Annotated in this window: 116 protein-coding genes, 4 tRNA genes and 1 pseudogene (2 of these 121 only partly in view); 82 read left to right on the top strand and 39 right to left on the bottom strand. The window is 66.5% G+C overall.

Features of this window, described 5'->3' with window-relative positions:
* Positions 1–617 carry the 5' portion of an NAD(P)/FAD-dependent oxidoreductase gene (locus tag ACV7NQ_RS13385; protein ID WP_463359934.1) on the bottom strand. It extends 574 nt beyond the left edge of the window, so only the first 617 of its 1191 coding nucleotides appear in the window; its start codon is at positions 615–617; the stop codon falls past the left edge of the window.
* 398 nt (positions 618–1015) lie between these two features.
* On the opposite strand from ACV7NQ_RS13385, the gene ACV7NQ_RS13380 reads away from it, so the two are divergent.
* Positions 1016–2371 (top strand): ammonium transporter, encoded by a 1356-nt coding sequence (locus tag ACV7NQ_RS13380; protein ID WP_463359933.1) that lies wholly within the window; start codon positions 1016–1018, stop codon positions 2369–2371.
* A 78-nt stretch (positions 2372–2449) separates the two neighbouring features.
* Here the strand turns inward: ACV7NQ_RS13380 and ACV7NQ_RS13375 are convergent, their stop codons facing one another.
* Together ACV7NQ_RS13375 and ACV7NQ_RS13370 are read right to left on the bottom strand one after the other, a co-directional pair.
* Positions 2450–3112 (bottom strand): helix-turn-helix domain-containing protein, encoded by a 663-nt coding sequence (locus tag ACV7NQ_RS13375; protein WP_463365656.1) that lies wholly within the window; start codon positions 3110–3112, stop codon positions 2450–2452.
* A gap of 50 nt (positions 3113–3162) precedes the next feature.
* Positions 3163–3888, bottom strand: coding sequence for an LmeA family phospholipid-binding protein (locus ACV7NQ_RS13370; RefSeq protein ID WP_463359932.1), 726 nt, complete (start codon positions 3886–3888; stop codon positions 3163–3165).
* Positions 3889–3987: 99 nt separating this feature from the next.
* On the opposite strand from ACV7NQ_RS13370, the gene ACV7NQ_RS13365 reads away from it, so the two are divergent.
* A complete protein-coding gene (locus ACV7NQ_RS13365) occupies positions 3988–4599 on the top strand; it encodes a hypothetical protein (RefSeq protein ID WP_463359931.1) in 612 nt (203 codons plus the stop codon).
* A gap of 98 nt (positions 4600–4697) precedes the next feature.
* On the opposite strand, the gene ACV7NQ_RS13360 is transcribed toward ACV7NQ_RS13365, so the two are convergent.
* From ACV7NQ_RS13360 to ACV7NQ_RS13350, 3 genes are all read right to left on the bottom strand, one after another.
* Entirely contained in the window at positions 4698–5495 is a 798-nt protein-coding gene (locus ACV7NQ_RS13360) for a class I SAM-dependent methyltransferase (RefSeq protein WP_463359930.1), read from the bottom strand.
* Positions 5465–5983 carry a DUF2505 domain-containing protein gene (locus ACV7NQ_RS13355; RefSeq protein ID WP_463359929.1) on the bottom strand — a complete coding sequence of 173 codons (519 nt, stop codon included), beginning with the start codon at positions 5981–5983 and terminating at the stop codon, positions 5465–5467. Before ACV7NQ_RS13355 ends, ACV7NQ_RS13360 begins: the two co-directional genes overlap by 31 nt.
* Positions 5984–6102: 119 nt before the next feature.
* Complete coding sequence (locus ACV7NQ_RS13350) at positions 6103–6588, bottom strand: DUF2505 domain-containing protein (RefSeq protein ID WP_463359928.1); 486 nt, start codon at positions 6586–6588, stop codon at positions 6103–6105.
* A 42-nt stretch (positions 6589–6630) separates the two neighbouring features.
* Here ACV7NQ_RS13350 and ACV7NQ_RS13345 point away from each other — a divergent pair, with 42 nt between their 5' ends.
* Both ACV7NQ_RS13345 and ACV7NQ_RS13340 read left to right on the top strand, forming a co-directional pair.
* Positions 6631–7719 carry a UDP-N-acetylmuramate dehydrogenase gene (locus ACV7NQ_RS13345; RefSeq protein ID WP_463365655.1) on the top strand — a complete coding sequence of 363 codons (1089 nt, stop codon included), beginning with the start codon at positions 6631–6633 and terminating at the stop codon, positions 7717–7719.
* A gap of 67 nt (positions 7720–7786) precedes the next feature.
* Positions 7787–9025 carry a L,D-transpeptidase gene (locus ACV7NQ_RS13340; RefSeq protein ID WP_463359927.1) on the top strand — a complete coding sequence of 413 codons (1239 nt, stop codon included), beginning with the start codon at positions 7787–7789 and terminating at the stop codon, positions 9023–9025.
* Between the two features lie 281 nt (positions 9026–9306).
* Here the strand turns inward: ACV7NQ_RS13340 and ACV7NQ_RS13335 are convergent, their stop codons facing one another.
* Positions 9307–10041, bottom strand: a complete 735-nt coding sequence (locus ACV7NQ_RS13335; RefSeq protein WP_463359926.1) for an SDR family NAD(P)-dependent oxidoreductase — start codon at positions 10039–10041, stop codon at positions 9307–9309.
* Positions 10042–10131: 90 nt separating this feature from the next.
* Here ACV7NQ_RS13335 and ACV7NQ_RS13330 point away from each other — a divergent pair, with 90 nt between their 5' ends.
* The 6 genes from ACV7NQ_RS13330 (at position 10132) to ACV7NQ_RS13305 (ending at position 17314) form a co-directional block, all read left to right on the top strand.
* A complete protein-coding gene (locus ACV7NQ_RS13330) occupies positions 10132–10950 on the top strand; it encodes an alpha/beta fold hydrolase (protein WP_463359925.1) in 819 nt (272 codons plus the stop codon).
* 84 nt (positions 10951–11034) lie between these two features.
* Positions 11035–12501 (top strand): D-inositol-3-phosphate glycosyltransferase, encoded by a 1467-nt coding sequence (gene mshA, locus ACV7NQ_RS13325; RefSeq protein WP_463359924.1) that lies wholly within the window; start codon positions 11035–11037, stop codon positions 12499–12501.
* Positions 12498–13037, top strand: a complete 540-nt coding sequence (locus tag ACV7NQ_RS13320; protein ID WP_463359923.1) for a type III secretion system chaperone family protein — start codon at positions 12498–12500, stop codon at positions 13035–13037. Before mshA ends, ACV7NQ_RS13320 begins: the two co-directional genes overlap by 4 nt.
* A gap of 114 nt (positions 13038–13151) precedes the next feature.
* Positions 13152–14057: an ROK family protein gene (locus ACV7NQ_RS13315; RefSeq protein WP_463359922.1), complete on the top strand. Its 906-nt coding sequence runs from the start codon at positions 13152–13154 to the stop codon at positions 14055–14057.
* A 61-nt stretch (positions 14058–14118) separates the two neighbouring features.
* On the top strand, positions 14119–14856 hold the full coding sequence (locus tag ACV7NQ_RS13310; protein ID WP_463359921.1) for a phosphoglyceromutase: 738 nt from the start codon (positions 14119–14121) through the stop codon (positions 14854–14856).
* A 400-nt stretch (positions 14857–15256) separates the two neighbouring features.
* Positions 15257–17314, top strand: coding sequence for a CocE/NonD family hydrolase (locus ACV7NQ_RS13305; protein WP_463359920.1), 2058 nt, complete (start codon positions 15257–15259; stop codon positions 17312–17314).
* 214 nt (positions 17315–17528) lie between these two features.
* On the opposite strand, the gene ACV7NQ_RS13300 is transcribed toward ACV7NQ_RS13305, so the two are convergent.
* Positions 17529–17912 carry an NAD(P)-binding domain-containing protein gene (locus ACV7NQ_RS13300; RefSeq protein ID WP_463359919.1) on the bottom strand — a complete coding sequence of 128 codons (384 nt, stop codon included), beginning with the start codon at positions 17910–17912 and terminating at the stop codon, positions 17529–17531.
* A 217-nt stretch (positions 17913–18129) separates the two neighbouring features.
* On the opposite strand from ACV7NQ_RS13300, the gene ACV7NQ_RS13295 reads away from it, so the two are divergent.
* Positions 18130–19365, top strand: a complete 1236-nt coding sequence (locus tag ACV7NQ_RS13295; RefSeq protein ID WP_463359918.1) for a sensor histidine kinase — start codon at positions 18130–18132, stop codon at positions 19363–19365.
* Complete coding sequence (locus ACV7NQ_RS13290) at positions 19362–20051, top strand: response regulator (RefSeq protein ID WP_463359917.1); 690 nt, start codon at positions 19362–19364, stop codon at positions 20049–20051. Before ACV7NQ_RS13295 ends, ACV7NQ_RS13290 begins: the two co-directional genes overlap by 4 nt.
* Before the next feature lie 71 nt (positions 20052–20122).
* Here ACV7NQ_RS13290 and ACV7NQ_RS13285 read toward each other — a convergent pair whose 3' ends face one another.
* Entirely contained in the window at positions 20123–20452 is a 330-nt protein-coding gene (locus tag ACV7NQ_RS13285; RefSeq protein WP_463359916.1) for a hypothetical protein, read from the bottom strand.
* A 69-nt stretch (positions 20453–20521) separates the two neighbouring features.
* Positions 20522–21403 carry a hypothetical protein gene (locus tag ACV7NQ_RS13280; RefSeq protein WP_463359915.1) on the bottom strand — a complete coding sequence of 294 codons (882 nt, stop codon included), beginning with the start codon at positions 21401–21403 and terminating at the stop codon, positions 20522–20524.
* Positions 21404–21468: 65 nt separating this feature from the next.
* Between ACV7NQ_RS13280 and ACV7NQ_RS13275 the strand changes: the two genes are divergently transcribed.
* From ACV7NQ_RS13275 to ACV7NQ_RS13235, 9 genes are all read left to right on the top strand, one after another.
* Positions 21469–22503 (top strand): Ppx/GppA family phosphatase, encoded by a 1035-nt coding sequence (locus ACV7NQ_RS13275; RefSeq protein WP_463359914.1) that lies wholly within the window; start codon positions 21469–21471, stop codon positions 22501–22503.
* Complete coding sequence (locus ACV7NQ_RS13270; RefSeq protein WP_463359913.1) at positions 22500–24284, top strand: hypothetical protein; 1785 nt, start codon at positions 22500–22502, stop codon at positions 24282–24284. Before ACV7NQ_RS13275 ends, ACV7NQ_RS13270 begins: the two co-directional genes overlap by 4 nt.
* Before the next feature lie 141 nt (positions 24285–24425).
* Positions 24426–25301 carry a sugar phosphate isomerase/epimerase family protein gene (locus tag ACV7NQ_RS13265; RefSeq protein WP_463365654.1) on the top strand — a complete coding sequence of 292 codons (876 nt, stop codon included), beginning with the start codon at positions 24426–24428 and terminating at the stop codon, positions 25299–25301.
* 226 nt (positions 25302–25527) lie between these two features.
* Positions 25528–26412 carry a thioesterase family protein gene (locus ACV7NQ_RS13260; RefSeq protein ID WP_463359912.1) on the top strand — a complete coding sequence of 295 codons (885 nt, stop codon included), beginning with the start codon at positions 25528–25530 and terminating at the stop codon, positions 26410–26412.
* Between the two features lie 22 nt (positions 26413–26434).
* Positions 26435–27253, top strand: coding sequence for a pyrroline-5-carboxylate reductase (gene proC, locus ACV7NQ_RS13255; protein WP_463359911.1), 819 nt, complete (start codon positions 26435–26437; stop codon positions 27251–27253).
* 160 nt (positions 27254–27413) lie between these two features.
* Entirely contained in the window at positions 27414–27704 is a 291-nt protein-coding gene (locus ACV7NQ_RS13250; protein WP_463365653.1) for a helix-turn-helix domain-containing protein, read from the top strand.
* Positions 27705–27873: 169 nt separating this feature from the next.
* On the top strand, positions 27874–27975 hold the full coding sequence (locus tag ACV7NQ_RS13245; protein ID WP_003402602.1) for a 30S ribosomal protein bS22: 102 nt from the start codon (positions 27874–27876) through the stop codon (positions 27973–27975).
* A gap of 173 nt (positions 27976–28148) precedes the next feature.
* The gene (locus ACV7NQ_RS13240) at positions 28149–29252 is read left to right on the top strand and encodes an NAD-dependent epimerase/dehydratase family protein (protein ID WP_463359910.1); all 1104 of its coding nucleotides are present in this window, start codon (positions 28149–28151) and stop codon (positions 29250–29252) included.
* On the top strand, positions 29249–30277 hold the full coding sequence (locus ACV7NQ_RS13235) for a lysophospholipid acyltransferase family protein (RefSeq protein WP_463359909.1): 1029 nt from the start codon (positions 29249–29251) through the stop codon (positions 30275–30277). Before ACV7NQ_RS13240 ends, ACV7NQ_RS13235 begins: the two co-directional genes overlap by 4 nt.
* A gap of 270 nt (positions 30278–30547) precedes the next feature.
* Here the strand turns inward: ACV7NQ_RS13235 and ACV7NQ_RS13230 are convergent, their stop codons facing one another.
* Positions 30548–31480 carry an HAD family hydrolase gene (locus tag ACV7NQ_RS13230; RefSeq protein WP_463365652.1) on the bottom strand — a complete coding sequence of 311 codons (933 nt, stop codon included), beginning with the start codon at positions 31478–31480 and terminating at the stop codon, positions 30548–30550.
* 207 nt (positions 31481–31687) lie between these two features.
* Here ACV7NQ_RS13230 and ACV7NQ_RS13225 point away from each other — a divergent pair, with 207 nt between their 5' ends.
* The 5 genes from ACV7NQ_RS13225 (at position 31688) to ACV7NQ_RS13205 (ending at position 37060) form a co-directional block, all read left to right on the top strand.
* Positions 31688–31948, top strand: a complete 261-nt coding sequence (locus ACV7NQ_RS13225; RefSeq protein WP_463359908.1) for a glutaredoxin family protein — start codon at positions 31688–31690, stop codon at positions 31946–31948.
* Between the two features lie 246 nt (positions 31949–32194).
* Positions 32195–32995, top strand: coding sequence for a redox-sensing transcriptional repressor Rex (locus ACV7NQ_RS13220; RefSeq protein WP_463359907.1), 801 nt, complete (start codon positions 32195–32197; stop codon positions 32993–32995).
* Positions 32992–34437: a glutamyl-tRNA reductase gene (locus tag ACV7NQ_RS13215; RefSeq protein WP_463359906.1), complete on the top strand. Its 1446-nt coding sequence runs from the start codon at positions 32992–32994 to the stop codon at positions 34435–34437. Before ACV7NQ_RS13220 ends, ACV7NQ_RS13215 begins: the two co-directional genes overlap by 4 nt.
* Positions 34434–35498 (top strand): hydroxymethylbilane synthase, encoded by a 1065-nt coding sequence (gene hemC, locus ACV7NQ_RS13210; protein WP_463359905.1) that lies wholly within the window; start codon positions 34434–34436, stop codon positions 35496–35498. The genes ACV7NQ_RS13215 and hemC overlap by 4 nt, the downstream gene beginning before the upstream one ends.
* Positions 35495–37060 carry a bifunctional uroporphyrinogen-III C-methyltransferase/uroporphyrinogen-III synthase gene (locus ACV7NQ_RS13205; protein ID WP_463359904.1) on the top strand — a complete coding sequence of 522 codons (1566 nt, stop codon included), beginning with the start codon at positions 35495–35497 and terminating at the stop codon, positions 37058–37060. The genes hemC and ACV7NQ_RS13205 overlap by 4 nt, the downstream gene beginning before the upstream one ends.
* A 59-nt stretch (positions 37061–37119) precedes the next feature.
* Here ACV7NQ_RS13205 and ACV7NQ_RS13200 read toward each other — a convergent pair whose 3' ends face one another.
* Positions 37120–37404: a hypothetical protein gene (locus tag ACV7NQ_RS13200; RefSeq protein WP_463359903.1), complete on the bottom strand. Its 285-nt coding sequence runs from the start codon at positions 37402–37404 to the stop codon at positions 37120–37122.
* Between the two features lie 178 nt (positions 37405–37582).
* On the opposite strand from ACV7NQ_RS13200, the gene hemB reads away from it, so the two are divergent.
* The 5 genes from hemB (at position 37583) to ACV7NQ_RS13175 (ending at position 40930) form a co-directional block, all read left to right on the top strand.
* A complete protein-coding gene (hemB, locus tag ACV7NQ_RS13195) occupies positions 37583–38560 on the top strand; it encodes a porphobilinogen synthase (RefSeq protein ID WP_463359902.1) in 978 nt (325 codons plus the stop codon).
* Positions 38557–39084, top strand: a complete 528-nt coding sequence (locus ACV7NQ_RS13190; protein WP_463359901.1) for a hypothetical protein — start codon at positions 38557–38559, stop codon at positions 39082–39084. The genes hemB and ACV7NQ_RS13190 overlap by 4 nt, the downstream gene beginning before the upstream one ends.
* 334 nt (positions 39085–39418) lie before the next feature.
* Positions 39419–39958, top strand: a complete 540-nt coding sequence (locus tag ACV7NQ_RS13185; protein ID WP_463359900.1) for a hypothetical protein — start codon at positions 39419–39421, stop codon at positions 39956–39958.
* Positions 39955–40215, top strand: coding sequence for a hypothetical protein (locus tag ACV7NQ_RS13180; RefSeq protein ID WP_463359899.1), 261 nt, complete (start codon positions 39955–39957; stop codon positions 40213–40215). The genes ACV7NQ_RS13185 and ACV7NQ_RS13180 overlap by 4 nt, the downstream gene beginning before the upstream one ends.
* A 484-nt stretch (positions 40216–40699) precedes the next feature.
* The gene (locus ACV7NQ_RS13175; protein ID WP_463359898.1) at positions 40700–40930 is read left to right on the top strand and encodes a hypothetical protein; all 231 of its coding nucleotides are present in this window, start codon (positions 40700–40702) and stop codon (positions 40928–40930) included.
* Between the two features lie 30 nt (positions 40931–40960).
* Here the strand turns inward: ACV7NQ_RS13175 and ACV7NQ_RS13170 are convergent, their stop codons facing one another.
* Complete coding sequence (locus ACV7NQ_RS13170) at positions 40961–41341, bottom strand: hypothetical protein (protein ID WP_463359897.1); 381 nt, start codon at positions 41339–41341, stop codon at positions 40961–40963.
* A 228-nt stretch (positions 41342–41569) separates the two neighbouring features.
* Between ACV7NQ_RS13170 and hemL the strand changes: the two genes are divergently transcribed.
* The 8 genes from hemL (at position 41570) to ccsB (ending at position 48363) form a co-directional block, all read left to right on the top strand.
* Complete coding sequence (hemL, locus tag ACV7NQ_RS13165; protein WP_463359896.1) at positions 41570–42907, top strand: glutamate-1-semialdehyde 2,1-aminomutase; 1338 nt, start codon at positions 41570–41572, stop codon at positions 42905–42907.
* A 269-nt stretch (positions 42908–43176) separates the two neighbouring features.
* Positions 43177–43818: a histidine phosphatase family protein gene (locus tag ACV7NQ_RS13160; protein ID WP_463365651.1), complete on the top strand. Its 642-nt coding sequence runs from the start codon at positions 43177–43179 to the stop codon at positions 43816–43818.
* Positions 43815–44447 (top strand): TlpA disulfide reductase family protein, encoded by a 633-nt coding sequence (locus ACV7NQ_RS13155; RefSeq protein WP_463359895.1) that lies wholly within the window; start codon positions 43815–43817, stop codon positions 44445–44447. Before ACV7NQ_RS13160 ends, ACV7NQ_RS13155 begins: the two co-directional genes overlap by 4 nt.
* 68 nt (positions 44448–44515) lie before the next feature.
* Positions 44516–44665: a hypothetical protein gene (locus tag ACV7NQ_RS13150; protein ID WP_463359894.1), complete on the top strand. Its 150-nt coding sequence runs from the start codon at positions 44516–44518 to the stop codon at positions 44663–44665.
* Positions 44662–44889, top strand: coding sequence for a hypothetical protein (locus ACV7NQ_RS13145; protein ID WP_463359893.1), 228 nt, complete (start codon positions 44662–44664; stop codon positions 44887–44889). Before ACV7NQ_RS13150 ends, ACV7NQ_RS13145 begins: the two co-directional genes overlap by 4 nt.
* The gene (locus ACV7NQ_RS13140) at positions 44886–45749 is read left to right on the top strand and encodes a cytochrome c biogenesis CcdA family protein (RefSeq protein WP_463359892.1); all 864 of its coding nucleotides are present in this window, start codon (positions 44886–44888) and stop codon (positions 45747–45749) included. Before ACV7NQ_RS13145 ends, ACV7NQ_RS13140 begins: the two co-directional genes overlap by 4 nt.
* On the top strand, positions 45746–47386 hold the full coding sequence (resB, locus tag ACV7NQ_RS13135) for a cytochrome c biogenesis protein ResB (protein WP_463359891.1): 1641 nt from the start codon (positions 45746–45748) through the stop codon (positions 47384–47386). Before ACV7NQ_RS13140 ends, resB begins: the two co-directional genes overlap by 4 nt.
* A 2-nt stretch (positions 47387–47388) precedes the next feature.
* Entirely contained in the window at positions 47389–48363 is a 975-nt protein-coding gene (ccsB, locus tag ACV7NQ_RS13130) for a c-type cytochrome biogenesis protein CcsB (RefSeq protein WP_463365650.1), read from the top strand.
* Positions 48364–48631: 268 nt separating this feature from the next.
* Here the strand turns inward: ccsB and ACV7NQ_RS13125 are convergent, their stop codons facing one another.
* The 4 genes from ACV7NQ_RS13125 to lppU all read right to left on the bottom strand — a co-directional run bounded on the left by ACV7NQ_RS13125 (position 48632) and on the right by lppU (position 50829).
* Entirely contained in the window at positions 48632–48823 is a 192-nt protein-coding gene (locus ACV7NQ_RS13125; protein ID WP_463359890.1) for a hypothetical protein, read from the bottom strand.
* 187 nt (positions 48824–49010) lie between these two features.
* Positions 49011–49154: a hypothetical protein gene (locus ACV7NQ_RS13120; RefSeq protein ID WP_463359889.1), complete on the bottom strand. Its 144-nt coding sequence runs from the start codon at positions 49152–49154 to the stop codon at positions 49011–49013.
* A gap of 151 nt (positions 49155–49305) precedes the next feature.
* Complete coding sequence (locus ACV7NQ_RS13115) at positions 49306–49797, bottom strand: ArsI/CadI family heavy metal resistance metalloenzyme (protein ID WP_463359888.1); 492 nt, start codon at positions 49795–49797, stop codon at positions 49306–49308.
* A 405-nt stretch (positions 49798–50202) separates the two neighbouring features.
* The gene (gene lppU, locus ACV7NQ_RS13110; protein WP_463359887.1) at positions 50203–50829 is read right to left on the bottom strand and encodes an LppU family putative lipoprotein; all 627 of its coding nucleotides are present in this window, start codon (positions 50827–50829) and stop codon (positions 50203–50205) included.
* Positions 50830–51186: 357 nt separating this feature from the next.
* On the opposite strand from lppU, the gene ACV7NQ_RS13105 reads away from it, so the two are divergent.
* The 3 genes from ACV7NQ_RS13105 to ACV7NQ_RS13095 all read left to right on the top strand — a co-directional run bounded on the left by ACV7NQ_RS13105 (position 51187) and on the right by ACV7NQ_RS13095 (position 52870).
* Positions 51187–51795 carry a hypothetical protein gene (locus ACV7NQ_RS13105; RefSeq protein WP_463359886.1) on the top strand — a complete coding sequence of 203 codons (609 nt, stop codon included), beginning with the start codon at positions 51187–51189 and terminating at the stop codon, positions 51793–51795.
* A gap of 623 nt (positions 51796–52418) precedes the next feature.
* Positions 52419–52670 (top strand): hypothetical protein, encoded by a 252-nt coding sequence (locus ACV7NQ_RS13100; protein ID WP_463359885.1) that lies wholly within the window; start codon positions 52419–52421, stop codon positions 52668–52670.
* Complete coding sequence (locus ACV7NQ_RS13095; protein WP_463359884.1) at positions 52619–52870, top strand: hypothetical protein; 252 nt, start codon at positions 52619–52621, stop codon at positions 52868–52870. Before ACV7NQ_RS13100 ends, ACV7NQ_RS13095 begins: the two co-directional genes overlap by 52 nt.
* A gap of 5 nt (positions 52871–52875) precedes the next feature.
* Here the strand turns inward: ACV7NQ_RS13095 and ACV7NQ_RS13090 are convergent, their stop codons facing one another.
* Both ACV7NQ_RS13090 and ACV7NQ_RS13085 read right to left on the bottom strand, forming a co-directional pair.
* Positions 52876–53106 (bottom strand): hypothetical protein, encoded by a 231-nt coding sequence (locus tag ACV7NQ_RS13090; protein ID WP_463359883.1) that lies wholly within the window; start codon positions 53104–53106, stop codon positions 52876–52878.
* Positions 53107–53259: 153 nt separating this feature from the next.
* Positions 53260–53469, bottom strand: coding sequence for a BldC family transcriptional regulator (locus ACV7NQ_RS13085; RefSeq protein WP_040696172.1), 210 nt, complete (start codon positions 53467–53469; stop codon positions 53260–53262).
* Positions 53470–53651: 182 nt separating this feature from the next.
* Between ACV7NQ_RS13085 and ACV7NQ_RS13080 the strand changes: the two genes are divergently transcribed.
* The 5 genes from ACV7NQ_RS13080 to ACV7NQ_RS13060 all read left to right on the top strand — a co-directional run bounded on the left by ACV7NQ_RS13080 (position 53652) and on the right by ACV7NQ_RS13060 (position 56531).
* A complete protein-coding gene (locus tag ACV7NQ_RS13080; protein WP_463359882.1) occupies positions 53652–54008 on the top strand; it encodes a DUF4229 domain-containing protein in 357 nt (118 codons plus the stop codon).
* Entirely contained in the window at positions 54005–55090 is a 1086-nt protein-coding gene (gene cds1 / locus ACV7NQ_RS13075) for an L-cysteine desulfhydrase Cds1 (RefSeq protein WP_463359881.1), read from the top strand. Before ACV7NQ_RS13080 ends, cds1 begins: the two co-directional genes overlap by 4 nt.
* Positions 55091–55273: 183 nt before the next feature.
* The gene (locus ACV7NQ_RS13070; protein ID WP_463359880.1) at positions 55274–55495 is read left to right on the top strand and encodes a helix-turn-helix domain-containing protein; all 222 of its coding nucleotides are present in this window, start codon (positions 55274–55276) and stop codon (positions 55493–55495) included.
* Positions 55495–56067 (top strand): Clp protease N-terminal domain-containing protein, encoded by a 573-nt coding sequence (locus ACV7NQ_RS13065; protein ID WP_463359879.1) that lies wholly within the window; start codon positions 55495–55497, stop codon positions 56065–56067. The genes ACV7NQ_RS13070 and ACV7NQ_RS13065 overlap by 1 nt, the downstream gene beginning before the upstream one ends.
* A 77-nt stretch (positions 56068–56144) precedes the next feature.
* A complete protein-coding gene (locus ACV7NQ_RS13060) occupies positions 56145–56531 on the top strand; it encodes a phage holin family protein (RefSeq protein ID WP_463359878.1) in 387 nt (128 codons plus the stop codon).
* Here the strand turns inward: ACV7NQ_RS13060 and ACV7NQ_RS13055 are convergent.
* Both ACV7NQ_RS13055 and ACV7NQ_RS13050 read right to left on the bottom strand, forming a co-directional pair.
* Positions 56528–57400, bottom strand: a complete 873-nt coding sequence (locus tag ACV7NQ_RS13055; RefSeq protein ID WP_463359877.1) for a 1,4-dihydroxy-2-naphthoate polyprenyltransferase — start codon at positions 57398–57400, stop codon at positions 56528–56530. The genes ACV7NQ_RS13060 and ACV7NQ_RS13055 overlap by 4 nt on opposite strands.
* Positions 57401–57427: 27 nt before the next feature.
* Positions 57428–57892 carry an SRPBCC family protein gene (locus ACV7NQ_RS13050; protein ID WP_463359876.1) on the bottom strand — a complete coding sequence of 155 codons (465 nt, stop codon included), beginning with the start codon at positions 57890–57892 and terminating at the stop codon, positions 57428–57430.
* A gap of 87 nt (positions 57893–57979) precedes the next feature.
* Here ACV7NQ_RS13050 and ACV7NQ_RS13045 point away from each other — a divergent pair, with 87 nt between their 5' ends.
* Positions 57980–61474 (top strand): AfsR/SARP family transcriptional regulator, encoded by a 3495-nt coding sequence (locus tag ACV7NQ_RS13045; protein WP_463359875.1) that lies wholly within the window; start codon positions 57980–57982, stop codon positions 61472–61474.
* Between the two features lie 96 nt (positions 61475–61570).
* On the opposite strand, the gene ACV7NQ_RS13040 is transcribed toward ACV7NQ_RS13045, so the two are convergent.
* From ACV7NQ_RS13040 to ACV7NQ_RS13020, 5 genes are all read right to left on the bottom strand, one after another.
* Positions 61571–62407 (bottom strand): ABC transporter permease, encoded by an 837-nt coding sequence (locus ACV7NQ_RS13040; protein WP_463359874.1) that lies wholly within the window; start codon positions 62405–62407, stop codon positions 61571–61573.
* Positions 62404–63396, bottom strand: coding sequence for an ATP-binding cassette domain-containing protein (locus ACV7NQ_RS13035; RefSeq protein WP_463359873.1), 993 nt, complete (start codon positions 63394–63396; stop codon positions 62404–62406). The genes ACV7NQ_RS13040 and ACV7NQ_RS13035 overlap by 4 nt, the downstream gene beginning before the upstream one ends.
* 161 nt (positions 63397–63557) lie before the next feature.
* Positions 63558–64691: an o-succinylbenzoate--CoA ligase gene (gene menE, locus ACV7NQ_RS13030; protein ID WP_463365649.1), complete on the bottom strand. Its 1134-nt coding sequence runs from the start codon at positions 64689–64691 to the stop codon at positions 63558–63560.
* A 594-nt stretch (positions 64692–65285) separates the two neighbouring features.
* Positions 65286–65678 carry a VOC family protein gene (locus ACV7NQ_RS13025; protein WP_463359872.1) on the bottom strand — a complete coding sequence of 131 codons (393 nt, stop codon included), beginning with the start codon at positions 65676–65678 and terminating at the stop codon, positions 65286–65288.
* Between the two features lie 21 nt (positions 65679–65699).
* Positions 65700–66593: a 1,4-dihydroxy-2-naphthoyl-CoA synthase gene (locus ACV7NQ_RS13020; protein WP_463359871.1), complete on the bottom strand. Its 894-nt coding sequence runs from the start codon at positions 66591–66593 to the stop codon at positions 65700–65702.
* Positions 66594–66707: 114 nt separating this feature from the next.
* On the opposite strand from ACV7NQ_RS13020, the gene ACV7NQ_RS13015 reads away from it, so the two are divergent.
* The 3 genes from ACV7NQ_RS13015 to menD all read left to right on the top strand — a co-directional run bounded on the left by ACV7NQ_RS13015 (position 66708) and on the right by menD (position 69929).
* Positions 66708–67364 carry a PaaI family thioesterase gene (locus tag ACV7NQ_RS13015; protein ID WP_463359870.1) on the top strand — a complete coding sequence of 219 codons (657 nt, stop codon included), beginning with the start codon at positions 66708–66710 and terminating at the stop codon, positions 67362–67364.
* Positions 67365–67507: 143 nt separating this feature from the next.
* The gene (locus ACV7NQ_RS13010; protein WP_463359869.1) at positions 67508–67954 is read left to right on the top strand and encodes a DUF6918 family protein; all 447 of its coding nucleotides are present in this window, start codon (positions 67508–67510) and stop codon (positions 67952–67954) included.
* A 331-nt stretch (positions 67955–68285) separates the two neighbouring features.
* Positions 68286–69929, top strand: coding sequence for a 2-succinyl-5-enolpyruvyl-6-hydroxy-3-cyclohexene-1-carboxylic-acid synthase (menD, locus tag ACV7NQ_RS13005; RefSeq protein ID WP_463359868.1), 1644 nt, complete (start codon positions 68286–68288; stop codon positions 69927–69929).
* A gap of 35 nt (positions 69930–69964) precedes the next feature.
* Here the strand turns inward: menD and ACV7NQ_RS13000 are convergent, their stop codons facing one another.
* Complete coding sequence (locus tag ACV7NQ_RS13000; RefSeq protein ID WP_463359867.1) at positions 69965–70180, bottom strand: hypothetical protein; 216 nt, start codon at positions 70178–70180, stop codon at positions 69965–69967.
* 127 nt (positions 70181–70307) lie between these two features.
* Positions 70308–70544 (bottom strand): hypothetical protein, encoded by a 237-nt coding sequence (locus ACV7NQ_RS12995; RefSeq protein ID WP_463359866.1) that lies wholly within the window; start codon positions 70542–70544, stop codon positions 70308–70310.
* 184 nt (positions 70545–70728) lie between these two features.
* Here ACV7NQ_RS12995 and ACV7NQ_RS12990 point away from each other — a divergent pair, with 184 nt between their 5' ends.
* On the top strand, positions 70729–71307 hold the full coding sequence (locus tag ACV7NQ_RS12990) for a TIGR03086 family metal-binding protein (protein WP_463359865.1): 579 nt from the start codon (positions 70729–70731) through the stop codon (positions 71305–71307).
* Between the two features lie 46 nt (positions 71308–71353).
* Here ACV7NQ_RS12990 and ACV7NQ_RS12985 read toward each other — a convergent pair whose 3' ends face one another.
* Positions 71354–71998, bottom strand: a complete 645-nt coding sequence (locus ACV7NQ_RS12985; RefSeq protein WP_463359864.1) for a TetR/AcrR family transcriptional regulator — start codon at positions 71996–71998, stop codon at positions 71354–71356.
* Positions 71999–72082: 84 nt separating this feature from the next.
* Here ACV7NQ_RS12985 and ACV7NQ_RS12980 point away from each other — a divergent pair, with 84 nt between their 5' ends.
* A complete protein-coding gene (locus ACV7NQ_RS12980; RefSeq protein ID WP_463359863.1) occupies positions 72083–73117 on the top strand; it encodes an aldo/keto reductase in 1035 nt (344 codons plus the stop codon).
* A 54-nt stretch (positions 73118–73171) separates the two neighbouring features.
* Here ACV7NQ_RS12980 and ACV7NQ_RS12975 read toward each other — a convergent pair whose 3' ends face one another.
* From ACV7NQ_RS12975 to ACV7NQ_RS12960, 4 genes are all read right to left on the bottom strand, one after another.
* Positions 73172–77419: a molybdopterin-dependent oxidoreductase gene (locus ACV7NQ_RS12975; RefSeq protein WP_463359862.1), complete on the bottom strand. Its 4248-nt coding sequence runs from the start codon at positions 77417–77419 to the stop codon at positions 73172–73174.
* 92 nt (positions 77420–77511) lie between these two features.
* On the bottom strand, positions 77512–78222 hold the full coding sequence (locus tag ACV7NQ_RS12970) for a demethylmenaquinone methyltransferase (RefSeq protein ID WP_463359861.1): 711 nt from the start codon (positions 78220–78222) through the stop codon (positions 77512–77514).
* A gap of 100 nt (positions 78223–78322) precedes the next feature.
* Complete coding sequence (locus tag ACV7NQ_RS12965) at positions 78323–79465, bottom strand: glycosyltransferase family 4 protein (RefSeq protein ID WP_463359860.1); 1143 nt, start codon at positions 79463–79465, stop codon at positions 78323–78325.
* Positions 79466–79562: 97 nt separating this feature from the next.
* Positions 79563–80024, bottom strand: a complete 462-nt coding sequence (locus ACV7NQ_RS12960) for a DUF3592 domain-containing protein (RefSeq protein ID WP_463359859.1) — start codon at positions 80022–80024, stop codon at positions 79563–79565.
* A gap of 40 nt (positions 80025–80064) precedes the next feature.
* On the opposite strand from ACV7NQ_RS12960, the gene ACV7NQ_RS12955 reads away from it, so the two are divergent.
* Positions 80065–80571, top strand: a complete 507-nt coding sequence (locus ACV7NQ_RS12955; protein WP_463359858.1) for a DUF2505 domain-containing protein — start codon at positions 80065–80067, stop codon at positions 80569–80571.
* 70 nt (positions 80572–80641) lie between these two features.
* Here ACV7NQ_RS12955 and ACV7NQ_RS12950 read toward each other — a convergent pair whose 3' ends face one another.
* From ACV7NQ_RS12950 to ACV7NQ_RS12940, 3 genes are all read right to left on the bottom strand, one after another.
* A complete protein-coding gene (locus ACV7NQ_RS12950) occupies positions 80642–81088 on the bottom strand; it encodes a VOC family protein (protein ID WP_463359857.1) in 447 nt (148 codons plus the stop codon).
* An 89-nt stretch (positions 81089–81177) separates the two neighbouring features.
* Positions 81178–81588, bottom strand: coding sequence for a helix-turn-helix domain-containing protein (locus ACV7NQ_RS12945; protein ID WP_463359856.1), 411 nt, complete (start codon positions 81586–81588; stop codon positions 81178–81180).
* Positions 81589–81592: 4 nt separating this feature from the next.
* Positions 81593–82894, bottom strand: a complete 1302-nt coding sequence (locus ACV7NQ_RS12940; protein WP_463359855.1) for a geranylgeranyl reductase family protein — start codon at positions 82892–82894, stop codon at positions 81593–81595.
* A gap of 299 nt (positions 82895–83193) precedes the next feature.
* On the opposite strand from ACV7NQ_RS12940, the gene ACV7NQ_RS12935 reads away from it, so the two are divergent.
* Positions 83194–84201 carry a polyprenyl synthetase family protein gene (locus tag ACV7NQ_RS12935; protein WP_463359854.1) on the top strand — a complete coding sequence of 336 codons (1008 nt, stop codon included), beginning with the start codon at positions 83194–83196 and terminating at the stop codon, positions 84199–84201.
* Between the two features lie 231 nt (positions 84202–84432).
* Positions 84433–85311, top strand: a complete 879-nt coding sequence (htpX, locus tag ACV7NQ_RS12930) for a zinc metalloprotease HtpX (protein ID WP_463359853.1) — start codon at positions 84433–84435, stop codon at positions 85309–85311.
* 18 nt (positions 85312–85329) lie between these two features.
* On the opposite strand, the gene ACV7NQ_RS12925 is transcribed toward htpX, so the two are convergent.
* Both ACV7NQ_RS12925 and ACV7NQ_RS12920 read right to left on the bottom strand, forming a co-directional pair.
* A complete protein-coding gene (locus ACV7NQ_RS12925; protein WP_463359852.1) occupies positions 85330–85800 on the bottom strand; it encodes a MarR family winged helix-turn-helix transcriptional regulator in 471 nt (156 codons plus the stop codon).
* 20 nt (positions 85801–85820) lie between these two features.
* Positions 85821–86312, bottom strand: a complete 492-nt coding sequence (locus tag ACV7NQ_RS12920; RefSeq protein ID WP_463359851.1) for a YajQ family cyclic di-GMP-binding protein — start codon at positions 86310–86312, stop codon at positions 85821–85823.
* A 174-nt stretch (positions 86313–86486) separates the two neighbouring features.
* Here ACV7NQ_RS12920 and ACV7NQ_RS12915 point away from each other — a divergent pair.
* From ACV7NQ_RS12915 to ACV7NQ_RS12865, 11 genes are all read left to right on the top strand, one after another.
* Positions 86487–86569: transfer RNA gene (locus ACV7NQ_RS12915), tRNA-Tyr, on the top strand.
* Between the two features lie 328 nt (positions 86570–86897).
* Positions 86898–86970: transfer RNA gene (locus ACV7NQ_RS12910), tRNA-Thr, on the top strand.
* A gap of 72 nt (positions 86971–87042) precedes the next feature.
* Positions 87043–87118: transfer RNA gene (locus ACV7NQ_RS12905), tRNA-Met, on the top strand.
* A gap of 43 nt (positions 87119–87161) precedes the next feature.
* Positions 87162–87332, top strand: coding sequence for a 50S ribosomal protein L33 (rpmG, locus tag ACV7NQ_RS12900; protein WP_011211653.1), 171 nt, complete (start codon positions 87162–87164; stop codon positions 87330–87332).
* Between the two features lie 188 nt (positions 87333–87520).
* Positions 87521–88588 carry a fused (3R)-hydroxyacyl-ACP dehydratase subunits HadA/HadB gene (locus ACV7NQ_RS12895; protein WP_463365648.1) on the top strand — a complete coding sequence of 356 codons (1068 nt, stop codon included), beginning with the start codon at positions 87521–87523 and terminating at the stop codon, positions 88586–88588.
* Positions 88589–88812: 224 nt separating this feature from the next.
* Positions 88813–88885 (top strand) — tRNA-Trp (locus tag ACV7NQ_RS12890).
* Between the two features lie 29 nt (positions 88886–88914).
* Positions 88915–89310: a preprotein translocase subunit SecE gene (gene secE / locus ACV7NQ_RS12885; protein WP_463359850.1), complete on the top strand. Its 396-nt coding sequence runs from the start codon at positions 88915–88917 to the stop codon at positions 89308–89310.
* 120 nt (positions 89311–89430) lie between these two features.
* Positions 89431–90207, top strand: a complete 777-nt coding sequence (nusG, locus tag ACV7NQ_RS12880; protein WP_463359849.1) for a transcription termination/antitermination protein NusG — start codon at positions 89431–89433, stop codon at positions 90205–90207.
* 97 nt (positions 90208–90304) lie between these two features.
* Complete coding sequence (gene rplK, locus ACV7NQ_RS12875; RefSeq protein WP_463359848.1) at positions 90305–90739, top strand: 50S ribosomal protein L11; 435 nt, start codon at positions 90305–90307, stop codon at positions 90737–90739.
* A gap of 80 nt (positions 90740–90819) precedes the next feature.
* Positions 90820–91533, top strand: a complete 714-nt coding sequence (gene rplA, locus ACV7NQ_RS12870) for a 50S ribosomal protein L1 (RefSeq protein ID WP_463359847.1) — start codon at positions 90820–90822, stop codon at positions 91531–91533.
* 115 nt (positions 91534–91648) lie between these two features.
* Complete coding sequence (locus ACV7NQ_RS12865) at positions 91649–92188, top strand: NADPH-dependent FMN reductase (RefSeq protein WP_463359846.1); 540 nt, start codon at positions 91649–91651, stop codon at positions 92186–92188.
* A 57-nt stretch (positions 92189–92245) separates the two neighbouring features.
* Here ACV7NQ_RS12865 and ACV7NQ_RS12860 read toward each other — a convergent pair.
* Positions 92246–92519, bottom strand: a pseudogene (locus ACV7NQ_RS12860) (MFS transporter); the annotation flags it as partial.
* A 367-nt stretch (positions 92520–92886) separates the two neighbouring features.
* Here ACV7NQ_RS12860 and rplJ point away from each other — a divergent pair.
* The 15 genes from rplJ to ACV7NQ_RS12785 form a co-directional block, all read left to right on the top strand.
* Positions 92887–93432 carry a 50S ribosomal protein L10 gene (rplJ, locus tag ACV7NQ_RS12855; protein WP_463359845.1) on the top strand — a complete coding sequence of 182 codons (546 nt, stop codon included), beginning with the start codon at positions 92887–92889 and terminating at the stop codon, positions 93430–93432.
* 65 nt (positions 93433–93497) lie between these two features.
* Positions 93498–93878, top strand: a complete 381-nt coding sequence (rplL, locus tag ACV7NQ_RS12850) for a 50S ribosomal protein L7/L12 (RefSeq protein ID WP_463359844.1) — start codon at positions 93498–93500, stop codon at positions 93876–93878.
* Positions 93879–94103: 225 nt separating this feature from the next.
* A complete protein-coding gene (locus ACV7NQ_RS12845; RefSeq protein ID WP_463359843.1) occupies positions 94104–95192 on the top strand; it encodes an ABC transporter ATP-binding protein in 1089 nt (362 codons plus the stop codon).
* Positions 95193–95236: 44 nt separating this feature from the next.
* Positions 95237–95998: an MlaE family ABC transporter permease gene (locus tag ACV7NQ_RS12840; RefSeq protein ID WP_463365647.1), complete on the top strand. Its 762-nt coding sequence runs from the start codon at positions 95237–95239 to the stop codon at positions 95996–95998.
* 69 nt (positions 95999–96067) lie between these two features.
* Positions 96068–96868 carry an MlaE family ABC transporter permease gene (locus ACV7NQ_RS12835; protein ID WP_463365646.1) on the top strand — a complete coding sequence of 267 codons (801 nt, stop codon included), beginning with the start codon at positions 96068–96070 and terminating at the stop codon, positions 96866–96868.
* On the top strand, positions 96865–98217 hold the full coding sequence (locus tag ACV7NQ_RS12830) for an MCE family protein (RefSeq protein WP_463359842.1): 1353 nt from the start codon (positions 96865–96867) through the stop codon (positions 98215–98217). Before ACV7NQ_RS12835 ends, ACV7NQ_RS12830 begins: the two co-directional genes overlap by 4 nt.
* Positions 98214–99290 (top strand): MCE family protein, encoded by a 1077-nt coding sequence (locus ACV7NQ_RS12825; protein ID WP_463359841.1) that lies wholly within the window; start codon positions 98214–98216, stop codon positions 99288–99290. Before ACV7NQ_RS12830 ends, ACV7NQ_RS12825 begins: the two co-directional genes overlap by 4 nt.
* Complete coding sequence (locus tag ACV7NQ_RS12820) at positions 99291–100310, top strand: MCE family protein (protein WP_463359840.1); 1020 nt, start codon at positions 99291–99293, stop codon at positions 100308–100310.
* Position 100311: 1 nt separating this feature from the next.
* Positions 100312–101580 (top strand): MCE family protein, encoded by a 1269-nt coding sequence (locus ACV7NQ_RS12815; RefSeq protein ID WP_463359839.1) that lies wholly within the window; start codon positions 100312–100314, stop codon positions 101578–101580.
* Positions 101577–102818, top strand: coding sequence for an MCE family protein (locus ACV7NQ_RS12810; protein ID WP_463359838.1), 1242 nt, complete (start codon positions 101577–101579; stop codon positions 102816–102818). Before ACV7NQ_RS12815 ends, ACV7NQ_RS12810 begins: the two co-directional genes overlap by 4 nt.
* Positions 102815–104056, top strand: coding sequence for an MCE family protein (locus ACV7NQ_RS12805; RefSeq protein ID WP_463359837.1), 1242 nt, complete (start codon positions 102815–102817; stop codon positions 104054–104056). Before ACV7NQ_RS12810 ends, ACV7NQ_RS12805 begins: the two co-directional genes overlap by 4 nt.
* Positions 104057–104109: 53 nt before the next feature.
* Positions 104110–104910, top strand: a complete 801-nt coding sequence (locus ACV7NQ_RS12800; protein WP_463359836.1) for a hypothetical protein — start codon at positions 104110–104112, stop codon at positions 104908–104910.
* Between the two features lie 12 nt (positions 104911–104922).
* Positions 104923–105687, top strand: a complete 765-nt coding sequence (locus tag ACV7NQ_RS12795; RefSeq protein ID WP_463359835.1) for a hypothetical protein — start codon at positions 104923–104925, stop codon at positions 105685–105687.
* A gap of 431 nt (positions 105688–106118) precedes the next feature.
* Positions 106119–109628 carry a DNA-directed RNA polymerase subunit beta gene (gene rpoB / locus ACV7NQ_RS12790; RefSeq protein ID WP_463359834.1) on the top strand — a complete coding sequence of 1170 codons (3510 nt, stop codon included), beginning with the start codon at positions 106119–106121 and terminating at the stop codon, positions 109626–109628.
* 106 nt (positions 109629–109734) lie between these two features.
* Positions 109735–111136, top strand: partial view of a DNA-directed RNA polymerase subunit beta' gene (locus tag ACV7NQ_RS12785; RefSeq protein WP_463359833.1) — the start only. It continues 2552 nt past the right edge of the window; the window shows 1402 of its 3954 coding nt (coding positions 1–1402); its start codon is at positions 109735–109737; its stop codon lies beyond the right edge, outside the window.

Here is a 111136-nt window from a genome sequence, read left to right as displayed (position 1 = left end):
GGTCCGGTAGCGAGAAGCACTGTCTGCGCATGGATTTCGGTGCCGTCTGCCAGGGTGACTCCATACACGGCGTCCGAATCCGATTGCAGCAGCGACTGGACCGGGGTGCTTTGACGGATCTGCACACCCAGCTTGCGTGCCGATGCGGCGAAGGCCATGCCCGCCAGATATGCCTCGCCGCGTCCACCGAGTGGCTCGTATGCGAATGCCGCGAAGTCGTCCAGGTGCAGGCCGGGCCACAGTTGCGCCATGGCGTCATGGTCGATGAGCCGCACGTCGATGCCGAGGCCCCGCATCATGGCGACGTTGGCATTGAGCGGGTCGATATTGTTCGCGCCGACCCCGACGACGTAGCCGCACTGCTGAAATCCCATGTCGTCGCCGAAGATCTCGCTCGCGCGGCTGAAGATGTCGACGCCATACCAGGCCATGGCCGCCAGCGACGGCGTCCCGTAGTGGCAGCGGACGACGCCGCTGGACTTGCCGGTCATGCCCGAGCACAGCGTGGTGCGTTCGAGGACGACGACGTCGGTCTCGCCACGGTCGGCGAGCGACCAGGCGATTGCCAACCCTTCGAGGCCGCCGCCGACGATCACGTACTTATGGGTTTCGGTCACTGAGCGTCCTTGCTGTTTCTTGCAGTGAGTCATCGTCCTGCCTCATGAAACAGCGCTACTGTGACGGCAGCGTTACGGCACGGTCAGCTCTCGGTGACACCCACAGGCGTTGTTGCGGGGATAAGTGCAGGTGTGCGGTGAATTCTGGCATTGCTTGACATGTGGATCGGTGCGAGTACTTGGGGTGCCGGTGTTTCCTAGTGATGATCTGAGTTTCATATAGGGCCACTGTTCGGCGGCTATCCGCTACTCATTCCCAGTAGCCGACCGCGGGCTTGGATTAACAGAAACGTCACCGGACGACCGCTATCGGCAACCTGGCGGATCGTCTACTTTAACCAGAACCGCCCACTATCAAGAGACACAGATTCTCGTTAGTAGACACTTATGAGGAAACTATGACTGAAGCGATTGCCGCGGCGAACACCGCGTGGATGTTGGCGGCCTTCGCCGCCGTGAGTCTCATGGTGCCCGGCCTTGCCATGTTCTACGGCGGCATGGTCAGCATCCGCAACACCCTCAACATGGCGATGATGACCTTCGGTGCGGTCGCCGTGGTCGGCGTGCTGTGGATCGTGTTCGGTTATTCGGGCGTGCTCGGCAACTCGCTCGGCGGGGTCGGTCTGCTAGGTGATCCGCTGGAGTTCCTCGGCTCCGAGGCGCTGCTCAAAGCGCCTTCCGAGCCCGCACTGCCGCCCGCGCTGGTGTCCGGATTCCAGATGCTGTTCGCCTGTCTCACCGTGGCGCTCATTTCCGGCGCCGTTGCCGACCGGATGAAGTTCGGCGCCTGGATGGTGTTCGCCGGGGTGTGGGCCACGCTGGTCTACTTCCCGATCGCGCACTGGGTGTTCGCGTTCGACTCCGCCGACGGCTCGGTGGTGGGCGGCTGGATCGCGAACACCCTGAAGGCCATCGACTTCGCCGGCGGCACCGCGGTGCACATCAATGCCGGTGTCGCGGCGCTGGCACTGGTGCTGGTGCTCGGCAAGCGCAGGATCTTCCCCAATCCACCGCGCCCGCACAGCCTTCCGCTGACCATGCTCGGTGCCGGCATGCTCTTCTTCGGCTGGTTCGGCTTCAATGGCGGTTCCGCGCTGGCCGCGAACAACAGTGCGTCGGTGGTCATTCTGAATACCGCAGCGGCCGGGTGCGCGGGCGTCTGTGGCTGGCTGATCGTGGAGAAGGTCAGGGAGGGGCACGCTACCTCGCTCGGCGCCAGCTCCGGGCTGATCGCGGCATTGGTTGGCATCACCCCTGCCTGTGGCGCGGTCTCGCCGATCGGTGCGCTGGTCATCGGCGCCGCCTCGGGTGCGCTGTGCTGCCTGACGGTGTCGCTGAAATACCGCTTCGGCGTGGATGATTCGCTCGATGTGGTCGGCATCCACCTGGTCGGCGGCATCCTCGGCACCATCCTGATCGGCTTCCTCGCAGATCCGGACGCGCCCAACGGCGTGGCCGGCCTGTTCTACGGCGGCGGCGTCGATGCGCTCTGGCGCCAGACCGTTGCCGTGCTCGCCGTGTTCGCCTACTCCTTGGTCGTCACCTTCACTATCGCGAAGGTCCTGGACAAGACGATGGGCCTGCGGGTCGACGAGGACAGCGAGCGCGAGGGCCTGGATGTGACCACGCACGGCGAGACGGCCTACGTCATGGACGCCGTCGCGGTCGTCGGGCACGTCACCCACCCGAACGAGGCGGTCGACGCCGCCGAGACCATCACCGCAGCGGCGGCGCATGCCGGAGCGGCCGAATAACGCTGCGGGCCCGATGGATCGGGGCCGGTTTCCGCGCGACGCCATCCGCGGGATCGGCCCCGTCGGCGGGTGCCGGGCTCAGCTCTCTTCGTGGTTGTCCGGGTATGCCGTGACCGCGAGGAACCGAATCGGCAGCCGGACGAGCTCATTGGGGCCGTGGATGCCCTCGCCGTCGAGCAGCAGTGAATCACCCGGCCGCAGCGTGTATTCCGCGTCGCCGTGGCCGTAGACCATGACGCCTTCGAGCATGTACAGCAGCTCGGTGCCCGCGTGCTGGAATCTGGGGAACACCTCGCTCGAATTGGTGAGGGTGACCAGCACCGGCTCGAGCCGTTTGTGTTGTCCGCGAAGGGAACCCAGCAGCTCGTAGTGATGTCCGACTCGGGTGCCGCGACCGACGATGATCGCACCGTTGCCCGCGGGAACGTACACCGCCTCCCGCGCGGTATCGGCGCCGCGGAACAGCGAGGTCACCGGCACGTCCAGGCCCGCGGCGAGCCGGGCGAGGGTGGACAGGCTGCACGAGGTCTGCGCGTTCTCGATTTTCGAAAGCATGGCCTTGGAAATGCCGACCTTGATCGCCATCTCGCCCACCGAAAGTCCACTGGCCCTGCGTAATGCGCGCACCTGCCGAGCGATCGCGGCCTCCAGATCGCCCGCGGTGGGCGGCTCACCGAGTACCTCCCGCTGCACCGGCGCGGGATCGCCGGTGTCGCGGTGGATCTGAGGTGTGGTCGGCATCGAGTCGGGCATTGCCCGATTCTAGCCGGAGTTTCCTGTCAGTAGACGACTCAGCAGCTGACGTTGCCGTTGGTGGCGGGCTGCAGGTCGGTGTGACCGCCCGAGAGCTTGACCGCGATGCCGTTGTCGGTCACCTTGATGTCGGTCGGCTGCAGGCCGAGCGGATAGCTCTGCAGGCTCTGGCTGAAGAGATCGACGATGCCCTGTACCAGGTCGGTCGGCAGGCCCACCCCGAGCAGTTGCGCCGACTCCGTCTCCACCTGCACCTTGCCGTTCTGCACCGTCGGATGCAGCTGTAGTTGCGCGATCCCGCCGAGCACGTCCAGGGTCAGCATGCCGCTGCTCGCGGAGGAGTGCACACCACTGACCGTTCCGGCGAGCGTCTGCCGGATGCCTTCGTTGTTCCAGGTGATATCGGCCGAGGAACTGCCGATCGTGCCGCCGTTCCTACCGCTGTCCTTGACCTCGACATCGTTGAAGCGGGCATGCACCACCATGCCGACGGCCGGTCCGAACTTGGTGTCGTTGCTGTCGATCGTCACCTCGGAGACCTTGCCGTCGACCCAGGTGATCAGCAGCGGCTTCCAGCCGAAGCCCACGTCGATCTTGGAGCCCATCTCCTTCTCGAATTGAGTACTGATGCACCGGGAGACCGTGTGTCTGGCATACACCTCGCCGCCGACCAGCATGCCGACGAGCAGAGTCACGACCACGACGAGGGCAATCACCAGTGTGCGCCGACTGATCGTCTTGGCTGCGGGTGTCTTCGTGCTCATGACGACAATTCTTCCCGACATTTCTGTGTCTGCTCTGAGGGCGCGGTGAGGGGTTCGATTGTGACATGTGACACAAGATTCGAGCGTAGCCTGGTGGCCATGGCTGGCGATGCGGCGGGCCGCGCACTCGAATCCGCGGAGCACGGGTGGCGTGTGCTGCGACGATTGGCCGGGCGCCACGCCGGATTCTTCACCACCAGGCAGGTGCTGCGCACCGGATGTGAGGCCTGGGTGCGGGCCGGGCTCGGCGACGGTTCGGTGACGCGGGCGGGGGTCGGGCTGCTGCGGCTGGCCGATTGGCCGGAGGGTCCGCTCGACGAATATGCCATGTGGGCCGCCTGGTTCGATGGCGCCGCCGCGGTGTCGCATCAGAGCGCGGCCGAACTCCACGGGCTCGGACGACTACATCCGAGGTTCCTGCACCTGTCGGTCGGTGGGGGTCGTCCGCCGGTCACGCCGCGGTTGGTGGTGTTGCGGCGTCCGCTGGTCGGTACCGATGTCGAATCGGCAGGTCCGTTCCTGGTGACGACACCGGTGCGGACGGTGCTCGACCTGGCGGTGGCGGACATCGGGCAGGCCGCGCTGGACGAAGTGGTAGGGGACGCGGTCGCCATCCATCGCTGTGTGAGTGACGAAATCCGTTCGGCCAGTGGACGTCTGCCAGCGCGCGCGGCTGCCCGGGTGTACCGGGCACTTACCGTGTGTGAGTAGTGGAGTGAGCAGGTGCGCGGTGATTTTCGTTCCGCTATCGGCGTGCATGCCGCCCGGTTTTGTCGGGCGCGCAATCGTGGCAGGGTGACCGACCATGGTCAGTTCGGTGCGACGGTGGACCACGGGACCGACAGCACGCAGTCGCGCATCCGTCGACGATAGGTACGCACCGGAAACCCTTCCTGGCGAAGGGATTCCGCTGCGACGCGCCAGCGGACCCGAGGCCCGAACGGCGCGAGCGGCGCGGCCCGGGCCCAGGCACGATCGGCTGTGGTGAGCAGCGCGTGGATCGGTTCGCCGGGAATGTTGCGGTGGATCAACGCCTTCGGGAGTCGCTCGGCGATGCCGGAGGGCTGCTCGACGGTGAAGGGGTCCCAGGCCAGCGTGAGCGACAGCGGACCGGAACGATCGAGCAGTACCCACGCGCAGCGGCGGCCGAGCTCATCACAGGTGCCGTCGACGAGCAGTCCGTCCGTGGCGACACCGGACAGGATGGTCGCCCACGCCTCGGGGACCGCCGCTTCCGGATACTGCCGCAGCACGTTGAACGCGCGCACCAAAGTCGGTCGCAGCCCGGCCAATTCGAAGCCGCCGCGGGCGAAGGTGACGCCGTCGCGGCCGGGCACCACCCGTTCGGGATCGATCTCCAGGCCGACCACCCGCACGTCGGGACGGACGGTGCGCAGCCGCGTCGCCAACTCCAGCGTGGTCCACGGGCTCGCCCCGTAACCCAGGTCGACCACCAGCGGATCGGCGGCGGCCTGCAGGCGCGCGCGGGCCAGATCGTCGTGGATCAGCCAGCGATCGCTGCGCCGCAACCGGTTGACGCCGGTGGTGCCGCGGGTGATGGTGCCGACCGGTTTGGTCAACTGGTCGGGTTTTGCTCTTCCAGCCACTGCACGGTCTCTTCGGCCTCGGCACGGAACAGGTCGACCAGGTTCACCAGCATCAGCTGCTCGAGCCGCGGACCCACCATCGGAATGAATACCTTTGCCTCCGAGGAGAACCGCATGGTGCAGCCGGTGTCGGTGGGGAACAGGCGGATGGTGCCGCCGAGGCTGCCCGGTCCGGCGGGAATGGACGCCGAGTACTTGCCGACGACCTCGTCCTCGTTGAACGGGCCGTAGCTCTCCTTGCGGGTGATCACCATGTCCTTGCGCATCACCGCCTGCGCGATCTCCGGCAGCATCTCCCGCGGCAGGATGTGGTGCAGCACGATCTCGATCCCGGAGTCGCTCACCTCGTGGCCGACGACCTCGTTGTCCGAGTACCTCTGCATCTCCGTGACCCGTGCCTCCCAGTAGTCACGGGTCGACAGCGCCGCGTACAGCTCTTTGGTGGTGTGCAGCGGGTAGCGGGCTGAGTAGTCCAGTCGACGAGCCATGAGCGGTTACGTTACCGGGACCGGTTGCCACGGCATCGCTCGGCGGTGAATGTGGAGCGCTGCCACAACTCCGTGCCGTCGGATCGGGAGATCGCCCAGTTCGGGTTATCGAAATCGCGTCAGTGTGAGGCGAGCCAGTTGTTGGTGAACTCTTCTTCGGAGGCGAGCAGCTCGGTGAGGCGTTCGGCGATCGCGGTCTCGATCTTGCCGCCGAACAGCGGGATCTTCACCTCGATGCTGCCGGTAACCGTGGCGACCGCACCCGAACCGTCGGCGGCCAGTGCGATATTGCCGCGGACCTCGGCCGGGGCGCCCTCGACGCGGGCCTCGAAGGTCGCGGCGTCGCCGCTCCAGTTTTCGACGCGCGGGATGATCAGATCCCCGGGGCGCACCGCGGTGATGGCGGCAGGCAGCTGCTCGGCGGCGATGGCCTGCACCATCTCGACCCGGACCTGGTCACCGCTGATGGTGACCGAATCGAGCCGGGCGTTCGGTCCACCCACCTCGGCGATGCGGTCCTTCCAGTACTGCTCGTCGGCGATCGCCGCGCACACGGCAGCGACCGGATGCGAATAGCGGGCCGTGTACGCCAGGGGTGTAGCCATGGTCGGACACGCTACCGTCTGGCTGTGCGAACTTCACGGGTGGTGTCGTCGGATCAGCTGCGCGATCTGTTGGCCGACACCGGCGCGCTGGTGCGCGAATCGGTGCGGCTGGCGGAACTGACCACGCTGCGGGTCGGTGGTCCCGCCACGGTCGCCGAATGCGCGACGACCGACGCTCTGGTGGCGACGGTGCGCGCGCTGGACGCGGGCGGGATTCCGGTGCTGCTGCTCGCCGGTGGTTCCAATCTGCTCATCGGTGACGAGGGCTTCGACGGCGTCGTGGTCCGGGTGCTGACCGAGGGCGTCGAGATCGGCGCGGCCGGGGTTGTCGCTGAGGCGGGCGCGAATTGGGACGCGGTGGTGGCGGCGACGGTCGCGGCCGGATTGGGCGGGCTGGAATGCCTGTCCGGTATCCCCGGTTCGGCGGGTGCGACTCCGGTACAGAATGTCGGAGCCTATGGCGTGGAGGTGGCGAATCTGCTGCGCCGCGTGTGGCTGTTGGACCGTGCCAGCGGTGCGATCCGCTGGGTCGAACCCGGCGAACTCGGTTTCGGATACCGCACCAGTGTGCTCAAGCACCGCGACGACGCGGTCGTGCTCGCTGTGGATTACGCACTCGACCCCGGTGGTTCGAGCGCGCCGCTGCGCTACGGCGAACTCGCGGTCGCGCTCGGCGCCGCCGACGGTGCGTCCCGGCCCGCCGATCAGGTCAGGGCGGCGGTGCTGCGGCTGCGGGCGGGCAAGGGCATGGTGCTTGACACCGACGATCACGACACCTGGAGCGCAGGCTCCTTCTTTACCAATCCGGTGGTGCTCGAGGCCCGCGTCGCCGAAGTGAAGGCTGCGATCACCGCCCATGTGGGGGACGTCACGATCCCGACTTATCCGGCGCCGGACGGGGTCAAATTCCCCGCGGGCTGGCTCATCGAACGCGCCGGTTTCGCCAAGGGCTTTCCGGGCAACGACGCCGCGGCGCGGCTGTCGACGAAACACACGTTGGCGCTGACCAACCGCGGTAATGCGACCGCGGCGGACCTGGTGGCGCTGGCCCGCACAGTCCGCGACGGCGTGGCCGAGCGATTCGGCATCCGGTTGGAGCCGGAACCGGTCACCGTCGGGGTCACGCTGTAGCGGGTGAAACGGACACCACATTCTTCGCTAGCCGATCGAACGATTCCGCCAGCGTAAATTCGATGAAGTGAGCAACCGCACAGTCATCCGTAGACCGGCCGCCGCCGTGTCGGCCGTGCTTCTCGTTGTGGCCGCCCTGGTGGCCGGATGCACAATCGACCGCACCGGCAAGAGCGAGCCCGCCAAGGAGCCGGGTCCGGTCGCGAAGGTGACCCTCGCCCCGGCCGCCGCTGCCAAGAACGTCAACCCGATCGCGCCGGTCTCGGTCACCGTGGCCGACGGCACGATCGACCAGATCGCCCTGACCAACGCCACCGGCAAGCAGGTCACCGGCGAACTCGCGGCCGACAAGCACAGCTACAAGATCACCGAGGCGCTCGGCTACGGCGCCACCTACACCTGGTCGGGCACCGCGATCGGCACCGATCTCAAGCCGGTTCCCATCGATGGCGCCTTCAGTACCCTGGCGCCGAAGAACGCCGTCCCGGCGACGCTCAATGTCGGCGATAATCAGGAAGTCGGCATCGGCGCGCCGATCATCTTGCAGTTCAAGGCTTCTGTGCAGAACAAGGCCGCGGTGGAGAAGGCCCTCACCGTCACCACCAATCCGCCGACCGAGGGCGCGTGGGCGTGGTTCCCCGACGACAACGGCGGCTCGCGGCTGCATTGGCGGCCCAAGGACTACTGGGTGCCCGGCACCACCGTGCACGTCGCGGCCAAGCTCTACGGACTCGACCTCGGCGGCGGCAACTATGGATATACCGATCTCACTTCGGATTTCCGCATCGGCCGCAGCCAGATCGTGAAAGCCAACGCGCCGAGCCACCGTATGCAGGTGGTGCGCGACGGCCAAGTGGTCTTCGACTTCGCGGTCAGCTATGGCGAGGGCAATGAGGCACGCAATGTGACCCGCTTCGGTGTGCACGTCGTCACCGAGAAATACGAGGACTTCGTGATGTCGAACCCGCCGTACTACACCAACGCTCGCGAACGCTGGGCAGTGCGTATCTCGAACAATGGCGAATTCATCCACGCCAACCCGGAATCGCTATCGGCACAAGGTTCCTCGAACGTCACCAACGGCTGCATCAACCTGTCGCCGGGTGACGCTCAGGCGTTCTTCCCGACCGCGCTCTACGGCGATCCGGTCGAAGTCACCGGCACCTCGATCCCGCTGTCGGCCGCCGACGGCGACCTCTACGACTGGACCATCGATTGGAGCACCTGGAAGGGCTTGTCCGCCTTGGACGAAACCCACGCTCCCAGCATCTCCGCGACTCCCGTCGCTCCCGGCCCGCCGCGCTGATCCGCTGATCAGACGCGATCCGCACCCGTTCGGATAGTCGAACGGGTGCGGATCGCTATCGGCGCCAAGCCATTACCGCTGCGTCGCGTCCGCCTTCTCGCGCGCGATGGCATTCTCGATGGTGTATTCGAATTTCAAACCCCAGATGCTAACGACCCGCACACATCAGAGCGAATCTCCAGCAACCCTATCGCCACGGCCGAGCGGCCAGCCCTGACCCGCCACGATAAACCGGTACCTGCAGCGCTGCGAGATCTACCGGCCGTGGTCCGACGGCTCGCTCAGCCGCGGCGCGCGAAGCGGCCGGGGACCTGTTGGTCGCGGGGCGCGACGACGATCTGGTCCAGGTTGACGTGCGAGGGGCGGGAGGCCACGAAGCCGACGATTTCGGCGATGTCCTGGGCGACCAGGGGATCGATGCCCTCGTAAACCTTCGTGGCGCGTTCCTCGTCGCCGTCGAAGCGGACCAGGGAGAACTCGGTTTCGACGGCGCCGGGTGCGATTTCGGTGAGGCGGACCGGCTGGCCGAGGAGTTCGCCGCGCAAGGTGCGGTGCAGCACGGCCTGGGCGTGCTTGGCCGAGGTGTATCCGGAGCCGTTGTCGTAGGCGTACATGGCGGCCACCGAGGTGATGGTGACGATGACGCCGTCGCCGGAGGCGATGAGCTTCGGCAGCAGGGCCTTGGTGATGCGCAGCGTGCCGAGCACGTTGGTTTCCCACATCCAGCGCCAGTCGTCGAGGTCGGCCTCGGCGACCGGGGCCAGGCCCTTCGCGCCGCCCGCATTGTTGACCAGCAGGTCGACGTGCTCGATCGCGTCGGTGAACGCCCGCGCCGACTCGTCGGAGGTCACATCGAGTTCCAGTGCGGTGCCGCCGATTTCGTCGGCGAGCCGCTGCAACCGGTCGAGCCTGCGGGCGCCGACGTAGACGTGGTAGCCCTGCTTGGCGAGTTCCCGGGCGGTGGCCTCCCCGATGCCCGAGCTGGCTCCGGTGACGACGGCGGTGCGAGTGCTCATGTGCTCGATCCTAAGTGCAGGTGGTTTGCCGCAGTCGGGGGCTGCTGCCCGGATCACGGTCCGCCCCGGATCGCCGTTAGCCTCGGTGGCATGGCTATTCGGGATGCGGTCAGCGCGGACGGAACGAACATCGTTTATCGGGTGAGTGGTCCTGCGGCCGGGCGGCCGTTGGTGCTGCTGCACGGATGGTCGGCGAACCTGCGCTGCTGGGGCGTGGCCGCCGACGACCTGGCCGAGCGCTTCCGTGTCATCGCCGTCGATCTGCGCGGCCACGGCTACTCCGACGCTCCGGAAACCGGCTACGACGATCCGAAGAACTGGGCCGCCGACATCGCGGCGGTGTTGACCGCCGAGGGCATCGAGTCGGGCGCGGTCCTGCTCGGCTGGTCCTACGGCGGCATCGTGCTCACCGACTACCTGGCGACCTACGGCACCGGCGCGATCGCGGGCGTCGTCTACACCGGATCGACGGCCAACATCGGCCGTGCCCCGGGCGCGGCGACCGGTTCGGCCATGGCGGAGGCCATCCCCGGCGTCTTCGAGGAGAGCGCGGGCCGCGCCGTGCGGGCATTCGGCGCGTTCGGCAACGCCAATACCGGCCCGGGCGCGGACAAGGGTGTCGACGCGCAGCGGCTGTTCGGCACGAGCCTGGCCACCCTGCCAGCGGTGCGCAAAGCGCTGTTCTACCGGACCGTCGACAACACCGAGACGCTGCGGGCCATAGACATTCCGGTACTGGTCCTGCACGGCACCAGCGACCCCGTCGTCCCGATCGAAAACGGCCGCTACATCCTCGACAACGCCCCCGGCGCGCGCGCCTCGTTCTGGGAGGACGCCCAGCACGGCCTGTTCATCGAGGACCGCGCCCGTTTCGTGGCCGAGGTCGGCGAGTTCGTCGACGATCTCTAGTGCGTGAGGGTCTTCACCAATAGCCTGTGATGGCTGTCACTTGCCTTGGTAGCAGCGTCTGATTTCGCCGATGCAACGTGCACTATGGACAGTGTGAGTCAACGCCCGGACCTACGGCCTAATCGGATTGCCGTGCTATCGGTGCACACCTCACCACTCGCTCAGCCGGGCACCGGCGACGCGGGCGGCATGAACGTCTATGTGCTGCAAACCGCCATTCAGCTGGCCCTACGCGGCACCGAGGTGGAGATCTTCACCCGGGCCACCTCCTCGAATGTGCCGCCCGTCCAAGAGGCGGCGGCGGGAGTGCTGGTGCGCAATGTGGTGGCGGGTCCGTTCGAGGGGCTGGACAAACGTGACCTGCCGACCCAGTTGTGCCCGTTCACGGCCGAGGTGCTGCGGCAGGAGGCCAGGCACCAGCCCGGGCATTACGACCTCGTCCATTCGCACTACTGGCTGTCCGGTCAGGTCGGCTGGCTGGCCAGGGACCGCTGGCGGGTGCCGCTGGTGCACACCGCGCACACTCTGGCCGCGGTGAAGAACGCCGCCCTCGCCGATGGCGACTGTCCCGAGCCCGCGACCAGGGAGATCGGCGAGAAGCAGGTGATCACCGAAGCGGATCGGATGGTCGCCAACACCGCCGAGGAGGCGCACCAGCTCATCGATCTATACGGCGCCCAGCCGGACCGCATCGACGTGGTGCCGCCCGGCGCCGACCTGACCCGCTACCGTCCAGGCGAAAAGGCCGCCGCCCGAGCCGAATTGGGGCTGGCCGCCGACGAGCAGATCGTCGCGTTCGTCGGCCGCATCCAGCCCTTGAAGGCGCCCGACGTGCTGGTGCGCGCCGCCGCGGAGGTGCTGCGCGCGCAGCCCGAACGCAGGTTGCGGGTGCTCATCGTCGGCGGCCCGTCCGGCACCGGACTGGAGCGGCCTGACGCGCTGATCCAGCTGGCCGCCGAACTCGGCATCGCCGAGCACATCACCTTCCTGCCGCCGCAGCCGCCGGACCGCCTGGTGCAGGTGTATCGGGCCGCCGACCTGGTCGCGGTGCCGAGCTACAACGAATCGTTCGGGCTGGTCGCCATCGAAGCGCAGGCCAGCGGCACCCCGGTGCTGGCCGCGGACGTCGGCGGGCTCGGCACCGCGGTGCGCCATGGCGAGACCGGCCTGCTGGTGGCCGGCCACGCCACCCCGGATTGGGCCGGCGCCCTCGGCTACCTGCTGGACGACTCGGAACGACTGCGCCGCATGGGCGCCAGTGCCGTCGGGCATGCCGCGAATTTCTCCTGGGAGCACACCGCGGAGGGACTGCTCGCCAGCTACTCCGCGGCGCTGACCGATTTCCGTGATCTGCGCTCGGGGCTCGGCGCGGGCCGCGGCGTGGCGTCCGAGCACGCACAGCTGCTCGGCGGTCCAGAGTTCGAGGGCGCACCTGCCGCGGTACCCGGTGAACGCACCAACCTCGCCGCGGAACGCTCGGCCGTTCTTCTCGGTGAGAGCCAGGCCAGATCGCGGGCGCTGCGCCGGCGCCGGACGGGAGCACGCCGATGAGTGAGCATCAGCGAGCGAACGGTAGTCACAGCACGAATGACATCCGCGCGACCGCGCGGCTTATCGATGAGACGCTGCGCGACCGGGAGATCGAGTACACCCACCCCAGCGAGGATGTCTTCGTCGTCATCCTGCCGGGTGAGAGCAAGCTGAAGACCACCGTCATGCTCACGGTCGGCAAGCACGGCGTGCGGATCGAATCGTTCGTGTGCCGCAAACCCGACGAAAACTTCGAGGGCGTCTACAAATTCCTGTTGCGGCGCAACCGCAGGCTCTACGGCGTGGCCTACACCCTCGATCGCGTCGGCGACATCTACCTGGTCGGCCGGATTGCGACGCACGCTGTCACCGCCGACGAACTGGACCGGGTATTCGGCCAGATCCTCGAGGCCGTGGACGCCGACTTCAATGTGCTGCTGGAACTCGGCTTCGCCGAATCCATTCGGAGAGAATGGAAGTGGCGCGTCTCGCGCGGTGAATCCCTGAAGAACCTGCGCGCCTTCGAACATCTGGTTGATGCCGCCGACCGGCCCTGAACCATTCGGATCGGTTTCGCCTGTGGCACCGGGAGATTCGCCTCGTTACGGCGACAGTCGCGCCGCGGCGCATATTCTCGACCCGGTCCGTGAGGTACAGGAGGTCGCACGGCGATGACGGTTATTGCTCTTGATATCGGTGCTACGAAGTTTGCCGCCGGGACAGTGCACGGGGGTCGTCAGGTGCGCGACGTGCGCCGGGTCGATGTGCCGCGCGAGTCGGTCTGGGAGGCGTGCCGGGACCTGCTGCTCGAGGTGGCGGGAGAGGCCACCGTCACGGCGGTCGGGATCGGCTCGGCCGGGCCCATCGATGTGCGCTCCGGTGTCACGGGTCCGCTGAATATCCCCGAATGGAAGTCCGGGTTTCCCATCGTTGCCGAGGTGCAGAAGCTCTTTCCCGCCGCGGTAATACGATTCGCCATGGACGGGGCGTGCCTGGCGCTGGCCGAACATCACGTCGGCGCCTTGCGTGGGGTGTCGAACGGGCTGGCGATGACGGTGTCGTCGGGTATCGGCGGCGGGGTCATCGGGGACGGCCGAGTGCTGCTCGGCCTCTCGGGCAATGCGGGGCATATCGGCCACATCGTCGTGCCCGGCTGGGATGTGCCGTGCGAATGCGGCGGCGTCGGGTGCGTCGAGGCGATCGCGAGCGGTATGTCGTCGGTGCGCTGGGCGCGCGAGCAGGGCTGGCGCGGGGAAACCGGCGCGGGTCTGGCGAAGGCCGCGCATTCCGGTGACGAGATCGCGCTCGCCGCGCTGCACCGCTCTGGCACCGCGCTCGGACAGGCCATCGCCTCGTCGGCCGCGCTGCTCGACATCGATCTGGTGGTGATCGGCGGCGGATTCGCACAATCGGGTGAACCGCTCTGGGCGCCGCTGCGCGCGGCGGTTGCCCGGCATGCTCGGCTGGACTTCCTGCGCGAGCTGAAGGTCGTTGCGTCCCGCATCAAGCACGGCGCCACCCTCGTCGGCGCGGGTGTGCTGGCCGCCGGGCACGACACCGCCGACTCCATCACCTGAGCATTAGCGGCCGCGGAACGGGTGGGGGAGCGTCATCGAGTCACGTGCCAGAATGGCCGTCATGACCTACACCCTCGTGCTGCTGCGCCACGGCGAGAGCGAATGGAATGCCCTGAATCTGTTCACCGGCTGGGTGGATGTGCACCTGACCGACAAGGGTATCGCCGAGGGCAAGCGGGCCGGGGAGTTGCTGGCCGAGCACGGCATTCTGCCGGACCTCGTCTACACTTCGCTGCTGCGGCGCGCGATCAGCACCGCGAACATCGCGCTGGACACGGCCGACCGGCACTGGATTCCGGTGGTCCGCGACTGGCGGCTCAACGAGCGGCACTACGGCGAGCTGCAGGGCAAGAACAAGGCGCAGATTCGCGACAAGTACGGCGACGAGCAGTTCATGCTGTGGCGCCGCAGCTACGACACGCCGCCGCCGCCGATGGACCCGGCCAACGAGTACAGCCAGGAGGGTGACCCGCGCTACGCGGGCATCGAGGTCCCGAAGTCCGAGTGCCTGCTCGATGTGGTGAACCGGATGGTCCCGTACTGGGAATCGGCCATCTCCAAGGAACTGCTCACCGGTAAGACGGTCCTCGTTGCCGCGCACGGTAATTCGCTGCGCGCGCTGGTCAAGCACCTCGACCAGATCTCCGACGACGACATCGCCGAACTGAACATCCCCACCGGCATCCCGCTGCGCTACGAGCTGGACGAGAACCTGCGCCCGGTCCGTCCGCGTGAATACCTGGATCCCGAGGCCGCCGCCGCAGGCGCCGCCGCGGTCGCCAACCAGGGCAGCAAGTAGTCGTAGCGATGTGGTTCCCGCACACCTGATGCGCTGTGGTCGAGCAATCGACCGCAGCGCGTCGCTGTTTACCCTCCCATGAGCGGGACATCAGCGAGGTGCTTCTCGCGTTCTGATGTCCCACTCGTCGGAGCGAGTTCATGTGAGCTGCCGTGGGCGATCAGCCGGGTTGGCACGGGCTCGTCGGGGTGGCTGTACGCCGGATTCGGTGCCTCTACGGTGAGTGGTTATTCTGCTGCCTGAGCGAGCCTGCGGTGGTAATACACAGGCGCTGTCTCGCGCTGTCAGCTGTATGTGAATCGGCATTCCTTTCAAGATTGGCGTAACCGAAAGCTCGAACTTACTCATCGGTATATACACTTTCGATCGTTCGACCAGCCCGAGAGGTGGATCACGTCCGATGAAGCACGGGTTGCGGATCACAGTGGCCGCGGTTGCCACCGCGGTGCTGGTTCCTTTCCTCACTTCCGGCGCGACCGCCGCGCCCGCGCCCGCCGGTCCGGACGGCGGCGCCGCGGGAGCCGCCTGGACCGCGGCCGAAGACGGCCCGCAGCAGTTCCCGAATGTGAACATCCAATGGGATGTTCCGATCACCATGAGCGACGGCACCGTCCTCGAGGGCAATGTGTACCGGCCCGCCGACGCTTCCGGGCGGCCGATCGACACCCCGACGCCGACCGTCGTCAACATGACGCCCTACACCAAGCTGGTGTCGAACCTCGCCGACAGCGCGATGTCCATCCCGGGCCTGTCCGACGCGTTGATAGAGCTACTCCGCCAGATCGACATGAGCGGCACCCCGCTGTCCGGCGTCACCGACCTGACCAAGGCATTCGGTGGCGGTGAGCTGCGCAACTTCGCCGTCGACCGCCAGCTGATCAAGAGCGGCTACACCCAGGTCGTGGTGGACGTGCGCGGCACCGGCTTCTCCCAGGGCGTGTGGGACATGCTGCGTCAGCGTGAGCAGCAGGACACCGTCGAGGTGATCGACTGGGCCGCGCGGCAGCCGTGGTCCAACGGCCGCATCGGCATGAACGGCATCTCCTACTCCGCCATCAATCAGGTGCAGGTCGCCGAGAAGCAGCCGCCCGCGCTGCAGGCGATCTTCCCCGTGGTGCCCGGCAGCGACCTGGTCAACGACGTGCTCGCGCCCGGCGGCGGCTTCGGCTTCAACTTCATCCCGCTGTGGCTGACGGCCATCAACGGCCTCAAGCTGCTGCCGGATCTGGCGTCGGTGGTCAACGGTCAGTTCGATACCAAGTGGCTGGCCGATCGGGCCAAGGATCCGCTGACCTTCATGGATGTGCTCCTCAACGTCTACACCACCGCCCGCGTCGAGGATCTCGATCCGCGCGCCAAGGAATTGCTCACCGGCACCTCGACGCCGCGCCAGGCCTGGCTGAGCGATCCGAGCAAGATCCAGGTGCCGACCTTCGTGACCGGTGGCTGGCACGACCTGTTCACCTACTCGGAATCCAAGATCTACAACGAGATTCCGCTGCCCGCCGGTCAGAAGCAGCTGCTGATGGGTAACACCTACCACCTCAACTCCGGCAACGAATACGGCAAGCCCGGCCTGCCGCCGCGCCTGGACGTGCTGCAGCGCGCCTGGTTCGACAAGTGGCTCAAGGGCATCGACAACGGCATCGATAAGTACGGCCCGGTCACGCTGCGCCAGCAGGGTGGCGGCTGGATCACCACCGATTCGTTCGCCGATCCCGATGCGGCCGCGGCGTCGCAGGATGCGGTGCATCGCCGAATGTACCTGTCCGCCAACCGCAGTGGCACCGCGAACAGCGCCTACGACGGCTCGCTGTTGCCGGAGGCGAGCCCCGACTCGGCGCGGCTGACGGTCGCGCCCGGCCTGACTACCCTGTGCTCCAACGACGCAGCGCAGGGAAGTGCGGGCGTCCTTTCGATCATCGACGGCTGTGCCAAGGACTCGCGGATCGCGGAGACCAACGGTCTGACCTTCACCAGCGCCCCGGTCGCCGACACCACCACCATCTCCGGCCGGATCGCGGTGCGGCTCAACACCGTTCAGGACGCGGCCGACGGCTACTGGGTGGCTACCGTGAACGACGTCGCGCCGGACGGACAGTCCACCGTGCTCTCCTCCGGGCAGATCATGGCGTCGCTGCGCGAGATCGACGAGGCCAACAGCACTAAGTCCGCCAACGGCGACTACACCGACCCGCGTCCGTTCACCTCGCTCGACCGGCGCCAGCCCACGGTGCCGGGCCAGGAGACGACCCTGGATATCGCGCTGCCCGCCACCGAGGCCATCCTGCAGCCCGGCCACCGCCTGCGCGTCGACGTGTACGCGGGCAACTTCCCGAAGGGCCTGCCGGTGCTGCCGATGCTGCTCGACACGGGTTTCAAGCCACAGCACGTGCAACTGGATCCGAACCGCCCGAGCTTCGTCAATATCCCGGTCCGGGGTGACACCGGCTGGTGATCGGCGCGTGAGTGCTGAAAGGTGCAGTCGGAACCCGGCTTGGGCGGACACTTTTCGCGCAGAAGCGCTGCATCCGGCGGTGCAGTGGCGAAAGTGTCCGCTGTGGCCAGGCAACAGCAGCGCATGAGGCCCCGGCCTGCGCCGACAGTTGACGCCCGTCCGTGCAGGATCCCGCACCCCTCGGCGAAAAGCGTCCGCCGCAACCGGTGTCGCGCTAATCCTCGACCGCGAACGCCGCATCCAGCGGCGGGAATACACCGCGGGCATCCTCGGCGCTGAACCAGAGGCCGACGGCGAAGACTGTTGTCGCCTCGAGGTATTTGGCGCGGTGCAGGCCGCCTGCGGGCGCCGGGTGCAGCTTCAGATCCTTCGCCAGGGCGGCGACCTGCTGCACCGCCTCCGAATTGTCACCGCAGATCGGCACGCTCAACCTGCGGCCCTCGAATTCCCTTGCGTCCGAGGCCCATACCTCGGCGGCGCACACATTGAACGCTTTCACCACGTTCGCGCCCGGCGCGCTTGCCGCGACCCGATCGGCGACCGCGTCCTCCGACAGCACGAACGCGGTCGCTCCGGCTGGTGCGGCCGCATCCGGCATAGGCACCTGCGGGTGGGGCCGCCGCACTAGCGACAACGCTCGCATGCAAGTTGGTATGACCGAATACCGCTTGTCCCACGCCCGTCGCAACGAACCGGATACCTCATGTGGAACAACGCGTAAACGCGCGGCCAACGGGGCTGGAAGGGGTCATAACCTGCGCGAAACTTCGTGTACCCCGAGTTTGCTTGTCGGCCTGCGACCGTACGATTCAGGTGTGAGTGTTCCGCAGACCGTACTGTTGGCAGTCCTCGCGGCTGTCGTCGGACTGGCAGTCGGCGGGTTACTCATCCCCTTCATGAACGCCAGGCAGGCCGCGCGCAGGCAGGCCGATTCGGGACTCACGATGTCGCAGGTACTCGACCTGATCGTGCTGGCTTCCGAGAGCGGCATCGCGGTGGTCGACGAATACCGCGACGTGGTGTTGGTGAACCCGCGCGCCGAGGAACTCGGGCTGGTCCGCAACCGACTGCTCGACGAACGCGCCTGGGCCGCGGTGGAGAAGGTACTGGCCACCGGCGAGTCCGCCGAATTCGACCTCACCGCCAAGAACCCGATGCCCGGTCGCAGCCGGATCGCGGTGCGCGGCGTCGCCAGGCAACTGTCCCGCGAAGAAACCAGCTTCACCGTGCTGTTCGCCGATGACGATTCCGAGCAGGCCAGGATGGAGGCCACCCGCCGCGATTTCGTCGCCAATGTCAGCCACGAGCTGAAGACCCCGGTCGGCGCGCTGAGCCTGCTGGCCGAGGCAATGCTGGAGTCCGCCGACGACCCCAAGGCGGTGCGCCACTTCGGCCAGCGCGTGCTCGGTGAATCCCGGCGCCTCGGCAAGATGGTGACCGAGTTGATCGCGCTGTCGCGATTGCAGGGCGCGGAAAAGCTGCCGGAGCTCGAGGTGGTGGACGTGGACACGGTGGTGACGCAGGCCGTCGACCGCTCCCGGACCGCCGCCGAGGCCGCCGGCATCACCGTCAGCACCGATCGGCCCAGCGGGCTCGAGGTGCTCGGCGACGAGACACTGCTGGTCACTGCACTGTCCAACCTGGTGGAGAACGCGATCGCCTACTCGCCCGCCGGCTCGCACGTATCGGTGAGCCGCTCGCTGCGCGGCGATCATGTCGCGATGGCCGTGACCGATCGCGGCATCGGCATCGCCAAGGAAGACCAAGAGCGGGTTTTCGAACGTTTCTTCCGGTCCGACAAGGCGCGTTCGCGCTCCACCGGCGGTACCGGGCTCGGGCTGGCTATCGTCAAGCACGTGGCCGCCAACCACAACGGTGAGATCACGTTGTGGAGCAAGCTGGGCACCGGTTCGACGTTCACCCTGCGAATACCCGCCCATCTCGAAACCGATAGCGACGACGACGTCGACGGTTCCGTGGTGAGCATGAGAGAAATCAGCCCGCGCCCCTCAGGGGCGGGCAGACCCAACGGTGTGGAGGCACGCAGATGACGAGTGTTCTAATCGTCGAGGATGAGGAGTCGCTGGCCGATCCGCTCGCGTTCCTGCTGCGCAAGGAGGGTTTCGAGGTCACCGTCGTTGGTGACGGACCGTCCGCGCTCGCCGAATTCGACCGGTCCGGTGCCGACATCGTGCTGCTCGACCTCATGCTGCCCGGCATGAGCGGCACCGATGTGTGCAAGCAACTGCGCACCCGCAGCGGTGTTCCGGTGATCATGGTGACCGCCCGCGACAGCGAGATCGACAAGGTGGTCGGGCTGGAGCTCGGCGCCGACGACTACGTGACCAAGCCGTACTCGGCGCGTGAACTGATCGCCCGCATCCGGGCCGTGCTGCGCCGCGGCGCGGGCGATGAACTCGACGGCACCAACGAGAGCAGCGTGCTGGAGGCTGGACCCGTCCGGATGGATGTCGACCGCCACACCGTGCACGTGAACGGCAAGCAGGTCACGCTCCCGCTGAAGGAATTCGACCTGCTCGAATATCTGCTGCGCAACTCCGGTCGCGTGCTGACCCGTGGCCAGCTGATCGACCGCGTCTGGGGCGCCGACTACGTGGGTGACACCAAGACCCTCGACGTGCACGTCAAGCGCCTGCGTTCGAAGATCGAAGGCGACCCGGCCAAGCCGGAGCATTTGGTGACGGTCCGCGGCCTGGGCTACAAGCTCGAGGCCTGAGCGCCTTTCCGCTTTTCAGCGACCCGCAGCGGCCGAGGCCCCGACTACCTCGGCGCGCTGCGTCATCGACCTCAGGGCAGGTAGAGCCAGGTGGGGCCGATGGGGGTGTCGGTCTTGTTCAGGGTGATCCAGCCGAGCGCGTCTTCCTGCATGCAGTCATACACATCCGCGGCGCTGGTGCCACGGCAGGCGATGGTGTGGGTGACGCCGTACGGGCTCATGATCAGGTTCTTGCCCTCCTTGGCCGCATTGAGGGCTTGCGGGGTGTCCGCGGGCACGAAGTCGGCCGTGAAATCGGCGTATTTGGCGGGATCGCCATTGGGTTCCGCGTGAGCGACGCCGGTCATGGTGAGGGCGGCGCCGATCGCGATGGCCGTCAAGGTAAGGGCTTTCTTCAACATGACCGCATATCAAACCTTATATCGGTGACGCTCGCATGGCCTGCAGGTGAACCACCCGCTTTGCAAGACTCACGCAGGCTGGTCGGCACCCGGTGCGTCAGGCTTCATTCGGTTGGCATGGACGGTCGCCGGATGGATTGCGATCAGGCCGAGTCCTTGCCGCCGCTTGCAGTGCCTGGCCAGCTCCTCGTAGGCGGGTTTGCCGAGCAGCTCGGCGAGTTCGGGGCCGTAGGATTGCCACACCGGGCGCGCGCCGACGTGGGCGTCGGGGGAGCCGGAGCAGTACCAGTCGAGGTCGAGTCCGCCCGGACCCCAGCCGCGCCGGTCGTATTCGGTGATGGTGGTCTTCAGGATCTGGACGCCGTCGGGCCGGTCGACCCAGTCCTGGGTGCGGCGGATCGGCAACTGCCAGCACACGTCCGGCTTCACCTCCAGCGGCTCGATACCACGGCGTAAAGCCATGGTGTGCAGCGCGCAACCGACGCCGCCTTCGAAGCCGGGTCGGTTGAGGAAGATGCAGGCGCCGTCGTGCCTGCGGGTGCGCAGCGCGGGTTCGTCCTCCAGCTCATCGAGCTCGAGATAGCCCTTCTTGGTGACTTTGCCGTTGGCGTCCACCGCGTGGTCCATCAGCTGCCAGTCTTCGGGTGTGAGCATTTTCACAGCGCTCTGCAGTCGCTTGCGATCGTCCTTGTCGGCGAGGAAAGCGCCGTGCGAGCAGCAGCCGTCGTCGGGGCGATCGCTGAGGATTCCCTGACAGGCGGGGGTACCGAAGACGCACGTCCAGCTCGACAGCAGCCAGGTCAGATCCGCGACGATCAAATGCTCGTCGTTTGCTGGATCGACGAACTCGATCCATTCTCGTGGGAAGTCGAGATCGACCTCCGGACTCGGATCGATCTTCCCCGCTGGTCGGGGCCGGGTCGGGCCGCTCGCGGATGCGCCTACCGTCACACCTCGGAACGCTAACAGTTCAGTCGCCTGGTCTAAAGTCCCGGTTCACCCAGTACCGTGTTCTTGTGCGGCTTGGGGTACTCGATGTCGGAAGCAATACCATCCACCTTCTCGTTGTGGACGCCCATCGTGGTGGCCACCCGATGCCGATGAGCTCGACAAAGGCGACATTACGGCTCGCGGAGAATATGGACGGTGCAGGTCGGATCACCGTCCAGGGGGCCGAACGGCTGATCGCCACGGTCGCCGAATTCGCCAGCATCGCCGAGACTTCCAGGTGCGTCGAGCTGATGCCGTTCGCGACCTCGGCGCTGCGTCAGGCGACGAACTCCGATGAGGTGCTCGCCAGGGTGCGGGCCGAGACGGGTGTGGATTTGCAGGTGCTCTCCGGTGTCGACGAGGCCCGGCTGACCTTTCTCGCGGTACGCCGCTGGTACGGCTGGAGCGCGGGCCGCATCCTCAATCTCGATATCGGCGGCGGCTCGCTGGAAATGACCAACGGCGGCGACGAAGAACCTGATGTCGCGATGTCGCTGCAACTGGGCGCCGGTCGGTTGACCAGAGAGTGGCTGCGCGAGGATCCGCCGGGTAAGCGCCGCGTCGGGGTGCTGCGCGACTGGCTCGACGCGGAGCTGGTGACACCCGCGAAACAGCTGATGGATGCGGGTAAGCCGGATCTCGCCGTTGGCACCTCGAAGACCTTTCGTTCGCTGGCCAGGCTTACCGGAGCGGCACCCTCTTCGGCGGGTCTGCGGGTGCGCCGTACACTCACCAGCTCAGGTCTGCGCCAACTGATTGCTTTCATCTCGCGAATGACAGCGTCGGACCGTGCAGAATTGGAAGGCGTAAGTTCCGATCGGTCACAGCAATTGGTGGCTGGCGCATTGGTCGCGGAGGCGAGTATGCGGGCACTATCGCTGGATACCCTCGAGATTTGTCCCTGGGCACTGCGCGAGGGGCTGATCCTGCGCAAACTGGATACTGATATGAACGGTGGACCCCGAGCGACGAGCTCACCTGGACCGGCTGCCGAGACCGGCGGGCCGGCGCCCGGCGGTGGCCCGGCGCTATCCGGCCCGATCGAAACGGTGCCGTCATGAGCGATGACTCCAAACAGCTATCGGTCGCGGAACTGTTGGCCCGCAACGGTCAACAGGGCTCGTCCTCGTCCGGCGGTGGCGGCAGGCGCAGGCGCAGCGGCCGCGGTATTTCCGTTGCTGAGCTGACCGGCGATCTACCGGTCATCCCGGCCGGCGGTGGGCACTCGGCGCATGCCGCGCCCGACGAACCGGCGCTGGAATCCCCGTCGTATGAATCTCCTTCGTATGACGCCTCCTCGTTCGGGGCGTCGGCGTACGAGCCGTCGACCCGCGAGCCCGCGCCGTACGAACCCGCCGCCTACCAGCCCTCGGCGTTCGAATTGCCTGCGCCGGAACCGGTTTCGTATACGCCGCCGCAACCCGCGCCGGAATTGCCGGGCTATTCGCCGATGTCCGGGCCGATCACGCGCTACGACCCGCTGTCGGCGTACGCCGCGCCCGAGCGCGAGCCCGACCCGCCGCCGGGGCGCTCGAACCGGGTCATGCCCGGTCGGGACATGCCGTCGTCGCGGCATGCGGCACCGGCCGATCCGCTGTCGTCGCACACCCCGGTGCCCGATCCATACGCGCCGGTCGATCCCTACGCGACCCCGCTGTCCGGCAACGGCTCGCCCTCGGCGCCGCCGCTCGAGTCCGGACGCACCGGACGCAGACGCAGGGCCGACCCCGGCGAGGCGGCCACCGAAGTACGTCCGCTGCGCGATATCGGCCGAGCGGAGCCGAGCGGCTCGCAGCCGGGTTCGAATCCGGCGCTGCCCGACCGCGGATCGATCAACGGCCGTGCGGGCACCACCAACGGACGCACGGCGCCCGGTACCGACCTACCTGACCGCAACGGATCGAGAATGGGCTGGGCGGCGCGACGCCGCGCGGAGGAGGCCGAGGGCCTCGAACCGTCGACCGCGGCCTGGTCCCCGACCATCAACGGGTTCGCCCAGGATCCGCCCCCCAAGCCGCTGTCTCCGCTGCCGGACCCCCTGGCGAGGTCCAAGGTGCGGGGCCGTGCCCCGAGTCCCGAACCGCCGCCGGAGCCGCCGCGAAGATCGCGGCCAGACGGATCGCGCGGGCCGACCGATCGCGGTCTGCCCGCCTGGTCGGCACGAAAACACAAACCGTCCACTGTGACCCATGATCCGGCACCCGAATCCGACGGGATTCCGGCCGAGGCGTGGTCTCTTGCCAGCCAGGACCAGCAGCTGGTGTCCGGCCAGACGGTGGCAGGCGATCTGCTACGGGACGGTGTCGAGCGGGCCGAACGGGCCGAATCCGAACGCGCGGGCCGGCGCGACACCGATCGCAACAAGCGCGGTCGTGCGAAACGCGATGCGGGCCGGGCGCTGGATATCGTCGATCTGGACGACCGGGACGAGGGCCGCACGGACGTGTACCCGTCCTTCTCGACTGCCGCCGTCGACGAGGACGAGGACGACCTTGCGGCGCATCTCGATTCGGACCATGCGGAAGCCGAGACCAGGTCGCCGCGCCGCTCCCGGGTTGCGCGGAAGGCCGAATCCGACGCCAATCGCAAGCAGTGGATGATCCTCGGCGGGCAGAGCACTGGCGCTGCGGTCGCCGGAATGTTGCTGTTCAAGGGTTTCGAGCGGATGTGGGAGATGCTCCCCTGGGTGGCGCTGGCTTTGGCGATGATCGTGATCCTCGGCCTGGTGGCGCTGGTGCGCATTCTGCGCCGGACAGATGACATCCTCAGCACCGTGATCGCCGTCGTCGTGGGCACCTTCGTCACGCTCGGCCCGCTAGCCTTTCTACTCAGTACGAACTGAGTAGGAGCGGCTGTGGGGAACATCGGGCAGGCGGACGACGCACGGGTGGGAAGTGCTGTCAGCGAGCACCGCCCGGATACAGACCTGCGAACGGAACCCTGCTCGCCCGGGGAACCCGCGGGCGACCCTGGGCAGCAGCAGATCCTGGTCGGCCTGTCGACGGCCTCGGTGTATCCGCAGAACGCCGAGGCGGCGTTCCGCTACGCGGCCGAACTCGGTTATGACGGCATCGAATTGATGGTCTGGGCCGAGCCCGCCAGCCAGAGCATCGCCATCGTGCAGGCCTACACACGCAAGTACTCGGTGCCGGTGATCGCGGTGCACGCGCCGTGCCTGTTGATCTCGCAGCGGGTGTGGGGTTCGGATCCGGTCGCCAAGCTCGAGCGCAGCGTGCGTACCGCCGAGGCGCTCGGCGCGAACGCCGTGGTGGTGCATCCACCGTTCCGCTGGCAGCGCCGGTACGCGGAGGGTTTCGCCGCCCAGGTCGGTGAGCTGGAAGAGCGCAGTCCGGTTATCGTCGCGGTGGAGAACATGTTCCCGATGCGCGCGGACACTCTGCTCGGCCGCAGTGCCAAGGCGGTGAAGCGGCTGGAGCGCCGCGGCGGGCCCGGTCTCGCCCTCACCGCGTTCACTCCGTCCTACGATCCGACCGATACCGGATTCCGGCACTACACGCTGGATCTCTCGCACACCGCGACGGCGGGCGCTGATCCGCTGGCGCTTGCCGCGCGGATGGGCCAGGGCCTTGCGCACCTGCACCTCGCCGATGGCCGTGGTGCGGCGAACGACGAGCACCTGGTGCCCGGCGAGGGTACTCAGCCCTGTGTGGACCTGTGCGCGACACTGGTGCGCACCGGCTTCTCCGGGCACGCAGTGGCCGAGATCAACACCCAGAACGCCCGCACCACCCAGGACCGCGCGGCGATGTTGCACCGAACGCTGGCCTTCGCAAGGCAGTACCTCAACGGCATGGCGCCCGCTCCTACGCCCGCGCCGACCCACGCCAACCAGGTGTGACGACGCTGCGCCCGGTATCGGAGTCCAGCGCGGGCGCGAATCACATGTGAGAACGCCCTCCAAGGTTTCGCGGAGGGGAATGCGGACGCCGAGCCGGGTCGTTCTACGCTGTACGAACGCGGCGTATCAGTAAGGGTCGCGTCTCGGTGACCGCCGCGGGGCCGGCATCGAAGGGAACGCGGCACGCTCTGCTCGCCGATGCGGCCGATGGACGACAGGAGTGACGATGCCGGAGCTGACCGCCGATCTCGATCGGGCCACCGCGACCGAGGCGCCGTTCAGCCAGGTGTGCGCGCTGACCGAAATTCCCGCGACCACCCCGGACACCGGCCGTTACCTGGGCACTATCGACAAGATCTGGACGATCGGCGAGAAGGTGCACGGCGGCACCATGGTCGCTGCCTCCGCCGCGGCCGCCACCAACTGGCTGCGCGCCTCCGATCCGGCACTGGCCGGGATGGCCCCCATCGCGGCCGGCTCCGACTTCCTCGGCGCCCCGGTTCCGGGTGAGGTCGAGTACGAGGTGCGCATCCGCAAGCTCGGCCGTCAGATCTGTCTGGCCGACGCGACCCTGATCCAGGAAGGACGCGGCATGGTGCACACCGCCTTCACCTTCGGGCGCCTCGACGACGCCGATCCGCTCTACGCACCGCAGCACAGCGATATGCCCGCCACACCGCCCGCCGACGCGGTCGGCTATGAAGACGGCTCGCCGATGGGCAGCATTGTCCACGTCGGACAGGGCGCCGAGTTGTACATCGACAAGGAGTGGGCCCGGTTCCTCGCGGGCGAACAGGGAGAACCGCGGCTGCGCCTGTGGATGCGTCCGCGCCCGGCCGATCAACAGGATCCCGATGTCGCGATGTACTTCGCCATGATGTCCGCCGACATGAGCCCGCCGGTCCCGATGAACATGGGCCACTTCGGCTGGGCCCCGACCGTCCAGATGACCACCTACCTGCGTCGCAGGCCCGCGCCCGGCTGGCTGCGCATCATTGCCACCACCCACCAGGTCGGCGCCCGGATGTTCGACGAGGACCAGCTGATCCTCGACTCCACCGGCGCCGTGGTGGCGCAGAGCCGCCAACTGGCGCTGATTCCGCAACGTTGAGCGCCGTCTAACCTTTATCCCCATGACGAGAATTGCGGTGATCGGTGGCGGCCGGATCGGGGAGGCTTTGATTGCCGGGTTGCTCGAATCGGGACGGGCGAGCAAGGACCTGGTGGTCGTCGAGACGTTTTCCGAGCGGGCCGAGCTGATCGCCAACCGTTTCGGTGTCCGGGTGACCAACTCGGCGACCGACGCGGCGGTGGGTGCGGATCTGGTGGTGGTCGCCGTCAAGCCGGGTGATATCGACAGCGTGCTGACCGAGCTCGGCAAGGCCGAACTCGGTGGCGACCGCGATCAGGTGCTGGTGTCGCTGGCGGCCGGGGTGCCGACGGCGCGGTTGGAGGCGAAGATGCCCGCGGGGTTCCCGGTGGTGCGGGTGATGCCGAATACCCCGATGCTGGTCGGCCAGGGCATGAGCGTGCTGGCCCCGGGTCGCTATGCGCGACCGGAGCAGTTGGCCCAGGTGACCGAGCTGCTCAGCTCGGTCGGCAAGGTGGTCACCGTCGCGGAGTCACAAATGGACGCGGTGACGGCGGTGTCGGGTTCCGGGCCCGCGTACTTCTTCTTGGTCGCCGAGGCGATGGTGGACGCGGGCGTCGGGCTCGGCCTGACCAGGGATGTCGCCAGCCAGCTGGTGGTGCAGACCATGGTCGGCTCGGCGGCTCTGCTCGACGACGCGCAACAGAGCGCGGTGGAGCTGCGTGCCGCGGTGACCTCCCCGGCGGGCACCACCGCCGCGGCGCTGCGCGAGTTGGAGCGCGGTGGCGTCCGTTCGGCATTTCTGGAGGCATTACACGCTGCCAAGCAGCGGTCCGCGGAACAGGGCCGGTCTACGGAGTGACCGGTCGGTCCCCTGTAAGCAAACCTTATTTCTCACACCCGTCGCAGTAATCCCACTGGTCCCGCTAAGCTTCAAGGAGCACGTGCGTGTCTGTTCCGCCGGTGGGGAAGCCGGCGGCGCGGGCGTGCCGGAGGTCAATGGTGCAATGATGTCTAATAAGATGTCTGCAAATAGCTCAGGGACGTCGCCAGGCGGTTCTGGACCATCGAGCGGCCGGGCTGGTTCCCGGGCGCAAAGCGGTTCGGCAGCGCAGACGCCACCCGTGCTCGGCGGTGGCACCCAGTTCCTCACCGTCGCCGAGGTAGCGAATTTGATGCGGGTGTCCAAAATGACGGTCTATCGGCTCGTGCACTCGGGTGAGTTGCCCGCTGTGCGGGTCGGTCGTTCGTTCCGGGTGCATGCCAAGGCTGTACACGACTACCTGGAGACGTCCTACTTCGACGCTGGATGAGGCGATTTCATTCGCTTCCAGGTGTCCCGGTAGGATGAACCCTCGGTTCGTGTTCGCCTGCCGGCGGCACCGTCTCGTGGTGTCCGGTGGCCGTCGGCGGCGCGGACGCTGAGTACGGCGTACGTGATTGGCGTGCGCGCCGAGTAGAGAGAACGCGAGGAACAACCCTATGGGTTCTGTGATCAAGAAGCGTCGCAAGCGCATGTCGAAGAAGAAGCACCGCAAGCTGCTTCGTCGCACCCGCGTTCAACGGCGCAAACTCGGCAAGTGAGTAGCTGTGCGTTAGCTGAGGAGCCCGCCACCGATCCGGTGGCGGGCTTTTCGTTTTGAAACGCCGCAGTTTGAAACACATTTGTGTCGGGTGACTGAAGTCATCGTTAGAACCTGGTTAATACTCTCGGCCGGTCGAAGGGCAGCGGTTACGCTGGAACCGCGATAAATGAAATGGGGGCTGTCGAGTTGGGATCCGGTGCAGTGGGATCTGAGATAAGAGACGCACATACACCCAAGGTCGTGCTGGTCACCGGCGCGAGCCGGTTCTTCGGCGGCAATGTAGTGGCAAGGCTCGCCCAGGATCCCCGCATCGAACGCATCCTCGCCGTCGACACCATGACCCCGAGTCTCGAGCTGTCCCGCCGCATGGGGCGGGCCGAATTCATTCGCGCCGATATTCGAAATCCGTTGATCCGCAAGGTGATCGGCGGCAGCGACGTGGACACCGTTGTGCACGCCGCGATGCTGGTTCGCCCGCCCGCCGGTGGCGGCAGGGCGGTGATGAAGGACCTCAACGTCCTCGGCGCCATGCAGCTGTTCGCGGTCTGTCAGAAGTCGCCGTCGGTGCGTCGGGTGGTGGTGCGCTCGACCTCGGCAGTATACGGATGCAGCGCGAAGGATCCCGCGAAATTCACCGAAGAAATGAGCGCGCACAGACCACCGAGTGGTGGATTTGCGCGCGACATGATCGAAATCGAGGGTTTCGTTCGTGGGCTCGCTCGGCGACGTCACGATATGGCGACCGCGATTTTGCGTTTCGCACCGATCGTCGGTCCGCGACTAGGCAGTCGCGGTGTGCAAATTCTGCGTTCGCCGGTGGCGCCGACGGTGTTCGGCCGGGACGCCAGGATGCAGCTGGTGCACGAGGAGGACGCCGTCGCCGCGCTGGCCCATGCAGTGCAGGTCGCGCCCGGCGGCACCTACAACATCGCTGGAGACGGCGCGCTGGCGTTGTCGCAGGCGGTGCGCCGTGCTGGCCGCATCGAACTACCGATCCCCTTCACGCTGTTCCGCACCGCGGGCCGGACTCTGATGGGCCCGGTGATGCGTGAATTCACCACCGAACAACTCGACTACTTCCATTTCGGCTGTGGTCTGGACACCACTCGTATGCGCACCGAACTCGGGTTCGTGCCGCGCTGGACGACGGTGCAGGCTTTCGACGACTTTATCGCGGGCGCAGCGTCGCGGCCCGTCGTCGATCCCGCGTGGATCGATGCCGCAGAAAAGAAACTGCTCGGCCTGCTCGGGGCCGGTACGGGAGCACATTCATGAATGACGTAGCGAAAGTCATCCAACTCCACGATCTGAATATCGAGGCGCGGGCGCGACCCAGCGCGCGCCGGTGGCCGGAACCGGCGACCGGTGCGCCGGCGCCGACCCAGGTGACCTCCCTGACCGAACGCCTTGCGGCCATCGACCCCGAAGCGTCGCAATCGTTGTCGGACCTGGTGCGCGGCGCCATCGGCAAGCAGATCGGCAAGACCGCGGATTTCGCGCGGCGCAGGCTCAGCGGCGACTACCAGGTCGACGAGTTCGGCTTCGACGAGCATCTGCTCGAGTCGCTCATCCTGCCCGCGCTGCGCCCGCTGTCGGACTTCTGGTTCCGGGTGCAGGTCTCCGGGATGGAGAACATTCCGGAGGTGGGTGGTGCGCTGATCGTCGCCAACCACGCGGGCACGGTCCCGATCGATGGACTGATGCTGCAGCTGGCGGTCCACGACCACCACCCGAAGCAGCGGGCGTTGCGGCTGCTGGCCGCCGACCTCATCTTCGAAATCCTGGTGCTCGGCGAGCTGGCACGCAAGGCCGGGCATACCCTGGCCTGCCGCCCCGACGCTGAACGACTGCTGCGCTCCGGCGAGCTGACCGGGGTGTTCCCCGAGGGCTTCAAGGGTGTCGGCAAGCAGTACACCGACCGCTACAAGCTGCAGCGCTTCGGTCGCGGCGGATTCGTGGCCGCCGCGGTGCGCACCGGCGTGCCGATCATCCCGTGCTCGATCGTCGGCTCGGAGGAGATCTACCCGAAGCTGGCCGACATCAAGCCGCTGGCCCGGCTGCTCAACCTGCCGTATTTCCCGGTGACCCCGCTGTTCCCGCACCTCGGCCTGCTCGGTGCGGTGCCGCTGCCCTCGAAGTGGTACATCGAATTCGGCACCCCGATCGCCACCACCGGCTACGAGGCCGAGGCCGCCGACGACCCGATGACGATGTTCGAGGTCACCGACCAGGTCCGCGAGAACATCCAGCAGACCCTCTACAAACTGCTCACCAAGCGCCGCAACGTCTTCACCGGCTGACTGTGTCCAATTTGCAGCGCCTGCGGCACTGCGTGTTCGCGGCCCCGAAGGCTCGCGTCCGAGCGGTGCGAGACTCGCGACTTCGTCGCATGCGCTTCGGCCACTCGGACGCGAGCCGGCCGCGAACGGCGCTCGTAAGACTCGCGCCGTGGTGGTCAGCAGACCAGAAGCAACTGTGTTTGATTTGCAGCGCCTGCGGCGCGCGTAAGGCTCGCTCCGTGTTGTTGCATAAGTAGAGGTGTTGCGGTCGGACGTGCGCCGGTTTGCGGGTCAGTGGTCGCGGCGGCGGGTGACCGCAGCGGCGACGGCGCCACCCGCGGCGCCGAGCACGAGCGCGGTCGGCACGCCGATCTTGGCGGCCTTGCGGCCGGTGCGGAAATCCCGGATTTCCCAGCCCCGGTTCTTGGCGACCTCGCGCAGATCCGAATCCGGGTTGATCGCGACCGCGGTGCCGACCAGCGATAGCATCGGCACGTCGTTGTGGCTGTCGGAGTAGGCGGTACAACGCTTGAGGTTCAAGCCTTCACGGATGGCAAGGGTGCGCACCGCGTGCGCTTTGCCGAGGCCGTGCAGGATGTCGCCGACCAGTCGCCCGGTGAATTTGCCGTCCACACTTTCGGCGACGGTACCGAGCGCGCCGGTGAGGCCGAGCCGCTTAGCGATCACCTGGGCCAGCTCGACCGGCGTCGCGGTGACCAGCCACACCTGCTGTCCGGCGTCCAGGTGCATTTGCGCGAGAGCCCTTGTGCCGGGCCAGATCTTGTCGGCGATGATCTCGTCGTAGATCTCCTCACCGAGGGCGGCCAGTTCGGCGGTCGGACGCCCGGCGATGAACGCCAGCGCCTTTTCCCGGCCGCTGGCCATATCGGTGCTGTTCTCCTTGCCGGTGATCCGGAACTTGACCTGTTTCCAGGCCACGTCCACCAGGTCGGAGGTCTTGAAGTACTTGCGCGCCGCCAACCCACGGGCGAAGTGCACGATCGACGCACCCTGAACCATGGTGTTGTCGACATCGAAGAACGCGGCCGCGGTCAGGTCGCCGGGCGCCTCGGGCCCGGTGGTTTCGTGTTCGGCGGCCGCCAGGTCGGCATCGTGCAGCGTCAGCGCCGCATCCGCGCTGGCCTCACCGGCGAGATTGGCCCGCAGCTCTTCCTCGCTCGGGCCGAAGGGGCTGCGGGAGATGCGCGCGAGCTGGTCCTGCAGCCCCTGGCCGAGCCAGCCCTGGTTCCATCGCACCGGAAACTCGCCGAATCGTCCTGCGATGAAGCCGGCCTTTGCCACCTTCGATTGTTCCGGCACCAGTACCTCCGCCCGTCGCGCGAACCACGTCCACCCTAGCCGGAAGCGGTGACAGTTACGGCCTTACCGTGCGCACCGAATAGGGCGTGGCGAGGGGATTTAATATCCGTCATGACCAATCCCACACATTCGGTGACTCTGCTGACGAGATCCGGCTGCGGCCTGTGTGTCACCGCACTGCAGCAGTTGCGGGCGATCTGTGCCGACTTCGGGATCGAGCCGGCCACGCTGGATGTCGACGAAGCGGCCGATACCGACCCTGGCCTGCGCGCGGAGTACGGCGACCGGCTTCCCGTCGTGCTGCTCGACGGTCGAGAGCACAGCTATTTCGATGTCGACGAGCCGCGATTGCGGGCCGATTTGACCCGCTGAGGGAAAGCTGATCCTGTCCGTTCCGCCCCACGGCTGGTCGCGGCGGAAAATGAGGCCAGATTCACCGACTTTGTGCAGGGCTTCACAAGCAGTTACGGTGGTGGCACGCGGCCCGCATGCCGAGGCTGCGGACATCGCGTAATGAAACCCAGCATTCCGATACTTCGACCATGGCACCGGACCGCCCCGGGCAAGAGGTCGAACTGCGAACCGGACTCGAGCAGGCCGGAACGAGGAGCCGACGACGTGACAGAGCAGCATGAGGCGCCAGGCGGCGTCTCCGGCCGGGCTCTGCAGAAGGACATCCCACAGGCCACTGTTGCACGGCTGGCCAGCTATCTCCGGGTCCTCGCCATGTTGGCCGACGATAGTGTGCTCATCGTATCGAGTGAGGAACTGGCTGTCGCGGCGGGTGTCAATTCCGCCAAGTTGCGCAAGGACCTTTCCTTCCTCGGCCCGAACGGCGTCCGGGGTGTCGGCTACGACGTCGCCAAACTACGCACCAGGATCGAGGACGTGCTCGGTCTGTCGCAGGGACATCGGGTGGTACTGGTCGGCGCGGGAAATCTGGGTCGCGCTTTAGTGGGCTACGGCGGCTTCCGGCGGCGCGGGTTCACCGTGGTCGGCATGTTCGACAGCCACCCCGACATAATCGGCCTCCAGGTCGCAGGTCTTGTCGTGCGAGATGTGGCGGGGCTGGCCGAGGCCGTCGCGGCGCTGGAGCCCACCATCGCGGTGATCACCGTCCCCGATGACGCGGCGCAGGGCGTGTGCGACCGCTTGGTCGCCGCGGGACTGCAGTCGATTCTGAGCTTTGCCCCGAGCGAGTTGACCGCCCACGAAGGGGTCGAGGTCCGGCGGGTCGATCTGGCTGTCGAAATGCAGATGCTTTCCTTCGATGCTTCCCGCAACGCACCGCCGTTGCCCGAAGTGGCCCACGCGGTGTCCGGCCGCATCGCACATCGCGTGCATCCGGCGCTCAATCGTTCGGCAACCTCGCATTCGGCAACGGAGCCAAGCAGCAAGGGATCGGTGGTTACACCATGAGTATTCTTCTGGTCGGGATTTCGCATCGGAGCGCTCCCGTCTCGGTATTGGAAAAGGTCGCGATCGCCGACGCGGACCGGCCCAAGCTGATCGAACGAATGCTCACCTCCGGCCACGTTTCCGAGGCGATGATCGTCTCCACCTGCAACCGCGTCGAGGTTTACGCGGTGGTCGACGCCTTCCACGGCGGTCTCGCCGAGGTCGGCGATCTGCTGACCAAGCATTCCGGATTGCCGCTGCCGGATCTGACCAAGCACGCTTACGTTCGCTACAGCGAGGCCGCCGCTGAGCATCTGTTCGCGGTGGCCAGCGGCCTGGATTCGATGGTGATCGGCGAGCAGCAGGTGCTCAGCCAGATCCGCAGCGCCTACGCCTCCGCCGATGCCCAGCAGGCGGTCGGGCGCACCCTGCACGAGCTGGCCCAGCACGCACTGCGGGTCGGCAAGCGGGTGCATTCCGAGACCGGCATCGATAGGGCTGGCGCCTCGGTGGTGTCGGTGGCGCTGGATCGAGCACAGCAGGTGCTCGGTGCGCTCGGCGGCCAGACGGCCGTGGTAGTCGGCGCCGGTGCGATGGGCGGCCTTGCGGTAGCTCATCTTTCGCGGGCCGGCATCGGCCGCATCGTCGTGGTGAACCGCACCATCGAGCGGGCCTCACGGCTCGCGGAGACTGCGCGCTCCCACGGGGTCGAGGCGGACGCGATGGAGCTGTCCCGGCTGATCGAGGCGATGGCGGCCGCGGATGTCGTCATCACCTGTACCGGCGCGGTCGGCGCCGTGGTGACGCTGGCCGACACCCACCGTGCCCTGTCCTATCGTGGGCGCGGCATCGAATCTTTTTCGACCGAACGGCCATTGGTCTTCTGCGACCTCGGCCTGCCCCGCGACATCGAGCACGCGGTCGCCGGACTGCCCGGTGTAACGGTCATCGACATCGAGACCCTGCAGCGCGATCCGGCGGCCGGTGCGGCCGCCGACGATACCGCCGCCGCCCGCGCGATCGTGGCCGACGAACTCGCGAAATACCTTGCGGGCCAGCGGATGGCCGAGGTGACGCCGACCGTGGCCGCGCTGCGGCAGCGCGCGGCAGAGGTGGTCGAGGCCGAACTACTCAGACTCGATTCGCGGCTGCCAGGTCTGGCCGACCCGGAGCGAGACGAGGTCGCACGCACCGTGCGCCGCGTGGTCGACAAGCTACTGCACGCGCCTACGGTGCGGGTCAAGCAGCTGGCCTCCACGCCGGGCGGCGACAGCTACGCCGAGGCGCTGCGGGAATTGTTCGAACTCAAACCCGGTGCGGCGCAAGCGGTTGCCGCGCCGATGGAGATCAACGCGCGCGGCCTGGAGGGCGGGGCCATTCGCTTCGCCGGCGATGGCGAGATCGTGCTCGCCGACGACTTCACCGCCGGCCACCTCGGCGACGAACGGGGGCAGTCCGCATGACCATCGCGCAGGAAGAGGACAACGTGACCGCAGGCAGCACAGGCGCGCCGTGGCGGATCGGCACCCGAGGCAGTCTGCTGGCGCTCACCCAGTCCGGCACCGTTCGCGACGCTCTCATCGCGGCGGGGCACGAGGCGGAGCTGGTCGTCATCAGGACCGCGGGCGACAAGAACGCGTCGGATCCGGTGCAGCAGATCGGCGTCGGGGTGTTCACCTCCGCGCTGCGTGACGAACTGGCCGCCGGATCCATCGACATCGCGGTGCACTCCTACAAGGACCTGCCGACCGCCCCCGACCCGCGCTTCACCATCGCCGCCATCCCGACCCGCGAGGATCCGCGCGACGCCCTGGTGGCCCGTGACGGGCTGGTGCTCGGTGAACTGCCAGCCGGTTCCCGGATCGGCACCTCCGCGCCGCGCCGTGCGGCGCAGCTGCGTGCCCTCGGACTCGGCCTGGAAATCGTGCCGTTGCGTGGCAATCTCGACACCCGGCTGCGCAAGGTCTCCGACGGCGAACTCGACGCGGTCGTGGTGGCCAGAGCGGGGCTCGCCAGAATCGAACGCCTCGACGTGGTCACCGAGGCACTGGAGCCGGTGCAGTTGCTGCCCGCTCCGGCCCAGGGTGCGCTCGCGGTCGAATGCCGAACCGACGACACCGCATTGGTCGAGGTGCTGACCGGACTCGACGATGCCGCCACCCGCGCGGCCGTCGTCGCGGAGCGGGCCCTGCTCGCCGAGTTGGAGGCAGGCTGCACCGCACCGATCGGCGCGCTCGCCGAGGTCGTCGAATCACTCGACGACGACGGCCGGATTGTCGACGAACTCTCGCTACGCGGATGCGCGGCGGCAGTCGACGGGTCCGAGGTGCTGCGCGCGTCCATCGTCGGCGCGCCCGAGCGCGCGGCCGATCTTGGCCGAGCGCTGGCCCGCGAGCTGTTGGAGCTCGGTGCGCGCGAGCTGCTCAGCAGCACTGAACCGGATGCGCCCGGTTCCCCCACACAGGCGGTGAATCCGCCCGCCACAGACTTTGTCGATCCCAGCCCAATGGAGAACAGCCGATGAGCAGCCGAGCTACCAAGAAGCATCCTGGTCGGATCCTTTTCGTCGGGTCCGGTCCCGGCGACCCGGCGCTGCTGACAATGCGGGCGCGTGAGGTGCTCGGACGTGCGACGCTGGCGTTCACCGATCCCGATGTCGACAGGGGCGTGCTCGCCCTGATCGGCACCGCGGTCGAGCCGGAAGCCGATGGAGAGCGTCCCGTCGACGTGCGCCCCGCGCTCGGTGAACCCGCCGAGGTGGCGAAGACGCTGATCGCCGAGGCGCGCAACGGCAATGACGTGGTCCGGGTGGTCGCGGGTGATCCGCTCACCACCGACGCCGTGATCGCCGAGGTTACCGCGGTCACCCGCTCGCACATGGTGTTCGAGGTACTGCCCGGCCTGCCCGGCGGCTCGGCGGTGCCCAGCTACGCGGGGATCGCGCTCGGCTCCGGGCACACCGAGGCGGACGTGCGCGGCGAGGTCGACTGGGCCGCGCTCGCGGCCGCACCCGGCCCGCTGGTGCTGCACGCGACCTCGGGTCATCTGGCCGAAACCGCCAGTGCCCTTGTCGAACACGGCATGGCACCGCAGACCCCGGTCGCGGTGACCGTGCGCGGCACCACCCGCCAGCAGCGCACCATCGAGGCCACCCTGGCCACGCTCAACAGCGCCGCCTCCGAGTTGGTCGGCCCGCTGGTGGTGACCATCGGCAAGGTGGTCGCGCAGCGCTCCAAGATGTCCTGGTGGGAGTCGCGCGCGCTGTACGGCTGGACCGTGCTGGTGCCACGCACCAAGGACCAGGCCGGCGAGATGAGCGAGCGGCTGGTGACGCACGGCGCCATCCCGATGGAGGTGCCGACCATCGCGGTGGAGCCGCCGCGCAGCCCGGCGCAGATGGAACGCGCGGTCAAGGGTTTGGTCGACGGACGCTACCAGTGGGTGGTGTTCACCTCCACCAACGCGGTGCGCGCGGTGTGGGAGAAGTTCGCCGAATTCGGTTTGGACGCGCGTGCGTTCTCCGGTGTGAAGATCGCCTGCGTGGGCGAGGCCACCGCCGAGAAGGTGCGTTCGTTCGGCATCAATCCCGAACTGGTGCCAAGCGGTGAGCAGTCCTCCGAGGGCCTGCTGGCCGACTTCCCGCCCTATGACGACGTTTTCGATCCGGTGAACCGAGTGCTGTTGCCGCGCGCGGACATTGCCACCGAGACCCTGGCCGAAGGTCTGCGCGACCGCGGCTGGGAGATCGACGACGTGACGGCCTACCGCACGGTGCGCGCCTCGCCGCCGCCCGCCGAGACCCGCGAGATGATCAAGACCGGCGGTTTCGACGCGGTACTGTTCACCTCGTCCTCCACGGTCCGCAACCTGGTAGGCATCGCGGGCAAGCCGCACGCGCGCACCATCGTCGCGTGCATCGGCCCGAAGACCGCCGAGACGGCCATCGAATTCGGCCTGCGCGTGGACGTGCAGCCCGAGGTCGCTCAGGTCGGCCCGCTGGTCGAGGCGCTGGCCGAGCACGCCGCCCGACTGCGCGCCGAAGGCCTGCTGCCGCCGCCGCGCAAGAAGAGCCGCCGCAGCAGGTAACGGGCCCGAGGTGCCGCGAAACGCCCACCACGCTGTGGGCGTTTCGTGTTTCCGTACGATCAGCGGCTGTAGCGCATCAGCGTGCGCACCAGCCTGCAGGTCGTGTCGGAAGGCGGGCGGATATCGATGAGTTGTGCGGTGCGCCGGATGCGTTCGTTGCTCGCCTGGCTCGGTAGATAGATGCCCGAGTCGAGCAGCGCGATGGTCAGTCGCATGGCCTTGAGCCTGCGGTTGTGTGTGACGTACCACTTGCGCGGGCGGCCTGGTGGCAGCGACCGCTTCTGCAGCGGGACGTAGGGCCGGTCGATGATGGTGGATTTCGGTGTAGGTGCGGTAGCGGGCATTGGATCCTCCCCGTCGCGATAGGAAATCCTGGTCGATTTCCTCGAACACTCTTTCGATTCTACCTCCGGGTACCGACAAAAACCGCTGGCCACAAGGACTTTGGTGGCGGTCGCAGCGGCCCGCGACAAAACCGATGCGGCCGAACATGCTCCGACGAGCAGGCGTATCGTGCGATTTATGACCGGAATGGACCGCCCGCGGCGGTTGCGCCGTACCCCCGCTTTGCGTCGTCTCGTGGCCGAAACAACTCTGCAGCCACGGCAATTGGTGTTGCCGATGTTCGTGGCCGACGGCCTGGACGAGCCGCGGGAAATCAGTTCGATGCCGGGTGTCATGCAGCACTCGATGGATTCGCTGCGCAAGGCGGCGGTCGAGGCGGTCACCGCTGGTGTCGGTGGACTCATGGTCTTCGGCGTGCCGCGGCCGGAGGACAAGGACGCGACCGGCAGCCAGGCCAGCGATCCAGACGGCATCCTCAACCGGGGCCTGCGCGCGCTGGCCGACGAGGTGGGTTCCTCGACGGTGATCATGGCCGACACCTGTCTGGACGAGTTCACCGATCACGGACACTGCGGCGTGCTGTCCGCCGATGGCGCCGTCGACAACGACGCCACCCTGCACCGCTATGTCGAGATGGCGCTGGCACAGGCCGCTTCCGGCGCCGACCTGCTCGGCACCAGCGGAATGATGGACGGTCAGGTCGGCGCGATCCGGCGCGGCCTGGACGCGGTCGGGCACATCGACACCGGCATCCTCGCCTACGCCGCGAAGTACGCCTCGGCGTTCTACGGTCCGTTCCGAGAGGCCGTCGCCTCCTCGCTGGAGGGCGACCGGCGCAGCTACCAGCAGGACCCGGCCAACCGCCGCGAGGCGATCCGGGAGCTGGACCTGGATCTGGCCGAGGGCGCGGACATCGTGATGGTGAAGCCCGCCATGTCCTACCTGGACATCCTGCGCGAGGTCGCCGACCGTTCGACGGTCCCGGTGGCCGCCTACCAGATCTCGGGCGAGTACGCGATGATCGCCGCCGCCGCCCAGCGCGGCTGGATCGACCGCCGCGGCGCCATCCTCGAATCGCTGATGGGCATCCGGCGGGCGGGTGCGGACATCGTGCTCACCTACTGGGCAACCGAGGCCGCACACTGGCTGTCGTGACCAACCCGCACCTACCGATCAATCTCGGACCTGCACCCAAGCCCACCGCGCCGGAGGATCTGCGCACTGCACGCCAATTGTGGTGGGGCGTAGTCGGATTCGGTGTCGTCCAGTTGGCGGCCTCGATCATCGCCGCCGTCCAGCAGCGGCACGATTTCGCCACGCAGATGTACGACCAGGTCAAGGCGGACGACCCGACCTTCACCATGGCCACCGCCGACCTGATGGTCCAGTTGGCGTTCGCGTTCGCGGTCATGCTCGGGTTGGCGATCGCCGCGGTGGCGCTGGTGATCGCGCACCAGCTGATCCGCGGCAAACTGTGGGCGCGGACCCTGCTCACCATTGTCGGAATCTGGTTGGTGCTCATAGCGATCGGCACCATGTTCGCGCTCGGCTCGGTGACCGGAGCGGCCTCGCTGGTGGCGGGCGGCGCGACCATCGTGCAAGGCGTACTCGCGGCCGGCGCGACCTATCTGAGTCACCGTCCGGACTCGACCGCGTACTTCCAGATGAACCGTCGGTGAACGACCGGGATAGCGGGTGCCGAGTTGTCGGGGAATCGCCAGCATGTATTGTGGGGGTTGTCACAGTGGATGAGGGAACCGGTAGTTGTTCGTTATGCGTTGGCTTGCGTTTCGTGAGGACGATAACTCGATGGCTCCGGGCGAACGGAGGCATCGATGCGCGTGGTGATTCAACAGCCGCAGAGCATTCGGCGAGAACTGTTCGTCTTGAGTCTGCTGATTCTCTTCGGTTTGCTCACCGTCGCGGTGCTGCTGCTGCCCGGCCTCGTCGGCTGATTCTGCAACGTTCGATGGTGGTCCCCGGCGCCGTGCTCGGCGCGACAGGGAGCCCCGCGTGACCGATATCGGGGACGGCTCCAACGTCTTGTTCGCCGAACCGGGTGCGCGCTGGCGTGTGGTGTCCTATGGGCCTGGTTTGTGTTTGACCATTCTGCTCATCGAATTAGTGACCGCCAGTCCGGTGCACTGGTTCGCGCTGATCTTCTGTGCCGCGCTGATCACGGGTTTCGTTGTGCTGCAGGTAATTGCGGGGCAGCGGCATGTCAGCGTCGAACTCACCGACAGGACGCTGCGCGAGGGCACCGAGACCGTCGCGCTGAGCTCGATCGAGGCGGTGCTGCCCGAGCGCGACGAGGATTCCTGGGATGATGAAGACTGGGAGTCGGCGCGGGCGCTCGGTGAGTTGAGCGGGGTGCCGCGGCGGCGCATCGGAATCGGGTTGCGGCTTTCCGACGGCGGGCTTGTGCAGGCTTGGGCGAAGGACCACCGTCCGTTGCGGGCGGCGCTGACCGAGGCACTCGACCGGCAGCGCGGCATGACAACCGAAGACGGCGAAACCGATGATCGACATAGCGAGAACGGAGCGGATCGTTGAGGCGAGAGATCGTGCTGCTCGGTGAAGTAGTCGTGGCCGCGTTGTGCGTGGTCGCGGCGGTGCTGAGTTGGCGGCATGGGTTGGTCACCACTTCCTTCGCGGCGGCCGGGGACGTGCCCGCCTACGACGCCACCCGCTATGTCGGACCATGGCTGGTCCTGGCTGCTTTTCTGGTCGCGGTGGCCGGTGTGGGCGTCATCGACGCGGGTGCGCGCTCCCTGCGTGCCGCTACCGCACGGTCTTCGACGCGCGGCTGATTGCACCGGGCGTTCACCGGCGATCGCCGTCGCCGCAGCTGTTTGGCGGCGCCATCGCGGGAACATCGAGGACATGATGAAGCCGACAAACCACACGAAGATGATCGTGAGGGGGGTGTGGCGGGCGGCATGATCGGCGCTGCCACGATCGCCCCGGCCGCCGCCGCGCCCGCCGAGATGGCGGCGGTGCCGCCCAGTGCCGCCCATGCCGGTGGTGTCCGCCCTCATCGCCACACCACCGTCCCTCGTGCATCTGCTCCCCGCGCCGCTGGCATGCCTGGTGACCACGGGATTCGGCATGTTCTGCCTGGGGATCACCTGACGCGCCAGCATCTGGCGGGTCACCCCGGACTCGGCTAGCGTGCATATCGCACCCGTCGGGTGCATCGGGCGGAGGTGCGGCGCATCGCTCTGACAGGGCGAAACTTTATGCGGCCGTAAGGCTTTCGCCGTACATAGCGATTGTGTCGACAAAGGAATGCTTGTGATTCGTTTTGCTGGAAAAGTCTGTACCGGGGTGGCCGTCGCCGCCGCGATCGGGATCGCAGCGGCGCCCGCCGAGGCCGCGGCGGGCTTGCCGCTGGAACCCCCTGCCGCCGAGGCCGCACACCCCGCGCCGATTTTCGCTCCCGAGACCGGGTCGGCGGACATCTACAACTCCATCATGTGCAGGCTGCACACCATCTCGGCCTCGGTGCCGTGCATGTACACCTGAGCGCAGGTCAGCCGCGCAACCGGCGCCCGCTCAGTTCCACTGCTGGTAGATGTCCAGCACGCGACCATTGCGGCTGCCGGGGGCATTCAGATACAGGGTGACCGCGCCGTCGGGGTGGCTGGCGGCTTCCAACATGACCTGGCGCAACGAGGCATGGACGCCGCCGCTGTCGTCGTGATAGATCTCGGTGTCGCCCTTCAGGCCCGCGCCGATCCGGTTGAGCGGCACGACCATGGAGACCAGCGCGGGCAGCGGCCCATCGGCGATGGCCGCGGTTTCCTCATGGCTCAGGCGCAGGCCGACGCGGTCGGGCTGGCTGATCAGATCCGCGGCGGCGGCGGACCCGGCGCCGAGCAGTGTGGTCAGGGCGGTAACCGCGGCGAGCGCGGAGCTGAGAACGGCAAACCGCATGCAGAAACCCTCCGAAACAGGTAGATGGTGGTGAGACGCACTGAGATTACGCATCAGCAACCTGCTGGCGACCGATATTCGACGAAATGTGCTCGGCGTGTTGCGTAATCGTGCCGCGGTGCCGCGCCGCACCCGGGCCGCTGTTGATCTTGAGGGGTGCTGCGGCGTGGATCACTCCACTACACCCTGTCGTCGACCCGTTCGGATCGGGCTGAGAGACTGGACGTCGTGAGTTCTTCTCCACGCGTGACCAGGACATCGGTGCCGGTTTCCGCCCAGCTCTTCGAACGGTCCAGTTCGGTGATCCCGGGTGGTGTCAACTCGCCGGTGCGGGCGTTCAAGTCCGTCGGTGGCACACCGAGATTCATCGCCTCGGCCAACGGCTACACCCTGATCGACGCCGATGGCAACGACTATGTCGACCTGGTGTGCTCATGGGGTCCGATGATTCTCGGGCACGCGCATCCCGCGGTGGTCGAGGCGGTGCAGCGGGTCGCGACCGACGGGCTGTCCTTCGGCGCGCCGACCGAGGCCGAAATCGAACTCGCGGAGCTGATCGTCGAACGAGTGGCTCCAGTGGAGCGGGTGCGGCTGGTGAACTCCGGCACCGAGGCCACCATGAGCGCGGTCCGGTTGGCGCGCGGCTACACCGGTCGCACGAAGATCATCAAGTTCTCCGGCTGCTACCACGGGCATGTGGACGCGCTGCTCGCCGATGCCGGGTCCGGCGTCGCGACACTCGGCCTGCCGACCTCACCCGGGGTCACCGGCGCGCAGGCGGCCGACACTATCGTGCTGCCCTACAACGATTTCGACGCCGTCGCCGCGGCCTTCGCCGCGAACCCAGGCCGGATCGCGTGCGTGATCACCGAGGCGGCCGCGGGCAATATGGGCGCGGTCGCGCCGCTGTCCGGCTTCAACCAGGGCCTGCGCACGCTGACCGCCGAACACGGCGCGCTGCTGATCATGGACGAGGTGATGACCGGCTTCCGGGTCAGCCGCGCGGGCTGGTTCGGTCGCGAGGGCGTCGCCGGTGACCTCTACACCTTCGGCAAAGTGATGAGCGGCGGCCTGCCCGCCGCCGCGTTCGGCGGCCGCGCCGAGATCATGAATCACCTGGCCCCGCTCGGCCCGGTCTATCAGGCGGGCACCCTGTCTGGTAACCCCGTTGCGGTCGCTGCTGGCCTTGCCACGCTGCGCGCGGCCGACGACGCCGTGTACGCCGCGCTCGACCGCAATGCGCAACGACTCGGCGCCCTGTTCACCGAGGCCCTCACCGCCGCAGGGGTCGAGCATCAGGTGCAGTTCGCGGGCAATATGGTGAGCGTGTTCTTCGCCGACCGTCCGGTCATCGACTACGCTTCCGCCAAGGCCAGCCAGACCTGGCGTTTCCCCGACTTCTTCCACGCCCTGCTCGATGGCGGTGTGTACGCGCCGCCGAGCGCGTTCGAGGCGTGGTTCGTCTCCGCGGCGCTCGACGAGGGCGCATTCGACCGTATCGCCGCCGCCCTGCCCGCCGCCGCACATGCGGCCGCGGCCGCCACCCCCGAAGGATCCCGCGCGTGAGTTCCGACCAGCCAGATTCCGAAAAGCGCGAACCAGCCGACACCGCCGCGCCCGTCGACGCTCCCGACGCCACCGTCTCGGCTGAGTTGTCGTCGGTTGACACATCCGTTGCCGAGGCTACCGCCCCCGCCGAGCCGTCCAGTGCGGTTGACACATCCGCTGTCGGCGACGAGTCCGCCGCCCCGGAGTCCAACGCGAGCGACACCGCCGTTCGCACCTCCAGCACCGTCGCTCGGCCGCGCACCTCGGAGTCCTCCGACGAACCCGGCATCCAGGACGCCGGCGTCGAGACGATCGTGCACGTGCTGCGCCACGGCGAGGTGCACAACCCGAAGGGCATTCTGTACGGCAGGCTGCCCGGCTTCAGTCTTTCGGTGACCGGACGCGCGCAGGCCGGTGCGGTCGGGCGGGCGCTGTCGGATCACGACATCACGCTGGTGATCGCCTCCCCGCTGCAGCGTGCGCAGGAGACCGCCGAACCGATCGCCGCGCAGCACGGCCTGATCGTGCGGACCGACGAGAATCTCATCGAGGCAGGCAATACCTTCGAGGGCCTGCGGGTGTCGGTAGGTGACGGCGCACTGCGCAAGCCGAGGCACTGGTGGAAGCTGCGCGATCCCTTCACCCCGTCGTGGGGCGAGCCGTACCTGCAGATCGCGCACCGCATGCTGGCCGCGGTGAACAAGGCGCGGGTCGAGGCGGCCGGGCACGAGGCGGTGCTGGTGTCGCATCAGCTGCCGGTGTGGACGCTGCGCCGATTCCTACAGGGACAGCGCCTCTGGCACGACCCGCGCAACCGGCAGTGCTCGCTCGCTTCACTGACTTCGCTTGTCTACCAAGGCGATACGCTCGTCGACATCGTCTACTCCGAGCCCGCGGGCGGTTCGGATCCGTCGGTGCACGGCGCATGAGATCGTCCACCGCGTTCTCCCGGCCACTGGTCCGGCGCCTGGCGCCGGTCCTGCTCGCGTGCGTGTGCCTCGTCGCCGCGCTCGCGGGTTGCTCCACCGGGAAGGACGCGGTGGCCTCCGGCGGCACCTTCGAATTCGTTTCTCCGGGCGGCAAGACCGATATCGTTTACGACCCGCCCGCCTCCCGCGGCACCATCGGCAAGCTGTCCGGACCTGACCTGATGACCGCGGGCAAGACCACCTCGGTGGACGATTTCGCGGGCAAGGTGGTCGTGCTCAATCTGTGGGGCCAGTGGTGCGGGCCGTGCCGTGCCGAAGCCCCGGCTTTGGAAAAGGCTTACGCGGCGACCAAGGACAAGGGCGTCGCTTTCCTGGGCATCAATGTCCGTGACCCGCAGCAGGACAAGGCTCAGGACTTCGTGGTCGACAACAAGATCGGCTACCCGTCCATCTACGACCCGTCCATGCGCACCCTGCTCGCCCTGGGCGGTAACTTCCCGACCAGCGTGATTCCCACAACCCTGATCTTGGACCGCCACCACCGCGTGGCCGCCGTGTTCCTCCGCTCCCTGCTGGCCGAGGACCTCCAACCCGTAATCGAACGTATCGCCGCAGAGGATTCTCAGTGAACCGCACCCGTAGCCCGCGCGCTTGTCGCCCGCGGCAGGCCGCTCGACTCATCCGTGGGACATGGACGGTGGACGATCGGTGGGCGGGCGTCGCCTCGGTACCTCGAAGCGCCGCAGCCGCCTCGATGATGGACGTCAACTGGGCCGATGCGTCCGATACGGAGCGGCAAGTGCCGCTGCGTCGTGACGCGGAGCAGGCCGAGGAGTCGCAGTCGTGAACCGCGATCGTCGGATTCGCGGCCAGCGGGCCTGTCGTCCGCGGCAGGCCGCTCGACTCGTCCGCGGCACCTGGCGGGTCGATGACCGCTGGGCCGGTGTCGCGGTCGTACCCCGCAGTGCCGCGGCGGAATCGATGATGGATGTCGCGCGCGACGATGCGCCCGCGGTGTCCGCCGGACCGGCTCCCGAGCAAACGTCGGCCGGTGACCGGGAGTACGCGTGACAGTGCTCGCCGGAGTGGGGGAGTCCTTCCAGCAGACGGCGGCCACCGGGCCGTTGCTGCTGGCATTGGGTGCCTGCATGCTGGCGGGTCTGGTGTCGTTCGCATCGCCCTGTGTGGTGCCGCTGGTACCGGGCTATCTGTCGTATCTCGCCGGACTCGTCGGCGCGGAAGCGCCCCCGGCTACCGCTGCCGAAGCCAAAGGCCGTGGGGCGAGGGCTGGTTCGGTCGCTATCGAAGATCGGGTCGAGGCGCCGAAGCGGGTGGCGGGCCGCGGCCGGATGCGGGTGGCCGGTGCGGCCGGGCTGTTCGTGGCCGGGTTCACCGTGGTGTTCGTGCTCGCGACGGCCACGGTGTTCGGCGTGATCCAGACCCTCAACGTGAATCGTGAACTGCTGCAACGGATCGGCGGTGTCGTCACCATTCTTATGGGTCTGGTGTTCATCGGCCTGGTGCCCACGCTGCAGCGCGATACCCGGATGGAGCCACGCAGGCTGACCAGCATCGCGGGCGCTCCGTTGCTGGGCGCGGTGTTCGCGCTCGGCTGGACGCCGTGCCTCGGACCCACCCTGTCCGGGGTGATGGCGGTGTCCGCGGGCACCGACGGAACCACGGCGGTGCGCGGTGTGGCGCTCATCATTGCCTACTGCCTCGGCCTCGGCCTGCCGTTCGTGATCCTGGCCTTCGGTTCGACCAGCGCGTTGCGCGGCGTCGGCTGGTTGCGCCGCAATTCCCGCACCATCCAGATCATCGGGGGGATCCTGCTCGTCGCGGTCGGCATCGCGCTGGTCACCGGGGCGTGGGACCAGTTCGTCGCCTGGGTCCGCGACGCCTTCGTTTCCGAGGTGACGCTACCGATATGACCGTGATCGACAGACCCGAGGCCCCAGTGACCCCGCCGCCCCAGTCGTTGCCGGGCCGGGGGTGGGCGCTCGTGCGCAATACCTGGCGCGGGCTCACCAGCATGCGCACCGCGCTGGTGCTGCTGTTCCTGCTCGCGCTGGCCGCGATCCCCGGCGCGCTGCTGCCGCAGCGCAGTCTCAACGCGCAGAAGGTCGAGCAGTACATCGCCGACCGGCCGACGCTCGGACCGTGGATGGACCGGTTCGAGCTGTTCGACGTGTTCTCCAGCTTCTGGTTCACGGCCGTGTATGTGCTGCTGTTCATTTCGTTGGTCGGCTGCATTCTGCCGCGCGTCTTCGACCACTACCGAGCGCTGCGCACTCCGCCGGTGCGCGCGCCGCGCAATCTGGCCCGGCTGCCGCACCACTACTCCGCGACCGTCGGGCGCGGTGCCGACGAGGTCGTCGACCATGCCCGTAAACAGTTGCGCGGCTGGCGCACCGAGGTTCGCGAAGGCACTGAAGACGGCGAGATCACGCTGTCCGCCGAGAAGGGCTACACCCGCGAGTTCGGCAATCTCGTCTTCCATTTGTCGTTGGTCGGGCTGCTTGTCGCCATCGCGGTCGGCAAGCTGTTCGGCTACGAGGGCAGCGTCATCGTCATCGCCAACAACGGCCCCGGCTTCTGCACCACCTCGCCCGCGGTGTTCGACTCGTTCCGCGCTGGCAATGTCAACGACGGCACCGGCATCGCCCCGGTCTGCGTGCGGGTCAAAGACTTCAAGGCCGATTACCTGCAGAACGGTCAGGCCGAGATGTTCACCTCGAACATCGAATACCAGGCCGGCGCCGACCTACAGACCAACACCTGGCGCAGCACCAAGATCCAGGTGAACCATCCGCTGCGCGTCGCGGGTGACCGGCTCTACCTGCAGGGACACGGGTTCGCGCCGACGTTCACCGTCACCTTCCCGAACGGGCAGACCAGGACCGAGACCATCCAGTGGCGTCCCGACGACGCGCAGACCTTCCTGTCCAGTGGTGTGCTGCGCATCGATCCGCCCGGCGGCATGTACGCCACCGACGAGGAGCGCCGCAAGAACCAGATCGCCATCGAGGGTCTGTTCGCGCCGACCGCTCTGCTGCACGGCAACCTGCTGACCTCCTCGTTCCCGGTGATGAACGATCCGGCCGTCGCGGTGGACGTCTACCGCGGCGACACCGGCCTCGACACCGGCAAGCCGCAGTCGCTGTTCTCGCTGGATACCGAGCAGATCAAGCAGGGACGGCTGACCAAGGAGGCCAGGGCGAACCTGCGTCCCGGCGAGTCGACCACGCTGCCCAATGGCACCAAGGTGACCTTCGACGGCGCACAGCAATTCGTGAATCTGCAGGTGTCGCACGATCCGGCGCAGCAGTGGGTGTTGGTGAGCGCACTGGCAATGATGGCCGGGCTGTTGGTGTCGCTTCTGGTGAAGCGGCGGCGGATTTGGGTGCGGGTCTACCCTGCGGTGGGCGAAGCCGGTACCGTTGACCAACGACGTACCGTAGTAGAGATGGGCGGGCTCGCCAGGACCGATCAGGCCGGCTGGGGCGGCGAGTTCGACAAGCTGCGCGGGCGCCTGCTGGACCAGCAATCCGAAACCACGGGAGAGTGACCATGCCGATCGACGAGAACATCGCGCACTACAGCGATCTCGCCTTCAAGTCGGCGATCGTCGTGTACGCGCTGGTGCTTGTGCTGCTGATCGTGCAGTACGCGTCGACACGGACGCAGAAGGTCGTCCAGCCCGAACGCGAGTTGGTGACCGTCGGCGGTGGCTCCGATCGCCCCGCGGGGCCAGGCCGGATCGAAACGCCGCAGGCCAAGCCGCTCGCGGAGCGCGCAGGCAATATGGCCTTCTCCGTGCTCGTCGTCGCCATTGTCCTGCACGTGGCCTCGATCGTGTTGCGCGGCTTCGCAACCCACCGCTTCCCACTCGGCAATATGTACGAGTTCGTCACCATGGCGACCGCCGCGGCGGCCGTGGTCGGCATGACCTTCCTGCGCGAGCAGCGCTACCGGTCGATGTGGGTGTTCCTGCTCGTCCCGATCCTGATCCTGATGTTCGTGGCCGGCACCCTCCTCTACGCCGACGCCGCACCCGTTGTGCCCGCGCTGAAGTCGTTCTGGCTGCCCATCCACGTCACCATCGTCAGCATCGGCAGCGGCGTCTTCCTGGTCTCCGGCATCGCCAGCCTGCTGTTCCTGTACCGCCTGCGCCAGCCCGAGGGCCAAGAGTCCGACAACATCCTCGGCACCATCGCCCGCCGCCTCCCCGACGCCCGCACCCTGGACCGCCTGGCCTACAAAACCACCATCATCGGCTTCCCCCTCTTCGGCGCAGGCGTCATCCTCGGCGCCATCTGGGCCGAAGCCGCCTGGGGCCGCTTCTGGGGCTGGGACCCCAAAGAAACCTGCTCCTTCATCGCCTGGGTCCTTTACGCGGCATACCTCCACGCCCGCGCCACTGCGGGCTGGCGCGACATGAAAGCCGCCTGGATCAATGTCGCGGGCTTCGTCGCGATGCTGTTCAACCTATTCATCATCAACATCGTGATCAGCGGTCTGCACTCGTACGCGGGCCTGAACTGACCGGATCAAGAGTGCTCTGACCTGCATACCGGGTCCGACAACGCCTTGAACATCACCGCCATCTCGAAGGCGGCATCGGCGGTCAACGGTTCCCGGGTCATGGAGTGACCTCGCATGATGGCACGGTCACGGCCGTGATCACCAACTACAGCTTAGGCACTTATCGATATTGACAACTATCGAATTAATGAGTAAACGAACATCCCATGAACTTCGGATCGGCCGGTTGCCTGTCAGGTGCGGCTTATGACCGGTTAGTCGGGCACACTCAGGGTGAGCTGGCGTTCGTGGAAGTCGAAATGCAGACCCGGATGCCGGTAGATGCCTCGAGCGTCATGTACTCGTGGAAGAACGGGTCCCATCGGGTCGGGTAGTGCATGCCCCGACCGAAATCGATCTCGCGCTCGCGATCCAACTTGCGTGGCAAATCGGCGAGCACACGGTCGAACTCGGCCCCCATCCGGCGACGATTGAATACGCGAGCGGCTAGGCAGGAACCCGTAGTAGTTGATCACATCGAAGGGTTTCGTCACGGAATTGAGCATTCGAGCGAATCCGACCGCGACAGGTTCCGGGAGTAGGCCGAAATCCGGACCAGGACCAAGAGCTTCTGCACGATCATGTAGCCGAACACCATGGAACAGCAACTATTCGTTGGTCCATCGCGTGCCCTTCGACGGCCGGTCGAGGTCGTCGTGGGTAGCGGCATCCAGAAGCTGGTGTAACCGCTGTCCGGCCCGGCCGAACTCGCGCGAGGTCGCTTCTCTGTCGACGATTTCGTTGGCTGCCATGACCGCCTCCCAAACGTCCGGCGCGTCATCTCCGCCGCGACTCGGAGGTTGTCCTCTCATTCTCCTCCGCGCCATCGCACCAGCAAAGACCGGAATAGCCGCATGCCATGGGTGACCGCGGCGACTCAACGGCGAGCGGATCGGGACGAGGTCAGCAGCAACAGGCTCCCGAGGCCACCTTCTCCGGATCTGAGACTGATGCATCAGCTGTCGCGGTCTGGCAGGTGCAACCATGCGTCGGGTCGGCAGCCGGCAATGCCGGTGTGGTGCTGAATGTTTCGCTATCGGCAAGAACCGTGTACACCTCCCACCGTTCACCCGCCGGTCCGCTCACCCACACCTTGTCCTGCGTGGCAAAGCAACAGGTCGTGCCGATCTCCTCGTCGGTGAACAGTCCCGCATCGGTGAAGCGGGCGATCTCGGCGCGCACCTTCTCGCTCGATTCCACCTCGACGCCGAGATGGTTGATGGTCCCACCATGACCGGGGTTCTCCAGCAGCACCAACTTCAACGGCGGCTCGGCGACCGCGAAATTCGCATACCCCGGCTTCCGCTTCGCCGGTTCGGTACCGAACAGCGTCGAGTAGAACGCGACCGCCGTATCGAGGTTATCAACGTTGAGCGCGAGTTGGACACGAGACATGGGAACCACCACCTGTGAGACATTTATCGAATAGCTTACGAACTTCAGCTTCACGACCTTTTCGGCATATGTCAAGATCCTATGCTGAGTCGGAGCCTACGGAGAGAAGTCGCCCACATATTGAGCCTTGGGCATGAGTTGCTACCGCCAGGCTGTTACCGCCAGGCGTTGATTCATGGCCCTGACCCGGAAGTTGAGCGTGCAGGGCGTGCAGCAGAGCGAGAAAGGGAAGCACGCGGCATAGCGCGCGAAACCTAGCGAACCTGGGAGGGGTCGACCCGACTGATGATGCATCGGTCGCACCGCTTCACCTGCGCTCGGCACGGGTGAGAGGATAGATTGGCTGGTAGAGCCATCAAGTCCTGGTTAAGCCCGCAGGTCAGCGGTGATCGGCGCGGCCCGTGCTTACAGTCGGGCGACACAAACCACGAATTGGCGTTGTTTGTAGACGATTCCGCGGTTGCTCGTGGAACAGGTATTGACGTTGGTGGTGTGCTGTTTGACCTCCACCACCTTGACTCCGTTGGGGGTGCCTCGGGTGGTGCAGTCGATGCGCTTCGGGTCGTTGGGGATGAGTTCCATGCAGCCGCCTATTACCCAGTCGATGTCCAGGCAGAGCGCGGACTGGTCGGTTCCCCAGGTGTGGTCGGCATCGGTCGGGCACTGGCCGTTCGGTGGCGCCTTGTCGATGATTTTGTAGTTGGAACCCGTACTGCCGCAGGTGGTCTTGCCGATCGCGGTGTTGTCGCCGGTACCGCTGAGTGTCACGCAGTCGCCGACGTTCAGCTGGAGCCGGATGATCTCCTTGCCGACCGTGCCACGCGCACCGGCGGTGGTGACGGGTGGCGCCTCGGTGGTAGGTGGCACCTCGGTGATGGGCTGGGGCTCGTCGGTTATCGACGGTGGCATCGATGTGGTTGCGGCGCTGGCAGTCTCGTCGGCCTGCGACCGTTTTTTGACGTTGGTCTCGGGTCCGTTCATCGACAGCGCGTACGCGGCCACGAGGGTAGCCGATATCGCGGCCACAGCCATGAAGGCTGTCAAAACGATACCGGCACGAATGCGTTGGCGCGACACGTGACGTCCTCCAGAGCTGTTGCGCTTCGAACTCGCCTCCCACCGAGGTTCGAGGTCTGAAACTTACAATTTGAAGATCACGTCATGCTTACACATGCTGTGCCGCGCGTCGAGTCGTTGTCCGGCACCCTCCATTTGATGCGATGTCAGTATCCTCGTCTCGGCCGGTTCCGGTTCGTATGACCAGGTCACAATCAGGCAACAATAGACGGCAGGAGGTGTGCCAATTGCCATGGCGGGCAACAAGCTACAGGTTGCTGTACACGTCATCCGGCTGCCCGAGCCGGACGGCTCGTGAGAAGGAAATCCTGAATGAAGTTCGGCACGTTCGCCGCCACCGCCGTCCTGGCTGTCGCCGCGTTGGGAATCACGGCGGGAACTGTCAGTGCGGAGCCGACGGCAGTCGTCCGGGAGGTTTCGACCTCAGGCATCGAGCAGGGAGTCGGCTACCGCACTGCGCTGCCCGACTCCACCGGGGCGATCACCACCGCGGTCGAGGGCGGCAAGTTCGAGCTCGCCAACGACGGCACCAAGGTGTCGCTGAAGTCCGACAGCGGCGCCGTCGTCGCCGAGGTGCCGCTGACCTTCGACATCTCCGGAAGTCGAATAGCGGTTGCGCAAGAGATCCGTGACAACGGCCGAACACTCGCTCTCACACCGAAAGTGAGTGCCGCGAACATCGGCGAGATGCAGCCCGTCAACTCAATGGCTCGCCTCACCGATGAGATCAACAAGAACGTCGTCGGAGTGGTCGCCGGAGGCGTGGTCGGCGGGCTGCTCGGGGCGCTGATCGGTCTCGGCATCTTCAGCATCATCACCGGCCCGATCGGTCTGCTGGTCGGTGCGATCGCCGGCGGCTATGTCATGGGCGGGCAGCCGTTCATGGACGCCGTGATGGCGGTCGTGCGGGGCGAGCCCTGATCGATATTCGAGCAACAGCTCGGTGACATGGCGTACATCACGGTTGAAGTGGCGTGAGTTCGCGGCGGACAGGTAGGCGTATCCAGTCGACGGCACTCGGTGTGCGGGTGGATACGCCTACCGGCGCAACGGCATATTTGTCTGTCGAGTCGGTGGATGTATCCCTGGCAAGTCGGTGCGTTTCGCGCCGATGTCCCTGAGGAGGCGGACTCATGAATTCCGACCGCTTCACCTACGTGCCGCCCACCGCTATCGATGCGGATGGCAGGCTGGTCGCCCAGCTGACCAACGGCCCGCGGCGTCAACTGGGCTCGCAATGCGGCCGATCTGTCCGTCGAGGCGCAGCAGTACCTCGTCCTGGTCGCCAACCGGCTTCGGATCGACGAGGGACTGCTGCTGCACGAGGGCGAGCGCTAGCTGGTCATCGTCCAACGGGCCAGGAAGCCGAATCCCAGCTCGACAGCGGTTCCGAAGCTGGAACACCGAGACTATTGTGTGCGACGATCGGCCCGTGAACGGGTGGGGAGACGAGACGTTGCCGTGGCCGCCGGAGTGGCAGCGGTCCAAGCGGCGGGAGCGGCGCTATTACGCCAAGGGGGGCGGCCGGGATACGGGTCGTCGACGTGGAGGTCGATGGATTCCGCGAGCCCGGTCTGCTGCTGCCGGTGCGGACCGCGGCCCGTTGGCAGGGTTTCCTCTTTGCGCTCCTGGGTGTGTTCTTCCTCGGCATTGCCGTGACGCTCGCGGTGTTAGCCGTCGCCGACCAGAAATGGATCGACCTCGTCGGGGTGCTGGTGCTCGGCGTCCCAGGAGCCTTTTTCCTGTGGGCAGGCATCGGCGTGATGGCAAGACTGCCGATTCGGGGCTGCGCCTGACCCCGAACAGGGTGGTGTACCAAGCCGACGGGCGGCGCACCACGGCCCGACTGATGCGATCCGCCGAGGTAATAACCATCCCCGACAAAAACCTGATGGTGAATCCGCTACTGGCCTATCGGATCGTCAGCTACTACCTGGAGAATCTGACCGAACGGATAAACATCACCAGCGCCGCGGTCGGCGGCCGTGAGTGGTGATCCGGTCAGCGGTCGGTGGAACCCGAGTCGCCGTCGCGGTGCTGGCGGGATAGCCGCCAGAGGAATTCGGGGTCGTCGTCGGGACCCTTGATGTGCTTGCGCTGTGGTGAGATGTGCTTGCGCTGTGGTGAACGCGTGGATGGGGTGGTCGGACCGGCCGACTTCTCCGGGCCGAACGCCTTCCAGCACAACACCGCGACTGCCACAACTGCGATAAGTGCCAACAGGTACGTCACGTCGCTCACCTCCTGGTACCGAGGGTAGCCGCGTACGGAGCCTTCGGACACCAGAGACACGAAATTGGGAGAACAGGACATGCACGGGCCCTAGACAGCGGGCCCGCGCGGCCTGCGGAAACCATGAAGCTCAACGAGCACAAACTTTGGAGCTCAGCGAGCAGTGGCTTCGGTCGTCAGCGACTGCAGCAACTGCAGAACCTCGGACTCACGAAACCTGCGGTGTCCACCCGGTGTGCGCAGTGACCCCAGCCGCCCGGCGTGCGCCCAGCGGGTGACGGTCTTCGGATCGACGTGGAACATTGCGGCCACTTGGCCTGGTGTCAGCAGGGTGTCCTGGCCGCCGACGGTGATCGCAGTCATAGCAAACCTCTCCGTTCTCGACAGTTCCCTCATCAGTGGCGCCATCGTTGCACTGCGACCCCTACGTAGTCGAACCACCTACAGTTGGTAAAGGGGAAGTAATAGACAAAACGGATACGCGTGCGGCCTCGCTCGAGAGGTGTCGCGGTAGCCGGCAGGCAGCGTCGCATAGGCTGATCAGCGTGAGTGACGCAACTCCACCGGAAGGTGCATCAGGACAGCAAACCGCGGGCGCAGGCCGACGGCTGGCCCGCAATCTGGGTTTCTACACCCTCGCCAGGCTGGGTCTGGTCGTCGTCCTCACGGTGGTGATCATCGTGATCGCCCGGCTGGTGTCGGTGGACATTCCGATGGTGGTCGCCGCGCTGTTCGCGCTGCTCATCGCGATGCCGCTGTCGTTGACGCTATTCAAGAAGCTGCGCGCGCGGGTCAACGAGGACATCGCGGTGGTGGACGAGAAGCGCCGCCAGGACAAGGCGCAGCTGCGGGCTAGATTGCGTGGTGAGACCCCGGGCGATGACCGCGGGGCCTCAGCGTGAGGCACTGCGATCGCAGCACCCCGCGCGACTGGGTGGACAACGCGGTCCGGCTGATCGACGCCGACACCCAGCGCAGCGCCGACACGCATCTGCTCCGCTACCCGCTGCCGGCCGAGTGGAACGTCCAGCTGTATCTGAAGGACGAATCCACCCACATCACCGGCAGTCTCAAGCATCGGCTCGCCAGATCCCTTTTCCTGTACGCGATTTGCAACGCCTGGGTCACCGAGGGCACCACGGTGGTGGAGGCTTCGTCGGGCTCGACCGCGGTCAGCGAGGCGTACTTCGCGAAGCTGCTCGGCCTGGATTTCGTCGCCGTGATGCCCGCCGGCACTTCGCCGCAGAAGATCGCGCTCATCGAAGCGCAGGGCGGCCGTTGCCATTTCGTGCAGCGACCCCCGGATATGTACACAGAGGCGGCTCGGCTGGCTGCCGAATGCGGCGGCCACTACATGGACCAGTTCACCCACGCCGAGCGGGCGACCGACTGGCGCGGCAACAACAACATCGCCGAATCCATCTTCGACCAAATGGCTTTGGAGACCTGCCCGGTGCCGGAATGGATCGTCGTCGGTGCGGGCACCGGCGGCACCAGCGCCACCATCGGCCGCTACATCCGCTACCGCAGGCACGCGACTAAGCTAGCGGTGGTCGATCCGGAGAACTCAGCCTTCTATGGCGGCTACGAGACCGCCGACTCCGGCTATGAGACCGGAATGTCTTCGCGCATCGAGGGAATCGGCCGTCCGCGGGTCGAGCCGTCGTTCGTCGGCCAGGTCGTCGACCGGATGATCGAGGTCCCCGATGCGGGTTCCATCGCCGCCGCGCGCCATGCGAGCGCCGTAATCGGCCGCCGCGTAGGCGGTTCCACCGGCACCAACCTGTGGGGCGCGTTCGCCCTCATCGCCGAAATGATCGCGGCAGGCCGCACCGGCAGTGTGGTGACGTTGCTCTGCGACGGCGGAGATCGTTATGCCGGAACGTATTTCAACGACGAGTGGGTCGCGGCCCAAGGTATAAGCCTGGTCGAGCCTGCCGCGATCCTGGACAAGTTCCACGGCACCGGCACCTGGGCCGGATAGCACCCTTCGCCTCGAATCCCCGTCATCCTGGTCTGGCTCCGGGATCCAGGTGTAGCGCCCGGGTCCGGAGCGTTCGCCGGAACGACGGGGTTCGCTTTCTCTCGCAGTGAAAAGCGGCTCTTGCGCGCCTGTCGTCGTCAATTTTTATTGACAACTCCGACGACGTCAATCAAAATTGACGACATGACAGAGGCAACCACATTGGCGGCCGCCGCAGGCAGCCCCGACCCCAAGGTCGGGCTGCGCGCGGTGCTCGCACTGCGTCGGCTGCTCGAACGCCTGGAAGCGATTCAAGTGACCAATGCCCGCGAACAGGGCTGGTCATGGCAGGCGATCGCGGAGGCGCTCGAGGTCAGCAAGCAGGCAGTCCACCACAAATACAGTCGGAGAGGCGGGAACCGCTGATGTTCGAACGATTCAGCAAGTCAGCGAGAACGGCGATCGTCATCGCTCAGGAAGACGCGCGGGAACTGCACTCGCCGAATATCGAGATAGAGCATGTCCTGCTCGGCTTGCTCTCGCAGAGCGAGCCGGAGTTGAAAACGCTGCTGTCCGACGCAGGCATCACCTACGAGAGCGTGCTGAAGAAGCTGGGTCAGCAGGGCAAGAGCGAGCCGCTCGGCGAGGAGGACGCCGAGGCATTGCGCTCGATCGGCATCGACCTCGACGCGGTACGGGAGAGCCTGGAGGCCACCTTCGGCGAAGACGCGCTGGAGCGCGCGGTGCCGGGGCCGTTCGGCTGGAGGCGCGGCGGCGGCAACTCCGGTCACATCCCGTTCGCCACGGACGCGAAGAAGATGATCGAGTTGTCCCTGCGGGAAGCGCTCGCGCGCAAGGACAAGACCATCGAGTCGGCGCACCTGCTGCTCGGCATTCTGCGCGCGCCCAATCAGACCATCACCCGCATCTTCGGTGGTTCGGAAGCCATCCACGATCTCCGGCCCAAGGTGCACGCCCTGCTCGACCGTGCGGCGTGAGCGAGCGGGTATGTGCACTCCACTCGGATTGGGTTTTGGGGCAGCACATGTCCGCCCGTCGGGCCTAGCATGGCCCCATGCAGCTTCTCATTCGGTTGATCATCAACGGGGTGGCCATCTGGCTCGCCGCCGCCTGGGTCGACAAGATCGACATCATCAGTCCCGACGACAAGGGCACCGGCGGCAAGATCCTGACCGTGCTAGCCATCGCCGCGGTGTTCACCGTGGTGAACGCGCTGGTCAAGCCGATTGTGAAGTTCCTGTCGCTGCCGCTGGTCATCGTCACCCTCGGCCTGTTCCTGCTGGTGATCAACGCGCTGATGCTGTGGCTCACCGCGAAGATCACCGAGACCACCGCCTACGGCCTGCGGGTCGAAGGCTTCTGGGCGGCGGTATTCGGCGGCATCATCGTCTCGCTGGTCAACTGGGTGCTGGGAGTGCTGGTCCCGGACGGCGACGACTAGCTGGCAATCCCCAGCGCGAGGGCGGTCACCGCAGACCACACGAGCAGGGCTAGGCCCGAATCGCGCAGGGCCGGAATGAGTTCCAGGCCGCCCCTACCGGAACGGACCGGGGCGTTGGCCCGGACCGCGAGCGGCACGGCGAGCAGACCGACCAGCGCCCACGGGGTCCGGGCTACCAGAATCACGGTGGCGACGAATGGAATCGCCAACATGGCCAGGTGCAGAGTGCGGGTGCGCGGATCGCCGAGTTTCACTGCGAGCGTGACCTTTCCGGACTCGGTATCGGTCGGGATGTCGCGCAGGTTGTTGGCGACCAGCACCGCGCTGGAGAACGCGCCGACCGCGCAGGCGAGCACCACACCGGCCCAGTCGATCCGTTCGGCCTGCACGAACTCGGTGCCGAGGACCCCGATCAGACCGAAGAACACGAACACCGCGATCTCGCCGAATCCGCTGTAGCCGTAGGGCTTACTGCCGCCGGTGTAGAACCAGGCGCCCGCCAGGCAGGCCGCGCCGATCAGAATCAACCACCACGCGGTCAGCACCACCAGCACCAGACCGAACACTGCGCCGATGGCCAGGCTGAGGATCGCCGCGTTCTTGACCGCCGCCGCCGAGGCCAGCTTCGAGCCGACCAGCCGCAGCGGCCCGACCCGCTCGTCGTCGGTGCCGCGGATGCCATCGGAGTAGTCGTTGGCGTAATTCACGCCGATAATCAGCGCGAGCGAAACCAGCAGCGCCAGAACCGCTTTCCACCACACCGCGCCATCGATGGACGCCGCGGCGCCGGTTCCGGCCAGCACCGGGGCGATCGCATTCGGCAGGGTGCGGGGCCGTGCGCCCTCGATCCATTGCGCTGCAGTAGCCATCCCCGCAGCCTAATGGGCGTGGAGCGTTCAGTCTGCCTGGGCTTCGGCGACCGCCTTCAACCGCGCGAGCCCCTTCTCGAAGTTCGTGCCGATCATCTTGTCCATCGGGATCACCTTGCTGACCAGACCCATCAAGGTCGGCCGCTGACCGGTCATCCGCCACACCACCTCGGTGCCGCCCTCGACCGGGTTCAGCGCGAAGGTGGTCTGGTTGGTGGCCCGGAATGGTTTCTCGAAGGCGAGGCGGATGTCGATTTCGCGATCGTCGCTGGAGGTGATCTCCATGGTGCCGCGACCGGCCTTGCGATTGCCATCCCAGGTATAGTGCGCGCCCACACCGGACTCCGGCCCGGTATACGCCCGCTGCAACTGCGGATCGACATCCTCCCACGGCGACCACTTCGTCCACTCGTGGAAATTATCGATCAGCCCATGAATACGCGACGGCTCGGCCGTGAGCACGGCCTGCCGAACTACTTCGAACTCAGCCATGCGTTCAGCCTAGACGGGTGACCAGCCGGAATGGGGCGAAAAACCATGACGACCCGGTCGGCATCGCTCGCATACGATGACCACGGAATGTATCCCGATCAGAGCGCCCCGAACGGCCTGAGCCAAACCCTGACAACGCCCGCAGGCGAATCGGTCGTCGTGGCCCTGCTGGGCGAAATCGCGTTACGCCGAAACGGTGCGCTGGCGGCGCTGCCTGGCGCCAGAGCGCGGCTGCTGGTCGCTGCCTTGGCACTGCGACCCGGCCGTAGCCGCAGTGCCCAGGCGCTCATCGATGATGTGTGGGGCGAGCAACCGCCGCGGGCGCCGATGAATGCGCTACATACCCAGGTGTCGCGGTTGCGGTCCGCGCTGCCGGAGGGTGCGCTGGAGATCGGCCCTGCGGGCTACCGCCTGCTGTTGCGCGCCGATCAGGTCGATTTGACCCTGGCCGATGACCTGGTGCGCGCGGCGCGCGGGTGCGCAGCCGATGGTGACCATTCCGGTTGTCTCGATGCGGTGGCTCGGGCCCGATCCCTGTGGCGTGGGGAGCCCGGCGCCGATCTGCCCGCGGGCGAAGTGGCCGACGAGCTACGCACGGTGTCCGCGCAACGGGTGGCAGAGCTCGAGGCTATTGAGGTCACGGCGCGGGTCGCGGCCGGTGACCTGGAAGGCGGGGTGACGATCACCCGCCGGACCGCCGTCGTCAACCCTCTGGACGAGGCCGTCCATGCCACGCTGATGCGGCTGCTTGCTGCGGCAGGCAGGCCGAACGAAGCTTTGGATGTGTTCGCGTCGTTCCGGGGGCGGCTGGTCGAACAACTCGGCACCGATCCGGGTCCGGCGCTGGTCGAACTGAATACCGCGATCTTGCGCGGCGATCCGATCCCGGGCTTCGCGCCGCGCTCGGATGGGCACGCATCGCGGTCGGATGGGCAAGTGCCGGTGCGCGATTCGGCGTCGCAGCCGGATTCGACGGCTGCGCAACCGCGGAATTCGGCTGCGCGGCTATCGGGTTCGGCGGCCTCGACCTCGGGCGTCATGTCGGCCCTCGGGCTGCGCGCGGCGCCCAATGCCCTGCTCGGCCGGGCCGCCGACCTGGACGCTCTGGAGGAATCGCTGTACCGGTCCCGGGTGACCACGGTGCTCGGCCCCGGTGGCACCGGAAAGACGAGGGTGGCAAACGAACTGGGCGTCCGTGCCGCGCGCGGCGTGTCGGTCGCGCTGGTGGAATTGGCCTCGGTCCGGACCGAGGCAAGCGCGGACGCCGATCCGCGATCCGATGTCGAGGCCGCGATCAGCGCGACACTCGGGTTGGGTGAGATCGTCCGTGAGCCCGGCCATCTTCGCGGGCGTCCGATCGATGAGGGCCGGCGACTTCGGGAAGCGCTCGCGGCCCGTCCGATGCTGCTGATCCTGGACAACTGCGAGCACCTGGTCGATGCGGTCGCCGAGGTGGTCGCCGACCTGGTCGGCAGCTGCGACCAGCTCACCGTGCTCACCACCAGCCGGGCGCCGCTGGAGATCACGGCCGAGACGGTATACCCGTTGGCGCCCTTGGCTATCGACGCGGCAGGCTCGCCCGCCACCGACCTGTTCGTGGCCAGGGCGCGCGCGGTTCGTCCCACGGTGCGACTGGATCCGGAGGTAGTGGCCCGGCTGTGCGGCACGCTGGATGGTTTGCCGCTGGCTATCGAACTCGCCGCCGCACGGGTGCGCACGATGAGCGTGGAAGAGATCGAAGCCCGCCTCGAGCATCGGTTCGCGTTGCTGCGCAGCGGAGATCGCTCGTCACCGGAACGACATCGCACCCTGCACGCGGTGATCGCGTGGAGCTGGAATCTGCTCGACGCACCGCAGCAGGTTGCCCTGCGCCGAATGTGCCGGTTCCCGGCCGGATTCACGCTCGCGGCGGCCGAAGTGGTGGCCGCGGGCCCGGAAGTAGACGATGTGGCCGAGGCGGTGGCCGGCCTGGTGGGTCAGTCGCTGCTCACCGTGCTGGAGGACGAGGGCGGCAGCATCGGTATGCGCTATCGGATGCTGGAGACGGTCCGCGAATTCGGCGAGGAGCAGCTCGTGCTGACCGGGTCGGCGGCGGCGGGCGTGCCGGGCGCCGTCGACGAGGGTCCGCTGGTGATGAATCGAATGTCGCGCTGGGCGGGCGATTTCTCGGTCGCCGCCGGGCCGCGGTACCGGGCGGGCGAGCAGGTGGCCACGGTGCTGTCGGTGGCCGCGGATCTGGACAACCTGGTCGCGGTGCTCCGATACGCACTCGAATGCCGGGACGCACGCACCGTGTATCGGGTCTTCCCGGTGATCGGAACGCTGTGGGTGATGCGCGGTGCGCACATGGAGCTGATCGGTTGGGCGCGCCGGATTCTCGCGCTGCCTCCCGAACCGCAGCCTGCGCACGGCATCGTCGCCGATCTGCAAATGCTCGCGCATATGCTGGCGGGCTTGCATATGGCTTTTCTGGGCACCGAACTGCGGCTGGTGGCCACGGCGCGAGCGCGGGTCCGTCGATTGCTCGGCACCGGTACCGATTTCAATCCGGGAATTCGATATCTCGGCCAGCTGATGTGCAGCGATTCCTCGGGTAAGAAGGTGGCCCGGCTGCTTGCCGACGGTGCGCGGTCGAAGGATCCCGACGTTCGTGGTGCGGCCCTGGTGATGCGCGCGAATGTCCGGGAGAACGCGGGACAGGTCTATAGCTCCACCCGGGATGGGCTGGGCGCCTTGCGAATTATGGAGCGAACCGATATCTGGGGCACGGCGATGACGTGCCAGCATCTCGGACAACTCGCCGGGCAGACCGCGCGCTACGCCGACTCGGTGGACTATTACCGCAGGTCCGTCGACCTGTTGCGGCAGCTGCATGCTTATGACGAAGCGGTCGAGATTCGCAGCAGTCTCGCGGTGTCGCTGGTCGGAATGGGCCTGCTCGACCAGGCACGGCGGGAATTGGCGTTCGCCCTCGGGTCGCCGGATGGCGAGCTGGCGCACGGCTCGCCGATCGACGACCCGGCGGTGCGACGCAACCATCGCCTCGCGGCCGTGGTCGGTGGGATCGCTGAACTTGAACTCGCCGAGGGCGATATCGACGCCGGCCTGCGGCATTACGCCAGGGCGCTCGACCTGTCCGGCTGGCTGGATGACGACAGCGCACCCGGGCCCGGCGCGCTGATGCTGGCGAGCGCGGCGATGGACGCACACGTGCTGTACGGGCGGGTGGCGTCGGCGGAACCGATCGCGCGTGAGTTGGCGGGCAATGCGGTGGGTCGACTCGGCCAGTTCTTCGATCTGCCGCAAATCGGTGCGGTCGCGTGTGCGCTCGGGTCCTACCAGCTCGCCATCGGCCAGCGCGTGGACATCGGGTTGGAACTGCTCGCCTCGGCCGCGAAAGTCGGTGCCCGGCAGGACCAACCCTCGGCGAACTGGAGTCTGCACATCCGGCTGCATCGGGCGTCGGTCGGGGACGAACGGATGGACGAGGCGATTCGTCGGGCGGCGGGACTGCGCCGCACGGAAGCCGCAGAGCGGGTCATGCAGCTCCTGCGTGAATTGGCGGGCAGCACAGACGAATAAGCATGTCGCCCGGGCGAACCCTGCTGATATGCCGAATGTCGCGCTGGGTGACTCCAGGTCTCCCACCGCGACATTCGTATCGAGGACCTACAGCGGTCATGCCCTGCGCATGTACGCCTTGATGCTCAGCGGGGCGAAGATCGCGATCACGACCACGGAGCCGAGCAGGGACCAGGCCAGATCGCTGCCGTAGACATTGCCGTTCATCAGAGCCCGTGCCGCGTTCACCATGTAGTACACGGGGTTCGCGTGATTGATCGCCTGCATCCAGCCCGGCATGGTGCCGACCTGAGCGAAGGCGCCGGACATGAAGGTGAGCGGGAACATCACCATCATCGAAATGCCCTGCACGCCAGCGGCGCTCTTGCCGGTGACGCCGACCAGCGCCCAGATCCAGCTGACCGCGAACGAGCAGACCACGATGACCAGACCGGCGACCACGACGCCGACCACGCCGCCCTCGGGCCGGTAGCCGATGCACAGGCCGACAATGATGGTCAGGGTGGTCGCCAGCGCGTAGCGCACCATGTCCGCGATCAACGCGCCGGCCAGTGCCGAAATGCGGGCGATGGGAAGGGATTTGAACCGGTCGAAGACGCCCTTGTCCATATCCTCACGCAACTGGGTGCCGGTCACGACCGATGTCAGGATGACGGTCTGCACCAGGATGCCGGGAACCAGGATCGGCAGATAGTTCGACACGCTGCCGCCGATGGCGCCGCCGAAGATGTAGGCGAACAGCGCGGTGAACAGGATCGGCTGAATCGTCACATCGAACAGCTGCTCGGGATTGTGCTTGATCTTCAGGATGCCGCGGTAGGCCATGGTCAACGAGGTCGACACGGTCTGGCGCAGCGAGATCCGATTGCTGACCTCGGGGATGGATGCGGGCGCGGCGTGGCGTGCCGGGCCGGGGGCGGTGATGGTGGTCATGCCGCGCTCCGTTCGGTGGCGTTGGTGTCGTCTTCGGCCGGGTGGCCGGTGATGGTGAGGAAGACCTCGTCGAGGCTCGGCTTGCTGACGGTGATCTCGTCGACCGCGATCTCCCACTCGCGCAAGCGAATCAGCAGATCTGCGGTCATCCCGGCATCGCGCAGCGGTGCGGTGAGCCTGCCCGCCTCCGGCGTGATCTGGGCTTCGGCGCCGAGGAACTCGCCGACGATGCGGCGGGCGTCCTCGAGCTGGGCCCGATCGACCAGGGACAAGTGCAGTGAGGAGCCGCCGACCGAGGCCTTGAGTTCGTCGGCGGTGCCGTCGGCGATCACCCTGCCGCGGTCGATGACGGCGATCCGGTCGGCCAGCTGATCGGCCTCGTCCAGGTACTGCGTGGTGAGCAGCACCGTGGCGCCCTCGCGGACCAGACGGCGGATGGTCTCCCACATCTGGGCGCGGGTGCGCGGGTCCAGGCCGGTGGTCGGCTCGTCGAGGAACAGCAGCGGGGGCGTCGCGATCAGGCTGGCGGCCAGATCGAGGCGTCGGCGCATGCCGCCGGAGAAGTTCTTCAGCGGCTTGTCGGCCGCCTCGGTGAGGTCGAACTCCGCCAACAGTTCGACGGCCTTGCGGCGGGAGTCGGCTCGGCTCAGGCCGAGCAGGCGGGAGAAGATGATCAGGTTCTCGGTGGCCGAGAGGTCCTCGTCGACCGAGGCGTACTGCCCGGTGACGCCGACCAGCGACCGGACGGCCGTCGGTTCGGCGACGACGTCGCGGCCGAAGATGCGGGCGCTACCGCCGTCCGGACGCAGCAGCGTGGCCAGCATCTTGATGGTCGTGGTCTTGCCTGCCCCGTTCGGTCCGAGCACGCCGTATACCGAGCCCTGCGGAACCGCCAGGCTGACACCGTCGACGGCACGCTGTTCCCCGAACACCTTGACCAGGCGGTCCGCCTCGACGGCGAGCGCTGAAGTGGGTGTGAAAGAAGTCATGCGTAAGACTTTGGTGTTCCGGTCTTGCATGGCCCTTGCATGAGGATGTCGCGCTCGCTTGCAGCGGCATGCCTGCCCGTGCAAGGCGGTGTTCGACGCTTACACCGCCGATCCAGGTCTGTGGACGGCAGCGATGTGCTCAGGTTCGGCGGACACGCCTCTCAGTGCGTCGACTGGGCGAGCAGATGTTCGCGGAGTTTGGCACGGTTCGGCTTGCCTGGACCGATCAGGGGAAGCTCGTCCAGTAGCGCCAGCTCGCGGGGGGCCGCGATGGAGTCCAGTTCGCGCACGACGTGCTCGCGCAGTTCGTCGAGTGTCGGGGTGGCTCCGGCGGTCGGGACGACAACAACGGCGACGCGCTGGCCAAACCGTTCGTCCGGCAGGCCGAGTACCACGCATTCGCTGATCGACGGATGCGTCCCGAGCACCGCCTCCACCACCTGCGGGATCACCAGCAGGCCGCCGGTCGTGATCGCCTCGTCGAGGCGGCCGCTGATGCTGAGCACGCCGTCTTCGAAGGTGCCCGCGTCCTCGGTGCGGAACCAGCCCGGTTCGGCGAATGCGGGATGATCCGGCTGGCCGCGGTAGCCGGCGCTGATCATGGCGCCGCCGAGCAGCACCCGGCCGTCCTCGATGCGCACCTGCGTGCCCTCCAGCGGAACGCCGTCGTAGACGCAACCGCCGCAGGTCTCGCTCATGCCGTAGGTGCGAACGACGTTGATACCGGCGGCTTTCGCGCGTTCATACAGCGGCAGCGAGGTGGCTGCGCCGCCGACGAGCACCGCGTCCAGTTCGGCGAGTGCGGCCGCGGCGGTGGGCGCGTCGAGCGCCTTGACCAATTGGGTCGGCACCAGCGCGGTGTAGCGGCGCGGTCCGCGCATGCTGGAAACGGCGCCGGCCAGTGCTTCGGGTAGGAAGCCACCGGACACGTCCAGCACGGTGGGTTCGGTGCCCGCCTGGATGCTGCGCAGCAGCACCTGGATGCCCGCGATGTGGTGCGTGGGAAGGGCGAGTAGCCAACTGCCCGGCCCGCCGAGTCTGTCGTGTGTGGCGGCGCCGCTGGCCAGCAAGGCGGACGCGCCGAGCATCGCGCCCTTCGGCACGCCGGTGGTGCCCGAGGTGGTCACCACCAGTGCGATGCCGTCTTCGATCGGCTCGCCCGGTGACACGCCGTCACTGAGGCGCTGGGCTTCGCGCCGGTCACTGGTGGGAATCGGCAGCCACGCGGGGCCGTTGCCCTCCAACGCTTCTCGCAAGTGTGGCAGCACATCGCCGACATGGGATCCGGTCGGCATCGGCAACGTCCGCAAAGTTGTACTCACGACGCCGCCTCGCTGACGCTCGGCTCCATCGTTCGTATGGACGCTGTGCCCATGGTTCGTTCGCTGCGCTCTCTCACGACGCCGCCTCGCTGACGCTCGGCTCCATCGTTCGTATGGACGCTGTGCCCATGGTTCGTTCGCTGCGCTCTCTCACGACGCCGCCTCGCTGACGCTCGGCTCCATCGTTCGTATGGACGCTGTGCCCATGGTTCGTTCGCTGCGCTCTCTCACGACGCCGCCTCGCTGACGCTCGGCTCCATCGTTCGTATGGACGCTGCGCCCATGGTTCGTTCGCTGCGCTCCCTCACGACAGCGATCGTGTCATGGCCGCGCCACCGCACGCGGAACGGGTCGGTTGGCTGGGTCGGCGCGCGGCAGGTGCGGTCGCGCCGAAGGAATGGGACTCAGGTACGCCAGGCATCGAGACTGCGATTCACTCGTCGGACGGGTACACAGCGGCGGCGCCCGGGCATCGGTGGTCGGGCGGCCACACGTGCGTTATCGTCCTCGCCGGGCTCGGCATTGGCAACTCGGGCTACCCGCCGCACGCGGCCGGTCGCACCGCGTTCAGTCCGGTGGCCAGCGCGAATCTCGCCGCATAGGGTGTTCGGCGGGCACCTCGACCAGCACGATCGGCACCCCGTCCGGGTCGCGTGTCCACATCTCGATCAGGCCCCACGGTTCGCGCATCGGCGCGCGGTCGATCGGGATTCCCTTCAATGCCAGCTCGGCGGCCGCGGCCGAAACGTCGCGCACTTGTAGCCAGATCGCGCCCGAGAACGACGTGGAATCGCCCGTTCCGCCGTGCGCCGCCACCTCCACCAGAGACTGTCCAGCGAAGAAAACCATGCCGCCCGGATACTCGCGCGCAATGGCCAGTTCGAGTCCGTCCCGATAGAACGCGAGCGTTTCGGCATGGTTTGCCGGGCGCAGGATTATCCGACTACTCAGAATGTCCATTTCAGCCTATTTGTCTGGTTGTCAGAAGTGCCAGGGGTACGGGGTCCAGTCCGGCTTGCGCTTTTCCAAGAAGGCATCGCGGCCCTCCACGGCTTCATCGGTCATGTACGCCATCCGGGTGGCTTCGCCCGCGAACAGCTGCTGGCCGACCAGGCCGTCGTCGAGCAGGTTGAACGCGTATTTCAGCATGCGCTGGGCCTGCGGGGATTTGGCGTTGATGTCCGCGGTCCATTCCAGCGCAACATTTTCCAGTTCGTCGTGATCGACGACCTTGTTCACCGCACCCATCTGGTGCATTTCCTCGGCGGTGTACGGACGGCCGAGAAAGAAGATCTCCCTCGCGAATTTCTGTCCGACCATTTTGGCCAGATATGCGCTGCCGTAACCGCCGTCGAAGCTGCCGACATCGGCGTCGGTCTGCTTGAACCTGGCGTGCTCGCGGCTGGCCAGGGTGAGGTCGCAGACCACATGCAGGCTGTGCCCGCCGCCCGCGGCCCAGCCGTTGACCAGCGCGATGACCACCTTCGGCATGAACCGGATCAGGCGCTGCACCTCGAGAATGTGCAGTCGGCCCGCGCGAGCCTGGTCCACCGTGTCGGCGGTCTCGCCGCTGGCGTACTGGTAGCCGTTGCGGCCGCGGATGCGCTGGTCGCCGCCGGAGCAGAAGGCCCAGCCGCCGTCCTTGGGGCTCGGTCCGTTGCCGGTGATCAGCACGGCGCCGACGTCCGGGGTCATCCTGGCGTGGTCGAGTGCACGGTAGAGCTCGTCGACCGAATGCGGCCGGAACGCATTGCGCACCTCCGGGCGGTCGAACGCGACACGGACTGTGCCCTGCTCGATATGCCGGTGATAGGTGATGTCGGTCAGGTTCTCGAACCCCGGAACGGGCCGCCACAGCTTCGGATTGAACGTCACGCCTGTGATTATTGCCCCCGCTCTCGCGGCGGGTGCCAGCGACTTCCCGCGGCGGGAGTCAGGTCACCGGATTCTTCGACTTGACGGTGTAAAACTACGCGTTACCGTGCAGGTATGAGCGAGCGATTGAAACCGGTTATCGACCGGAGCGCGGTGGATGAAACCCGGTACGAGAAGCACGGGGGCTTTCCCAAGGTCTCCCCCGCGAAGATCGGGGCCAATTTCGGGCCGTTCGTCGAGGCCATGCGCACGCTGCAGGATCTGGCCGTTTCCGTCGCCGCCACCGACGAGGTCTTCGGCGAAGCGCTCACTCAGGCGCGTCAGTTGATCGATCTGCTGGAGCCCCACCGTGCGCCCGAACTGCAGGGACCCGCAGGCCGCGCCGTCGAATTGCCGGGGCGCGGCAGCCTTTTGCTGCTGCCGTGGCACGTGGCCGAGGCCGGTCCCGACGGCATCCGGATGACCGGCGAGTTCCGCCGGTTCCACCTCGGGGGCAACGGCGCGGCGCACGGCGGTGTCCTTCCGCTGTTGTTCGACGACCTGCTCGGCATGATCGTGCACTACGCGGGCAGGCCGATCAGCCGCACCGCGTATCTCCACGTGAACTACCGCAAGATCACTCCGCTGGAGACGCCGCTGACCGTGCGCGGCCGAGTCGATCGGATCGAGGGCCGAAAGACCTTCATCACCGCCGAATTGGTCGATGAGCAGGGCGATGTGCTCGCCGATTGTGAGGGATTGATGGTGCAGCTGCTGCCGTGGCAGCCCTGATCGGCGGGGTCGCCTTCAACTCTGCGCGGGTCCGCGCGCACGCGAGGCGGCCACGTAGCTGGGTGAGTACCGTGTGACCTCCCGCACCAGTGCGTATAGTTGCCACCGCTCGTTCATCGACATCGATCCGGAGGAACCTGAAAGTGGTTGCTGCACTGTCTGAATCCCTGCTCGACGAGGCCAAGCGCACGGCCTTCCTTGCCGACGCCAAGGAGGTTCTGGACGCCGAGGTGTCGGACAAGGGTGGTGCGTCTGGCCTGGCCGTGAAGGGTGGATACGCGGCGGTCAAGAAGATCAGCCCGTCGATCGTGCCGGACGCACTGGAGTCCTTGGCGCCCAAGCTCATCGCGCAGCTGGACCCCTTCTGGCAGGAGTACACGGCGAGCGGATCGGGTCAATTCGCCGATCTGCTGGTCGCCAAGTCCGACGAGGTCGCCGAGGCATTGCTCACGGTGACCGACCAGCGTGCCGAAGCCTCGACCCGTCCGGCGCTGCGCAAGGTCTACTCCTCGATGCGTTCCTCGGCGAAGAAGAACGTCATCGAAGCCCTGCCTCGGCTGGGTGACCTGGTCCAGCGGCACGCCAACTGATTTCGTAAAGCGCACGGTGTTGGATTGCAGCGCCTCCGGCGCTGCTTGTTCGCGGCCCCTTGATGGCTCGCGTCCGAGCGGCCGATGCTCGCGACTACGTCGCAATCGCATCGGCCGCTCGGACGCGAGCCGGGCCGCGAATTCTAGTGCTCGATCTCGCTTCGCTCGAAATCGGTGCTGTTGCCCACAGGCAGGGCTCGCGCGCCTGCGATAGGCACGGGCTTTCGCACGTCGCACGTCTCGCGTCGCACATCGATGGCAGCGCTGGTGTGCCGTTCGGTGTGACCGGGGTGACGGAGACGTTGAGGTAACTGTCTGCGAGGCTGGAGTCGTGAATCCGTCTACAGCGCAGGCGCACGTGGTCGTCGACGAACTCGCGCGGGGGGGTGTCCGGGACGTTGTTCTGTGTCCCGGTTCCCGGAACGCGCCGCTGGCTTTCGCTGTGCAGGCGGCGGATGCGGCGGGCCGACTGCGGCTGCACATGCGCATCGACGAACGGACCGCGGGCTTCCTCGCGGTCGGGCTGGCGGTAGCCAGTCGGCTGCCGGTACCGGTCGTGATGACCTCGGGGACCGCGGTGGCCAACCTCGGTCCCGCGGTGCTGGAGGCCAACTACGCGCGGGTGCCGCTGGTGGTGCTCAGCGCCAATCGGCCCTACGAGATGCTCGGCTCCGGCGCCAACCAGACCGTGGAACAGCTCGGTCTGTTCGGCAGTCAGGTCCGCACCACCATCAGCCTCGGCCTCGCCGAGGAAGAATCCGCGTCCGCCGACTGCGCACCGTACGGGCACCAGAACAGCCTGTGGCGCTCGGCGGTCTGCCGGGTGCTCGCCGCGGCCCGCGGCACCCGCTCCGGCAACGCGGGCCCGGTGCATTTCGATATCCCGCTGCGCGAGCCGCTGGTGCCCGACCTCGCCCCCGGCGAGTGCGCGCCCGAGGGACGCGAGGGCGGACGGGCCTGGACGCTCACCCAGTACGCGACGCTCGATGTGCCGCTCGACATCGACCTGACCCCCGACACGGTCGTTATTTCCGGCCACGGCGCCGGGCTCCGGCCGGAACTGTCCGAGCTGCCGACCGTCGCCGAACCCACCGCCCCCATGCACGGCCCCGCGCTGCACCCGTTGGCGCTGCCGCTGCTGAAGCCGCGCCAGGCCATCATCACCGGCCGTCCGACCCTGCACCGTCCGGTGGCCAAGGTGCTGGCCGATCCGAACGTCACCGTCTACGCGGTCACCACCGGGCCGCGCTGGCCCGATGTCTCCGGCAATGTGGTCGGCACCGGCACCCGGGCGATTGCCACCGGCGCATCGCGCCCGGAGTGGCTGGCGCATTGCCGTGAGCTCAGCGCGAGGGCGACCGAGGTGGTCCGGGCCGAACTCGCCGTGCACCCGAAGGCGACCGGCCTGCACGTGGCGGCGGTGGTGATGGACTCGCTGCGCGAGGGCGACCAGCTGCTGCTCGGCGCGTCCAATCCGGTGCGCGACGCGGCCCTGGTGTCCTACCCCCGGCCGGGTATCACGGTGCTGTCCAACCGCGGTGTCGCGGGCATCGACGGCACCGTGTCCACGGCCGTCGGCGCGGCGCTGCACCACGACGGCCGCACCATCGCGCTGCTGGGTGATCTGACCTTCCTGCACGACGCGTCCGGCCTGCTGATCGGGCCCGGCGAACCCCGCCCGGCCGATCTGACCATCGTGGTCGCCAATGACGGCGGCGGCGGCATCTTCGAGCTGCTCGAACAGGGTGACCCGCAATATGCCGGGGTATTCGAGCGGGTGTTCGGCACCCCGCACGGCATGGATCTGGCCGCGCTGTGCGCCGCCTACCGCATTCCGCACAGCCAGCTCGATCCGGAGCAGCTGGCCGTCGAGTTGGCCGGGCACGCACACGGCACGCGGGTGCTCGAGGTGCTCACCCACCGGTCGAGCCTGCGCGAGCTGCACGCGACGGTACGCGCCAAGATCGCGCCCTGAGTCGAGCTACTTCACCCGCGTCCGGATGGGCGCGGTCACGCGTCGAAGTCGTCGTCCAGTGGTACCGGGATGGACTGTTCGATAACATCGGCAGCGTCGGCGTTCAAGGCGTCCCGATCGACCGCGACGCCGATCTCCTGCTCAATGCCGGTGTCGGCGTCCGGATCATCCGGATACGCCAGGATGGATTGTTCAACGAGGTCGGCCTCCGGAACCTCGTCCACGACGCGGGGCGTGCTGCGATCGGCCATTCGTTCGCTCCTCTCCGCTGGTGCCTCCTGCGTGGGTTATCCACAACGGAGGTGGACAACAGTCGGACAGAGTCGAGGATGCTCCGGTCCGCGCGTTGCGGCAACCCCGCTGCTACTCATCGGTGACTCACTCGCCCTCGACTGCCCCCGAACTGTTCGCCGGATATTCCACCAGCGCCAGCGTGCGGCCCGACATGAACCGTGCGGTACGCACCGCCACTCCCGTCCTCGTCACTTCGCTGACCTCGACCACGCCCCGCGCGATGCGAACTTCCACTCGCCGCCCCGCCCGCGTTGCGGCCACTTCATAACTTCGAGACCCGTCGCCGAAGTCGACGACAATCTCTACACGATCGCCCTTCATCTCCCAATTCTCCGCTTTTCCAGCACTTTTCGCCGCTACGACTTGGTTGCGATAGGGCGGATCGGGCGGGTTCCATCGGGGCGCGAGATACCCCGGCGGCTCCGGCGATCCGTGACGGCACCGATGAATTCCAATGGCGCACGTCGTCTCAATGACTGGAGACGTCCGCTACCGAGGAGACTCGATGAACCCGAACTTCGATTTCGAACCGGCCGCCATGGCATTGGCAACGGTGGTCGGAGGCATCACCGACGACCAGATCACCGCCGCCACGCCCTGCGCCGCGTCTGCCGTGCGTGACCTGCTCGTCCACGTCATCGGACTGACCGAGGCATTCCGGCAGGCGGCAACCAAGGAGGCGGTCGGTCGGTCCGTCCCACCGACCGCCGCACCAGATACCACACTGCCCGACGACTGGCGAGCCATCATCCCCGCCCAGCTGAAAGAGCTGGTGGCGGCCTGGCGCGAACCAGCGGCCTGGGATGGCGACACCGAGGCCGGCGGCGTCACCGCGCCCGCGCCCGTCATGGCGATGATCGCCCTGGACGAAGTGGTCGTGCACGGCTGGGACCTCGCCCGAGCCACCGATCAGCCGCCGATCTACGACCCGGCGGACCTGACGATCCTGCTCGAATTCCTGCGTGAAACCCCACCCGAGGGCACCCCGGGCCTCTTCGGCCCGATCGTTCCGGTCCCCGCCGACGCCCCGGCACTGGACCGCGTAATCGGCCTCACCGGTCGAGATCCGGCCTGGACGCTGTAGCAAAATCGCACCCGCGCAACGTCTTTAACGAAGTCTGCCGATGCGACTACGAGTCGTGCTGGCCTGCTTCGATTTTGGCTCCCGCTACGAAGATGCCCGCCGTTGCGGCATTGGCTGCGGCTGCCGCGGCGGTGATCGCGGCGGCGTCGTCGATGGGGTCGCCGCTCGCCAGTAGGCGGTAGTAGAGCGGGGCGGAGACCGCGGAGAGGACGGCGCGGGGGTCGGTGCCCTCGGGGATTTCGCCGCGGGCGATGGCGGCGTGGACGCACGGAGACCATTCGGTGAGGCGGATGTCGTAGAAGCGGCGCAGGGCGGTGGCGGCGGTGTCGTCGCAGGTGACGGCGGCGATGACGGCTTGGAAGAGCTTGCCCTGGCGGGGGTCGGTGAGGGTTTTGGCCACCAGTCGGGCGTTGGCGGTGAGATCGCCGAGCAATGAGCCGGTGTCGGCGTGCGGCAGCGATTGTTCGGCCATGTCCACGAGTAGGTCGGTGACCAGGCCGGTCGAGGTGCGCCAGCGGCGGTAGGCCGTGGTCTTGCCGACCTCGGCTCGCGCCGCGACCTCGGCCAGATCGAGGTGTGCGAAGCCGCGTTCGGCGAGGAGGTCGCCGGCGGCTTGCAGCACGGCCTCGCGTACCCGTGCGGTGCGCCCACCCGGGCGGACCGAGCCTGGGGCGACCCCTTCAGGCGGCATAACGGAACTCCAGTTTCATTTATCGACGAAGGGTGTTGTAGCGTCCCCATTGTTAACAGAACTGTAGACCCTTTAGGAGTCATCATGGAGTACCGGCGGCTCGGCGCATCAGGTCTGCTCGTCCCGGCCCTGAGCTTCGGCGCAGGCACCTTCGGCGGTCGGGGAGCGCTCTTCAGCGCCTGGGGCGACACCGATGCCGAACAGGCCAGGCGCCTGGTGGACATCAGCCTGGAGGCGGGCGTCACCATGTTCGATACGGCCGATGTCTACTCCGACGGCGCGTCCGAGGAGGTGCTCGGCGCGGCCATCAAGGGGCGGCGCAATCGGCTACTGCTGTCCACCAAGGCGAGCCTGCCGACCGGACCCGGCCCCTTCGACGCGGGTTCCGGCCGGACCCGGCTGATCAGCGCGGTCGAGGGTTCGCTGCGCAGGCTCGGCACCGACTACCTCGACCTGTTCCAGCTGCACGCCTTCGACGCGTACACCCCGGTCGAGGAAGTCCTTGCGGCGCTGGACGATCTGGTGCGCGCGGGCAAGATCCGCTACCTCGGCGCCTCCAATTTCGCGGGCTGGCAACTGATGAAATCCCTTGCGGCAGCGGATCGGCACGGCCTGACCCGTTACGTCGCGCACCAGGTGTACTACTCGCTAATCGGCCGCGACTACGAGTGGGAACTGATGCCGCTCGGCCGGGACCAGCGCGTCGGCGCAGTCGTCTGGAGCCCGCTCGGCTGGGGCAGGCTGACCGGCAAAATCCGTCGTGGCCAACCCCTTCCGGACGGCAGTCGACTGCACCAGACCGCCGAGGCAGGCCCGCCGGTCGACGATGGAAAGCTCTACGACGTGGTCGACGTCCTCGACGAGCTCGCCGCCGAGACCGGCAAAACCGTCCCGCAGATCGCGCTCAACTGGCTACTGAGCCGCCCTACCATCGCCACGGTCATCGTCGGCGCCCGTAACGAGGAACAGCTGCGCCAGAACCTCGGCGCCGTCGGCTGGCAGCTGTCCGCCGACCAGATCGCCAGCCTCGACAAGGCCAGCGCCACCACCCCGCCCTACCCCTACTACCCGTACTACCGCCTCCCCGACTTTGCCCGGCTGAATCCGCCTGCGGTGTAGGCGAAGTGCGGAGCGTAGACACCAGGGGTCACGTCGGGACGCTCGTGGCCGTGATCAGTAAACGTCGCGGACGTAACGCCTTTCGGCGACCAGCTGCTTCTTGAAGGCCAACGCACCGTCTTCATCGAGCTTCCCGTGAATCTGGGCGATCCGCAGCAGCGCGTCGTCCACGTCCTTGGCCATGCGGGTGGCGTCACCGCAGACGTAGAAGTGTCCGCCGTCGCACAGCCAGGACCACAGCTCCGCCCCGTGCTCGATCATCCGGTGCTGCACGTAGATTCGTTCGCGCTGGTCGCGGGAGAAGGCGAGGTCCAGGCGGGTGAGGAAGCCGGAGCGGAACATGTCTTCCAGTTCGGCGCGGTAGTAGAAGTTTTGGCTCGCGTGCTGATCACCGAAGAACAGCCAGTTGCGGCCCGTGCTGCCGAGGGCGCGGCGCTCCTGCAGGAAGCCGCGGAACGGGGCGATTCCGGTGCCTGGGCCGACCATGATCATCGGCGCGGTCGGGTCGAGCGGCGGCCGGAAATGCGGGGCGCGGTGCAGGAAGATCGGCACCGCGGTGTCGGGATCGCTCACCCGGTCGGCGAGGAAGGTCGAGCACACGCCGCCGCGGCGGGCCGCGGATCCGGTCGCGGCCGGGTCGCCGTAGCGGACGACGCTGACGGTGAGTTGCACCTCATCCGGGCTGACCAACGGGCTGGAGGAGATCGAATACTGGCGCGGCTGCAGCTTTTTCAGGGTGCCGAGCCATTCGACCAGATCGGCCCGCACCGGGAAGTCGCGCAGCACGTCGACGGCCTGCCGGTCCCACAGGTAGTTGTCGAGTTCGTTGCGATTGTCGCGGCGCAGCAGCTTCGCGAGCTGATTGTTCGGATTGCGGTCGGCAATGAAGGTCAGCAGGTCGTGGCCGACCCGGGTGATGTCGAAGCGGGTCCGCAGTGCCTCGGCCAGCGGCAGGTCTCGGTCGTCGACTTCAATCATCCGGCGACCGTCCAGTCCGGTGGCGCCGAGCCATTCGGCGACCATCGACTCGCAATTGGCGGGCCACACGCCCAGCGAATCGCCGACCTCGTACCCGGCTTCCGCGTCACGCAGATCGAAGCCGAACTGCCGCACTTCCTTCGGTGATCCGGCGCGGGAGAGCGGCTCGTTGCGCACCAGCGGCGCGGCCACCGGGGCGTTACGGGTGAACGGCGCCGGTTCGACGCGCTGGCTCCGGCCGAGCGCGGGGGCGGCGCGGGTCAACACCACGGTGTTCAGGCGGCCGGGGCGCGCGTTCGGCCGCGCGGGCAGCCGAACTCCGCTCGGACCCGGATCGTTCGGTGGTGTAACGCTGTCGGGCGCATCGGCTTCTGCGCTGCCGCCGAGGACGGCGACGATATCGTCGAGCCAGCGTGCCGCAGGCTCCTCGTAGTCGGGTTCGTTATCGGCGCGCGGAAGCAGCCGTGTCGCATCGTATTCGGCGAACTTCTGATCCAATTTGCGGCCGTGTCCGCAGAAGTCGTCGTAGGAGGAGTCACCGAGCGCGAACACCGCGTAGCGCATGCCGGTCAAACGGATCGCGCTGTTGTCCAGTCGGTTCCAGAAGTCGGCGCCGTTATCGGGTGGGCCGCCGTCTCCGAAGGTGCTGGTAATGACCAGCACATCGCCGGTCAGCGCACTCAGTGCGCAGGAGTCCATGTCGAGCAGCCGTGGGAGGTAACCGCATTCGACCAGTCGGGTGGCCACCGTGGTCGCGAACTCTTCCGCATTGCCGGTCTGCGAAGCCCACAAAATCGTGATGGGTAGCTCGGCCGCAACGTCGTCGGCCGGGGCGGTGACCGCCGCGCCACGGGAGTACATGCCCGCGAGCAGCCCATCGATCCAGAGCCGACTGTGCGCGGACAGCGGCGCAGCCTCGGGTAGCACCGGCAGTCCCGTCACCGGAACCGATTGCAGCGTAGTGAGATATCCGGCGAGATAGATCCGCTCGGTCTCGCTGAGCATCGGCGGCGTGCCCGCATCCAGCCCGAGCATGACCGCCAACGGGTGGGCGACCGCGGCGGGTCCGGTCAAAGTTTCGATCGTGGTGGTGGCTTCGGGCGCGGCGGGAGATTCCCGCTGCGGGACCGGCGCAACCCGGCGCAACGACACCGCGCAGGCCTTGAATTCGGGCTGCAACGATGCCGGATCCACCGCATCGTTGGTGACGGCATTGATGGTCAGGTACTCGCCCTGTTCGTCATTCCAGTGGAACGGCGCGAAGCAGTCGCCCGGTCGCACCCGATCGCTGATCTGCGCGGGCAGCACCGCTCGTCCACGGCGCGAGGCGATTTCGATCTGATCATCGGCCCGAATGCCGAGCCGCCGCGCATCCTCCGGATGCACTTCGATGAACGGCCGCCCGTTCAACTTGGTCAGCTTGTCGATCTTGCCGGTCTTGGTCATGGTGTGCCACTGGTGCTGCAAGCGGCCGGTATTGAGCACGAAAGGGTAGTCGTCGTCGGGCATTTCGTCGGGCGCCAGGTGCGGGCGCGGCCAAAATACCGCACGGCGGCTGGGCGTAGCGAACGCGAGCCGGGGTCGGTTGCCCGTCTCGTCGACGAAAAGCTCTTGGCTGACCCCATCATTGAGGTAGCGGATCGGATTGCGCCGTTGGCCGGGCTCGGCGCACGGCCACTGCATCGGCCCGTTCCTGAGCTGGTCGAAGCTCATGCCGCGCAGGTCGTATCCGGTGGCGGAATTGGCGAACCGCCGGGTCTCGGCGAAAACCGCTTCGCTGGAGCCGAAATCGAAGCCGTCGAACCCCATCGCGGTGGCCACCTGGGCGATCAGCAGCCAATCCGGGCGGGCCTCGCCGACCGGATCGACGGAACGCTGCAGCAGTGTGACGTTGCGTTCCGAATTCACCATCACCGCGTCGGCTTCGGCCCACAGGGTGGCGGGCAGCAGCAGATCGGCATAAGAATTGGTCGCGGTCTCGGTGTACGCATCCTGGGCGATCACCAGCTCGGCCGTTTCGAGTCCAGCGATGACCGTCTTCCGGTTGGCCACGGTGGCAACGGGATTGGTGCAGATGATCCACGCGGCCTTGATCTTTCCTTCCGACAGCCCGCGGAACATCTCGATGGTGCCCGGCCCGGCCTCGGTGCGCAGTGTGCCGGGCTCGACCCCCCATGCGGTTTCGACGAAGGTGCGGTCGGCGGGAGAGAGCACGCTGCGCTGCCCGGGCAAAAGCGGCCCCATATAGCCCATTTCGCGCCCGCCCATCGCGTTCGGCTGACCGGTGAGCGAAAACGGCCCGCTACCTGGACGGCTGATGGCGCCGGTCGCCAAGTGCAGATTGCAGATCGCGTTGGTGTTCCAGGTGCCGTGGGTGGACTGGTTGAGTCCCATCGTCCACAGCGTCATCCATTCGCCCGCCCCGGCGATCCAGCGTGCGGCGATCCGGATATCGGCCTCGGCCAGGCCGGTGATCTCGGCGACCCGGCCCGGCGGGTAGTCGGCGAGGAATTCGGGCATCGCCGCCCAGCCCTCGGTGTGCTCGGCAATGAATTCCTGGTCGATATCACCGTTTTCGACGAGCAGATGCAGCAGCCCGTTCAACAGGGCCAGATCGGTCCCCGGCGCGATCTGGAGATACAGGTCGGCGCGCGCCGCGGTGTCGGTGCGCCGTGGATCGGCCACGATCAGCTTCGCCCCGGCCTTGAGCCGGTCGACCATCCGCAGGTACAGAATCGGATGGCAGTCGGCCATATTCGCGCCGATCACGAAGAACAGGTCGGCATGCTCGAAGTCGTCGTAGGATCCGGGCGGCCCGTCGGCGCCGAGCGACTGCTTATACCCCGTTCCGGCGCTGGCCATGCACAGCCGCGAATTGGCCTCTATATGCACGGTCCGCAGGTATCCCTTGGCCAGCTTGGTCGCCAGATACTGCGCTTCCATGGACATCTGGCCCGAGACATACAGCGCGATCGCGTCCGGCCCGTGCTCGTCGAGGATGGCGCGCAAACGGGCCGCAGCCTCCTGCACGGCCTCGTCGACCGGGACGGGCACCGGTGTCTGATCGCGCGCCGGTCGACGATACGCGGTCTCCATCCGCCCCGGTGTCCGCATCAAATCCAGGTGTGTGGCGCCCTTGGTGCACAACCTGCCCGCATTGGCGGGGTGCAGCTTGTCCCCGCTGACCGTCGCGATGACCGGCGCACCGGTCGCGTCGGTCCGCGTCTGCACCGTGATACCGCAGCCGACCCCGCAGTATGAGCAGGCCGTTCTAGCGACGCCCGCTGAGCCACCCGTCGCTGCATCCACCATGACTCCGATCATGGCGACCGTCGGTTGCAGCGCATTTACCCAGCGTTATCACCAGATGACAATCGTCCTCCCGGCAGAAAACGGAGGCGGTGAGATCCAGGCGATCAGAGCTTGTAGGCGCGGTGCAGTCCGACGATCCCGCCGGTCAGATTACGCCACTCTACCGACGACCAGCCGGAGTCGGCGATGCGCAGCGCCAGCTGCTTCTGATTCGGCCAGGCCCGGATGGATTCGGCCAGGTAGACGTAGGCATCGGGATTGCTGCTGACCGCATGCGCCACCCGCGGCAGCGCCTTCATCAGGTACTCCATGTATACGGTGCGGAACACCGGAACCACCGGCGTGGAGAACTCGCACACCACCAGCCGCCCGCCCGGCTTTGTGACCCGCAGCATCTCGCGCATGGCCAGATCGATGTCGGCGACATTGCGCAGCCCGAACGAGATCGTCACCCCGTCGAACGAGTCGTTGGCGAACGGCAGCGCCATCGCGTCGCCCGCCACCATCGGAACATTGCGGAACCGACCCGCCGCGAGCATGCCCTTGGAGAAATCGGTCGAGACACACCAGGCGCCCGACTTGCCGAGTTCAACCGTGGACACGCCGGTACCGGCCGCGAGATCGAGCACGCGCTCGCCCGGCCGCGGCGCCAGCGCCTTGCGGGTCGCCCAGCGCCAGTACCGGTCCTGGCCCGCGGAGATGACGGTGTTGGTGATGTCGTACCGCTTCGCGACCCCGTCGAACATCGACGCGACCTCGTGCGGCTGCTTATCCAGCGAGGCCCGAAACGATTCCCGCTGCTCTGTTTTGGCCACACCTGACCCTAACGCGCAGCCAAATCGGCGCGGCCACGCTCCGGGCACAAACTGTCTGAGACAATGGGCGCACTCGCCACCCCGGCGCGCCGCCGCGCGGTCAAGCCGTGTGTGGGATGCGGATCTGGATGCCGGTCACGTCCACGTAGTGCCCCATCAGCTCGGTGCAGAGCGCGGGCCAGGTACGGTGCAGCACCGACTTACGGGCGGACGCGGCGAACCTGGCTCGCAGGGTCGGATCATGCAGCGCCCCAACGGCACTGGGGAGCAGTTCGGTGAAGCGGTCGACGGGCAGCAGATACCCGTTGCGGCAGTGCGCGATCAGGTCCCGTGGACCGCCCGCGTCCGGGCCGATCACCGGGACGCCGGAGGCCAGTGCCTCCTGCACGCCCTGGCAGAACGTCTCGTGTTCGCCCGCGTGCACCATCACATCGAGGCTCGCGTAGGCCTGGGCCAGCTCGTCGCCGCCGAGTTCGCCGGTGAATACCGCGGTGGGCATCATCCGGCCGAGGGCGGCGCGGTCGGGTCCGTCCCCGACGATCACCAGCTGAATGTCCGGAGCGGCCGCCAGCACCGCGAGGCGCTCCACATGCTTTTCCGGAGCCAGCCGCCCGACGAACCCGACAAGCAACTTGCCTCGCCCGCGCAACCAGGATTCGCGCAGTTCCTCCCGCCGCGCCGACGGGGTGAACCGCGCGATATCGACGCCTCGACCCCACCGATGCACCCGGGGGATCTCGTGCCGCGCCAGATCCTCGGCGGCCGCACGGGACGGCGCCAGCGTCCGAGTGGCGCCCTCGTGAATGCGCCGGGTCCAACCCCAGGCCGCGCGGCTGGCCAGCCCCAACCCGTAACTCTTGGCGAACCCGGCCACATCGGTCTGATAGATCGCCACCGACGGCAGGTCCAAACGCATTGCCGCGGCGAGTCCACCGGCGCCGAGCAGGAACGGTGAGGCCAGATGCACCACATCCGCGTCGAAGGCAGCGATGGCGGCGGTGATGCCGGGTTGCGGCAGGCCCACCGGCAGCGAGCTGATCTTCGGCACCATGATCGCGGGCACCCGATGGATGGGGAAGCGGCCGTAGTCGCGGGGGGCGGCGGGCAGCCCGCTCACCGTATCGGGCGCGACGACCAGCGCCTCATGACCGTGCCGGTCCAGATGGTCCAGCACCCGGAGCACGGAATTGACGACGCCGTTCATATTCGGCAGGAACGACTCCGAAACGATGGCTACGCGCACTATGCCAGACTGACCGGTGCAGCGCGCCGTGCCGTCACGCCGACGTGACCGGCACGGAAAGTTCCGGCGAACTGTCGGGGGCGTCGCATCAGCGGAGTCAGCGAGCCGGAACCAGTTTTCCCCTGCGCCGGTCGACTCGCAGGAGAAGCAACAGCGTTGGCAGCGCCAGCAACCACACCACCACTATCACCGACAGCGCGGGCAGCAATGCGACGCGCACGTCGCGTCCGGCCACCCGGACCAGATCGGGATCGTCGCGGTTGTACTCCACATTGATCCGCTCGCCCGCGGTGAGATTGGTCGGATACAGCACGCCGACCTTCGGATTGTGCGTCTCCCCATCGGGCGTCACGAACATGACCGCCGAGCGCAGCCGTCCCGCCGAGAGCACCTCGGCCGTGGTCACACCCTTGTCCGAACTGATCAGATAGTCGTTGCGCCAGGCGGCGAGCACGAGCAGCCCGACAAGGGTGCTGATCACGATCGCGGTGGTGACGACACTGATCCTGGCCCGTCGGAGGCGGATCGGCCACCGATCAGACTGGCTGGTTTCCGACACCGCAACAGGCTACTTGTCGCCTCCGCTACCGTGTGCGCCCATGTCCCGAAAATTCAGCTTCACCGTGCCCTACGCAGTCCCGGTCGAAGATCTTCACCGGGCACTCACCACCGATGATGTCTGGCAGTCCCGGTTCGCCGACGCCCAGACCGCCATGCTCGAGCTCTCGCACCCCGAGGGGGCGGGCACCATCCGCATCCACATGACCGAAAAGGCAAGCCAGGATAAGGTTCCCGGCATTGTGAGGAAGGTGCTCAAGAGCGAGCTCGTACTCTCGCGCATCGACAACTGGCAGGCGCTCGACGGCGAGGTCGCCAAGGGCACCTTCGAAGGCGCCACCGGTGGCATCACCAGTGAAATGTCGGGCACCTACGAAATGCGTCCCACCGCCGAGGGCTCCGAGATCGAGGTCGTCGGCACCGTGCAGGTCAAGGTTCCGTTGGTCGGCGGCGCCATTGAGCCGCTGGCCGAGCAGCTGCATCACCGGGTGCTCAACAGCGAACGCAAGTTCATCGAGCAGTGGTTCACCACCCAGGCGCCCGCCTGACCCTGCGCCCGTCTCGTGGATGCGCAGCGAGTCGCGGCGCGCATCCACGACCATCGCCGGTCGGCCTGGCTCACTGACCGGGCCAGTTGCCCTCCGGATCGAATTCCTTGGGCTCCACCAGCACCAGCCAGTTGCCTGAGTTGTCGCGAATGATCGCCTCGGTGCCATAGGGCCGTTCCGCGGGCGGCTGAATGAACTCGACCCCCTTGGCCGTCAGCTCCTCGAACGCCTTCTGACAGTTCTCGGTCTTCAGTCCGAGCGCGCCGTGGGTGCCATTGGCCAGCGACCGCTTGATGGCCTCGGCAAGGTTGTCGTCCAGCGGCGGCCCTGGCAGCATCAGCGTCACCTCGAGCTCGGGATGATCCGGGTGCGCGACGGCGAGCCAGCGGAAGCCGTTGTCGCCCATGGTGATATCGCTGGTCTCGATGAACCCCAGCTTGTCGATGTACCAGTGCTTCGCTTCGTCTTGGTTCGTGACATAGACGGTGACCAGCGAGACATTCGAAATGCTTGTCATGGATACAGGCTATTGCCGCACGACACCGCCCGGCTTCTCCAAAATTGCGGTGTTGGTCGCGACCGATATTCGTGACCGGAGTCGCGCCGTCAGGTGGGTTTGCGGTCCGACAGGCCGTGCATGAAGACGTAGCAGCCGGGGATCCGTGGCGCGCCGTCGGCGAACTTGGCCTGGTACTCCGACGGCGTGACCCCGACCAGCTGCCGGAACTTACTGCTGAACGACCCCAGGCTGCTGTAGCCGACCATCATGCAAACCTCGGTCACCGTCAGGTTGGTGGCCCGCAACAAATCCTGCGCCCGCTCGATCCGCCGCTCGGCCAGATACGCCGCGGGCGTCTTCCCGTACACCGCCGAAAACGCCCGCAAGAAGTGATATTTGGAAACCCCTGCCGCAGCGGCCAATTCATCGAGATTCAACGGCTCGGCATAATTCCGATCCACGAGGTCGCGCGCCCGCCGCAGGTGCGGCAGCAAATACAGCGCGGGCAACCCGGTCATGACATCAGCTGAATGGTGCGAGTTCGTCGAAGCGCATGGATGCCCGGCCCGCGGCGCGCCAGGCCCGCGCCGTCATATCCACGTCCTCGTCGGTGACCAGATTCCCCATTACCCGAACCGCGGTGCGCTGCAGGTACTTCGATCGCATCACCGGCGGCCCGCCCATCGGCACCATCCGAGGATGGGTGGCCAGTCCGGCGATCCGCCGCGCCACCGAGAACGTCCGCCCATACCGCGCGCGCAGCAGTTCCGGCCATATCCAGGTGAGATCCGGCTCGTCCAGCAGCCCGGCGAGCATGTGCCCGCCCTCCAGCCCGTAGTCGATGCCCTCGCCGTTCAGCGGGTTCACGCAGCCCGCCGCGTCGCCGATCAGTACCCAGTTGCGCCCGGCGACATTCGAGACCGCGCCGCCCATCGGCAGCAGCGCCGACGCGACAGCCCGCAGCGAGCCATCGAACTGCCACTCGTCGCGCCGCTGCGAGGTGTAGTGCTCCAGTAGCGGTTTCAACGCGATGTGCGAGGGCCGCTGCTCGGTGGCCAGCGATCCGACGCCGATATTCACCTCGCCATTGCCCAGCGGGAACACCCAGCCATAGCCGGGGACCAGTTCGTTGTTCGCGTCGCGCAGCTCCAGATGTGAGGTGATCCACTGATCATCGCTGCGGGCCGACCTGATGTAGGCGCGGGCCGCGACGCCGTAGGCGTACTGCCGATGCCAGGTGCGGCCGAGCAGTTTGCCGATCGGCGAGCGCACCCCGTCGGCGACGATCAGCGTGTCGCACCCGATCGAGCGGGTGCCCTCGGCGGTCTTGACGGTCACCGCGGTGACCCGATCGCCCTCGCGCGCGACATCCACCACCTTGGTGCCGTCGAGCATCCTGGCCCCGGACTTCACCGCGGTCTCGCGCAGCTTGTCGTCGAGTTCGGTTCGGGGGACGGCACTTCCGTAGGTCGGGAAGGAGCCACTCGGCCAGGGCAGCAGGGCCTCGCGGCCGAAACCGGTCATCCGGAGGCCGTGATTCACCGTGTGCGCGCGCAGCCAGTCGCCGAGTCCGAGGTTCTCCAGTTCCGCGGTCGCGCGCGGCGTCAGACCGTCACCGCAGGTCTTGTCGCGGGGAAAGACGGCGGCATCGATGAGCAGCACGTCGCGGCCCGCCCGCGCGGCCCAAGCCGCGGCCGCCGAACCGGCAGGTCCCGCACCGACGACGAGCACCTCGGTCCGGGCCGGCAGCGCCCCCTGCCCATCCCCGCCACCGCTCGGCGCATCCCCATTGCTGCCCGCGGGTGTGACATCCGGTGAACCCATGCGCTCAATACTTGCAGGGCAGTCTTGTTCATGTCGACGCTGCCCGTATCACGACGGAACCCCAGCTGGGCGCATGCGGTGGGCGTCCACGAAAAACAATGTGCGAAAGTGTCTGATACACCGCAGGGTGACGGTGTTCATGGGCCATCGGGCGGGGACACGCTAGGTTCTTTACCGTGGGGTCGGACGCATCGCTGGGAGAAGAAATGAGCACATCTGCTGCGAGTGAGCGCAGCGAGCGAGCCAATGGGCACGACGCGCTCGCGCATGGCGGAACCGAGCGCTGGCGAGGTGGAGACATGAGCGACGAGAGCACGGTGGTGGCCGGGGTCGATCTCGGGGATACCGAGCTCGCGGCGACGGTGCGAAATGGTCTGGAAAGCGTCGAAAAACTCCTGATCGAGGAGCTGTCCGACGGCGAGGTCTTCCTACAGGAAGCGGCGCTGCATCTGGCCAAGGCCGGCGGCAAGCGGTTCCGCCCGCTCTTCACCATCCTCACCGGGCAGCTCGGCCCGCGCCCGACCGATCCCGCCCTGGTCACCGCGGGCACTGTGGTCGAACTGGTGCATCTGGCCACCCTCTACCACGACGATGTGATGGACGAGGCATCGATGCGTCGCGGGGCTCCGAGCGTGAACTCGCGCTGGGGCAACAACATCGCCATCCTGGCGGGCGACTACCTCTTCGCGCACGCGTCCCGGCTCACCTCGACCCTCGGCCCCGATGCGGTGCGCATCATCGCCGAGACCTTCGCCGAACTGGTCACCGGTCAGATGCGCGAGACCATGGGCGCGAGCGACTCCGAGGATCCGGTGGAGCACTACCTGCGCGTGGTGTGGGAGAAGACCGGTTCGCTGATCGCCGCCGCCGGCCGGTTCGGCGGCACCTTCTCCGGCGCCGACACAGAGCACGTCGAGCGGCTGGCCCGGCTCGGCGACGCGGTCGGCACCGCCTTCCAGATCTCCGACGACATCATCGACATCTCCTCGGCCTCCGAACAATCCGGCAAGACGCCCGGCACCGACCTGCGCGAAGGTGTGCACACCCTGCCGGTGCTCTACGCACTGCGCGACGAGGGCGCCAAAGGCGATCGCCTGCGCAAGCTGCTGGCCCGCCCGCTGGAGACCGACGACGAGGTAGAAGAGGCGCTCGGCCTGCTTGCCCACTCGCGAGGCATGGTGCTGGCCAAGGAAAAGCTGCAGGGTTACGCCGACATCGCCCATGCCGAACTGTCCGCTCTGCCCGAGGGCCCGGCCAACGACGCACTGGAGCGCCTGGTCCGCTACACCATCGAACGCGTGGGATAAGCGACCGAAATCCGGCAGCTCACACTTCGATCAGGAACCTTTGCCCGGACGCGGTCGTTGACCTGGTGTATTGCACATGGCGATGCGGTAGCTGCAACGCGACAACTGATTTCGTGAGCACATGGGTAACTCGCAGGGTACGCCCAGAACCTGATTAGGCACTCGACGCAGGACCTGTGACCAAGTCTCGCGGCACCGACTCGCATGGCCTGAATACGCGGAGAGGCGGATATGCACGGGTATGCGAATGGATTGAAGACGTTCGGGCTCATGGTCGGTCTGTCGGCCCTGATCGTCTTCGCCGGGGCGATGTTCCGCAGTCCGATGATCCTGATCCTGGCGATTCTGCTCGCCGTCGGCATGAACGCGTACGCGTACTTCAACAGCGATAAGCTCGCGTTGAAGGCGATGCACGCGCAGCCGGTCAGCGAGCTGGAGGCCCCGGTGATCTACCGGATCGTGCGCGAGCTCGCGACCGCAGCGCGCCAGCCGATGCCGCGGCTGTACATCAGCCCGACCAATGCACCCAATGCCTTCGCCACCGGTCGCAATCCGCGGCATGCCGCGGTCTGCTGCACCTCCGGTATCCTGCAGATCCTCGACGAGCGGGAACTGCGCGCCGTGCTCGGGCACGAGCTGTCGCACGTCTACAACCGCGACATCCTGATCTCCTCGATGGCAGGCGCCTTGGCCGCGGTCATCTCCGGCCTGGCCAATCTGGCCTTCTTCGCGTCCATGTTCGGCGGCGGCAACCGCAATGGCGAGGGCCCCAATATGCTTGGCGTGCTGTTGGTTTCGCTGCTCGGCCCGATTGCGGCGACCCTGGTAAAGCTCGCCGTCTCCCGCTCGCGGGAGTATCAGGCCGACCAGTCCGGCGCGGAGCTGACCGGCGACCCGCTTGCCCTCGCCTCGGCCCTACGCAAACTGGAGCGCGGCGTACAGGCCGCCCCACTGCCCCCTGAGCCGCAACTGACCGCCCAGTCGCACCTGATGATCGCCAACCCGTTCCGGGCCGGCGAGAAGGCCGCCCGCTGGTTCTCCACCCACCCGCCGATGGCCGATCGCATCGCCCGCCTCGAACAGATGGCGGGCGGTCCCCGCAATTACTGAGAGCCGGAGACCAGACGTTCAATCGTGTTCGGCCGTCAGCTCTTCCTCGTAGGCGCGAAACGTGTCGACGAACATTCGACGTTGCTCGGCGGTCAGCGGCTCCAGCACCTTGCGCCAGGCCCGCGCGCTGCCGCCCAGCCAGTTATTGACCGACTTCTCTTGCGCCGCAGCGATTCCCACGATGGTGCGCCGCCGATCGGCCTCGTCGGGGTTGCGTTCCAGCACCCCCTGACGGCTCAGCTCACTCACCATCAGGCTCACCGTCGTCGGCGCCACCTCGAGCCGCGCGGCGAGCTCGTTCACACTCATCGGCCCTTCGAAAACGAGGTTGGCCAGTAGCGAGAGATGCCGCGGCGCGAGCGAGAACGATCGCAGCTCGTCGGGCACCCCCAGCCGCTTCGCGCGCCCTACCACGCGCGGCATGAGCAGCAATAGGACGCGAATCCCGTCGTCGACCTCGAGTCCGTGCTGCCGATCATCGGTCGACACCGTCGCCACCTCGCCGCTGACTACCGGTAGTTGACGAACTGCAGCGCGATACCGAAGTCTTCGCCCTTCAGCAGGGCGATGATCGCCTGGAGATCGTCGCGCTTCTTGCTGCTCACCCGCAGTTCGTCGCCCTGGATCTGGGCCTTGACGCCCTTGGGGCCCTCGTCGCGGATCTTCTTGGAGATCTTCTTCGCGTGCTCTGCGTCGATACCCTGCACCAGCGTCCCGGTGACCTTGTAGGTCTTGCCGGAGGCGACGGGCTCGCCCGCCTCGAACGCCTTCAGCGAGATATCGCGGCGAATCAGCTTTTCCTTGAACACGTCCAGCGCGGCCTTGACCCGCTCCTCCGCCTCGGCGGTCAGCACGATCTTGTCCTCACCGGACCACTCGATGGTCGCACCGGTGCCACGGAAGTCGTAACGCGTGTTCAGCTCCTTCTCGGCCTGATGCACAGCGTTGTCGACCTCCTGTCGATCGACCTTGCTGACGACATCGAAAGACGAATCGGCCACACTGCGCTCCTTGTCCTGACGGTCCGACGGGTCACGTGCACCGGATGATCCGGCCCTCGTCAGTTCTACCCGGAAGCATGACGTTAGTCCCCGCGCATGGCCTATAGCCAGCCGGTTTGCATTCGGGGTGTGGGTTCGATGTATTCTGCTCTGCGCACCGAGAAGTGCGCGAACGGCAGGTTGCCCGAGCGGCCAATGGGAGCAGACTGTAAATCTGTCGGTGAAAGCCTACGTAGGTTCGAATCCTACACCTGCCACTCCGTTATGAAGTGAGCCCTGTACGCAGAAAACGCGTACAGGGCTCACTTCGTATTTGCCTATGTGGGGTGCAATCCCCACGCCCCGCCCGGCGGGGCTTCGCCCCCGGACCCCCGTCCAGTGGTTGCGCGAGTGGGTCACGTTTGTCGTGTCCTGCTGCGAGATCGTCGTTGATTAGAGTTTTCTGGACTACAGGGTGTCAGAGGGGTCGCTACAAAAACGTCCCTGACCAGACGGTTTGGAGGTGGGACCGGAGAGTGTGTAACCTCGATCAAGACTTCGCCGCGCCGGGGTCGGATTGCTGGAGTTCGGTGCGGATGTAGTCATGCCCCCTTAGCTCAGTCGGCAGAGCGTTTCCATGGTAAGGAAAAGGTCAACGGTTCGATTCCGTTAGGGGGCTCGCCGGATTGCCGGTGGTGACCGACTCGGCATCTCCAAGGTTGGGCGCGGCACCAAGGCAATGCGACCCCGTGGCGGTGTAGCTCAGTCGGTAGAGCAAACGACTCATAATCGTTGTGTCGCCGGTTCAAGTCCGGCCATCGCTACCAGAAACCGATCAGACCATCTGGTTGACCCGAAAGAAGGAATGTCGTGGCCGCGAAGTCCACCGATGTCCGGCCAAAGATCACCTTGGCCTGCGAGCAGTGCAAGCATCGCAACTACATCACCAAGAAGAACCGGCGCAATGACCCGGATCGGCTGGAACTGAAGAAGTTCTGCCCGAACTGCGGCACGCACCGGGCGCATCGCGAATCCCGCTAGTCCTCCACGCGTGCCGCTGCCGCGTTGATCGACTCCGGGAGTCCGAATGTCCCGGTTATCTGAGACCGTGATACTGCGAGGGCCGGACGTATGTCCGGCCCTGATGCATTTTCACGGTATCGGGTGCGGTGGTAAACGCTCCGCCGACTCCGGGAGCGGGGTCAGATAGGTACAGTCCTCCCGTGACAATCAACATTGGTACAGACGAAGCTGTCGCAACGGACGAGACTTTCGATCCGGCGGCACACGCAGCGGCCATGGTCGGTCACCACTACCGCGTCGACGACTACTACGAAGTCGGCCGCGAGAAGGTTCGCGAATACGCGCGCGCCGTGCAGGACTATCACCCTGTGCACTGGGAAGAGGATGCCGCGCAGGAGTACGGCTATGACGGCCTGCTCGCTCCGCTGACCTTCATCTCCCTGGTCGGCATCCTGGCGCAGCGCAAGCTGTTCGAGCAGATCGTCACCGGCTATGACCTGAGTCAGATCATGCAGACCGATCAGATCCTGGAATTCAACCGGCCGATCAAGGTCGGCGACCAGTTGATCTGCCATGTCTACCTGCACTCGTTCCGGCAGGCGTTCGGTGGCGACATCATCGTCACAAAGAACGTCGTCACCGCGCAGAATGACGAGCTGGTGCTCACCACCTACACCACGCTGATCGGCCGCAGCGGCGGCGACATCGATCCGAACCTGCAGGGCGCGGTCCGCAACGTGCTGATGCACGGCATCGACGAGGATGCCCCCGGCCATCACCCGCGCACCCCGGCCCTCGACGCGCCGGCGCCTGCTCCCATCGTCGCGGCTCCCGAGATCGTGCCGAGCAAGCGTGCGATCAGCTTCGACGACGTGACCGTCGGCGAAGAGCTGCCGCCGCGCACCGTCCGGCTGACCCGTGGCGACCTGGTGAACTACGCCGGTGTGTCCGGTGACGCGAACCCGATCCACTGGAGCGACGAGGTCGTGAAGCTCGTCGGCCTGGAGAACGTGGTCGCGCACGGCATGCTCACCATGGGCCTAGGTGGCAGTTTCGTCACTTCTTGGCTCGGCAACCCCGGTGCGGTCAAGGAGTACAACGTCCGCTTCACCAGCCCGGTCTACGTCGGCTCCGACGAGCCTGCCGAGATCGAATACACGGGTAAAGTGAAGTCGGTGGATCCGGAGACGCGGACCGCGGTCGTCGCCATCGTGGCGCGGTCGGCGGGGCGCAAGATCTTCGGGCGCGCGACCGCTACGGTGCAGCTGGCCTGACCTGGTCGGGTGACCCTGATTGGCTAATGCCGCGGACGGTAACGTACACTCGGGTTTCTGGGGTCACCAGCCGTTGCGCGCTGCTCTGTAGGGCTGGTTCCAGGCGGTCCGGAGGAACGGATTGCCAACGGGGCCGGCAACTGCCGGAGTAGCGCGCGTGTTGTGTGACAGCTGGATATAACTGAATAAGAACAGTGGCTGGACAGCCCTAATCGTCCAGCCGAAGGGGTGTAGCTCAACTGGCAGAGCAGCGGTCTCCAAAACCGCAGGTTGCAGGTTCAAGTCCTGTCGCCCCTGCCCTGGATGCCAGCGACGAAAGGATCGACGTGAGCGACGAGCGGGATACTCGCCACGGCGCGCATGTGGCCGACGATGGCGACGACACCGCCGCAGTGACTCGGCCGAGCGGCAAGCGGTCCGCCCGACGGGCCCGCAGTGCGTCGTCCTCCGATTCTGGCGCGGTCGCCACGGTCGAGCGGCCGTCGTTGAGCAAGGCAACCAAGAAGACCGATCGGGCCGAGCGTAAGACGGGTAACCCGTTCAAGCTCTTGATCAGGTTCCTTCGCGAGGTAATCGCGGAACTGCGCAAGGTGATCTGGCCCAACCGGAAGCAGATGGTCACCTATACGGGCGTTGTTCTGGTGTTCGTGATTTTCATGGTCGCGTTCATCAGCGGGTTGGATCTAGCGTTCATCAAGGGTGTCAACTGGCTGTTCGGCTAGCTGAACAACGCCGACGCCGGTAGCCGATCCCGGGGCGGACACGGGCGGAGTGATTTCCGCCGGGCGCCCGGCCCCGGCACGCAGAGGATGTACGTGACGACACAGGAAGCGAGTGCCCCAGTGAGCACCCCGGAGAACGACACAACCGACGAGTTCCCGGTCGACGACACGGTGGCCGAGGCCGCCGACTCCGTCGAGGACTCCGCGTCCGTCGAGGAATCCGTGGTCGAGGACGCCGAGCCCGCTGCCGAGGCCGCCCCTATCGACGCGGAGCCAGCCGATCCCGTCGCCGAAATGAAGGCCGCGCTGCGGCGCGCCCCCGGTGACTGGTACGTCATCCACTCCTACGCGGGTTACGAGAACAAGGTCAAGGCCAACCTCGAGACCCGCGTGCAGAACCTGGACCTCGAGGAGTACATCTTCCAGGTCGAGGTGCCGACCGAAGAGGTCACCGAGATCAAGAACGGCCAGCGCAAGCACGTCAACCGCAAGGTGCTGCCCGGCTACATCCTGGTCCGGATGGAACTCAACGACGAGTCGTGGGGCGCGGTGCGCAATACTCCCGGCGTCACCGGTTTCGTCGGCGCCACCTCGCGCCCGTCGCCATTGTCCATCGATGACGTGGTGAAGTTCCTGGTCCCGGCTGCGCAGCAGCAGAAGAAGCCCGCTGCCGCCGCGGGCAGCTCCGAGGGCGCCACCGATGTCGTGGCCAAGCCGGTCATCGAGGTCGACTTCGAGGTCGGCGAGTCGGTCACCGTGATGGACGGCCCGTTCGCGACGCTGCCCGCCAGCATCTCCGAGGTCAACGCCGAGCAGCAGAAGCTCAAGGTGCTCGTGTCGATCTTCGGCCGCGAGACCCCGGTCGAGCTGGCGTTCACGCAGGTCGCGAAGATCTAGAACCGTTCCGTCTCCGACGGAATGAATCGACCCCGGCTACGGGTTGATTCACCAGGACTTGCAAAGAGCAAGGAAAACAGACACCTAGGAAAGAAAGATGCCCCCCAAGAAGAAGAAGCTCGCCGGGATCATCAAGCTTCAGATCCAGGCCGGCCAGGCGAACCCCGCCCCCCCGGTGGGGCCCGCGCTCGGTCAGCACGGCGTCAACATCATGGAGTTCTGCAAGGCGTACAACGCCGCGACCGAGTCGCAGCGTGGCAACGTCATTCCGGTCGAGATCTCGGTGTACGAGGACCGGACGTTCGACTTCAAGCTGAAGACCCCGCCCGCTGCCCGGCTGCTGCTCAAGGCCGCCGGTATCCAGAAGGGTTCGGCCGAGCCGCACAAGACCAAGGTCGCGAAGATCACCATGGACCAGGTTCGGGAGATCGCCAAGACCAAGGCGGAAGATCTGAACGCCACCGACATCGATCAGGCGGCGAAGATCATCGCGGGTACTGCTCGCTCGATGGGTATCACCGTCGAAGGCTGAGCGGACACGCTCCTCCATATATAGGTGGGAGGGCCGGCCAGGCCCGATAACCACTTCTGACAGAACAAGGACAGAGAAAAATGGCAAAACGAAGCAAGGCGTATCTCGCCGCGGCCGAGAAGGTCGATCGCGATCAGTTGTACTCCCCGCTTGCCGCCGCGCGGCTGGCCAAGGAGACCGCCTCTACCAAGACCGACGCGACCGTCGAGGTTGCCGTTCGTCTCGGTGTGGATCCCCGCAAGGCCGACCAGATGGTCCGCGGCACGGTCAACCTGCCGCACGGCACCGGTAAGACCGCCCGCGTCATCGTGTTCGCGGCCGGCGAGAAAGCCGCCGAAGCCGAGGCCGCCGGTGCGGACGCCGTTGGCGCCGAGGACCTGATCGAGCGGATCCAGGGCGGCTGGCTCGATTTCGACGCCGCGATCGCCACCCCGGACCAGATGGCCAAGGTCGGCCGGATCGCGCGTGTCCTCGGACCGCGTGGCCTGATGCCGAACCCGAAGACGGGCACCGTCACCAACGATGTGACCAAGGCCGTCAACGACATCAAGGGCGGCAAGATCAACTTCCGCGTCGACAAGCAGGCCAACCTGCACTTCGTCATCGGCAAGGCGTCTTTCGACGACGCAAAGCTGGTGGACAACTACGGCGCCGCGCTGGATGAGATCCTGCGCGCGAAGCCGTCGACCGCCAAGGGCCGCTACGTCAAGAAGGTGACGGTCTCGACGAACACCGGACCGGGCATCCCGGTGGATCCGAACCGCACCCGCAACCTCCTCGACGAGGATGCGTAAGTAGCACCTGAGTCAAACCGCAACGGCGGGAACGCGATCAGCGCTCCCGCCGTTGCGGTTTTCCGGGATAAATCATTACCGGACTAATTCGCCTGCGGCCATCGTTGGCCCTGGTGTGACCGTTGTTCTGCTGATCTCCGGAAGCACACGCAGTGCTTCGACCAATTCCGCCGCGCTGCGCACCGTGCGGGCGATAGCCCCGGACGGCGTCGACACCCTGTGGTACGACGGTCTGACCGAACTACCCGCTTTCAGCCCGGATGACGACGGCACCGGTCACCCCTCGGTGGTCGCGCTGCGCGAACAGCTTTCGCGCGCCGACGCCGTGCTGCTCTGCACGCCCGAATACGCGGGCACGCTGCCTGGCAGCTTCAAGAATCTCCTGGACTGGACCGTCGGCACCGGCGACCTGTACGAAAAGCCGACGGCCTTCCTCAATGTGGCCGCGCAGGGGCGCGGCGAAGGCGCGGCCGCGACCCTGACCACCGTTCTCGGCTATGTGGGGGCCGATATCGACCCGGCGGCATGCGCCAGACTGCCGGTGGCCCGTGACGCCGTTGGACCGGACGGCTTGGTCACCACGACCGAATTCCGAACCGGCGCACTCGAAGCTCTCACCCGCCTCGTCCAGCACACAACTCGGACCCCAGCCTGAGATTCATAGATCGCCGGCGTGGTGCCGAGACGCTGCGCCAGCAGGGTGGCGAGGGTTAATGAGGAACATGAACCCGAACATCGAGAAGTAGCCGATCGCAATGGCTGAGGCGGGCAGCGGGAATCGGCGATTGCGGAACAGCTGCACATCGAGAATCGGTGCGCTGGTGCGCAATTCCCACACGACGAACGCGGCGAGCAGTGCGAACCGAGCGCGTGCCGAGCGTGGCCACCGACGTCCAGCCGTAGCGCGGCCCCTCGATGATGGACCAGACCAGCAGCGTGATGCCCGCGATGGATGACGCGATACCGGGCAAGTCCAGCCGCCCTACGCAGCGCCGCCCGTAGCGGTCGCCGAGATTGCCGAAGGGCGGCAGCAGCCCGGCGAAGGTCCGTTTTGGCAGATGGTGGGCCTTGCAGGTACTCTGAACGACAGTGATCGACGAGTTCGATCGCTACCCAATCCGTTCTACCGAAGACCGTTGGTCGCCGTGCCCCTATGGGTTCGGTCGAAGGTCCGGCAATAGCTGGCGGCCCACGCAGGGAGATCTGAGGCTGGGAATTGGTCCAAGTATTGCTTGGGCCGATCTTCCAATTGCGCCCCGGAACGCTCTGCGTTCGGGGCGTTTGCTTTTTCAGCTGGCCCCTGGTGCTTGGTAGTTCGTATATACGAACCGACATCCAGAGAGGAGGCGAAGTATGGCAAAACCCGAGAAGGTCACTGCGGTTGAAGAGATCGCGGAGCAGTTCAAGAGCTCGACGGCCACCGTCGTCACGGAATACCGTGGTCTGTCGGTCGGCAAGCTCACCGATCTGCGTCGCGCGCTCGGCGCGGGCGCCACGTACTCCGTCGCCAAGAACACCCTGGTCAAGCGTGCGGCCGCGGAAGCGGGCGTCGAAGGCCTGGACGACTTGTTCGTCGGACCGACCGCCATCGCCTTCATCCAGGGCGAGCCGGTCGACGCAGCGAAGGCCCTCAAGACCTTCGCCAAGGACAACAAGGCGCTCATCATCAAGGGCGGGTACATGGACGGCGCTGCGCTGTCCGTTGCCGAGGTCGAGAAGATCGCCGACCTCGAGTCCCGCGAGGTGCTGCTGGCCAAGCTGGCCGGCGCGATGAAGGGCAACATGGCGAAGGCCGCCAGTCTGTTCAACGCTCCCGCTTCGCAGGTGGCCCGCCTGGCCGCCGCGCTCGTGGAGAAGAAGCAGGCCGAAACCGGTGGCGAAACCGCTGCCGCTGAATAACCCCATGCGGGTGATTCGCGCGCGACTCGCCCACATAGCCATCAACTACCGAAAGGAACAACATTATGGCCAACGTTGACGAACTGCTCGAGACCTTCGGCAACATGACCCTGCTCGAGCTGTCGGACTTCGTCAAGAAGTTCGAGGAGAAGTTCGAGGTCACCGCTTCTGCTCCGGTCGCCGTCGCCGGCCCCGCGGGCCCCGGCGCCGTGGCTGAGGTCGTCGAAGAGCAGGACGAGTTCGACGTCATCCTCGAGGGCGCGGGCGACAAGAAGATCCAGGTCATCAAGGTGGTCCGTGAGATCGTCTCGGGCCTGGGCCTGAAGGAAGCCAAGGACCTGGTCGAGAGCGCGCCGAAGGCGATCCTGGAGAAGGTTGCCAAGGACGCGGCCGAGGCTGCCAAGGCGAAGCTGGAAGATGCCGGCGCCAAGGTCTCCGTCAAGTAATTCGCGACCACGTCGCCGGACGGGCGGTCCCCATTGGGGGCCGCCCGTTTGCTTTGTCCGGCGCGCGAACGTGTTGCGAATATCGAGAGACATCGGGGTTACTCTTCAGTCAGGTTGGGGTGTGCCGCGTCTCGCCCATGGGATACAGTGACCGAACCCACTGTGACGCGACACGCCGCGACAGCCGGATTGCGTGGTACCCCGGTGGGCTGCTCGCTGAGAATTGTGGAGGTAGGCGTGGGCGTCGAGGTAAGGACCGAGGGTGTTACGAAGTCTTTCGGTTCACAGCGGATTTGGCAGGATGTCTCATTGACCCTGCCTTCGGGTGAGGTTAGTGCCCTGCTCGGGCCCTCGGGTACCGGTAAGTCGGTCTTTCTGAAGTCCCTGATCGGTCTGCTGCGCCCGGAGCGTGGCTCCATCTATATCGGTGGCACGGATATCACCACCTGCTCCAACAAGGAGCTCTACGAGATCCGCAAGCTTTTCGGCGTGCTGTTCCAGGACGGCGCGCTGTTCGGTTCGATGAACCTTTATGACAACATCGCCTTCCCGTTGCGTGAGCACACGAAGAAGTCCGAGTCGGAAATCCGCAAGGTCGTCATGGAGAAGCTGGAGCTGACCGGTCTGCTCGGGGCCGAGACAAAGCTCCCCGGCGAGATCTCCGGCGGTATGCGCAAGCGTGCCGGACTGGCCCGGGCCCTGGTGCTCGACCCGCAGATCATCCTTGTCGACGAGCCGGACTCCGGCCTCGACCCGGTTCGGACCTCCTACCTCAGCCAACTGCTGCTCAACATCAACGCGCAGATCGACGCCACGATCCTGATCGTCACGCACAACATCAACCTGGCCCGCACCGTGCCCGACAACATCGGCATGCTGTTCCGTCGCCAGCTGGTCATGTTCGGCCCGCGCGAGGTGCTGCTCACCAGCGAGGAGCCGGTGGTCAAGCAGTTCCTCAACGGCCGCATGATCGGCCCGATCGGCATGAGCGAGGAAAAAGACGAGGCGCAGATGGCGCGCGAGCAGGCGCTCGTCGACGCGGGCCACCACCACGGCGGCGCCGAAGAGGTCGACGGGATCATCCCGCAGATGAAGGCCGAGCCGGGTATGCCCGTGCGGCAGGCGGTGATGCGCCGCAAGGAGCGAGTCCGCGAGATCATGCATACCCTGCCGCATTCGGCGCAGGTGGCGATTCGTGAATCACTTGCCGAGAACGACGACACGCAGGTGATGGCCTACAACCAGGGCGACCTAGAAGGATATCAGGGTGGCGCGTACGACGCAACCATGCGCCACAACACAACTAACGGGTAACATCTGCGATCGTGAATTCCACCCTGGCGCGATTGCGGACCCCCATGGAGTCGGGGTTTGCCCAGGTCGGCAACATCTTTGCGCTCTTCCTCGACGTCGTGCGCAAGACGTTCAAGCGGCCGTTTCAGTTGCGCGAGTTCATCGAGCAGTCGTGGTTCATCGCGAGTGTCTCGATTCTGCCCAGCGCACTGGTGGCAATCCCGTTCGGCGCGGTCGTCGCGCTACAGACCGGCTCGCTGATCAAGCAACTCGGCGCCGAATCCTTCTCCGGCGCGACCGGCGTACTCGCCACCGTGCAGCAGGCGGCCCCGGTGGTGACCGCGCTGATCATCGCGGGCGCGGCCGGATCGGCGGTGGCCGCCGACCTCGGCTCGCGCACCATCCGTGATGAGATCGACGCGCTCGAGGTGCTCGGCGTCGATCCGGTGCAGAAGCTCGTGGTGCCACGGGTTCTGGGCATGACGCTGGTGGCGCTGCTGCTCAACGGCCTGGTGTCGGTGGTCGGCATCGCTGGTGGCTACTTCTTCAATGTGCTGTTGCAGGGCGGCACGCCGGGCGCCTACCTGGCCTCGTTCTCCGCTCTTGCGCAGTTGCCGGACCTGTGGATCGGCGAGATCAAGGCGGCGGTGTTCGGTCTGATCGCCGGCGTGATCGCCGCGTACAAGGGGTTGCATCCCAAAGGGGGCCCGAAAGGAGTCGGTGACGCGGTGAACCAATCCGTGGTGATCACGTTCCTGGTGTTGTTCTTCGTGAACTTGGTTCTGACCCTGGTGTATCTCCAGGTCGTCCCCGCTAAGGGCGCCTGACCCGTGGCGACCCCCTACCGCAACCCAGTCTTGGCCAAATCCGCCCGCCGGGCCGCCGAATTCGTCCGTATGCCACTGAGCGTGGTCGATCGCGCGGGCGAGCAGATGTCGTTCTACTCCCGCGCCATCGCCTGGATTCCCCGCACCGCGGTGCACTACCGCAAGGAGGTCATGCGGCTGCTGGCCGAGGTGACCTTCGGCAGCGGCGCGCTGGCGGTCATCGGCGGCACCATCGGCGTCATCGTCTTCATGTCCGGCTCGGTCGGCGTGGTGGTCGGCCTGCAGGGCTTCAAGGCGCTCGACGCGCTCGGCAGCTCCGTGCTGACCGGCTTCCTGACCGCCTACATCAACACTCGCGAGATCGCGCCGCTGGTGGCGGCGCTCGCGCTATCGGCAACGGTGGGTTGTGGTTTCACCGCCCAGCTCGGCGCCATGCGAATCTCCGAGGAGATCGACGCGCTCGAGGTGATGGCGGTGCCCGGCGTGCCGTTCCTGGTCACCACCCGCGTGATCGCCGGATTCCTCGCGGTCATCCCGCTGTACGTCGTCGGCCTGCTCGGCACGTTCCTGGCGTCGCGCATGATCAGCATCTGGTTCAACGGGCAGTCCAGCGGCTCGTATGACCACTATTTCAGCCTGTTCCTACCACCAGAGGACGTGTTGTATTCGTTCCTCAAGGTGCTGGTGTTCGCGTTCGTGATCATCATGGTGCACTGCTACTACGGCTTTCACGCCACCGGCGGACCGGCGGGCGTCGGCGTCGCGGTAGGCCGGGCGGTGCGTGCGGCGATCGTGCTCGTGAACGTGCTCGACTTCTTCCTGAGCCTGGCCATCTGGGGGACCACGACGACAGTGCGGGTTGCCGGATGAGTAGCGGAGTGCAGGCCTGGCGGTCCACGGAGAAACTGCGTGTTCGGGTCCTCGGCATCGTCTTCTTCGTGATCTGCGCGCTCTTTCTGTGGACCACGATCGCGATCTACAACAAGCAGTTCGTGAAGACCGTCGACGTCAACCTGATCACAGACAGTGTGGGCAATGCCTTGACCCGCCACGCGGACGTCAAGGTTCGCGGCGTCCCCGTCGGCGAGGTGCGGTCGAGCCGGTCCGAGGGTGGCAAGGTGACCTTGGCGCTCGCGCTCGACCCGTCCAAAGCCGGCCAGATTCCGGTGAACGCGACGGCGCGGCTGCTGCCGAAGACGCTGTTCGGTGAGCGGTACGTGGATCTGGTGATCCCCGACGCTCCCAGCGCGCAGCATCTGATCGATGGGGTGACCCTGCACCAGGACACCAGCGGCAATGCGATCGAGGTCAGCAAGCTGCTCGACGATCTGCTGCCGCTGCTGCAGGCGATTCCGCCGCAGGATCTCGCCGCCACCCTCGGCGCGCTGTCGCAGGCGCTGTCCGGCCAGGGTCTGGCGCTCGGTGAGACGGTGGACAAGCTGGACAACATCTTCCGCGAGGTCAACGTGGTGATGCCGGATCTGCAACAGGATCTGGCGAGCTTCGCCGACGTGACCGCCACCTACTCGGATGCGGCGCCGCAGCTGGTCGATGCCCTGAACAATCTGCGCACCACCAACGCGACCATCGTGCAGAAGCGTTCACAGATCGACACGTTGATGGCCTCGCTGACCCCGACCGCGGCCACCACCGCCGACTTCTTGATCGCCAACCACGACAACATCATCGATCTGGCCGCCGACTCCCGCCCCGCGCTGGAACTGCTGGCGACCTACTCGCCGACCTATGCGTGTGAGATGGCGAACTTCGCGAAGATGAAGCCGCGTATCGACAGGCTCTTCGGCAAGGGCACCGATCGGCCGGGTTCGCGCGTGACCATCGAGTTGGTCAATACCCGAGGCAAGTACCTGCCCAACCAGGACGAGCCACGCTGGCTGGACACCCGCGGACCGTCGTGCGTCGCGGAATACCCGCTGGGCGTCGACCCCGGCCAGTACACCGGCGGCCCGAACAACGACGGATCGTATGCGGTGCCGAGCCGTAACCCCGGCGACCAGGTAACCGGCAAGCTCGACCCGCCGCAGTTCGGTGTGTACCCGGCCGGTAGCACTCCGACCGCCGCCGGATCGCCGATGGAACAGCAGACCCTCGGCGCGATCTACGGTGCGGCGAACGGTGTTTCGCCGGACCAGGTGCCCGGCTGGGTGACCCGGATCGGGGCGCCCGCATTCCGTGGCAGTGAGGTGAGCGTGCGATGAAACAGAAGCTCCGCGGCGTGGGATCGCCGCTGACCAAGCTGATCATCTTCGTCGTGGTCACCCTGTTCGCGACCACCATCCTCGGCCTGTCCATCGCGAACTACAGTGGCGGCGGCACCGAGTTCAAGGCCAGGTTCACCGATGTCACGTCGCTGAACCCGGGCGACGAGGTGCGTATCGCCGGCGTGCGGGTCGGCAAGGTCACCGGCATCTCGATCGTAGACAAGCGGCTGGCCGAGGTGACGTTCGAAATGGCCGACCGCAATTGGCTGCCCGCGTCCACCACGGCGACCATCCGCTACCGAAATCTGGTGGGCCAGCGCTACATCGCGCTCGAGCAGGGCACCGGCGAGCAGGGCCGCAAGCTCAACAAGGGCGCGACCATTCCGCTGGAACGCACGCATCCGGCGTTGAACCTGACCACCCTGTTCAACGGGTTCCGCCCGCTGTTCCACACGCTCACCGCCGACGACGTGAACAAGCTGTCGTTCGAGATCATCCAGGTCTTCCAGGGTGAGCAGGGCACCATCAAGGACCTGGTGACCAGCACGGCGAGCCTGACCAACAAGATCGCGGATAAGGACGCCGTCATCGGTGAACTGGTGAAGAACCTGACCGCCGTGCTCGACACGATCAATCAGCGCGAGGACAACTTCGACCAGTTGATCGTCAATACCGAGGCGCTGGTCAGCGGCTTGGCGGCCGAGCGCGACACGATCGGCCGTTCGGTGACCTCGCTCGGCAACCTGGCCTCGGCCACCTCGGACCTGCTGGTCCCGACCCGGCCCTCGCTGCAGGGTTCGATCGCGGGGCTCAACCAGCTCACCGGCACCCTGAACGAGCGCAAGGACGAAGTGAACCAGGTCCTGAACAACCTGCCGATCAAGATGGAAAAGCTCGGGCGCGTCGGCAGTTACGGCTCCTGGTTCCAGTTCTATCTGTGCGGTATCGACCTCGTCGCCGGGCCGGGCTCGGCGGATGCGCCGCAGCTCAACCTCCCGTCCGGGATGCCGACGATCAACCAGCCGCTCTACACCAACGCCGCGCCGCGCTGCAACGGGAAGGCCCGCTAGATGGACGACCGGATCCTGCTCGGCAAGCGCAGCCCAGCGTTCATGGGTGTGCTCGGCCTTGCGATGGTGCTGCTGGTGACGATCTCCGCGTTCTTCCTGGACCGGCTGCCGATCATCGGCGCGGGCACCAAGTACACCGCCGAGTTCTCCGAGGCGGCGGGCATCAAAAAGGGCAACGAGGTTCGCATCGCGGGCGTCAAGGTCGGGTCGGTGGCGGATGTGCGCCTGGCCGGTGACCGGGTGCTCGTCGACTTCCGTACCCAGAACGCCTGGATCGGCAACGACACCACCGCCGCCATCCAGATCAAGACCGTGCTCGGCCAGAAGTACCTGGCACTCGACCCGAAAGGCTCCAAGCCCGCCGACCCGAGTCAGCGAATCCCGTTGTCGCGCACGGTATCTCCTTACGATGTGGTGGACGCGTTCAGCGACGCGGCGAAGAACGTCGACCAGATCGATACCGCGCAGCTGGCCACCAGCATGCGGGTGCTTTCGGACGCCTTCGCCACCACGCCGCCGGAGATTCGCAATTCCATCGACGGCGTGGCCCGGCTCTCGGAGACCCTCGGCAAGCGTGACCAGGAACTGAAGAAGATGTTCGCCGCCACCAAGCAGACCACCCAGGTGCTCGCGGACCGCAACGCCCAGTTCGAGCGGCTGCTCGCCTCCGGCGGGCAATTGCTGACCGAACTCAATATTCGCCAGCAGTCGATCTCGCAGCTGCTCACCGGAGCCAAGACGGTGGCGGCCGAACTGAGCGCGCTGGTGCACGACAACGAGCAGCAGATCGGCCCGGCCTTGACCAACCTGAAGGCCTCCATCGACATGCTGAATGCCAACCAGCAGAACATTTCCAAGACACTGGAACTCGCGGCGCCGTTCTACGGCCTCTACGCCAACGTGCTCGGCACCGGCCGCTGGTTCGACGCGGTGATCGTCAACCTGATTCCGCCGGGTCTGCCCGAGATTCCGGGCGATCGGCCGCCGGTGCGTTCGCTTGGCCCTCTGGAAGGTAACTGACATGGCGACAAGCTGGCGCATTGAACCATTGACCGCGCTGCGGTCCTCCAGTCGCGGCACCAAGGTGACCATCGCGTTGGTCGCGGTGGCGGCGGTGCTGGTGGCCGGGGTGTTGTGGTGGTTGTTCGACCGCATGACCACCACCAAGATCACCGCTTACTTCGATCGTTCCGTCGGCATCTACCAGGGGTCCGACGTGCGGATCCTCGGCGTGCCGGTGGGTTCGGTGGATTCGGTCGAGCCGCAGGGCGAGCAGGTCAAGGTCGTCATGAGCGTGGACCGCAAATACGACGTGCCCGCCGACGCCAAGGCCGCGCAGATCACTCCCTCGGTGGTGTCGGACCGCTACATCCAGCTGACGCCGGTCTACACCGGCGGGCCGAAGATGGCTCGGAATGCGACCATTCCGCGTGATCGGACGGTTACGCCGGTCGAGGTCGACCAGCTGTACAAAAGCATCACCCAGCTCTCGGATGCGTTGGGCCCCAACGGCGCCAATGCCCAGGGTGCGGTGAACGATCTGGTGCACACCTCGGCGGCGAACCTCGCGGGCAATGGAGAAGCGTTGGCCAACAGCCTCACTCAGCTCTCGCGGGCGGCGCGCTATCTGTCCGACGCGCGCGGTGACATCTTCGACACCGTCAAGAACCTGCAAAGCTTCGTCACCATGCTGGCCCAGAACGACTCGCAGGTGCGCCAATTCAACACGCAGCTCGCTGATCTGTCCGGGTTCCTCGCCGGCGAACGGCAGAACCTCGGTGAGGCGCTGAACCTGCTGTCGATCGGACTGGGTGATGTCGCCCGGTTCATCGACGACAACCGCGGCCTGATCGCGGACAACGCTCAGGCGTTGACCACGCTGACCAAGACCCTCGCCGACAAGCGCGACGATCTGGCGGCCGCGCTGCCGGTGCTGCCGCTGGCGTTGAGCAATCTGATCAACGTGCACAACGCCGAATCGGGCACCCTCGACATGCGCGCCAACTTCCCCGATCTGCAGGACCCGTTCGGCGTGGTGTGCAAGTTGCTCGACGTGAGCAAACTGATGCCGGGCGATCCGAAGTTCGATGCCATCGGCAAGCAGATGCGTCCGCTGCTGGATCACTGCAAGGAGATCACCGATCAGATCACCGCGGGCGTGAAGACGCCGACGCTGATCCTGCCCTTCGGCATCCTCAGCGGTGAGAACGAGCAGCGGGACCCGGTGCCCGGCACCGTTGCGGGCACTCCGTCCAACCAGCTTCCGCCGTCGCAGGGAGGTGGCCGGTGATCAGCCGCAACAGGATTCGTCGTGGCGCCGCGGCAGTGGCGCTGAGCGCGGTCGGCCTTCTGGTCGCCTCCTGCGCCTCCGACGGCATTTACAGCATCCCGCTGCCCGGTGGCGCCAATGTCGGTAATAACCCGATGCACATCGACATCCAGTTCGACGACGTGCTCGACCTGGTGCCGCAGTCCGCGGTGAAGTTCGAGGGCGTGCCGGTCGGCCGGGTGGAGGCGATCGTCATCGGCAAGGACCAGTGGACCGCCAGCGTGCGGACGCTGGTGAACTCCTCGGTCGATCTGCCCGCGAACGCGCACGCCGAGGTGAAGCAGACCAATCTGCTCGGCGAGAAGTTCATCGAGCTGACCAGGCCCACCGCCGACGCGGACCCCAACAAGCTGACCAACGGCTCGGTGATCCCGGTCGAGAACACCCGCCACGCCACCGAAGTCGAGCAGGTACTCGGCGCAATGTCGTTGCTGCTCAACGGCGGTGGTGTCGCGCAGCTGCAGCCGATCGTCACCGAGCTGAACAAGACGCTCGGCGGCCGTGAAGACAAGGTGCGCTCGCTGCTCGATCAGGCGAACACGCTCATCGCCGGGCTGGACGCGCAGGTCGACAACATCACCAGGTCCATCGATGGCCTGGCGACGTTGAGCGGCCGGGTGGCCACCCAGACCGATCAGCTCGGCAAGATCCTCGACCAGCTGCCCGAGGGCATCAAGATTCTGAACGAGCAACGCCCGCAATTGATTTCGATGCTTGCCCAGCTCGATCGAGTCGGTCAGGCCGGTTTCGAGGTGCTGGACCGCTCGAAGGACAACCTCATCACCGACCTGCGTGCGCTGCGCCCGACCCTGCAGGAACTCGGCCGGGCCGCACCCGATCTGGTGACCGCGTTGCCGCTGCTGCCGACCTATCCCTTCCCGGACTCGTCGCTGGAGGGCACCTTCGGTGGCCAGGTGAATACCTGGCTGTCGGTGGACCAGCAGATCGGCGTCACGCTGAGCAATCTCGGTGTGGGCAAGGGTGATCCGGTGTACATCCCGCCGGTGGGTCCGCCGGTGCCGGTGAATCCCTCGAACCCGTACTACAACGGCAACGGTCCGCGACCGGGCTGGCCGACGGTGTCGATCCTCCCGCTGCCGCCGAACATGGCGTTCGCGCCCGCGAACGGCGTTGTGCCGCCGACAGATCCGCTCGGGTCGATCCTCGACCAACTCGGTGTGGGAGGTGGTCCGCGATGACCCGTCTGGTCCGATATCAGCTGATTGCTTTCGGGTTGATCGCGGCGCTCGGCGTGGTGTTCGTCAGCGCCAAGTACATTCGTCTCGATCACATGCTCGGCTTCGACCAATACAACGTAAAGGTGGAGTCGGCACAGACCGGCGGCCTCTACAAGGGCGCCGAGGTCACCTACCGCGGCGTTCCGGTAGGCCGGGTCGGCAACCTCGAGCTCAGCGACAAGGGCGTGGTGATGAACCTCGTCATCGATTCGAGCTCGCCGGACATCCCGGCCTCGGCCCACGCCGTCGTCGCCGACCGCTCCGCGATCGGTGAGCAGTATGTAGATCTGCAGCCCGATACCGATCATGGTCCGTACCTGAAAGAGGGTTCGGTCATCGTCTCGGCGACCACGCCGGTGCCGATCGAGCAACTGATCGGCAGCGTGGACACCTTCACCCGCTCGGTCGATCTCACCGCGCTGAACACCACCGTCACCGAGCTCGGCAAGGCTTTCGACGGCAAGGGCGACGACCTGCGGGTGTTCGTCGATTCGTTGAACAAGTTCACCGAGACGTTCCAGCAGACGCTGCCGCAGACCATCCAGCTGATCAAGGATGGTCGCGTCGCGCTCGGCACCCAGGCCGAGCAGTCCAGCGCCATCCGGCAATTCAGCAGCGGCCTCGACCTTTTGACCGCCCAGCTGCGCTCCAGCGACCCGGATCTGCGCAGGCTGATCGGCACCGGCACCGACGCGAGCGACCAGATCGGGGCGCTGCTGAACGAGAGCGGCGGCGCGCTCACCGAGGACCTGGGGAACCTGCGACAGCTGCTGCAGTCCATCTCGACCAAGAACTACGCGCTGCGCCCGCTGTTGCAGATGCTGCCGCAGCTGTCCATCGGCGCCTCCTCGACCGCGCCCGGCGATGGCACCAGCCACTTCGGTCTAGTGCTCGAAGCCAACAACCCGCCCCCGTGCACCCAGGGCTACGAGGGCACCCAGCGGATACTCGAACAGATGAAGCGGGAGAACCCGAATTTCGACGACACGCGTGACGACTTCCCGTTCAACCGGGACGCGAAATGCACTGTGCCGTTTGGTAATCCGACCGCAGTGCGTGGTGGTGAGCGGGCCGATCTGGCCGACCCGAGCATCGTGCAGCCGTGGGATTCCACCCCGAAGACCGATCCGGAAAAGCTGAACCTGAACCCGATCGCCGTACAGATGGCGACCCTGCTGGGGGTTACGCCGAAGCGGTGACCAGGACCGACGCGGCGTTGCCGCAATAATTACTGACGTTAGGGTGTGCAGTCGTGAGCCCCGATCTTTCCAAGGAAACGCCGGAACCTACCGAGCCGGATTCCACGGAATCCGACGCCGCAGCGGCTGCCCCAACGGCACCTGTCGCTGAGTCGCCGACCGCCGAGGTGTCGATCGCCGAGGTGTCGATCGCCGAGTCGACCGCGACGGTGTTCGATTCTGTCCCCGCCGACAACGTGGCCGAGACCTCGGGCGGGCGGCCGCCGTTCGTGGTCACCGTGGCGGCGGCGCTCGCACTGGTCATCGCGCTGGCCGCGGCGGCCTGGTTCGGCACCGGCTGGGTGCGGGCGGCGTACTTCACCGACGGGCCGCGGGCCGAGGCGCGCGATTCCGCGCTCACCGACGCCAGGCAGGCCGCGATCAACCTGATGTCGATGGATCCGTCCGACGTGGACGGTTCGATCAAGATGATCCAGTCCTCGATGACCGGGCAATTGCTCGATGAGGCGACCAAGGGTCAAGAACAGCTGCGCTCGACCGCGTCGGAGTCCAAGACCAAGCTGGAGGCCAAGGTGCTGGGTGCCTCGCTGACATCGTTGAACTCCGAGCGGGACCGGGCCTCGGCGCTGGTAGTGCTGCAGGTCACCCGCAGCGTGCCCAATAACGCGCCGGTCAGCTTCCGGCAGTCCTGGACCCTGAACATGATCAAGGGCGGCGCCGTCTGGAAGGCGGAAACGGCGGAATCACTCGGTCAGCCGGTGCCGCTGGATGCGCCGAAGCCGGGCGAGGCGGCGGGCCAGCCTCCGGTGCCCGCTACTCCGGCGCCCGCGCCCCCGACCAAGCCCGGCTCGTAGGAGGACCGATTCATGGCATCCAAGCGACCTGTCAACCGGGTCACCCCCAGGAACCGTCCTGTCGCGGATCGCGCCGTGCCGAGCACCGGGTCACGGACCCCGGCCGATGCCGCCGAGCAGTCCGCGTCACCGCGTCGGACCGTCGGTAAGCGGCGTGGCGCCGACGAGGCGCCCACCGCGAGTACCCGCCGCCCCCGCGTGGCGGGCAGCGAGACCTCCGAGTCCGGCGACCCGCAACCGCGTCGATCGCGATTGCGGCCCGCTCGACGGCCGCTGCGCCGCTCCGGCTCGGGCTGGTGGGTGGTGCTCACCTGCGTCGTCGCGACGGTGCTGCTCGCCGCGTTCGCGGTGCTCGCGGCATTCCGACCTGGCGTGGATAAATCCAACCAGGCGTTCGTGAACACCAAGGCCACCGAGGAAGTGAGCGCGGCCGCCGAGCACGCGCTGAGCACCGTGTTCGGCTACGACGTGAAGAAGCTCGACGGCTACAAGGACTCGGTACATCAGGTCGTCACCGGGCAGATGCTCACCGACTTCGACAAGTTCGCCGACACCAATATCGCCGCCATAAAACAGGCGCAGACCAGCGCTGATGTCAATGCGAAGCCGATCGGGGTGACCTTGCTCACCGATGATAGGGCAGAGCTGATGGTGAACCTGGTGGTGAGTGCGAACAAGGACGGTGTCGCGCAGGAAAGCGCCTCGGGTCCGATCGTGCTGCGGATGCAGAAAAAGGACGGCCACTGGCTGGCCAGCGACATCGTCGACCGCAACTGACCTCGGGTCTACCGGGTGATCTTGTAGCGCGGCAGGCGATCTCGGCGCTGCCCAGGTGGGTGCTGCCACTTGACGAGTTTCGCCCGACCCGTCACGCTATTCACAACAGCGGCAGCTGTCACAGTGGCTCCAAGCGCCCCGTGGCTCCCGACGCAGCCAGCGTTTCGGGGACACGGCGCGCCCGCCATTTTGGTCACGGCGCGCCGCCACGCAGAGAGTCGTTCGAGTGGTACTTTGACACCTCGGCGTATATAGGTGTAGGTTTGGACGTTGCGCTGGCTGCCTCCTGTCCATACCTCGATTCGCACACGCAAGTTCCACCCTTCCGGTGTTACTTCCGCTGTTGCCTGTTCGGGTTTCGTTCGGGTTGTAACCAGCGGAATTCGTAGCAGACAAGCGACGGTCGCGGACCACCACGCGACGCGCGTGAGGTGCTGGAAGGACGCATCTTGGCAGTCTCCACCCAGACCAAGGCAGTTGCCGGAATCCCCGGAGCCCCATTGAGGGTGTCTTTCGCGAAGATCCGTGAACCCTTGGAGGTGCCCGGACTTCTCGATCTACAGACGGACTCATTTGCATGGTTGATCGGTTCGCCGTCATGGCGTGAAAAGGCCGCCGCTCGCGGCGACGTCGGGCTAGTCGGGGGACTCGAGGAGGTGCTCGAGGAGCTCTCGCCGATCGAAGACTTCTCCGGCTCCATGTCGCTGTCCTTCTCCGACCCGCGCTTCGAGGAGGTCAAGGCCTCCATCGATGAGTGCAAAGACAAGGACATGACCTACGCGGCGCCGTTGTTCGTGACCGCGGAGTTCATCAATAACAACACCGGTGAGATCAAGAGCCAGACGGTCTTCATGGGTGATTTCCCGATGATGACCGATAAGGGCACGTTCATCATCAACGGCACCGAGCGTGTGGTTGTTTCGCAATTGGTGCGTTCGCCGGGTGTGTACTTCGACAACAGCGTCGATAAGAGCACGGAGAAGGACCTGCACAGCGTGCGCGTCATCCCGTCTCGCGGCGCGTGGTTGGAGTTCGATGTCGACAAGCGCGACACCGTCGGTGTCCGTATCGACCGCAAGCGTCGCCAGCCGGTCACCGTGCTGCTGAAGGCATTGGGTTGGTCGACCGAGGAGATCGCCGAGCGTTTCGGCTTCTCGGAGATCATGATGTCGACGTTGGAAAAGGACAACACCGCCGGTCAGGACGAGGCGCTGCTGGATATCTACCGCAAGCTGCGTCCGGGTGAGCCGCCGACCAAGGAGTCCGCGCAGACCCTGTTGGAGAACTTGTTCTTCAAGGAGAAGCGCTACGACCTGGCGCGTGTGGGTCGCTACAAGATCAACAAGAAGTTGGGTATCCACCTCGGTGAGCAGATCACCGCGTCGGTGCTGACCAAGGAAGACATCGTCTCCACGATCGAGTACCTGGTGCGTCTGCATTCGGGTGATCGGGTGATGACCGCGCCCGGTGGCGCCGAGGTTCCGGTGGAGGTCGACGACATCGACCACTTCGGTAACCGTCGCCTGCGCACCGTGGGTGAGTTGATCCAGAACCAGATCCGGGTCGGGTTGTCGCGGATGGAACGTGTGGTTCGTGAGCGGATGACGACTCAGGACGTCGAGGCGATCACGCCGCAGACCCTGATCAACATCCGCCCGGTCGTGGCCGCGATCAAGGAGTTCTTCGGAACCTCCCAGCTGTCGCAGTTCATGGACCAGAACAACCCGCTGTCGGGTCTGACCCACAAGCGTCGCCTCTCGGCGCTGGGCCCGGGCGGTCTATCCCGTGAACGTGCCGGTCTGGAAGTGCGTGACGTGCACTCCTCGCACTACGGTCGCATGTGCCCGATCGAGACCCCGGAAGGCCCGAACATCGGCCTGATCGGTTCGCTGTCGGTGTATGCGCGGGTCAACCCGTTCGGCTTCATCGAGACCCCGTACCGCAAGGTCATCGACGGCAAGGTCACCGACGACGTGGTGTACCTGACCGCAGACGAGGAGGACCGGCACATCCGTGCGCAGGCCAACTCGCCGGTCGACGCCGACGGTCGCTTCCTCGAGGACAAGGTCCTGGTGCGCCGCCTCGGTGAAGAGGTCGAGTTCGTCTCGGCGGCCGAGGTCGACTACATGGATGTGTCGCCGCGTCAGATGGTGTCGGTCGCGACCGCGATGATTCCGTTCCTCGAGCACGACGATGCCAACCGTGCCCTGATGGGTGCGAACATGCAGCGTCAGGCCGTGCCGCTGATCCGTTCCGAGGCGCCGATCGTGGGCACCGGTATGGAACTGCGCGCCGCGGTCGACGCCGGTGATGTGGTGGTGAACGAGAAGGCTGGTGTGGTCGAGGAGGTTTCCGCCGACTACATCACCGTGATGGCCGATGACGGCACTCGCAAGTCCTACCGGATGCGTAAATTCGCGCGCTCGAATCAGGGCACGTGTGCCAACCAGCGGCCGATCGTGGACGAGGGGCAGCGGGTCGAACAGGGCCACGTGCTCGCCGATGGACCGTGCACCGAGAACGGTGAAATGGCCCTCGGTAAGAACCTGCTCGTGGCGATCATGCCGTGGGAGGGCCACAACTATGAGGACGCGATCATCCTGTCGCAGCGCCTCGTGGAAGAGGACGTCCTCACCTCGATCCACATCGAAGAACACGAGATCGACGCCCGCGACACCAAGCTCGGCGCTGAGGAGATCACCCGGGATATCCCGAACGTCTCCGACGAGGTGCTGGCCGATCTCGACGATCGCGGCATCATCCGCATCGGCGCCGAGGTTCGTGACGGCGACATCCTGGTCGGCAAGGTCACCCCGAAGGGTGAAACCGAGCTGACCCCCGAAGAGCGGCTGCTGCGCGCGATCTTCGGTGAGAAGGCGCGTGAGGTGCGTGACACCTCGCTGAAGGTGCCCCACGGTGAGTCCGGCAAGGTCATCGGTATCCGCGTGTTCTCCCGCGAGGACGACGACGACCTGCCCCCGGGCGTCAACGAACTCGTCCGGGTGTATGTGGCGCAGAAGCGCAAGATCCAGGACGGCGACAAGCTCGCCGGCCGCCACGGCAACAAGGGTGTCATCGGCAAGATCCTCCCCACCGAGGACATGCCGTTCATGCCCGACGGCACCCCCGTCGACATCATCCTCAACACCCACGGTGTGCCGCGTCGTATGAACATCGGCCAGATCTTGGAGACCCACCTCGGGTGGATCGGCAAGGCGGGCTGGGATGTCGGGGCCGACGAGGACGGCGCGAACCGTCCGGATTGGGCCAAGGCACTGCCGGAAGAGATGCTGGCGGCTCCGGCCGACTCCAACATCGCGACCCCGGTGTTCGACGGCGCCCGCGAGGAGGAGCTGACCGGTCTGCTCGCTTCGACCCGGCCGAACCGCGATGGTGAGCGCATGGTCGACGCGAACGGTAAGTCGACGCTGTTCGACGGTCGTTCCGGCGAGCCGTTCCCGTACCCGGTCGCGGTCGGCTACATGTACATCCTGAAGCTGCACCACCTGGTCGACGACAAGATCCACGCCCGCTCGACCGGTCCGTACTCGATGATCACGCAGCAGCCGCTGGGTGGTAAGGCGCAGTTCGGTGGTCAGCGATTCGGTGAGATGGAGTGCTGGGCCATGCAGGCCTACGGTGCGGCATACACGCTCCAGGAGCTCCTGACCATCAAGTCCGACGACGTGGTCGGCCGCGTGAAGGTCTACGAGGCGATCGTCAAGGGCGAGAACATTCCGGAGCCGGGCATTCCGGAATCGTTCAAGGTGTTGCTCAAAGAACTCCAGTCGCTGTGCCTCAACGTCGAGGTGCTGTCTTCCGACGGCGCCGCGATCGAGATGCGCGACGGCGACGACGAGGATCTGGAGCGCGCGGCAGCCAACCTGGGCATCAACCTGTCCAGGAACGAAGCTGCCACCGTCGACGATTTGGCGAACTAGGCGATAGGTGCGAATGCCGTTCCCCGCGAACGGCATTCGCGCTCCGCGTTCTACCCACTAGTGAACTTTTGCTCGAATTCGACCCGAATAGGGGAAAGGAAGTTACGTGCTAGACGTCAACTTCTTCGATGAACTCCGGATCGGCCTGGCCTCCGCCGAAGACATTCGGCAGTGGTCCTTCGGCGAGGTGAAGAAGCCGGAGACCATCAACTACCGCACTCTCAAGCCGGAGAAGGACGGCCTGTTCTGCGAGAAGATCTTCGGTCCCACCCGGGACTGGGAGTGCTACTGCGGTAAGTACAAGCGTGTCCGCTTCAAGGGCATCATCTGTGAGCGCTGTGGCGTCGAGGTGACTCGCGCCAAGGTGCGCCGTGAGCGGATGGGTCACATCGAACTGGCCGCACCGGTCACTCACATCTGGTACTTCAAGGGCGTGCCTTCGCGCCTCGGCTACCTGCTCGACCTGGCGCCGAAGGATCTGGAAAAGATCATCTACTTCGCCGCCTACGTCATTGTCGGCGTCGACGAGGAGCTGCGTCACAACGAGCTCTCCACGCTCGAGGCCGAGATGGAGGTCGAGAAGAAGGCTGTCGCCGATCAGCGCGACGCCGACCTCGAGGCCCGCGCCCAGAAGCTCGAGGCCGACCTGACCGAGCTCGAGGCCGAGGGTGCCAAGTCCGACGTCCGCCGCAAGGTCAAGGACGGCGGCGAGCGCGAGATGCGTCAGCTCCGCGATCGGTCCCAGCGGGAGCTGGACCGGCTCGAGGAGATCTGGACCACCTTCACCAAGCTGTCGGTCAAGCAGCTCATCGTCGATGAGGTGCTCTACCGCGAGCTGGTCGACCGCTATGGCGAGTACTTCACCGGCGCCATGGGTGCGGAGTCCATCCAGAAGCTGATGGAGAACTTCGACATCGACGCCGAGGCCGAGAACCTGCGGGAGACCATCCGCAGCGGTAAGGGCCAGAAGAAGCTGCGCGCGCTCAAGCGGCTCAAGGTGGTCGCAGCCTTCCAGACCAACGGCAATTCGCCGATGGGCATGGTGCTCGACGCTGTCCCGGTGATCCCGCCGGAGCTGCGTCCGATGGTTCAGCTCGACGGTGGCCGGTTCGCCACCTCCGACCTGAACGACCTGTATCGCCGCGTGATCAACCGCAACAACCGCCTCAAGCGACTGATCGACCTCGGCGCGCCCGAGATCATCGTCAACAACGAGAAGCGGATGCTGCAGGAGTCCGTGGACGCGCTGTTCGACAACGGCCGTCGTGGACGTCCGGTCACCGGACCGGGTAACCGCCCGCTGAAGTCTCTGAGCGACCTGCTCAAGGGCAAGCAGGGTCGTTTCCGTCAGAACCTGCTCGGCAAGCGCGTCGACTACTCGGGCCGTTCGGTCATCGTCGTCGGCCCGCAGTTGAAGCTGCACCAGTGTGGTCTGCCCAAGCTGATGGCGCTGGAGCTGTTCAAGCCGTTCGTGATGAAGCGTCTGGTCGACCTGAACCACGCGCAGA

The organism is Nocardia sp. Tas62D01, from assembly GCF_055232035.1.
The sequence above is the reverse complement of the archived record's forward strand: the minus strand, read 5'-3'. Positions and strand labels throughout refer to the sequence as shown.

What these genes read in the sequence shown, in the direction of transcription:
- ACV7NQ_RS13380 (WP_463359933.1), top strand. Translation starts at nt 1,016, where the DNA reads ATGACTGAAGCGATTGCCGCGGCGAACACCGCGTGGATGTTGGCGGCC.
- ACV7NQ_RS13375 (WP_463365656.1), bottom strand. Translation starts at nt 3,112, where the DNA reads ATGCCGACCACACCTCAGATCCACCGCGACACCGGCGATCCCGCGCCG.
- ACV7NQ_RS13370 (WP_463359932.1), bottom strand. Translation starts at nt 3,888, where the DNA reads ATGAGCACGAAGACACCCGCAGCCAAGACGATCAGTCGGCGCACACTG.
- ACV7NQ_RS13365 (WP_463359931.1), top strand. Translation starts at nt 3,988, where the DNA reads ATGGCTGGCGATGCGGCGGGCCGCGCACTCGAATCCGCGGAGCACGGG.
- ACV7NQ_RS13355 (WP_463359929.1), bottom strand. Translation starts at nt 5,983, where the DNA reads ATGGCTCGTCGACTGGACTACTCAGCCCGCTACCCGCTGCACACCACC.
- ACV7NQ_RS13350 (WP_463359928.1), bottom strand. Translation starts at nt 6,588, where the DNA reads ATGGCTACACCCCTGGCGTACACGGCCCGCTATTCGCATCCGGTCGCT.
- ACV7NQ_RS13335 (WP_463359926.1), bottom strand. Translation starts at nt 10,041, where the DNA reads ATGAGCACTCGCACCGCCGTCGTCACCGGAGCCAGCTCGGGCATCGGG.
- ACV7NQ_RS13330 (WP_463359925.1), top strand. Translation starts at nt 10,132, where the DNA reads ATGGCTATTCGGGATGCGGTCAGCGCGGACGGAACGAACATCGTTTAT.
- mshA (WP_463359924.1), top strand. Translation starts at nt 11,035, where the DNA reads ATGGACAGTGTGAGTCAACGCCCGGACCTACGGCCTAATCGGATTGCC.
- ACV7NQ_RS13320 (WP_463359923.1), top strand. Translation starts at nt 12,498, where the DNA reads ATGAGTGAGCATCAGCGAGCGAACGGTAGTCACAGCACGAATGACATC.
- ACV7NQ_RS13315 (WP_463359922.1), top strand. Translation starts at nt 13,152, where the DNA reads ATGACGGTTATTGCTCTTGATATCGGTGCTACGAAGTTTGCCGCCGGG.
- ACV7NQ_RS13310 (WP_463359921.1), top strand. Translation starts at nt 14,119, where the DNA reads ATGACCTACACCCTCGTGCTGCTGCGCCACGGCGAGAGCGAATGGAAT.
- ACV7NQ_RS13305 (WP_463359920.1), top strand. Translation starts at nt 15,257, where the DNA reads ATGAAGCACGGGTTGCGGATCACAGTGGCCGCGGTTGCCACCGCGGTG.
- ACV7NQ_RS13300 (WP_463359919.1), bottom strand. Translation starts at nt 17,912, where the DNA reads ATGCCGGATGCGGCCGCACCAGCCGGAGCGACCGCGTTCGTGCTGTCG.
- ACV7NQ_RS13290 (WP_463359917.1), top strand. Translation starts at nt 19,362, where the DNA reads ATGACGAGTGTTCTAATCGTCGAGGATGAGGAGTCGCTGGCCGATCCG.
- ACV7NQ_RS13285 (WP_463359916.1), bottom strand. Translation starts at nt 20,452, where the DNA reads ATGTTGAAGAAAGCCCTTACCTTGACGGCCATCGCGATCGGCGCCGCC.
- ACV7NQ_RS13270 (WP_463359913.1), top strand. Translation starts at nt 22,500, where the DNA reads ATGAGCGATGACTCCAAACAGCTATCGGTCGCGGAACTGTTGGCCCGC.
- ACV7NQ_RS13260 (WP_463359912.1), top strand. Translation starts at nt 25,528, where the DNA reads ATGCCGGAGCTGACCGCCGATCTCGATCGGGCCACCGCGACCGAGGCG.
- proC (WP_463359911.1), top strand. Translation starts at nt 26,435, where the DNA reads ATGACGAGAATTGCGGTGATCGGTGGCGGCCGGATCGGGGAGGCTTTG.
- ACV7NQ_RS13250 (WP_463365653.1), top strand. Translation starts at nt 27,414, where the DNA reads ATGTCTGCAAATAGCTCAGGGACGTCGCCAGGCGGTTCTGGACCATCG.
- ACV7NQ_RS13245 (WP_003402602.1), top strand. Translation starts at nt 27,874, where the DNA reads ATGGGTTCTGTGATCAAGAAGCGTCGCAAGCGCATGTCGAAGAAGAAG.
- ACV7NQ_RS13240 (WP_463359910.1), top strand. Translation starts at nt 28,149, where the DNA reads ATGGGGGCTGTCGAGTTGGGATCCGGTGCAGTGGGATCTGAGATAAGA.
- ACV7NQ_RS13235 (WP_463359909.1), top strand. Translation starts at nt 29,249, where the DNA reads ATGAATGACGTAGCGAAAGTCATCCAACTCCACGATCTGAATATCGAG.
- ACV7NQ_RS13225 (WP_463359908.1), top strand. Translation starts at nt 31,688, where the DNA reads ATGACCAATCCCACACATTCGGTGACTCTGCTGACGAGATCCGGCTGC.
- ACV7NQ_RS13215 (WP_463359906.1), top strand. Translation starts at nt 32,992, where the DNA reads ATGAGTATTCTTCTGGTCGGGATTTCGCATCGGAGCGCTCCCGTCTCG.
- hemC (WP_463359905.1), top strand. Translation starts at nt 34,434, where the DNA reads ATGACCATCGCGCAGGAAGAGGACAACGTGACCGCAGGCAGCACAGGC.
- ACV7NQ_RS13205 (WP_463359904.1), top strand. Translation starts at nt 35,495, where the DNA reads ATGAGCAGCCGAGCTACCAAGAAGCATCCTGGTCGGATCCTTTTCGTC.
- ACV7NQ_RS13200 (WP_463359903.1), bottom strand. Translation starts at nt 37,404, where the DNA reads ATGCCCGCTACCGCACCTACACCGAAATCCACCATCATCGACCGGCCC.
- hemB (WP_463359902.1), top strand. Translation starts at nt 37,583, where the DNA reads ATGACCGGAATGGACCGCCCGCGGCGGTTGCGCCGTACCCCCGCTTTG.
- ACV7NQ_RS13170 (WP_463359897.1), bottom strand. Translation starts at nt 41,341, where the DNA reads ATGCGGTTTGCCGTTCTCAGCTCCGCGCTCGCCGCGGTTACCGCCCTG.
- ACV7NQ_RS13155 (WP_463359895.1), top strand. Translation starts at nt 43,815, where the DNA reads ATGAGATCGTCCACCGCGTTCTCCCGGCCACTGGTCCGGCGCCTGGCG.
- resB (WP_463359891.1), top strand. Translation starts at nt 45,746, where the DNA reads ATGACCGTGATCGACAGACCCGAGGCCCCAGTGACCCCGCCGCCCCAG.
- ccsB (WP_463365650.1), top strand. Translation starts at nt 47,389, where the DNA reads ATGCCGATCGACGAGAACATCGCGCACTACAGCGATCTCGCCTTCAAG.
- ACV7NQ_RS13125 (WP_463359890.1), bottom strand. Translation starts at nt 48,823, where the DNA reads ATGGGGGCCGAGTTCGACCGTGTGCTCGCCGATTTGCCACGCAAGTTG.
- ACV7NQ_RS13120 (WP_463359889.1), bottom strand. Translation starts at nt 49,154, where the DNA reads ATGGCAGCCAACGAAATCGTCGACAGAGAAGCGACCTCGCGCGAGTTC.
- ACV7NQ_RS13115 (WP_463359888.1), bottom strand. Translation starts at nt 49,797, where the DNA reads ATGTCTCGTGTCCAACTCGCGCTCAACGTTGATAACCTCGATACGGCG.
- lppU (WP_463359887.1), bottom strand. Translation starts at nt 50,829, where the DNA reads ATGGCTGTGGCCGCGATATCGGCTACCCTCGTGGCCGCGTACGCGCTG.
- ACV7NQ_RS13105 (WP_463359886.1), top strand. Translation starts at nt 51,187, where the DNA reads ATGAAGTTCGGCACGTTCGCCGCCACCGCCGTCCTGGCTGTCGCCGCG.
- ACV7NQ_RS13085 (WP_040696172.1), bottom strand. Translation starts at nt 53,469, where the DNA reads ATGACTGCGATCACCGTCGGCGGCCAGGACACCCTGCTGACACCAGGC.
- ACV7NQ_RS13070 (WP_463359880.1), top strand. Translation starts at nt 55,274, where the DNA reads ATGACAGAGGCAACCACATTGGCGGCCGCCGCAGGCAGCCCCGACCCC.
- ACV7NQ_RS13065 (WP_463359879.1), top strand. Translation starts at nt 55,495, where the DNA reads ATGTTCGAACGATTCAGCAAGTCAGCGAGAACGGCGATCGTCATCGCT.
- ACV7NQ_RS13060 (WP_463359878.1), top strand. Translation starts at nt 56,145, where the DNA reads ATGCAGCTTCTCATTCGGTTGATCATCAACGGGGTGGCCATCTGGCTC.
- ACV7NQ_RS13055 (WP_463359877.1), bottom strand. Translation starts at nt 57,400, where the DNA reads ATGGCTACTGCAGCGCAATGGATCGAGGGCGCACGGCCCCGCACCCTG.
- ACV7NQ_RS13050 (WP_463359876.1), bottom strand. Translation starts at nt 57,892, where the DNA reads ATGGCTGAGTTCGAAGTAGTTCGGCAGGCCGTGCTCACGGCCGAGCCG.
- ACV7NQ_RS13045 (WP_463359875.1), top strand. Translation starts at nt 57,980, where the DNA reads ATGTATCCCGATCAGAGCGCCCCGAACGGCCTGAGCCAAACCCTGACA.
- ACV7NQ_RS13040 (WP_463359874.1), bottom strand. Translation starts at nt 62,407, where the DNA reads ATGACCACCATCACCGCCCCCGGCCCGGCACGCCACGCCGCGCCCGCA.
- ACV7NQ_RS13035 (WP_463359873.1), bottom strand. Translation starts at nt 63,396, where the DNA reads ATGACTTCTTTCACACCCACTTCAGCGCTCGCCGTCGAGGCGGACCGC.
- menE (WP_463365649.1), bottom strand. Translation starts at nt 64,691, where the DNA reads ATGCCGACCGGATCCCATGTCGGCGATGTGCTGCCACACTTGCGAGAA.
- ACV7NQ_RS13025 (WP_463359872.1), bottom strand. Translation starts at nt 65,678, where the DNA reads ATGGACATTCTGAGTAGTCGGATAATCCTGCGCCCGGCAAACCATGCC.
- ACV7NQ_RS13015 (WP_463359870.1), top strand. Translation starts at nt 66,708, where the DNA reads ATGAGCGAGCGATTGAAACCGGTTATCGACCGGAGCGCGGTGGATGAA.
- ACV7NQ_RS13000 (WP_463359867.1), bottom strand. Translation starts at nt 70,180, where the DNA reads ATGGCCGATCGCAGCACGCCCCGCGTCGTGGACGAGGTTCCGGAGGCC.
- ACV7NQ_RS12995 (WP_463359866.1), bottom strand. Translation starts at nt 70,544, where the DNA reads ATGAAGGGCGATCGTGTAGAGATTGTCGTCGACTTCGGCGACGGGTCT.
- ACV7NQ_RS12990 (WP_463359865.1), top strand. Translation starts at nt 70,729, where the DNA reads ATGAACCCGAACTTCGATTTCGAACCGGCCGCCATGGCATTGGCAACG.
- ACV7NQ_RS12985 (WP_463359864.1), bottom strand. Translation starts at nt 71,998, where the DNA reads ATGCCGCCTGAAGGGGTCGCCCCAGGCTCGGTCCGCCCGGGTGGGCGC.
- ACV7NQ_RS12980 (WP_463359863.1), top strand. Translation starts at nt 72,083, where the DNA reads ATGGAGTACCGGCGGCTCGGCGCATCAGGTCTGCTCGTCCCGGCCCTG.
- ACV7NQ_RS12975 (WP_463359862.1), bottom strand. Translation starts at nt 77,419, where the DNA reads ATGATCGGAGTCATGGTGGATGCAGCGACGGGTGGCTCAGCGGGCGTC.
- ACV7NQ_RS12955 (WP_463359858.1), top strand. Translation starts at nt 80,065, where the DNA reads ATGTCCCGAAAATTCAGCTTCACCGTGCCCTACGCAGTCCCGGTCGAA.
- ACV7NQ_RS12950 (WP_463359857.1), bottom strand. Translation starts at nt 81,088, where the DNA reads ATGACAAGCATTTCGAATGTCTCGCTGGTCACCGTCTATGTCACGAAC.
- ACV7NQ_RS12945 (WP_463359856.1), bottom strand. Translation starts at nt 81,588, where the DNA reads ATGACCGGGTTGCCCGCGCTGTATTTGCTGCCGCACCTGCGGCGGGCG.
- ACV7NQ_RS12940 (WP_463359855.1), bottom strand. Translation starts at nt 82,894, where the DNA reads ATGGGTTCACCGGATGTCACACCCGCGGGCAGCAATGGGGATGCGCCG.
- ACV7NQ_RS12935 (WP_463359854.1), top strand. Translation starts at nt 83,194, where the DNA reads ATGAGCGACGAGAGCACGGTGGTGGCCGGGGTCGATCTCGGGGATACC.
- htpX (WP_463359853.1), top strand. Translation starts at nt 84,433, where the DNA reads ATGCACGGGTATGCGAATGGATTGAAGACGTTCGGGCTCATGGTCGGT.
- rplK (WP_463359848.1), top strand. Translation starts at nt 90,305, where the DNA reads ATGCCCCCCAAGAAGAAGAAGCTCGCCGGGATCATCAAGCTTCAGATC.
- rplA (WP_463359847.1), top strand. Translation starts at nt 90,820, where the DNA reads ATGGCAAAACGAAGCAAGGCGTATCTCGCCGCGGCCGAGAAGGTCGAT.
- rplJ (WP_463359845.1), top strand. Translation starts at nt 92,887, where the DNA reads ATGGCAAAACCCGAGAAGGTCACTGCGGTTGAAGAGATCGCGGAGCAG.
- rplL (WP_463359844.1), top strand. Translation starts at nt 93,498, where the DNA reads ATGGCCAACGTTGACGAACTGCTCGAGACCTTCGGCAACATGACCCTG.
- ACV7NQ_RS12840 (WP_463365647.1), top strand. Translation starts at nt 95,237, where the DNA reads ATGGAGTCGGGGTTTGCCCAGGTCGGCAACATCTTTGCGCTCTTCCTC.
- ACV7NQ_RS12835 (WP_463365646.1), top strand. Translation starts at nt 96,068, where the DNA reads ATGCCACTGAGCGTGGTCGATCGCGCGGGCGAGCAGATGTCGTTCTAC.
- ACV7NQ_RS12830 (WP_463359842.1), top strand. Translation starts at nt 96,865, where the DNA reads ATGAGTAGCGGAGTGCAGGCCTGGCGGTCCACGGAGAAACTGCGTGTT.
- ACV7NQ_RS12825 (WP_463359841.1), top strand. Translation starts at nt 98,214, where the DNA reads ATGAAACAGAAGCTCCGCGGCGTGGGATCGCCGCTGACCAAGCTGATC.
- ACV7NQ_RS12820 (WP_463359840.1), top strand. Translation starts at nt 99,291, where the DNA reads ATGGACGACCGGATCCTGCTCGGCAAGCGCAGCCCAGCGTTCATGGGT.
- ACV7NQ_RS12815 (WP_463359839.1), top strand. Translation starts at nt 100,312, where the DNA reads ATGGCGACAAGCTGGCGCATTGAACCATTGACCGCGCTGCGGTCCTCC.
- ACV7NQ_RS12805 (WP_463359837.1), top strand. Translation starts at nt 102,815, where the DNA reads ATGACCCGTCTGGTCCGATATCAGCTGATTGCTTTCGGGTTGATCGCG.
- ACV7NQ_RS12795 (WP_463359835.1), top strand. Translation starts at nt 104,923, where the DNA reads ATGGCATCCAAGCGACCTGTCAACCGGGTCACCCCCAGGAACCGTCCT.